The organism is Lentibacillus persicus, from assembly GCF_900112705.1.
In the GTDB taxonomy this organism is placed as follows: Bacteria; Bacillota; Bacilli; order Bacillales; family Amphibacillaceae; genus Lentibacillus; species Lentibacillus persicus.
This window is the reverse complement of sequence record NZ_FOMR01000007.1, coordinates 1-115,343: the sequence shown is the minus strand read 5'-3', so window position 1 is coordinate 115,343 and position 115,343 is coordinate 1. Positions and strand designations below refer to the sequence as shown.

111 protein-coding genes, 1 tRNA gene and 3 pseudogenes (1 of these 115 running past the window's edge) are annotated in these 115,343 nt (G+C 42.6%); 89 read left to right on the top strand and 26 right to left on the bottom strand.

The genetic code is table 11. From position 1 onward, the window contains the following. Both BMZ22_RS10605 and BMZ22_RS10600 read left to right on the top strand, forming a co-directional pair. A protein-coding gene (locus BMZ22_RS10605) for an ABC transporter permease (protein WP_090085306.1) crosses the window boundary here: on the top strand, window positions 1-1,174 show its 3' portion. The gene continues 17 nt to the left of window position 1, outside the view; the window shows 1,174 of its 1,191 coding nt (coding positions 18-1,191); its start codon lies off the left edge, out of view; the stop codon is at window positions 1,172-1,174. Between the two features lie 127 nt (window positions 1,175-1,301). Further along, window positions 1,302-2,012 carry a hypothetical protein gene (locus BMZ22_RS10600; protein ID WP_090085304.1) on the top strand — a complete coding sequence of 237 codons (711 nt, stop codon included), beginning with the start codon at window positions 1,302-1,304 and terminating at the stop codon, window positions 2,010-2,012. A 125-nt stretch (window positions 2,013-2,137) separates the two neighbouring features. Here BMZ22_RS10600 and BMZ22_RS10595 read toward each other — a convergent pair whose 3' ends face one another. Next, complete coding sequence (locus tag BMZ22_RS10595; RefSeq protein WP_090085301.1) at window positions 2,138-3,553, bottom strand: dipeptidase; 1,416 nt, start codon at window positions 3,551-3,553, stop codon at window positions 2,138-2,140. 174 nt (window positions 3,554-3,727) lie between these two features. On the opposite strand from BMZ22_RS10595, the gene BMZ22_RS10590 reads away from it, so the two are divergent. Continuing rightward, the gene (locus BMZ22_RS10590) at window positions 3,728-4,057 is read left to right on the top strand and encodes a glycine betaine ABC transporter substrate-binding protein (RefSeq protein ID WP_245745349.1); all 330 of its coding nucleotides are present in this window, start codon (window positions 3,728-3,730) and stop codon (window positions 4,055-4,057) included. Window positions 4,058-4,159: 102 nt separating this feature from the next. Here BMZ22_RS10590 and BMZ22_RS10585 read toward each other — a convergent pair whose 3' ends face one another. Next, window positions 4,160-4,585: a group I truncated hemoglobin gene (locus tag BMZ22_RS10585; protein WP_090085299.1), complete on the bottom strand. Its 426-nt coding sequence runs from the start codon at window positions 4,583-4,585 to the stop codon at window positions 4,160-4,162. Window positions 4,586-4,831: 246 nt separating this feature from the next. Here BMZ22_RS10585 and BMZ22_RS10580 point away from each other — a divergent pair, with 246 nt between their 5' ends. Together BMZ22_RS10580 and BMZ22_RS10575 are read left to right on the top strand one after the other, a co-directional pair. Then, a complete protein-coding gene (locus tag BMZ22_RS10580) occupies window positions 4,832-5,356 on the top strand; it encodes a sigma-70 family RNA polymerase sigma factor (protein WP_090085297.1) in 525 nt (174 codons plus the stop codon). After that, on the top strand, window positions 5,349-6,233 hold the full coding sequence (locus BMZ22_RS10575) for an LCP family glycopolymer transferase (protein WP_177183419.1): 885 nt from the start codon (window positions 5,349-5,351) through the stop codon (window positions 6,231-6,233). The genes BMZ22_RS10580 and BMZ22_RS10575 overlap by 8 nt, the downstream gene beginning before the upstream one ends. A 122-nt stretch (window positions 6,234-6,355) precedes the next feature. Here the strand turns inward: BMZ22_RS10575 and BMZ22_RS10570 are convergent, their stop codons facing one another. After that, entirely contained in the window at window positions 6,356-7,135 is a 780-nt protein-coding gene (locus tag BMZ22_RS10570; RefSeq protein WP_090085293.1) for an SDR family NAD(P)-dependent oxidoreductase, read from the bottom strand. Window positions 7,136-7,303: 168 nt separating this feature from the next. Here BMZ22_RS10570 and BMZ22_RS10565 point away from each other — a divergent pair, with 168 nt between their 5' ends. The 5 genes and pseudogenes from BMZ22_RS10565 (at window position 7,304) to BMZ22_RS10545 (ending at window position 13,625) form a co-directional block, all read left to right on the top strand. Beyond that, window positions 7,304-7,567 (top strand): AbrB/MazE/SpoVT family DNA-binding domain-containing protein, encoded by a 264-nt coding sequence (locus BMZ22_RS10565; RefSeq protein ID WP_090085290.1) that lies wholly within the window; start codon window positions 7,304-7,306, stop codon window positions 7,565-7,567. An 88-nt stretch (window positions 7,568-7,655) separates the two neighbouring features. Then, window positions 7,656-7,868, top strand: a complete 213-nt coding sequence (locus BMZ22_RS10560; protein ID WP_090085288.1) for a hypothetical protein — start codon at window positions 7,656-7,658, stop codon at window positions 7,866-7,868. A gap of 105 nt (window positions 7,869-7,973) precedes the next feature. Beyond that, the gene (locus BMZ22_RS10555; protein ID WP_090085285.1) at window positions 7,974-9,458 is read left to right on the top strand and encodes a type I restriction-modification system subunit M; all 1,485 of its coding nucleotides are present in this window, start codon (window positions 7,974-7,976) and stop codon (window positions 9,456-9,458) included. Beyond that, window positions 9,448-10,680 (top strand): restriction endonuclease subunit S, encoded by a 1,233-nt coding sequence (locus tag BMZ22_RS10550; RefSeq protein ID WP_090085283.1) that lies wholly within the window; start codon window positions 9,448-9,450, stop codon window positions 10,678-10,680. The genes BMZ22_RS10555 and BMZ22_RS10550 overlap by 11 nt, the downstream gene beginning before the upstream one ends. Then, window positions 10,677-13,625 (top strand): annotated as a pseudogene (locus BMZ22_RS10545) (type I restriction endonuclease subunit R). The gene BMZ22_RS10550 and the pseudogene BMZ22_RS10545 overlap by 4 nt, the downstream one beginning before the upstream one ends. Before the next feature lie 115 nt (window positions 13,626-13,740). Here BMZ22_RS10545 and BMZ22_RS10540 read toward each other — a convergent pair. After that, window positions 13,741-14,712, bottom strand: coding sequence for a glycine betaine ABC transporter substrate-binding protein (locus BMZ22_RS10540; RefSeq protein WP_245745347.1), 972 nt, complete (start codon window positions 14,710-14,712; stop codon window positions 13,741-13,743). A gap of 288 nt (window positions 14,713-15,000) precedes the next feature. Here BMZ22_RS10540 and BMZ22_RS10535 point away from each other — a divergent pair, with 288 nt between their 5' ends. Next, window positions 15,001-15,198 carry a YwbE family protein gene (locus BMZ22_RS10535; protein WP_090085279.1) on the top strand — a complete coding sequence of 66 codons (198 nt, stop codon included), beginning with the start codon at window positions 15,001-15,003 and terminating at the stop codon, window positions 15,196-15,198. Between the two features lie 33 nt (window positions 15,199-15,231). On the opposite strand, the gene BMZ22_RS10530 is transcribed toward BMZ22_RS10535, so the two are convergent. Then, window positions 15,232-15,960, bottom strand: a complete 729-nt coding sequence (locus tag BMZ22_RS10530) for a M48 family metallopeptidase (RefSeq protein WP_090085277.1) — start codon at window positions 15,958-15,960, stop codon at window positions 15,232-15,234. 171 nt (window positions 15,961-16,131) lie between these two features. Here BMZ22_RS10530 and BMZ22_RS10525 point away from each other — a divergent pair, with 171 nt between their 5' ends. Then, on the top strand, window positions 16,132-17,064 hold the full coding sequence (locus tag BMZ22_RS10525) for a DUF4349 domain-containing protein (RefSeq protein ID WP_090085275.1): 933 nt from the start codon (window positions 16,132-16,134) through the stop codon (window positions 17,062-17,064). A 230-nt stretch (window positions 17,065-17,294) separates the two neighbouring features. On the opposite strand, the gene BMZ22_RS10520 is transcribed toward BMZ22_RS10525, so the two are convergent. Beyond that, window positions 17,295-18,482, bottom strand: a complete 1,188-nt coding sequence (locus BMZ22_RS10520; RefSeq protein WP_090085273.1) for a cation:proton antiporter — start codon at window positions 18,480-18,482, stop codon at window positions 17,295-17,297. Window positions 18,483-18,595: 113 nt separating this feature from the next. Between BMZ22_RS10520 and BMZ22_RS10515 the strand changes: the two genes are divergently transcribed. The 3 genes from BMZ22_RS10515 to BMZ22_RS10505 all read left to right on the top strand — a co-directional run bounded on the left by BMZ22_RS10515 (window position 18,596) and on the right by BMZ22_RS10505 (window position 21,024). After that, the gene (locus BMZ22_RS10515) at window positions 18,596-20,023 is read left to right on the top strand and encodes a hypothetical protein (protein WP_245745339.1); all 1,428 of its coding nucleotides are present in this window, start codon (window positions 18,596-18,598) and stop codon (window positions 20,021-20,023) included. Between the two features lie 24 nt (window positions 20,024-20,047). Next, the gene (locus BMZ22_RS10510; RefSeq protein ID WP_090085269.1) at window positions 20,048-20,533 is read left to right on the top strand and encodes a metallophosphoesterase family protein; all 486 of its coding nucleotides are present in this window, start codon (window positions 20,048-20,050) and stop codon (window positions 20,531-20,533) included. Window positions 20,534-20,739: 206 nt separating this feature from the next. Beyond that, complete coding sequence (locus BMZ22_RS10505) at window positions 20,740-21,024, top strand: hypothetical protein (RefSeq protein WP_090085267.1); 285 nt, start codon at window positions 20,740-20,742, stop codon at window positions 21,022-21,024. Between the two features lie 56 nt (window positions 21,025-21,080). On the opposite strand, the gene BMZ22_RS10500 is transcribed toward BMZ22_RS10505, so the two are convergent. The 8 genes from BMZ22_RS10500 to BMZ22_RS10465 all read right to left on the bottom strand — a co-directional run bounded on the left by BMZ22_RS10500 (window position 21,081) and on the right by BMZ22_RS10465 (window position 28,896). Then, window positions 21,081-21,377 (bottom strand): cytochrome C oxidase subunit IV family protein, encoded by a 297-nt coding sequence (locus BMZ22_RS10500; RefSeq protein WP_090085265.1) that lies wholly within the window; start codon window positions 21,375-21,377, stop codon window positions 21,081-21,083. A 1-nt stretch (window position 21,378) separates the two neighbouring features. After that, complete coding sequence (qoxC, locus tag BMZ22_RS10495; RefSeq protein WP_090085263.1) at window positions 21,379-21,987, bottom strand: cytochrome aa3 quinol oxidase subunit III; 609 nt, start codon at window positions 21,985-21,987, stop codon at window positions 21,379-21,381. Between the two features lies 1 nt (window position 21,988). Continuing rightward, window positions 21,989-23,923 carry a cytochrome aa3 quinol oxidase subunit I gene (gene qoxB / locus BMZ22_RS10490; RefSeq protein ID WP_090085261.1) on the bottom strand — a complete coding sequence of 645 codons (1,935 nt, stop codon included), beginning with the start codon at window positions 23,921-23,923 and terminating at the stop codon, window positions 21,989-21,991. Next, window positions 23,923-24,861, bottom strand: coding sequence for a cytochrome aa3 quinol oxidase subunit II (gene qoxA / locus BMZ22_RS10485; RefSeq protein ID WP_245745337.1), 939 nt, complete (start codon window positions 24,859-24,861; stop codon window positions 23,923-23,925). Before qoxA ends, qoxB begins: the two co-directional genes overlap by 1 nt. A 480-nt stretch (window positions 24,862-25,341) precedes the next feature. Beyond that, on the bottom strand, window positions 25,342-26,037 hold the full coding sequence (locus BMZ22_RS10480; protein ID WP_090085256.1) for an ABC transporter permease: 696 nt from the start codon (window positions 26,035-26,037) through the stop codon (window positions 25,342-25,344). Continuing rightward, entirely contained in the window at window positions 26,037-26,885 is an 849-nt protein-coding gene (locus BMZ22_RS10475; protein ID WP_090085254.1) for an ABC transporter ATP-binding protein, read from the bottom strand. The genes BMZ22_RS10480 and BMZ22_RS10475 overlap by 1 nt, the downstream gene beginning before the upstream one ends. A gap of 164 nt (window positions 26,886-27,049) precedes the next feature. Then, a complete protein-coding gene (locus tag BMZ22_RS10470) occupies window positions 27,050-28,000 on the bottom strand; it encodes a response regulator transcription factor (RefSeq protein ID WP_090085252.1) in 951 nt (316 codons plus the stop codon). Window positions 28,001-28,275: 275 nt separating this feature from the next. Beyond that, the gene (locus BMZ22_RS10465; RefSeq protein ID WP_090085250.1) at window positions 28,276-28,896 is read right to left on the bottom strand and encodes a DUF3298 and DUF4163 domain-containing protein; all 621 of its coding nucleotides are present in this window, start codon (window positions 28,894-28,896) and stop codon (window positions 28,276-28,278) included. A 163-nt stretch (window positions 28,897-29,059) separates the two neighbouring features. Here BMZ22_RS10465 and BMZ22_RS10460 point away from each other — a divergent pair, with 163 nt between their 5' ends. Both BMZ22_RS10460 and chrA read left to right on the top strand, forming a co-directional pair. Continuing rightward, entirely contained in the window at window positions 29,060-29,365 is a 306-nt protein-coding gene (locus BMZ22_RS10460; protein ID WP_090085248.1) for a PadR family transcriptional regulator, read from the top strand. Between the two features lie 31 nt (window positions 29,366-29,396). Next, on the top strand, window positions 29,397-30,593 hold the full coding sequence (gene chrA, locus BMZ22_RS10455; RefSeq protein WP_090085247.1) for a chromate efflux transporter: 1,197 nt from the start codon (window positions 29,397-29,399) through the stop codon (window positions 30,591-30,593). A 5-nt stretch (window positions 30,594-30,598) separates the two neighbouring features. On the opposite strand, the gene BMZ22_RS10450 is transcribed toward chrA, so the two are convergent. Then, a complete protein-coding gene (locus BMZ22_RS10450; protein ID WP_090085246.1) occupies window positions 30,599-31,465 on the bottom strand; it encodes an SDR family oxidoreductase in 867 nt (288 codons plus the stop codon). 276 nt (window positions 31,466-31,741) lie between these two features. On the opposite strand from BMZ22_RS10450, the gene BMZ22_RS10445 reads away from it, so the two are divergent. Next, complete coding sequence (locus tag BMZ22_RS10445) at window positions 31,742-33,373, top strand: BCCT family transporter (protein WP_090085244.1); 1,632 nt, start codon at window positions 31,742-31,744, stop codon at window positions 33,371-33,373. A 321-nt stretch (window positions 33,374-33,694) separates the two neighbouring features. On the opposite strand, the gene BMZ22_RS10440 is transcribed toward BMZ22_RS10445, so the two are convergent. Next, window positions 33,695-35,098 carry a sodium/glutamate symporter gene (locus BMZ22_RS10440; RefSeq protein WP_090085242.1) on the bottom strand — a complete coding sequence of 468 codons (1,404 nt, stop codon included), beginning with the start codon at window positions 35,096-35,098 and terminating at the stop codon, window positions 33,695-33,697. 237 nt (window positions 35,099-35,335) lie between these two features. Here BMZ22_RS10440 and BMZ22_RS10435 point away from each other — a divergent pair, with 237 nt between their 5' ends. From BMZ22_RS10435 to nagE, 9 genes are all read left to right on the top strand, one after another. Then, entirely contained in the window at window positions 35,336-35,770 is a 435-nt protein-coding gene (locus tag BMZ22_RS10435; protein WP_090085240.1) for a universal stress protein, read from the top strand. A gap of 7 nt (window positions 35,771-35,777) precedes the next feature. Continuing rightward, window positions 35,778-36,893, top strand: a complete 1,116-nt coding sequence (locus BMZ22_RS10430; RefSeq protein WP_090085236.1) for a DUF3231 family protein — start codon at window positions 35,778-35,780, stop codon at window positions 36,891-36,893. 179 nt (window positions 36,894-37,072) lie between these two features. After that, window positions 37,073-37,408 carry a hypothetical protein gene (locus BMZ22_RS10425; RefSeq protein WP_090085235.1) on the top strand — a complete coding sequence of 112 codons (336 nt, stop codon included), beginning with the start codon at window positions 37,073-37,075 and terminating at the stop codon, window positions 37,406-37,408. Between the two features lie 206 nt (window positions 37,409-37,614). Continuing rightward, entirely contained in the window at window positions 37,615-37,905 is a 291-nt protein-coding gene (locus tag BMZ22_RS10420) for a coiled-coil domain-containing protein (RefSeq protein WP_090085233.1), read from the top strand. A gap of 171 nt (window positions 37,906-38,076) precedes the next feature. Beyond that, on the top strand, window positions 38,077-39,060 hold the full coding sequence (locus BMZ22_RS10415) for a ring-cleaving dioxygenase (RefSeq protein WP_090085231.1): 984 nt from the start codon (window positions 38,077-38,079) through the stop codon (window positions 39,058-39,060). 134 nt (window positions 39,061-39,194) lie between these two features. Further along, a complete protein-coding gene (locus tag BMZ22_RS10410) occupies window positions 39,195-39,803 on the top strand; it encodes a methyltransferase (RefSeq protein ID WP_090085229.1) in 609 nt (202 codons plus the stop codon). A 208-nt stretch (window positions 39,804-40,011) separates the two neighbouring features. Beyond that, window positions 40,012-40,512, top strand: a complete 501-nt coding sequence (locus BMZ22_RS10405) for a PTS sugar transporter subunit IIA (RefSeq protein WP_342710411.1) — start codon at window positions 40,012-40,014, stop codon at window positions 40,510-40,512. A gap of 26 nt (window positions 40,513-40,538) precedes the next feature. Then, complete coding sequence (locus tag BMZ22_RS10400; RefSeq protein ID WP_090085225.1) at window positions 40,539-41,357, top strand: PRD domain-containing protein; 819 nt, start codon at window positions 40,539-40,541, stop codon at window positions 41,355-41,357. Between the two features lie 36 nt (window positions 41,358-41,393). Continuing rightward, the gene (gene nagE, locus BMZ22_RS10395; protein WP_090085223.1) at window positions 41,394-42,872 is read left to right on the top strand and encodes an N-acetylglucosamine-specific PTS transporter subunit IIBC; all 1,479 of its coding nucleotides are present in this window, start codon (window positions 41,394-41,396) and stop codon (window positions 42,870-42,872) included. A gap of 43 nt (window positions 42,873-42,915) precedes the next feature. Here nagE and BMZ22_RS10390 read toward each other — a convergent pair whose 3' ends face one another. After that, window positions 42,916-43,686, bottom strand: a complete 771-nt coding sequence (locus tag BMZ22_RS10390) for an NRDE family protein (protein ID WP_090085221.1) — start codon at window positions 43,684-43,686, stop codon at window positions 42,916-42,918. 69 nt (window positions 43,687-43,755) lie between these two features. Next, window positions 43,756-44,190: a general stress protein gene (locus tag BMZ22_RS10385; RefSeq protein WP_090085219.1), complete on the bottom strand. Its 435-nt coding sequence runs from the start codon at window positions 44,188-44,190 to the stop codon at window positions 43,756-43,758. 231 nt (window positions 44,191-44,421) lie between these two features. Here BMZ22_RS10385 and BMZ22_RS10380 point away from each other — a divergent pair, with 231 nt between their 5' ends. The 14 genes from BMZ22_RS10380 (at window position 44,422) to BMZ22_RS10310 (ending at window position 58,676) form a co-directional block, all read left to right on the top strand. Continuing rightward, window positions 44,422-45,840 (top strand): MDR family MFS transporter, encoded by a 1,419-nt coding sequence (locus BMZ22_RS10380; RefSeq protein WP_090085511.1) that lies wholly within the window; start codon window positions 44,422-44,424, stop codon window positions 45,838-45,840. A 155-nt stretch (window positions 45,841-45,995) separates the two neighbouring features. Further along, a complete protein-coding gene (locus BMZ22_RS10375; protein ID WP_090085217.1) occupies window positions 45,996-46,607 on the top strand; it encodes a 3'-5' exonuclease in 612 nt (203 codons plus the stop codon). A gap of 56 nt (window positions 46,608-46,663) precedes the next feature. Next, window positions 46,664-47,263 carry a short chain dehydrogenase gene (locus tag BMZ22_RS10370; RefSeq protein ID WP_090085215.1) on the top strand — a complete coding sequence of 200 codons (600 nt, stop codon included), beginning with the start codon at window positions 46,664-46,666 and terminating at the stop codon, window positions 47,261-47,263. Between the two features lie 81 nt (window positions 47,264-47,344). After that, window positions 47,345-47,566 carry a YdbC family protein gene (locus BMZ22_RS10365; protein ID WP_090085213.1) on the top strand — a complete coding sequence of 74 codons (222 nt, stop codon included), beginning with the start codon at window positions 47,345-47,347 and terminating at the stop codon, window positions 47,564-47,566. 96 nt (window positions 47,567-47,662) lie between these two features. After that, the gene (sppA, locus tag BMZ22_RS10360) at window positions 47,663-48,658 is read left to right on the top strand and encodes a signal peptide peptidase SppA (protein ID WP_090085210.1); all 996 of its coding nucleotides are present in this window, start codon (window positions 47,663-47,665) and stop codon (window positions 48,656-48,658) included. A 12-nt stretch (window positions 48,659-48,670) separates the two neighbouring features. After that, complete coding sequence (locus BMZ22_RS10355) at window positions 48,671-49,123, top strand: RDD family protein (protein ID WP_090085208.1); 453 nt, start codon at window positions 48,671-48,673, stop codon at window positions 49,121-49,123. 651 nt (window positions 49,124-49,774) lie between these two features. Next, a complete protein-coding gene (locus BMZ22_RS10350) occupies window positions 49,775-51,379 on the top strand; it encodes an acyl-CoA synthetase (protein ID WP_245745336.1) in 1,605 nt (534 codons plus the stop codon). A gap of 92 nt (window positions 51,380-51,471) precedes the next feature. Continuing rightward, entirely contained in the window at window positions 51,472-51,576 is a 105-nt protein-coding gene (sspL, locus tag BMZ22_RS10345) for a small, acid-soluble spore protein L (protein WP_425434282.1), read from the top strand. A gap of 380 nt (window positions 51,577-51,956) precedes the next feature. Continuing rightward, window positions 51,957-53,102, top strand: a complete 1,146-nt coding sequence (locus tag BMZ22_RS10335; RefSeq protein ID WP_090085204.1) for an AI-2E family transporter — start codon at window positions 51,957-51,959, stop codon at window positions 53,100-53,102. A gap of 124 nt (window positions 53,103-53,226) precedes the next feature. Continuing rightward, window positions 53,227-53,730: a GNAT family N-acetyltransferase gene (locus tag BMZ22_RS10330; protein ID WP_177183417.1), complete on the top strand. Its 504-nt coding sequence runs from the start codon at window positions 53,227-53,229 to the stop codon at window positions 53,728-53,730. Window positions 53,731-53,761: 31 nt separating this feature from the next. Further along, entirely contained in the window at window positions 53,762-54,766 is a 1,005-nt protein-coding gene (locus BMZ22_RS10325; protein WP_090085200.1) for a phosphotransferase enzyme family protein, read from the top strand. Window positions 54,767-55,026: 260 nt separating this feature from the next. Then, the gene (locus tag BMZ22_RS10320; RefSeq protein ID WP_090085198.1) at window positions 55,027-55,989 is read left to right on the top strand and encodes an alpha/beta hydrolase; all 963 of its coding nucleotides are present in this window, start codon (window positions 55,027-55,029) and stop codon (window positions 55,987-55,989) included. 192 nt (window positions 55,990-56,181) lie between these two features. Next, the gene (gene uvsE, locus BMZ22_RS10315) at window positions 56,182-57,159 is read left to right on the top strand and encodes a UV DNA damage repair endonuclease UvsE (protein WP_281242083.1); all 978 of its coding nucleotides are present in this window, start codon (window positions 56,182-56,184) and stop codon (window positions 57,157-57,159) included. A 224-nt stretch (window positions 57,160-57,383) separates the two neighbouring features. Continuing rightward, window positions 57,384-58,676: a S8 family peptidase gene (locus BMZ22_RS10310; protein ID WP_090085194.1), complete on the top strand. Its 1,293-nt coding sequence runs from the start codon at window positions 57,384-57,386 to the stop codon at window positions 58,674-58,676. A 508-nt stretch (window positions 58,677-59,184) separates the two neighbouring features. On the opposite strand, the gene BMZ22_RS10305 is transcribed toward BMZ22_RS10310, so the two are convergent. After that, a complete protein-coding gene (locus tag BMZ22_RS10305) occupies window positions 59,185-61,185 on the bottom strand; it encodes a S9 family peptidase (RefSeq protein ID WP_090085191.1) in 2,001 nt (666 codons plus the stop codon). A gap of 58 nt (window positions 61,186-61,243) precedes the next feature. Continuing rightward, window positions 61,244-62,107, bottom strand: a complete 864-nt coding sequence (dat, locus tag BMZ22_RS10300) for a D-amino-acid transaminase (protein WP_090085189.1) — start codon at window positions 62,105-62,107, stop codon at window positions 61,244-61,246. 179 nt (window positions 62,108-62,286) lie between these two features. On the opposite strand from dat, the gene BMZ22_RS10295 reads away from it, so the two are divergent. From BMZ22_RS10295 to BMZ22_RS10230, 14 genes are all read left to right on the top strand, one after another. Next, complete coding sequence (locus BMZ22_RS10295) at window positions 62,287-62,976, top strand: Crp/Fnr family transcriptional regulator (protein ID WP_090085186.1); 690 nt, start codon at window positions 62,287-62,289, stop codon at window positions 62,974-62,976. A 165-nt stretch (window positions 62,977-63,141) separates the two neighbouring features. Further along, a tRNA-Gly gene (locus tag BMZ22_RS10290) sits at window positions 63,142-63,215 on the top strand. Window positions 63,216-63,363: 148 nt separating this feature from the next. Continuing rightward, on the top strand, window positions 63,364-65,067 hold the full coding sequence (locus BMZ22_RS10285; protein WP_090085184.1) for an ABC-ATPase domain-containing protein: 1,704 nt from the start codon (window positions 63,364-63,366) through the stop codon (window positions 65,065-65,067). A gap of 20 nt (window positions 65,068-65,087) precedes the next feature. Beyond that, a complete protein-coding gene (gene queG, locus BMZ22_RS10280; protein ID WP_090085181.1) occupies window positions 65,088-66,230 on the top strand; it encodes a tRNA epoxyqueuosine(34) reductase QueG in 1,143 nt (380 codons plus the stop codon). Between the two features lie 18 nt (window positions 66,231-66,248). Next, window positions 66,249-66,755 (top strand): methylated-DNA--[protein]-cysteine S-methyltransferase, encoded by a 507-nt coding sequence (locus BMZ22_RS10275; RefSeq protein WP_090085180.1) that lies wholly within the window; start codon window positions 66,249-66,251, stop codon window positions 66,753-66,755. 89 nt (window positions 66,756-66,844) lie between these two features. Next, window positions 66,845-67,693 carry an amidase domain-containing protein gene (locus BMZ22_RS10270; RefSeq protein WP_090085178.1) on the top strand — a complete coding sequence of 283 codons (849 nt, stop codon included), beginning with the start codon at window positions 66,845-66,847 and terminating at the stop codon, window positions 67,691-67,693. A 118-nt stretch (window positions 67,694-67,811) separates the two neighbouring features. Beyond that, window positions 67,812-68,285 (top strand): tRNA (cytidine(34)-2'-O)-methyltransferase, encoded by a 474-nt coding sequence (locus BMZ22_RS10265; protein WP_090085176.1) that lies wholly within the window; start codon window positions 67,812-67,814, stop codon window positions 68,283-68,285. A gap of 771 nt (window positions 68,286-69,056) precedes the next feature. Beyond that, on the top strand, window positions 69,057-71,912 hold the full coding sequence (locus BMZ22_RS10260) for a 2-oxoglutarate dehydrogenase E1 component (RefSeq protein ID WP_090085174.1): 2,856 nt from the start codon (window positions 69,057-69,059) through the stop codon (window positions 71,910-71,912). After that, complete coding sequence (odhB, locus tag BMZ22_RS10255) at window positions 71,905-73,233, top strand: 2-oxoglutarate dehydrogenase complex dihydrolipoyllysine-residue succinyltransferase (RefSeq protein WP_090085172.1); 1,329 nt, start codon at window positions 71,905-71,907, stop codon at window positions 73,231-73,233. The genes BMZ22_RS10260 and odhB overlap by 8 nt, the downstream gene beginning before the upstream one ends. Before the next feature lie 294 nt (window positions 73,234-73,527). Beyond that, window positions 73,528-74,718, top strand: a complete 1,191-nt coding sequence (locus tag BMZ22_RS10250) for a NupC/NupG family nucleoside CNT transporter (RefSeq protein WP_090085170.1) — start codon at window positions 73,528-73,530, stop codon at window positions 74,716-74,718. Window positions 74,719-74,984: 266 nt separating this feature from the next. Continuing rightward, on the top strand, window positions 74,985-76,064 hold the full coding sequence (locus BMZ22_RS10245) for an undecaprenyldiphospho-muramoylpentapeptide beta-N-acetylglucosaminyltransferase (protein WP_090085168.1): 1,080 nt from the start codon (window positions 74,985-74,987) through the stop codon (window positions 76,062-76,064). 311 nt (window positions 76,065-76,375) lie between these two features. Further along, complete coding sequence (locus BMZ22_RS10240) at window positions 76,376-77,401, top strand: ABC transporter substrate-binding protein (RefSeq protein WP_090085165.1); 1,026 nt, start codon at window positions 76,376-76,378, stop codon at window positions 77,399-77,401. Between the two features lie 67 nt (window positions 77,402-77,468). Beyond that, a complete protein-coding gene (locus BMZ22_RS10235; protein ID WP_090085163.1) occupies window positions 77,469-78,326 on the top strand; it encodes an ABC transporter permease in 858 nt (285 codons plus the stop codon). After that, window positions 78,326-79,534: a quaternary amine ABC transporter ATP-binding protein gene (locus BMZ22_RS10230; RefSeq protein WP_090085161.1), complete on the top strand. Its 1,209-nt coding sequence runs from the start codon at window positions 78,326-78,328 to the stop codon at window positions 79,532-79,534. Before BMZ22_RS10235 ends, BMZ22_RS10230 begins: the two co-directional genes overlap by 1 nt. Window positions 79,535-79,637: 103 nt before the next feature. Here BMZ22_RS10230 and BMZ22_RS10225 read toward each other — a convergent pair whose 3' ends face one another. Next, complete coding sequence (locus BMZ22_RS10225) at window positions 79,638-80,888, bottom strand: hemolysin family protein (protein ID WP_090085158.1); 1,251 nt, start codon at window positions 80,886-80,888, stop codon at window positions 79,638-79,640. Between the two features lie 432 nt (window positions 80,889-81,320). Next, window positions 81,321-81,872, bottom strand: a complete 552-nt coding sequence (locus tag BMZ22_RS10220; RefSeq protein WP_090085156.1) for a beta-class carbonic anhydrase — start codon at window positions 81,870-81,872, stop codon at window positions 81,321-81,323. 219 nt (window positions 81,873-82,091) lie between these two features. Between BMZ22_RS10220 and BMZ22_RS10215 the strand changes: the two genes are divergently transcribed. The 5 genes from BMZ22_RS10215 (at window position 82,092) to BMZ22_RS10195 (ending at window position 87,849) form a co-directional block, all read left to right on the top strand. Then, window positions 82,092-83,246: an MFS transporter gene (locus BMZ22_RS10215; RefSeq protein WP_090085154.1), complete on the top strand. Its 1,155-nt coding sequence runs from the start codon at window positions 82,092-82,094 to the stop codon at window positions 83,244-83,246. A 177-nt stretch (window positions 83,247-83,423) separates the two neighbouring features. Next, a complete protein-coding gene (locus BMZ22_RS10210; RefSeq protein ID WP_090085152.1) occupies window positions 83,424-84,245 on the top strand; it encodes a S1C family serine protease in 822 nt (273 codons plus the stop codon). Window positions 84,246-84,339: 94 nt separating this feature from the next. Continuing rightward, window positions 84,340-85,041, top strand: a complete 702-nt coding sequence (locus BMZ22_RS10205; protein WP_090085150.1) for a PRC-barrel domain-containing protein — start codon at window positions 84,340-84,342, stop codon at window positions 85,039-85,041. An 817-nt stretch (window positions 85,042-85,858) separates the two neighbouring features. Continuing rightward, the gene (sigI, locus tag BMZ22_RS10200) at window positions 85,859-86,590 is read left to right on the top strand and encodes an RNA polymerase sigma-I factor (protein WP_425434279.1); all 732 of its coding nucleotides are present in this window, start codon (window positions 85,859-85,861) and stop codon (window positions 86,588-86,590) included. Next, window positions 86,590-87,849, top strand: coding sequence for an anti-sigma-I factor RsgI family protein (locus BMZ22_RS10195; RefSeq protein WP_090085148.1), 1,260 nt, complete (start codon window positions 86,590-86,592; stop codon window positions 87,847-87,849). The genes sigI and BMZ22_RS10195 overlap by 1 nt, the downstream gene beginning before the upstream one ends. A 54-nt stretch (window positions 87,850-87,903) precedes the next feature. On the opposite strand, the gene BMZ22_RS10190 is transcribed toward BMZ22_RS10195, so the two are convergent. Next, complete coding sequence (locus BMZ22_RS10190) at window positions 87,904-88,140, bottom strand: YhdB family protein (RefSeq protein ID WP_090085146.1); 237 nt, start codon at window positions 88,138-88,140, stop codon at window positions 87,904-87,906. A 159-nt stretch (window positions 88,141-88,299) separates the two neighbouring features. On the opposite strand from BMZ22_RS10190, the gene BMZ22_RS10185 reads away from it, so the two are divergent. The 19 genes and pseudogenes from BMZ22_RS10185 (at window position 88,300) to BMZ22_RS10090 (ending at window position 101,960) form a co-directional block, all read left to right on the top strand. Next, the gene (locus BMZ22_RS10185) at window positions 88,300-88,974 is read left to right on the top strand and encodes a YhcN/YlaJ family sporulation lipoprotein (protein ID WP_090085144.1); all 675 of its coding nucleotides are present in this window, start codon (window positions 88,300-88,302) and stop codon (window positions 88,972-88,974) included. A 158-nt stretch (window positions 88,975-89,132) separates the two neighbouring features. Beyond that, entirely contained in the window at window positions 89,133-89,600 is a 468-nt protein-coding gene (locus BMZ22_RS10180; RefSeq protein ID WP_090085141.1) for an S-ribosylhomocysteine lyase, read from the top strand. 134 nt (window positions 89,601-89,734) lie between these two features. Next, on the top strand, window positions 89,735-91,114 hold the full coding sequence (locus tag BMZ22_RS10175) for a dipeptidase (RefSeq protein WP_090085139.1): 1,380 nt from the start codon (window positions 89,735-89,737) through the stop codon (window positions 91,112-91,114). Between the two features lie 61 nt (window positions 91,115-91,175). Continuing rightward, a complete protein-coding gene (locus tag BMZ22_RS10170) occupies window positions 91,176-91,934 on the top strand; it encodes a (S)-benzoin forming benzil reductase (protein ID WP_090085138.1) in 759 nt (252 codons plus the stop codon). A gap of 533 nt (window positions 91,935-92,467) precedes the next feature. Then, complete coding sequence (locus BMZ22_RS10165; protein ID WP_090085136.1) at window positions 92,468-93,298, top strand: nucleotidyltransferase domain-containing protein; 831 nt, start codon at window positions 92,468-92,470, stop codon at window positions 93,296-93,298. 94 nt (window positions 93,299-93,392) lie between these two features. Continuing rightward, on the top strand, window positions 93,393-93,563 hold the full coding sequence (locus tag BMZ22_RS16945) for a hypothetical protein (RefSeq protein WP_177183416.1): 171 nt from the start codon (window positions 93,393-93,395) through the stop codon (window positions 93,561-93,563). Between the two features lie 92 nt (window positions 93,564-93,655). Next, a complete protein-coding gene (locus BMZ22_RS10160; protein ID WP_090085133.1) occupies window positions 93,656-93,859 on the top strand; it encodes a hypothetical protein in 204 nt (67 codons plus the stop codon). Window positions 93,860-93,961: 102 nt separating this feature from the next. Then, entirely contained in the window at window positions 93,962-94,324 is a 363-nt protein-coding gene (locus tag BMZ22_RS10155) for a hypothetical protein (RefSeq protein ID WP_090085131.1), read from the top strand. A 1,069-nt stretch (window positions 94,325-95,393) separates the two neighbouring features. Beyond that, the gene (locus BMZ22_RS10145; protein ID WP_090085128.1) at window positions 95,394-95,711 is read left to right on the top strand and encodes a hypothetical protein; all 318 of its coding nucleotides are present in this window, start codon (window positions 95,394-95,396) and stop codon (window positions 95,709-95,711) included. A 69-nt stretch (window positions 95,712-95,780) separates the two neighbouring features. After that, window positions 95,781-95,960, top strand: coding sequence for a hypothetical protein (locus BMZ22_RS10140; RefSeq protein ID WP_090085126.1), 180 nt, complete (start codon window positions 95,781-95,783; stop codon window positions 95,958-95,960). 147 nt (window positions 95,961-96,107) lie between these two features. Next, on the top strand, window positions 96,108-97,394 hold the full coding sequence (locus tag BMZ22_RS10135; protein ID WP_090085124.1) for an acyl-CoA thioesterase/bile acid-CoA:amino acid N-acyltransferase family protein: 1,287 nt from the start codon (window positions 96,108-96,110) through the stop codon (window positions 97,392-97,394). Window positions 97,395-97,471: 77 nt separating this feature from the next. Beyond that, a complete protein-coding gene (locus BMZ22_RS10130) occupies window positions 97,472-97,744 on the top strand; it encodes a YesK family protein (RefSeq protein WP_090085122.1) in 273 nt (90 codons plus the stop codon). An 88-nt stretch (window positions 97,745-97,832) separates the two neighbouring features. Beyond that, window positions 97,833-98,084, top strand: a complete 252-nt coding sequence (locus tag BMZ22_RS10125) for a YczI family protein (protein WP_090085120.1) — start codon at window positions 97,833-97,835, stop codon at window positions 98,082-98,084. Between the two features lie 477 nt (window positions 98,085-98,561). Then, the gene (locus BMZ22_RS10115; RefSeq protein ID WP_090085116.1) at window positions 98,562-98,789 is read left to right on the top strand and encodes a hypothetical protein; all 228 of its coding nucleotides are present in this window, start codon (window positions 98,562-98,564) and stop codon (window positions 98,787-98,789) included. A 138-nt stretch (window positions 98,790-98,927) separates the two neighbouring features. Continuing rightward, on the top strand, window positions 98,928-99,146 hold the full coding sequence (locus BMZ22_RS10110) for a hypothetical protein (RefSeq protein WP_090085115.1): 219 nt from the start codon (window positions 98,928-98,930) through the stop codon (window positions 99,144-99,146). Between the two features lie 341 nt (window positions 99,147-99,487). Continuing rightward, complete coding sequence (locus tag BMZ22_RS10105) at window positions 99,488-99,685, top strand: DUF2281 domain-containing protein (RefSeq protein WP_090085112.1); 198 nt, start codon at window positions 99,488-99,490, stop codon at window positions 99,683-99,685. A 33-nt stretch (window positions 99,686-99,718) separates the two neighbouring features. Then, window positions 99,719-99,997: pseudogene (locus BMZ22_RS10100) on the top strand (type II toxin-antitoxin system PemK/MazF family toxin); the annotation flags it as partial. A gap of 415 nt (window positions 99,998-100,412) precedes the next feature. Then, the gene (gene map / locus BMZ22_RS10095; RefSeq protein ID WP_090085107.1) at window positions 100,413-101,162 is read left to right on the top strand and encodes a type I methionyl aminopeptidase; all 750 of its coding nucleotides are present in this window, start codon (window positions 100,413-100,415) and stop codon (window positions 101,160-101,162) included. A 33-nt stretch (window positions 101,163-101,195) separates the two neighbouring features. Continuing rightward, the gene (locus BMZ22_RS10090) at window positions 101,196-101,960 is read left to right on the top strand and encodes a cobalamin-binding protein (protein WP_090085105.1); all 765 of its coding nucleotides are present in this window, start codon (window positions 101,196-101,198) and stop codon (window positions 101,958-101,960) included. Between the two features lie 59 nt (window positions 101,961-102,019). On the opposite strand, the gene nhaC is transcribed toward BMZ22_RS10090, so the two are convergent. Beyond that, window positions 102,020-103,387, bottom strand: a complete 1,368-nt coding sequence (gene nhaC, locus BMZ22_RS10085) for a Na+/H+ antiporter NhaC (RefSeq protein ID WP_090085104.1) — start codon at window positions 103,385-103,387, stop codon at window positions 102,020-102,022. A 417-nt stretch (window positions 103,388-103,804) separates the two neighbouring features. On the opposite strand from nhaC, the gene BMZ22_RS10080 reads away from it, so the two are divergent. Then, window positions 103,805-104,533 (top strand): AzlC family ABC transporter permease, encoded by a 729-nt coding sequence (locus tag BMZ22_RS10080; protein WP_090085103.1) that lies wholly within the window; start codon window positions 103,805-103,807, stop codon window positions 104,531-104,533. Then, the gene (locus BMZ22_RS10075) at window positions 104,530-104,823 is read left to right on the top strand and encodes an AzlD domain-containing protein (protein WP_090085102.1); all 294 of its coding nucleotides are present in this window, start codon (window positions 104,530-104,532) and stop codon (window positions 104,821-104,823) included. The genes BMZ22_RS10080 and BMZ22_RS10075 overlap by 4 nt, the downstream gene beginning before the upstream one ends. Before the next feature lie 33 nt (window positions 104,824-104,856). Here BMZ22_RS10075 and BMZ22_RS10070 read toward each other — a convergent pair whose 3' ends face one another. Then, window positions 104,857-105,732, bottom strand: a complete 876-nt coding sequence (locus BMZ22_RS10070; RefSeq protein WP_090085100.1) for a cation diffusion facilitator family transporter — start codon at window positions 105,730-105,732, stop codon at window positions 104,857-104,859. A gap of 213 nt (window positions 105,733-105,945) precedes the next feature. Between BMZ22_RS10070 and BMZ22_RS10065 the strand changes: the two genes are divergently transcribed. The 4 genes from BMZ22_RS10065 (at window position 105,946) to BMZ22_RS16940 (ending at window position 109,090) form a co-directional block, all read left to right on the top strand. Then, window positions 105,946-107,142 (top strand): MFS transporter, encoded by a 1,197-nt coding sequence (locus BMZ22_RS10065; protein WP_090085098.1) that lies wholly within the window; start codon window positions 105,946-105,948, stop codon window positions 107,140-107,142. Window positions 107,143-107,286: 144 nt separating this feature from the next. Continuing rightward, entirely contained in the window at window positions 107,287-107,520 is a 234-nt protein-coding gene (locus BMZ22_RS10060) for an IDEAL domain-containing protein (RefSeq protein ID WP_090085095.1), read from the top strand. 116 nt (window positions 107,521-107,636) lie between these two features. Beyond that, window positions 107,637-108,908: an MFS transporter gene (locus BMZ22_RS10055; protein ID WP_090085093.1), complete on the top strand. Its 1,272-nt coding sequence runs from the start codon at window positions 107,637-107,639 to the stop codon at window positions 108,906-108,908. A 29-nt stretch (window positions 108,909-108,937) separates the two neighbouring features. Then, a complete protein-coding gene (locus BMZ22_RS16940; RefSeq protein WP_177183415.1) occupies window positions 108,938-109,090 on the top strand; it encodes a hypothetical protein in 153 nt (50 codons plus the stop codon). Window positions 109,091-109,175: 85 nt separating this feature from the next. On the opposite strand, the gene BMZ22_RS10050 is transcribed toward BMZ22_RS16940, so the two are convergent. Beyond that, window positions 109,176-110,090 (bottom strand): zinc dependent phospholipase C family protein, encoded by a 915-nt coding sequence (locus BMZ22_RS10050; protein ID WP_090085091.1) that lies wholly within the window; start codon window positions 110,088-110,090, stop codon window positions 109,176-109,178. Between the two features lie 677 nt (window positions 110,091-110,767). On the opposite strand from BMZ22_RS10050, the pseudogene BMZ22_RS10045 reads away from it, so the two are divergent. From BMZ22_RS10045 to BMZ22_RS10030, 4 genes and pseudogenes are all read left to right on the top strand, one after another. Then, window positions 110,768-111,458, top strand: a pseudogene (locus tag BMZ22_RS10045) (response regulator). Next, window positions 111,455-112,456, top strand: a complete 1,002-nt coding sequence (locus tag BMZ22_RS10040) for a sensor histidine kinase (protein WP_090085089.1) — start codon at window positions 111,455-111,457, stop codon at window positions 112,454-112,456. Before BMZ22_RS10045 ends, BMZ22_RS10040 begins: the two are co-directional and overlap by 4 nt. Window positions 112,457-112,546: 90 nt before the next feature. Further along, window positions 112,547-113,311 (top strand): ABC transporter ATP-binding protein, encoded by a 765-nt coding sequence (locus BMZ22_RS10035; RefSeq protein ID WP_090085087.1) that lies wholly within the window; start codon window positions 112,547-112,549, stop codon window positions 113,309-113,311. After that, window positions 113,286-115,181 (top strand): ABC transporter permease, encoded by a 1,896-nt coding sequence (locus tag BMZ22_RS10030; RefSeq protein WP_090085085.1) that lies wholly within the window; start codon window positions 113,286-113,288, stop codon window positions 115,179-115,181. The genes BMZ22_RS10035 and BMZ22_RS10030 overlap by 26 nt, the downstream gene beginning before the upstream one ends. Window positions 115,182-115,343 lie beyond the last annotated feature (162 nt).

Here is a 115,343-nt window from a genome sequence, read left to right as displayed (position 1 = left end):
TGTAAAATTGGCGCTTTCTTCTCTTCGCTCGCATAAAATGCGTTCCGTGTTAACGATGCTCGGTATCATTATTGGCGTTGGTTCTGTAATGGCCATTGTAGCCATCGGACAAGCTGGTGAGGAAACGCTGAAATCCCAAATCGCAGGGACCGAACACACGGTTGAACTCTTAAACATGCCGGATGAAGGCGATCTGCAACATAATGCCACTCCTGTGACAGACCCTTTCACCGAGGAAGATATCCGCACAATCGAACAGATTCCAGAAGTAACGGAAGTAGTTGCCACTAGCTCCGAGTTCAGCAATGTGCGCTTCCATGAGGAGGTGCTCGGTGCTTCGGTGAAAGGCATTAATCAGGCCCATATCCAGGTGCATGGAATGGAAGCGGCGGAAGGACGGCTGTTGCAAGCGGCTGATTTTCTGGGTGCCGGCAACCATGCCATGATCAGTGCAGTCGTTCGTGATGATTTATTTGCTGACACAAGCCCGATTGGGGAAATTATGTATATCAATTCCAGTCCAGTGAAAGTTGTTGGGGTACTGACGGAACAGGAAGGTTTAATGGACTTAGGTGAAACTGAAGTGTTTCTGTCACGGAATACATGGCGCAATGTGTTTAGCAAGCGCAACATTAATCAGGTTACCTTGAAGGCAGATAGCGCTGATGATTTACAGGTCGCCGGGACAAAAGCAGCCAGTTTACTGAATCAAACCCACGGAACGGAAAACGAATATCAGGTCGTCAATATGGACGAAATTATGACCGGTATTGGTCAGGTAACACGCGTAATGACGATTGTAATTGGAAGCGTTGCCGGTGTGTCCCTGTTAGTGGGCGGCATCGGTGTTATGAATATTATGCTCGTATCGGTAACGGAACGTACAAGAGAAATCGGCATTCGAATGTCACTTGGTGCAACACGGGGACAGATTTTAACGCAATTTTTAATTGAATCGGTTACACTGACGGTGATTGGAGGGTTGATTGGCATATCGCTCGGGCAAGCATCCGCTATACTCGTTTCGCAGCTGGCTGGCTGGACGGTTCAAGTATCCCTGCCGGTGATGTTTGGCGGGTTGATCTTTTCGATGTTTATTGGTATTCTCTTTGGTATTATACCGGCTAACAAGGCATCGCAATTGGACCCAATTGCATCATTGCGGTATGAATGACTTAATGGGTTTGGATGCTCAAGAAAAACTTGGCTATATCGAATTACAATTAATCAGTGTAAGGTGATAAATTCAAAATGCGAGATATGACAATAATAATTTCGCGTCCATGTGGAAGGGGGAGCCCATGAGGGTTATTGGCTGGATAGGGGTATTGCACGTTGTTTTTATCGTAGCTTGGATGGTAATAAATGTTATTTTTGGTATTTTAAATCCTGTAACATTAGGTGAAGGCGATTCAAATGCAGAAATAGGCGTTTCGTATTATATTAATTTCCCAGGTTTTTTAGGATTGGATCATGGCAGTAAAGCGCTGGTAATGTTAACATCTGTTTTATTACCCATTGGCTTATTTATGTATTTAAAGAAAAAGAAAGATTTTATGTTACTTAATTTAATAGCATTAATTGCAGGGTGTATAGGTTTTGCGTTTTATGGAGCATCACTTATGCTTCAAGCAACCGCTGCTGAATATGCTTTTAATTTATACGGTTCAAGTGATGATGTTTTCGCACGCTCATTTTCTGTTTTTTTATACGAATGGTCGATGCTTGAAGGCGGTCTTTCTGTCAGTATTTATATAATAGCGAATCTATTTTTAGCTGCATGGGTGATCATTCATTCTCGTGGTTTACATATTTTGGATTCTTCTCGGAAGCTTAGTATGTTTGGTTATATAGTTGGATTTTTACAAATTATTGGGTATTTAATCTCTTGGTTCTTTTTAATGCAAGCAAATCAGAATATGCACGATTTTAATGAAGGCGTGGGTTTGCTGTTTATGGTATGGATTTTAATTATTAGTATTAAAATGATACGAGGTAAAATAACAATTTAATTTATCATACACCCATGCAACATTGTGTTTTAAACCATAGTAATCTCTAATTAAGTCGTTAAATAAAAACGCTCAGCATATGTCTGAGCGCTTTTATTATATTGTTATCACTCTGCTGTTTTATGTTAATCCTCAATGTAAAAGATTCTGGTTTCGCGCGTGACTTTGCCTGCCCTGTTTTTAGCTTCAAATGTCACGACATGGAATCGCTCCTGCAGTTCTTCAGACAGTTGCAGAGACACTGTCGATGTTTCGCTGTCGTACTCGGGTTCGTAGTCGATGCCGTCCACGATTACGTTAAAGCTGTCTGCGTCAACTGGTGCGCCTCTTTTTGTTGCAATTTCAGCCTCCAGTAGCGGTGTTCTGCTGCTGACAGCTTCTCCCATTTCAAGATCCGGCTTAACAACAGGACTTACACCACGTTTCGATGCATCATGTTCTGCCGCACTTTCGACTTCATTAAGAACACGCAGTGCGTTTCCGCCAAGCAGCTTTTCAATTTCTCGGCTTGAATAGCCTCGCTCGACCAATTCCTCGGTAACTTTAGGCATTTCTGCTGCATTTTGCAAGTCTTCAGGCATCGAAGCCCCATCAAAATCAGAGCCGAGCCCGACATGGTCAATCCCAATCAAATTAACAGCGTGATCGATATGATCGACGATATCGTCAACAGAGCCTGTTTCATCATTTGTCAAGAAGGCCGGATAGAACACAATGTTGATGAGCCCGCCATTCTCTTCAAGCGCCAGAAGCTGTTCATCCGTAAGATTGCGTGGATGTGCTTTCACAGCATCTACTCCAGAATGGGATGCGATAACAGGTGCATCAGTCACGTCGAGCACATCAAAGAACGTATTGCGTGACATATGCGATACGTCGATTGCCATACCAATAGTATTCATTTCGCGTGCGACGTCAGCACCCAGTTCTGTGAGGCCGCCTTCCGATGGTGTTCTTTCGGGATCACCATAAACTCTGTCAGTACCTTCACCGAGAGCATTTGAATAGTTCCAATTGAAACCGAGAACCTTTATGCCAAGGTCGTTATATTGATGCAGCAGCTCGATGGCATTGTGTTCCTGCAATGAGTAGGCACCTTCAATGGTCGGGATAGCTGCTATTTTATTATTCCTGACTGTCTGCTGGATTTCTTTGGTGGTGGATGAGATGTTGAAGTCTTCGGGGTTTTGTTCTTCTGTCCAATATAATGCGTTAATCAAAGCTAACGTTCGGCTGATCGTACGGGGGTTGTTGTCATAATAACCTGATGTATAGGCTGCAAAAAACGGTGCATCAATTCCGCCCGTCTGAGCTTTGGGTATGTCTAGGTGGAATGATGTTTCCTCCCCGATATCGTTTACCGGCAGCCATGTTTCGTCATCGATCACGTTCATCATCGTGTCGCTGTGGCCATCGACAACAGTCGAGTTAAAGTGAATCGACTCAGCATCCTGCACTTTCACAGGCTGTGCAAGGACAGAAGTAGCATTGAATGTTAGAAACAAAGCGGCCACAATCAGATACGCTAACTTGTTTTGCATAAATTTTCCTCCCTTCGTTATGTTATTTATTATTCTACTATTTTATTCCATATACACAATAGAGCGAACGAAGTGATTATTATGCGAAAATTGCTGAAACGAAAGAACGATTAAGGCCACTATATAATTCGAAAGTTGTGTAATTTTGAAAAAATTGTCCGTAATAGAGGAACGATGTGCGAAAGAAGGGGGAGGGCGAAATCCTGGGCTGACGTCATTGCAAGCTCGAATGTAGTCAAATATGTATTGGAAAACGAGTTGGACTACAAAGTTGAATTGATGCAAGTGGAACCGGGTCTAATGTTCGCAAGTATTGCAGATGGCAGTGCGGACGCCATGGTCGGTGCGTGGCTGCCATCAACACATGCTGACTACTATGAAAAGTATGAAGGCGACTTTGAAGACCTAGGCGTTAACTTGACCGGGACAAGAAATGGTCTCGTTGTTCCTGAATATATGGACGTTGAGTCAATTGAGGATTTAAAAGCCGATAGTGAGTCTTAATACGTACGAAAAAAGCACGTAAAAATGCGCTTAAGAATTAGATCTTAATGAAATACAGGCATACCGCTGACTTGGCGGAGTGCCTGTTTTATTATTTGTTCATTATTTGATTGTTCCGCTGATGACCTCTTCTTTGTGAGCCGTGAAGGCACCGAGAACTTCATTCTTTTCTTTCTCAGGCACATTGAAATGATCGAGCGTGTTAGCCAACACTTTCCCCGCTGCATCAAATTCTTCCTCAGACAGCTTCATGTGGTAATGCGTTGGCTCCAAGTCCAGGCTGTCATCATTGGGGATTGTGCTGACGTATTCATAAGGCCCCCCAGCTTTTTCGGCAACCCATAAAGTTGTCAAAACGATAAAACCTGGTTCTCTCCATTTTCGATTGGCATACCAGTCTTTGAGAAAGGGATTGGAAGAACTTTCTCCTGCCACCGGATCTTTCGCCAATTCTTTAGCGAAATGGTGAACGACAGCTGAAATATTATAGATTCCCCCAAGGCGTTCGTACAAAGATTTTTCAGACATAACAATCTCCTCCTTCTCTAAATTACATACTTTAATTCTAATACCCTAAATATTCTGAATCAAACATTGGGATTGGGGCGATTAAGTGGTACAATTCAAAATTACCACCTCGTCAATAAAAACCAGAGCTTATTTCAAGGTTGGGTTTTCTTGTATATAATGTTTTTTCACAATTATTGAAACGATTTTGAATCAGCTGCCGTCTAAAGGCAAACTAATTAAATCAAGCTGAAATGAGGAGGCGTCATGGAAGAGGGAAAGAAGGAAGAGATTTTAGAGAGGGTTATGATCGACTACGGGAGTGAACTCGTCAGACTGGCATTTAGTTACGTCAAAGACCAGGAAACTGCAAAGGATATGGTTCAGAACACCTTTATCAAATGCTATGAAAACCTGGATAACTTTCGTTCGGAGTCATCAGTAAAAACCTGGCTATACAGAATTACAATTAATCAGTGTAAGGATTATTTAAGAAGTTGGCACTTTCGAAAAGTGCAGGCCAAAAGTTTTCTGGAAAGCGCGATTGGAACTATTTTACCTTCAGCAGAAGATAAACTGATTAAAAATGCCGAATCCGAAGAAATGAAGCGTCTAATCTTCTCTTTGTCCCAAAATTATAGGGAAGTTATCTTTTTGTATTACTATGAGTCTTTATCCATTAATGAGATATCCGAAGTAACAAAACTCAACAACAATACAGTTAAAACAAGATTAAGAAGAGCAAAGCAAAAGCTGAAAGTTTTAATTGAGGAGGGTAATGCTTATGGATGATAAATTTAAGAAGGAGGTTTTTTCGTATTTGGAAAATGGGGATTTGACCTTCACGGAAGAAGACAGGATTGAAACGTTAAATAAAATTCAGAACAGGAAAAATCAAAAACAAGACAGCAATAAAACGTTACTTAACATAGGTAAACATTATGCCGTTCCTGTATTAGGTTCTGTAACGGCAGTAATCTTAGCAATTGTTCTGCTGCTGCCGAATCTGAACGGTGGCAATGTAATGGTTCAGGAAAACGAACGGCAGGCATCTCAACAAGAGGTTTCATCTTTTTCGGTGTTATTAATGGGGAAAAATTCTGCTGGTGAAACGAATCGCAGAAGCCATATTAACATCGTACTGACTTACAACAGCGATGACAACAGTATGAATGTCGTGTCCATCCCCCATGAAGCGCGTGTCGACATTTATAATTCTGAAGGCGAAATAATCGATAAAGATAAGTTAATGCATGCCTCTGCTTATGAGCCGGATCCTGCAGCCGCTGTCACAACAGTTTCGAACCTTTTGGATATTCCAATCGACTATTATGCCAGCTTTTCTGAAGAGCAGCTATATCAGAAGTTAGGAATTGGCAGGGAGGAAGTGCAGGGGAATCGGAAATTAATGAGTGAAATGGGTGATTTAATTAAAGAGCAATTATCTGCATCAGATATAAAAGAACTTCTGGAAGAAAGCAGTCAAACCAATATGACAAGAGATTCATTAAATCAATTGGCGGACATGAACGTGGAAAATGCACATGTGACCGATATGGCAAAAGGGGCAGAGGAAACAATCATTAACGACGTCTATTATATAGAAATTAATCAACATTTATTAGAAAAGACCTCTAATATGTTAAAAAATCACTTGAACAATCATTAAAGGTTTCCTGTACAGTCATTTATACTAAGATGTAACGAAAAGAATGAGCCCATTTTGATGAATATTTATCAAAATGGGCTCAACATATGCTCAGCACCAATCTGTGCGAGTATAAGAAAAATTTAACTTGTCGCGCCCATTCCGCCATCGACGCGATATTCCGCACCTGTAATAAACTCGCTTTCATCTGAAGCTAAAAACAGAACTAAATTTGCAATGTTATTTGAATCTGCATAGCGTCCCAGAGGAATGCTTTTCTTAATTTCTTCTTCTACTTTGTCTACTTCGTTCCCTTGGCTTTCGCCTTGACCTTTATGGACGGTTTGCATCATTTCGCCTGAAACCGGTGCGGGATGTACCGAGTTAACCCGGACGTTGTTTTCTGCGACTTCTAATGAAGCTGTTTTAGTCAAACCGACAACCGCATGTTTCGATGTGGCATACGGTGTCATATTCGGGCTTCCTCTTAATCCATCTACCGAGGAAGTGTTAATAATGCTTCCGCTTTGTTGGTTTTTCATGACCGGGAGAACATATTTCATGCCAAGAAAGATTCCGGTTGCATTAATGGACAGCACCTTATTGAAATTATCCAATGACTGTTCATCAAGCGGTCCGACTTCGCCGATGATGCCTGCATTATTGAAGAAAATGTCCACTGAACCAAATTTATCGACTGTCTGATCCACATAGTTTTTTACATCATTTTCTTTCGTTACATTTGCTTCAACGGTCATAACATTGTCGCTTGATAATTCATTTTTAGCTTGTTCCAATCTTTCCTTATCCATATCAACTAATGATACTTTGGCACCTTCATTCAAAAAGAGTTGTGCTGTTGTCTTGCCCAAGTTTCCAGCAGCACCTGTAATGATTGCGACTTTACCATCCAATCGTCCCATATTTATCGCTCCTTATCTGTCTATTTTCGGTATATAGATGTTTTCCCATGGCTTTGTTTGATAAAACATTAACTGCTTCTGTTAACGCTTTTGGATGATTTAGCTATTGCCGGATTGATTGTGATATAATAAGTGTAAAGAAGTAAGAATGTAAAGGGGTGTTAGATTATGGAAGTATCAAGAATGAGTTCCAAAGGCCAAGTAACAGTACCAAAATCGATTAGAGAAAAACTGAAACTGGATGAAGGAGACCGTGTAGCTTTTATTGAGGATAATGGAAAGATTGTCATCACGAAGGCCAGTATTTTAGCTTTTCGTGAATTACAAAAAGAAATTGGTCAAGAGGCCGAAAAAGCAGGCATTACAGAAGATGACTTACAAATTGAACTGGAAAAAGTAAGAGAGGACATGTGGGATGAACGAGGAAAATGAAACGCTGAGAGTATTTGTTGACAGAATTAGAAAAGTTGAACGACCTACCTTTTAACATGGTATAATAAATTAAGGATGGTGATTAGTTATGATTGACAGGAAAGAATTACATCGGTTAGTGGATAAATTACCAGAGGAAAAATTGCCTCGCATGAATGACTTTTTTCGTCATTTATTTGATGAAGAGGAATTGGAATTGAACGATGAAACAAAAAAGGAATTGGACGAAGCCCGTGAACGCGTCAAAGACGGGAAATATGTTACACTGAATGAACTATTAGAGGAAACCCGGGATGTATGAACTAAGGGTTGATAAGCAAGCGACCGATAATATACAAACATATAGTCCCCACCCCAGTTTTCTGATATCATAGACCTATATGACTCGTCTTGGAGGATGTGCAACATGGGGAAATTGACATTACATGAACTCGAATCCCACTTATGGGAATCGGCGAATATATTACGTGGGAGTATTGACTCCTCTGATTATAAGAATTACATATTTGGTTTATTGTTTCTGAAACGGTTGAATGATGTGTTTGTGGAGCATGCGAGGGCGGTTGAGCACGAAGAGGGCGATGATTTTGCCTGGCATGACCGTGATGAGCATCAGTTTTTCGTCCCTGAACGTGCGCGGTGGGCGAATATTCAGAGCCAGACGCAGGATATCGGCAACAGCATCAATAAGGCGTTTGAAGCGCTTGAGGAAGAAAACACCTCCCTTGAAGGTGTTTTGGCCAATATTGACTTCAATGAAAAGGACAAGATTCCGGACAAATTGCTGTTGCAGCTTGTTCAGCATTTTTCTTCGATTGACCTTTCCAATGCGAATCTTTCCGAACCGGATATGCTGGGGCGCGCCTATGAATACCTGATTAAACAATTTGCGGATGATGCGGGTAAAAAGGGCGGCGAATTCTACACACCAAGCAAAGTCGTTGAATTGATTGTGAAATTGATTAAGCCTGAAGAAGGCATGCGTGTCTGCGATCCGACAGCGGGGTCCGGCGGTATGCTGATTCAGTCCGTCGATCATGTAAAAAGTGAAGGCGGCGATGCACGGAATTTGTCGCTGCATGGACAAGAGCGGAACTTGAATACGTGGTCTATTCTGAAGATGAATCTGCTGCTGCACGGACTGAGTGATCACCGCATTGAACGCGGTGATACGATTCGTGATCCAAAATTGCTTGAAGAAAACGGGGAATTATTGCTTTATGACCGCGTCATTGCCAATCCGCCGTTTTCATTGAAAAACTGGGGACGTGAGGAAGCGGAAAGTGATGAGTACGGTCGTTTCCGGTTTGGCATTCCGCCGAAAAACGCCGGCGACTACGGTTTTGTCCAGCACATGATTGCAACGCTTAATCATGAAGGCAAAGCCGGTGTCGTTATGCCGCATGGTGTGCTTTTCCGCGGCGGTGCGGAAGGGAAAATCCGACAGGGCATATTGGAAGACGATTTATTAGAAGCGGTGATTGGTCTGCCGACTAATCTTTTTTATGGAACGGGAATCCCGGCGAGCATTCTGATTTTTAATCGTAATAAAACGACTGAGAATAAAAACAAGGTGTTTATCCTCGATGGATCCAAGGATTACGAAGAGGGCCGAAATCAAAATCTGCTGCGTGATGAAGATATTGAGAAAATCGTCTCAGCTTATGATGCGTGGGAAGACAAGGAGAAATATTGCCGGGTTGTTGACCTCGAAGAAATTAAAGAGAATGACTATAACCTAAACATCGCCCGTTATATTGATACGACTGAGGAAGAAGAACAGATTGATGTTAATGAGGCACTGACCGAACTCCGAAAACTGGAAAACAAACGTGACGAGATTGAAGACAAGATGTACGGGTATTTGAAGGAGTTGGGGTATGGTGAGTGAATGGAACAGAGTAAAATTAGAGGAAATTGCTGAAATAACAGGCGGAGGAACACCAACAAGATCAAATGAAGACTATTGGAATGGTGATATTCCTTGGCTGACTCCAACAGATGTAACTCGAAATAATAAAAATCATTTAAGCGAAACAGAAAATTATATTACTGCGGTTGGATTAAGAAATAGTTCAGCAAAATTAATACCGGAAAATAATGTTTTAATGACTAGCAGAGCAACAATAGGAAAAAGCATCATCAATAAAATTCCTATGACTACTAATCAAGGATTTGCTAATTTTATATGCAATCGAGAGAAAGTTCGTTCAGAGTACTTATTATATTTGTTAAATTCAAAAGCTAAAAAGTTTGAACAACTGGGGTCTGGGAGCACATTTAAAGAAATAAGTAAGGGTGAGTTGAAATCATTTGTTGTAGACTTACCGCCAATAATAGAACAACAAAAAATAGCAGCCATTCTTTCTTCTGTCGATGAGGCGATTGAGAAAACCGAGCAAATCATCGAGCAAACAGAAAAAGTGAGAAAGGGATTAATGCAGCAGCTTTTGACAAAAGGGGTTGGGCATAAGAATTTTAAGAAAACTTTAATTGGTAACATACCAGATAGTTGGGAACTCAAAAGGTTTAAAGATATTTGCAGAATTGTTAATGGCCAAGTTGATCCTAAGCAAATGCCATACTCCCACATGCCTCATATTGGTAATGCTAATATTGAGAAGTTTACTGGAGAGGTGTTGTCATATAAAACTGCTAAACAAGAAGGGCAAACAAGCGGTAAATATTTGTTTGATCACAAACATGTCCTATATGGTAAGATAAATCCACATTTTGGAAAAGTTGCTTACCCAGGATTTAACGGTATTTGTAGTGCCGACGTATACCCTATTGAACCATCCGAGGGTATTTTGCCAATGTATTTAAAAGAGGTTTTGTTGAGTCACCGCTTCATATCTTACACCACGTCGGTATCTGGTCGAACTGGAATACCAAAAGTAAATAGAAAAGATTTAGATCCATTCTTAATCCCAGTCCCTCCACTAGACGAACAGAAGAAAATAATAGATATTATAGGCAATGTGGAAGAAAGGTTGAAAAATGAAAATTTAAAACAAGATAAATTAAAAGAAATCAAACAAGGCCTTATGCAACAACTCCTAACCGGTAAAGTCCGTGTGCCAATCGATAATGAAGAGGTGGTGGAGACATGAGTATGACGCAAGACTGGAATGAAAAAGGATTAGTCGAGGATCGTGTGATTGATCATTTGAAACGTCTTGGGTATACGCATGTCAACGGAGCCACGCTTGATGCAGAGCGAAGTATGCAGTCGGATGTGGTGCTGCGCGGGCGGTTCACGGATGCACTGAAGCGGCTGAATCCGTGGCTGTCGGAGAATAACCTCAATAAAGTCGCGCGTTCGGTGACGCATATGGATGCAACGAATGTGATGGAAGCGAATCAGGCTTTTCATGGACTGCTCATTAACATGATGTCGGTACAACAGGATTTGGGAAAAGGCCGGAAAAACCAGACGGTGAAGCTGATTGATTTTGATGATATCGACAACAACGAATTTCTGGTCGTGGATCAGTTTTCCATTACGAACGCAATTGGGACGATTCGGCCGGATGTGATGGTGTTTGTCAATGGGCTTCCGCTCGTTGTAATCGAATGCAAGAGTCCGACACTTGCGCCGGATGAACAGATGTCAGAAGGGGTGAAACAGCTGCTGCGCTATCAGCGTGAGAACGAGCAGCTGTTTTACTATAATCAGTTTTTGATTGCCTCGAGCAATGACCGGGCAAGAACCGGAACGATTGGTGCGCGGCTACAGCACTTTAGTGAATGGAAAGACCCGTATCCAACGAAAGTGACCGATATTGGTGCCAATCCGTCTGCACAGGATATTTTGCTGACAGGCGTTCTGGAAAAAGAGCGCTTATTCGATATTATCCAAAATTTTATCGTGTACGAACCGGCAGACGGTAAAATCATCAAGAAAATGACGCGCTACCAGCAATACCGGGCGGTGAATAAGGCGGTTGACCGTATTTTGCATGCTGATGACCCGAAACATCGCGGCGGGGTTGTCTGGGCGACACAAGGTTCCGGCAAAAGTCTGGCGATGGTCTTTTTGGCGACGAAACTGCGGCGGATTGAACGGCTTGAGAACCCGGCGATAGTCATTGTGACCGACCGGCAGGATCTGGACCGGCAGATTACCAATACATTCCGCGTGTGCGGCTTTCCCAACCCGCAGCAGGCCGAATCGGTCGATGAATTGAAGTCAATGCTGCAGCAGGGCCCCGGAACGACCGTCATGACGCTTGTTCAGAAGTTCCAGGAAGCGGACGATGAAGAACGCTATCCCGAATTGACGACCTCTGAAAATGTCATCGTTATGGTCGATGAAAGCCACCGCACCCAATACAGCACGCTTGCGATGAACATGCGGCTGGCGATGCCGAATGCTACCTATATCGGATTCACCGGCACTCCGATTGATAAAGATGATAAGAGCACATTCCGGACGTTTGGGCCGTATATTGATAAGTATCCAATTGAACAGGCAGTGGAAGATGGTGCGACGGTTCCGATTTTTTACGAAGCGCGCATGGTCGACTTGCATGTGCAGGGTGAATCGATTGATGCGTTGTTTGACCGCTATTTCCGTGATTACTCTGAAGAGGACCGGGAGCGGATTAAACAGAAGTACGCGACCGATGAAGCGATCACGGCATCACCGAAACGGATTCGTTCGATTGTTTTGGATATGATTGAACACTATGAACACTATATCCGGCCGAATGGCTTCAAGGCACAGGTTGTCGCGGTTTCCAGAGAAGCGGCTGTCCTGTACAAGCAGATGCTGGATGAGATGAGTGATTTTGAGTCTAAGGTGATTATTTCCGGCGGCCATAATGACGAAAAAGACATGAAAGCCCATCACTTATCAAAGCAGGAGGAAAAGCAGGTCATTAAGCGGTTTAAGCAGCCAATGAAAGAAGACGCACTCAGTTTTCTGATTGTTTGTGACAAGCTTTTAACCGGATTTGACGCGCCGATTGAACAAGTGATGTATCTCGATAAGCCGTTGAAGGAGCATAACCTGCTGCAGGCCATCGCCCGGACGAACCGGACGTATGATAAAAAATCATACGGCTTGATCGTTGACTATTACGGGGTTTCCCGTTTTCTTGAGGAAGCGCTCGATATTTTTCATGAAGATGATATTAAAGGTGCCATGCATGAGATTGATGAAGAAATGCCACGGCTTGAATCCCGTCACCGGCAGGCAATGCGCTTCTTTGATTACGTTAACAAGGAAAATTCAGAAGCCTGTTTGAAAAAACTTGAGCCGGAAGATATTCGAAATGAATTCGATACAGCGTTCAAGAAGTTTTCCGAGAGCATGGATATGGTGCTGCCGAATCCAAAAGCCGAACCTTACATTGATGATCTGAAATGGCTGGGTAAGATTCGCAAACTCGCAAAATCACGCTATCACGTTGAAGCCGGCATGGACATTTCCGATTGCGGGGAAAAGGTGAAACAGCTGATTGAAGAGCATATCTAGGCGACAACACCGCACGTGCTTGTGGAGCCGATTGATATTTTATCAACCCGGTTTGATGATAAGCTGGACGAAATCGAGACACCGGAAGCGAAAGCCGCGGAAATGGAGCATGCGATCAAGCATGAAATCCGGGTGAAGCTCGATGAAAATCCGGTGCTGTACACGTCCTTGAAGGAACGGCTTGAAGAACTGATCGCCAGGCGCAAGGAGCGTCAGCTGACGATTGAAGAACTGCTTGAGGAATACCGCGATGTGATGGAAAAAATGCGCACGAATGCCGAAGAAGGCGCCGCGCATGGCTTTGAACCCGAGCAATATCCGTTTTATCAGATGCTTGCGAGCGAATTGGAAGGCTTTGAAGATGACAACGTGAAGGAACTGACCCATATTATTACCGAAATCATCGAGGAAAACCGTGTGATTGATTGGACGTTTAAAGACGACGTCAAACGCGAAATGCGCAAACGCATCAAGCGCCAGCTCCGTGCGAGCAACTGCCCCTCAAAACAGGTTGAAAGTCTCGCACGTCAGCTGATGGAACTTGCAGAAGTGCATTATAAGCAAATTGCATATTGAGCATGAAAGGTGAGTCTTGGATTTTTATCATGTAAGTCATGACGTCAATCTTACCTGATCAATAAAAAACCAATCTTCCTGCATACAGTAGGAAGGTTGGTTGCTGTGCGGGCTATTACTCAATACCATCCAGCCATTTTTCTTTTAGATCGGGATTGTTGTCAATAAACTTTTGTGCGGCATCTTCTTCATCCATGCCATTTTTAATATCAAGCATCATGCTTTGTGTATTTTCTTTCGTAATCGAAAATTGTTCAAGGAATTCATAAGCTGCAGGTGATTGTTCTTTAAAATCTTTTCCGGCGACAGAGAAAACGTCATCCGGTTCGCCAAATGTTCCTTTTGGATCGTCCAGGATCTTTATATCAAATGCATTGAATGTCCAGTGTGGCGTCCACAACGTCACAACAATCGGTTCGTTTTGCTCGATTGCGTCTGATAAAGCTGCGGACATAGCTGCACCGGAGCTTTCAAGCAGGTCCCAATTTTTCTTCAAACCGTACCCGGGCATGACGTCACTTTCCATAAGTTCCATTTCACCTGCTCCGGGACTGATGCCGGTGATCGTCCATTCCAGCTTTTCGCCAACATTATTCGTATTTTGTGCTAAGTCTTCAATCGAATTAATATCCTCCATATACGCTGGAACGGCTAAACCGAGTTCCACTTTTTCAGTAACCGTGTTTATTTTTTCAAGGTTATCCTTATATTCTTCCCAGTAGCTTTCGTGTGTTGTTGGGAGCCATGCACCAACAATCGCATCTGTTGATCCATCGTTTAAGCCGGTATATTCGACACCCACGTCTGTTTGGTTTATTTCGACGTTATAACCGATTTCTTCGAGCAATAATTTTGCCAGATATGTGTTTGACGTGTTGGACACATAACTGTCGACACCTAATGTAAGGCTTTCTTCCCCGAGGTTTCCGTTTTCATTTTGGTTATCAGCATTGTTACTTTCATTTCCCTGGCCGCCGCATGCTGCTAAAGCCATGCCTGCCAGAACAATAATCATGATGCCTAACAAACGATATGTTTTCTGCATATATGAATCAACCACTCCTTTTGTAAAGTCAACGCATGCCATTATAAAAAAGGGTTATAGAAAAACCAAATCCCGTTTTGTCCTGTTTTCGGGTGAATATAGAAGTTAGTTTGTCATATCAATATTTAAAAAGCGCGTTCTTCAAATTTGTGCATTATACTAAGATACATACGAGTTAATCACAAACTTGTTATACTATTTAGTGTGAACACCATTTAATGGAAAAATTAAATCGGAGCACAGCAGCTTCCATCAGGAAATCAATTTACTGCGGGGATTTTCAGTTTTTCCTTAAAAATTCGTCAAAGCTAAATAAAGGAGATGCATGATATGTCTGGAACGAGAAGAGAGAATATAAAAATTGGCCAAAAGGTCCAAGTTGTCCGAAAACAGGATCAGCGTACCGGAAAATTGACGGAAGGGGTTGTGGCACGACTTTTGACCAACTCAGCGACACATCCGCACGGCATTAAAGTTAAGCTTGAGGATGGGACAGTGGGGCGCGTAAAGGAAATAGCGGACGAATGAGATTAGGGGCGAGGCCCTGGTCCATTCGTCAGGCTAACCAATACAATGCAGCCCCATGCCATTAACTCGCAGCCACTCTTTCCGTTCTTCATAGTCGGGCAGAATTGACTTTACAATTTTCCAGAATTCCGGCGAATGGTCCTGAACAATTAAATGGGCCAGTTCATGAACAATTACATAATCCATTATTTTTAACGGCGCCATAATCAGCCGCCAGTTAATATAAATGTCGCCTTCCGGTGTACAGGTCCCCCAGCGTTTATGCTGCGTGCGGATGCTGATGGAAGCAGGCCGGGTGTTGAGCAGTTTCGCATAATGAGCTGAACGTTCACGCAGTTTTTTAGCTGCTTGTTTACGGTACCATTGAACGAGCTGTTCTTCCAAACTGTCGTGGACGTTTTTTTGCGGCCAATTTTTCGGAACCGTTGCGATGAACCTGCCTTGGTAAAAAGTAAGTCTGGCCGCGCTGACAGGTTCCCGGTTAACTTTTAAGCGGTAATGACGGCCAAGGTAGGGCAGCTTCTCACCGCTTACAAATTCTTTGGGCTGGATGCTCGTTTCCACTTGTTTGAGGCTTTTAATTTTTTCATAGATCCAGGGTGCTTTTTTGTTAAGGTGATGATTTATTGTTGACGTATCGGTTTTTTCAGGTGCATAGACTTCAACACCATTTACGAGCGTTACCGATATGATTAAGTCATCGCGTTCCTGCCGGTAGAGTATGTAGTCGATGGGGGTTGTACCGTATTTCAGAGTGGGCATGGTGATCACCGGCCTTCGCTTTTGAATTCGCTATTTATCCTATTATCATAGCACGTGGCAGACTAAATCAAAAGGCTGACTGACACGTGGCAAGTGTCAAATATTTTTTTAAATATGTAACATTTTTCCTTGGATTCGCGTCTATATTAAAAAGAAAAGGCGGGTTTTTTGATGCGAAAAAGTTTTTTATATTTGACGATAATAGTTTTTGGCGTAATCGTGGCAGCTTGCAGTAATGATACAGAAAATAGCGATCAATCTTCTGATCAGGCAAATGTCGAGACCGAACAATTCACGACGGAAAACAGCCAGACCTCCGAGAGTCCGGCTGACAGACAGGCGTCCGAGTCGTCCGAAGAAGCAGCGAGTGGCCAAAGTGAAGGTGATACAACTTCGGAGGCAAAAGAAATGACCGATTCAGACCGGAAAATTATATATACGGCGAATCTTCGTATTGAGGTGAAGGATTATCAAGCGACGGTGGAAGGTATTAACGCCGAGGTTACCGACCGCGGCGGTTACATAGTTGAATCAAATATGCGTGAAGGCAATGAGGACCGAACGACGACCGGACAAGTGACAGTGCGTGTGCCGCAAGAAGAATTCGAGGTGTTTGTGCAGACCGTGGAAGACAGCAGCAATCGTGTGCTGGAAAGTTCAACCTCGGGCCGGGATGTGACAGAGGAATACGTTGATCTGGAGTCACGGCTTGAGTCGAAACAGGTCGTGGAAGAGCGGCTGCAGTCATTTATGGAGCAGGCCGAGAAGACAGAAGATCTGTTGGAGATCTCAGATGACCTGGCGACGGTGCAGCAGGAGATTGAAGAAATAACGGGGCGGATGAATTATTTGGACAACAAGGTCGACCTGGCGACAGTCACAATTTACATTGAAGAAAATAACGTATCGCTTTCAAACGAAGACGATTTAAACACGTGGGAAAAAACAAAGCAGCAGTTTATGCAAAGTATTAATTTTCTGCGCTCAGCGGTTTCGGGACTGGTTGTATTTTTAGCAGGGAGTTCACCGGTGCTGTTGATTTTAGCGCTGCTTGGTTTTGCAGTTTTTTGGCTCATCAGACGACGGAAGAAAAATGAGCAGTAGATGCGGGACGCGTTGACCCGGCTATGGGACGGGGCGGTGAATTTTTAAACTACAGCGATTTTGCGGGCATCTACAGCGATTACCGTTCAAACTACAGCGATTTCAGGGTGATCTACAGCGATAATCAGCCAAACTACAGCGATGCGCTATAGACTACAGCGATTTTGCCAGTATCTACAGCGCATAATTCCAAATTTTAACAATTAATGATGCGCGTACGTCAGTAGCCATCACTTCGCAAGCCACTTGCTAAGCGGTGAGACGCCGAGGCTTTGCACGACAAGCGAAATGAGCACCGCGGAAAACGCCAGTGAGATGATCATATCACTGTTACCGGAGCTTTTTGCCTGGAGTTCCAGAATTAAATAAACCGACATCGAACCTTTTAAGCCTGACCATGAAATTAAGGCGGATTCACGCCAGCTAATATGTTGGCGCCATTCTTTGAAAAACTGTGTCGTGCCCATAATGATGCTAAACCGGACTGCTAAGGACAGTGCAAAAATAATAAATGCAAATCCCCAAGCGTTAAATTGCAGAAATTTTGCCGCTTCAATGCCGATTAATAAAAACAATAATGACAGGAGCGATAATTCAGCTATGCCCCAAAATCCGTCCAAAGTGTCTTTGAAATGATCCTCTTTTACCGTCCGGCCGTACTCAAATGACAGCATAATGCCGGCGGAAACCGTTGCAAGGACGCCTGAGACCCCGATTGCTTCAGCAAGATTGAAGGAACCGTAAGCAATGATAATACTCAACATTACCTGGTATTCCCGGTGGTGGGTGAAATGCACCGCCTTGCTCATCAGCCAGCCGAAAGCCAAACCAAGTGCTGCGCCGCCGATTGAAACAACTAAGAAGTTCGTTACAAAATTGGAGACGGTAAACGATTGGTTTTGCGTGAGCATGCCGGCAAGAAACGAAAAAATCACAATACTCGTCCCGTCATTGATCAGCGATTCACCCTCCACAACGGCAGAGATTTTTTTGCTGCCGGCGGATTCCTCAAGTATCGACACGACTGAAACGGGATCAGTCGGTGTAAGAATTGAGGCAATAGCCAGCGCACCAATGAATGACAGTGAAACGAACGGACCGCTCACCGCAAATATTACCGAACCAAGAATGGCAACGGTGGCCATGATGCCGACGGTTGCCAGAAAGGTGATAATCCCGGCGTTTTTCTTAAAATTGTCCGACGAGAAGTTATAAGCGGACGTGAACAGAATTGCCGGCAGGAAAACATGATAAATCATCTTGGCAGTCACGTCGACGGACGAAAAATAAGGGATAAAGGACAAACCGAGCCCAAGTACGACCAATAAAACGGGCACCGGCAAATAGCTCTGTTTTTTATCCAAAGTGAAGATAAGATAACCAATCAGTAAAAGTAAAATAATTTGGGATGAAGCCATGACTTATTCTCCTTGTACAGGTATTCTTAAGCGCGGTACCCCTGTTGCAAAATTATAAACGTAGGAGCATCCTATTGTCTTTTTGCCCTGAAGAGGCTTAAAATGAGGAGTAAATGAATCGTCGTAGGGAGCGCATTATCGTGAACTTAGTCGCACGCGGATTGCGGGTCGTTATAGCTTTATATGCACTGCTTTATTTCATAACATTTTTCGTGGATAACAGCATTCTGGTGACGGTGCACGCCATACTCGGGTTTATGCTGCTCGTTTTGGCTGTTGTGCATGTAAACGTTCGTCATATTAAATTGCCATTGTTTCTGTTTAGCACAGGTTTCCTCATCATGCTCGTTTCAGGTGGCCCGTTTCTGGAAAACATGGCGATCGGCTTGCGACAGATGAGTAATATCATCGGCCTGCTTGCGGTCGTTCCCGTCATCGGTTGGGTCCTGCGATCGGAGCCCTACATTGAGGATATTATCGGGTTTGCACATAATTGGCTCGACACAAGCCGCAAGTTTTATTTCGGCGTCCTGTCATTTACGCATATTATTTCATATTTTCTGTTGTTCGGTGCGATTCCGATGATGTATCAGTTTGTGGATGACATTTTGAAAAATCAGCGCGGAGAGGCGTGGGAACACTTTAAAGGCACGGCTTTATTGCGGTCGTTTGCCTTGTCAACGTTGTGGGTCATCAGCATTCCGAGTTTTGCTTATGCGGTCGAAGCAATGAACGCGTCGTTGCCGATAGCCATTTTGCAAGGGTTTATAATCGCTTTGGCGGGCCTTTTGATTGCGGTCGTTTTTTCTTATTTTGAAGAAAAGAAATACGGCATTGATGTGACGGCTGCCATTAAAAGTGAGATAGCGGTTGTGCTTAAGCACGCTTCAAACCCGAAAATACAAAAACGCCGGACAATAGAATTCGGCTTTTTGTTCATTACACTGTTCGGCTCGATTTTTTTTATGTATGAAGTGACTGATTTTGGGCTGATGATTTTGATTCCGATTGTTATTGTCATATGGGCAGGTATTTATTTTCTCGTTAAGAAACGCATTGGACGGCTTGGACATGAGGTGAAAGAATATTACCGGAGCGGGCTGGCAAGCAAAGCATACCAATTCAGTGTGCTGACATCGGCCGGTGTCATGATACACAGCTTGAATCAGACCGGCATCGGCACAGTGATTATTGATGGTGTTTATGCGTTTCAGGAAGTGCTGCCTTTCTTTAATATGCTTTACTTTTTGCCGCTTATACTTATTATTCTAGGATTCATGGGGCTGGGACCGCTGACTGTCATGGTTCTCGTTGCTGGTATTTTGGAAAGCATTTCGCTGCCATATCCGCCTGAACTGATTGTTCTGGCCGTCACGTCCGGCAGTGCAATCTCCATATTGCTTTCACCACTGATCATGCCGGTCATTGTATTAAGCGCAGCAAACGGTGTAAGCCCATTTAAAAACGGTCTGAAATTCAACTACAAATTCGCCATCGTTCTGTACGTACTCGTGCAAGTTTATGTCCAGTCGATGGTGTAGTGAGGAGAGGACGGGGTGTAACTTATGAGAATGGTTGTGACTGGCGATACGCATTTGAAGAAAGCGGAGAAACTGCCGGCTCGTTTGACGGAAGCGTGTTCGGCGGCTGATCGGATTATCCATACGGGTGACTGGCAATCGGTGGATGTCTTAGATGAGCTCTCCCAATATGGTGAAGTGACCGGCGTATATGGCAATGTTGATGATGAAGCAATTCGAGGGCGGCTCCCGGGGACACAACTGCTCGATATCGGTAAATTCAGGATCGGTGTCGTTCATGGTCACGGTGCGAAGAAGACAACGGAAAAGCGCGCAATCGAAGCATTTACTGAAGATCATCCCGATGTTATCATTTTCGGTCATTCGCACATTCCGATGATTCGTTATTTTAAAAAACAGCTGCTTGTTAACCCGGGTTCCCCGACAGCTAAACGGGCGCTCCCATATTATTCATTTGCGATCCTCAATCTCACCGAAGTAATCCACGCAGAACTCAAATTTTTCGATTGAATATTAAGCCGTGAAAAATTAATCCAACTGAATCTGGCATAAGTTTTTCCATTGAGTATAACGGGAACGCTGATAATGAAACAATCTCTTCCTTCTCAGAGCGGTTATACAGCACTTGAGCCTAATTTGTGACGATTGTGTGACAAAACGGCGAACAATCTGTTATAATAAGAATACGCTTTCATTAAAGATAGGAGATGATATAAATGGCTATCACATTGATGTTTATGGTTTTGGGTACGGTCACGCCATTTATTTTCCTGTATTTAAAGAAGAAATCCCTTGCTGCAGTGCAGACCATTCTGCTGATCGGCATGTGGCTTTACTTTATTCAGGTGATGTTCATGTCAGTCGTACCTGGCGCATTTTCGATAACATGGCTGATGTTTTATGCAAGCCTGTTTTTATCAGCAGTCGGATGGGTGATGTTCATCATTAACATGGTTAACACATCAGAAACGTACAGAGGGCTGACCGGTAAACGCATATAAAAACCTCTTTCCAGAACGGAAAGAGGTTTTTTTGCTATTAACGATGCTATTCATTTTTACATAAAGCCGAATGACATGGTAAACAGGGAGCCGGCAATAAGGATGGCGAATACGACGGCACCGTGGAACATCATATTCCAGGGTGCGTGGCCCATTCCCCGTTCAGTCAAGTGCATGAACAAAAAGAGCTGAATGACTGCCTGGAGAATCGCCAGTGCGAAGATCGAAATAATGATCCACATGACCGGCAAATTGGATCCAAGCGCTGCCCATGCTGCGACAAGCGTCAGAACAACTGACGTCACATATCCTATAATGTGCTTGACCGGAATATTTTTCGATTGATTTGCCATATTAAATCACCATCCCTATCAAGTAAACACCTGTAAAAATGAATATCCAGATGACATCTAAAAAGTGCCAGTATAATCCAAGGACGAAAATTTTTCGGCTTGTTACCTGCGTGATCCCCCGCTGCTTGAGTTGAATTAAAAGCAGGATCAACCAGCCAATCCCAAATGTCACGTGCACGCCGTGTGTGCCTGCCAGGACAAAGAATGCTGACCAGTAGGCACTGGATGTAAGCGTTGCACCCAACGTGGCATAATGATAAAACTCATAAATTTCAAAGCCAAGGAAGCTTAAACCGAGAACGAGTGTAATGATGAGCCATGTCATCATGCCTTTTTGTGCCCCGCGCCGCATTTCATGAATGGCAATGCCGCTTGTGAAACTGCTTGTGAGCAGAAGAAGCGTCATGATCAGTGTTGTTCCGGCTGTAAATAACTCAGCAGGGGGCGGGGCCTCCGCTGTGCGGCCGAACAGCACAGCATAGGTGGCAAATAATGTGCCGAACAGTGCCATTTCAGCTGCGAGAAAGATCCAAAAGCCAACAATCGTCATCTGGTTTTCTTCGGTCTGATATTCCAGCGGTGTGGCGTTTTCTTCTTTATAGGCATTCATGCTATAACCCCCTTGCCGAGCGCTCGGTCCGCTTGATTTCATCTGCGCTGATGTGATGCCCTTCATTATAGTCAAATGACCGCATACCCATTGTTACGAGTACAGCAATCAGTCCGGCAACTGCCAGCCAAATCCATTCAAAAACGAGTGCAAAACTGGCAAAGAACATGATAGCTGACATGACAAACGGTTGTCCTGTGCTGTTAGGCATATGAATTGGTTCAACTTTTGATTCATCATAGCCCGTTTCGCCTTTTGCTTTCATATCCCAGTATGCGTCGTGTGACGTCACATTCGGCACGACGGCAAAATTGTACTCCGGAACCGGTGTTGGTGTTGCCCATTCAAGCGTCCGGCCGTCCCATGGATCACCGTTTTGCTCCCGCGGGCTGTACCGGTAGCTGTAGTAAATGTTATAGACAAATACGGCAAAACCAAGTCCCATGCCAAATGCACCAATGGTTGATAGCACGTTCAGATTAAACCACTCCGGAACAATATGGAACACTCTTCGTGGCATGCCGTCGAGTCCCAAAAAATACTGCGGCAGGAACGTGATGTGAAAGCCAATGACGAACAGCCAAAAACTCCATTTTCCGATTCGTTCGTTTAACTTGTGTCCGAACATTTTTGGATACCAGTACACAAGGCCGGCAAAACAGCCGAAAACGGTGCCTGCAATCAGCACGTAATGGAAGTGTGCAATCAGAAAATACGAATTGTGGAACTGATAATCGGCCGCAGCCATGCCAAGCATTACGCCTGTTATACCGCCAATTGTAAAACTTGGTATAAATGCCAGTGCCCACATCATCGCGGTGGTTGTTCTGATTCTGGATTTATATAAGGTCGCCAGCCAATTGAATATTTTCACGCCTGTCGGGATCGCAATCGCCATCGTTGTCACGGAGAATACGGAATTGACAAATGCTCCCGCGCCCATTGTAAAGAAATGGTGTACCCAGACAAGGAAACTCAGTCCGGCAATCAGGATAATTGACCAGACCATGACGCTGTAACCGAATAATCGCTTTCTGGCAAATGTTGCAATCACCTCTGAAAAGATACCGAAAGCCGGCAGTATCACGATATAAACTTCCGGGTGGCCCCACATCCAGAACAGGTTCGCCCACATCATTGGCAGGCCTTCACCGGCAAGCGTAAAGAAATGCGAACCAAATATCCGGTCGATGGTCATAAGTGCCAGCGCTACGGTCAGAATCGGAAAGGCAAAAACGATAATAAACATGGTGATAAGCGTTGACCAGGTAAAAATCGGCATTTTGAATAAGGTCATGCCTGGTGCACGCATTTTCAGTATTGTCACCATTAAATTAATGCCTGTGGCAAGTGTTCCAATCCCTGATAGCTGCAGTGCGAGCAGATAGAAGTTTTGCCCGGGGCCTTCACTCATGATATCACCGGCGAGCGGTGTATAACTGGTCCAGCCCGCATCAGGTGCGCCGCCGATAACAAATGAAATGTTGAACAGCATCGCCCCGAAGAAAAAGGACCAGAAGCTCAATGCGTTCAAGTATGGAAAGGCAAAGTCACGCGCCCCGATTTGGAGTGGCACAACGATATTCATCAAACCAATCAGGAACGGCATTGCCATAAAAAATATCATAATGGTTCCATGCGTGGTAAAAATTTCATCGTAATGCTGAGCATTCAGGAAATTCATATCCGGAAAAGCCAGCTGCGTCCTGATCATCAGTGCGTCAGTGCCGGCACGGAACAGCATGGCGAGTGCGCTTAAGATATACATGATACCAATTTTTTTATGGTCGACGGTCGTCAGCCATTCACGCCAGAGCCATTTCCATTTTTTAAAATAGGTTAATAGGAAAATGATAGCCCCCGTAACGAGTACAATGGAGACCATCCCGGCGTATATAAGCGGTTCGCCGGTTACGAGCAATTCATCAAGCGACATTATTGTTCACCTTCTTTCCCGGATGGTCCATGTTCATGATCTTTGCCGTTTTTCAAATGCAGCTGTTCGTTAAATGCTTCACGGTGGCGTTCAATGGAATAGGTCATGCCATCTTTGGTGCCATGGTCGACCCACTCAAGATGGGTAGATGAGAATGCCATCGTGTCGGTAAGCCCCGGCTCCAGCAGCGAATCATATTTCTCCTGTGTCAATTCAGGTGCCGAGTTCTGTGTTGATGCCACCCAGTCCTGGAAATCACTGCTGCTTTCGGCATGCACTTTGAACGTCTGTTCCGCAAACCCTTCACCATTAAAGTTGGAATTGCGCCCTTGATAAACACCTGTTTCATCAGCCTGCAGGTAAAGTATGTTTTCCATGCCGGCCATGTTGTACTTTTGGCCGCCTAAGGCAGGAATCCATAAGGCTGTCATCGAATCGGCTGAAGACAAGCGGAATTCAATGGCGCGATCCGTTGGGATGTGCAAATAATTGACCGTTTCAATGTCCTGTTCGGGATAACTGAAAAACCACTTCCAATCCGCCGTCGTTGCATGAATAACAAGCGGGTCCTGGTCGTTTGACGATGCCGGTGGTTCTTCCAGATCAAACAGCGTGCTGATGGTTGGAATGGACAATGCGGTAACGATCATAACCGGCACAATTGTCCATATTGTTTCAATAGCTTTGTTGCCATGAAGCTCCGGTTTATATTCAGCTTTCCGGTTGGGCTTATCCCTGTACTTCACGACCATAAAGATGAAAAGGGAAAAGACAACAGCCACAATCCCGAGCATGAATATCAGTGCATACAGAATTAAGTCCCGTTGACTTTCCGCTACCGGGCCTTTAGGATCCATGACAGTCAGCTCACTGCATCCGCTGAGCAATAATATAAGACCAATGAGCCCAAAAATTGCCCATTTGTTCAGATGTCTCATCCTATGTCTCATGAAATAACACCTCTGCAATCTGTGGGAGATACGTTTTTACCATGAAGGTTGTGTTAACCTATGTACAATCATAGTAGAGAGTTTCCCTTTTTTGTGAGCTGTCAATCATTCGTTAAAAAAAGGTCAAGAAATTGTGATATTTTGTTAAAGACAGGTGTCTTTTGCTTCAGGGGGCAGGCAGGAGGGTGGAACATGTGCCGGTGCACAAAAAATAAGAGGTTGGGACATAACTTATATATCCAATATAAAAGACGAACGATCATCAAGGTTAGCGGAGGGAATATGCGTAGACTCCTGCGGGAAGAGAGGCATAGGTGAGTCAACGAAGTGCCTTGGCACGAGTTGGCTCACCAGCCGCCCGCGGAAAGCGAAGCATATTTCCGGAGCGGTGTATCCCGCTTCCTTTCCTAATAATCGTTCGTCTTTTCCTTTACTTTCAAACCTTTTGCCCCAGCCTCTGTGTCCTCGTTAATCATCTGTCCTTGTTTTTTTGAAACAACTATACATAAACACAGCGGCTGCTGCTACCCAAATAAAAATCACGCCAAGCGGCAGCCAGGAATTGCCGTCATGCAATTCAATCGCCTGCATAATCGGGAAGGTTTCAAACACGGCCATGGCGATGCCATCCTCTGCCAAACCGAACGAGTCGACCATCGGAGTGAAACCGAACAAGAACATGACAGGCATTAAATAAGCCGACGTAGCTGCGATTGATTTTGAAAAGAGCCCGATGCCGATTCCCAGAAAAAGAAAGAACAAAAATAATAATATTAAGGCGATGATGGCTTTGATATTCAAAAATGGGTCAATCCCCATAATTGCTAAAGAGATGATAAGCGCTGTGAACGTGATCAGGCCGGTAACAAGGCTTTTTCCAATAATGATATCCAGAAAAGAAGCAGGTGATAACATCAGGCCGCGCAACGTTTTCTTCTCATTTTCTTCAGCCATCATGGTCATCATACTACTGGATGTGACGGCGGAGAACGTAACCCCGACCACCAGATAAATCAAGAAAATAGGGAGGCTTTCACCATCGCTGATTCTGGTGTATATTAGAGCCAGCACGATTGGGATCAGTGGCATCATTAAGAGCATCATGTTTTTCATGAAGTCTTTTATGTCTTTTTCAAAAATGGCATTAATTCGCTGAACGTTCATCATACGAGCTCCTTTCCGGTGACCTTTAAAAAGATCTGACCAAGCGTTGGATTGTCTGTATGCATCATTTTAACTTGCCCGGTTTCAATCAATTCTTTCAGCTGTTCGCCATTCTTGGGGGTATTTTCAATGACGAGCCGGTCACCGGCAAACGTTTCGACATGAAAAGCATGTGTTGAGTACTTGTAGCGTAATGCTGCAGGGCTATCGGCTTCCTGAATGTCACCATAATTCAAAAATGCTACCCGGTCGCATAAAACGGTCGCTTCTTCCATGTCATGGGTCGTTACAAATATCGTTGTCCCCGATTCATTCAGTCTCTGCAGCCCGCGATGCACCTGCGCCATGCTGGCCGGATCCAGCGCAGAAGTCGGTTCGTCGAGAAACACCAGGTCAGGCTTATGAATAAGCGCCTTGGCGAGCAGGACGCGTTGCTTCATACCTTTTGACAGTTTCGAGACGGTCTTCTTTCGATCATTTTCAAGATTTACATCACGCAGAATCCTATCGATTTCCTTGAGTGGTGCACCATATAATTTACAAAATAATTTCAGGTTGTCATAAACCGTAAGTCGTTCATAGAGCGAGCTGTTGTCTGACAGAATACCGATTTTCGATTTAAAAGCAGATGTTTTTAATTGGTTCGTGTTATAACCGAGAACGTTTACCTTCCCGGCTGTCGGACCGAGTTCACCTGTTAAAATTTTAATCGTTGTCGTCTTACCTGAGCCGCTTGGACCGAGCAGCCCAAAAATTTCCCCCTTTTTCACATTAAAACTGACGTGATTAATCGCTGTGTTTTGACCGAAAACTTTCTGCATTCCTTGTACCTCAATTGCATTTTCCAACTGGAAACCTCCTTTGCTTAACTGCTTCAATCATAGCTTGAAAAGGGAGGTGCTGCAGTCAAATTTGAACGGAATGTACCCTCAGAAAGCTGAAATGTACCGATAAAATGGTGAAAAAGGTGTTCTGAAAAACGTGTTCGTCATGCATTTTTGCTGAACTGTACTTATTTCAGGCTGAATTTTTCCTGAATGTCCTGAATTTTGGTCCGGGAAAGCGGAATGGTCGACTGAATCTTATTGTCAACTTTAAGGGAGTAGGTGTTTTTCGACCATGTAATGATTTCACGCACTTTCTGTAAGTTAACGATATAGGATCTGTGACAACGGTAGAACCCGTAAATTTCAAGTTTCTTTTCAATTTCTGCAAGCGTTGCATCCATGGCGTATGTTTCATTGTTAATGACCAGCATGGCTTTACCATCCTGACTTTCTATGTAGTCGATTTCAGGCGGGTCAAATAAAATCATCTTGTCGTCAACTTTCGCCGGGATTTTAAATAAATTTGCATTCATCGTTACGTCAGATTGTCCTGTATCTGAATTTTTTTCATTATCTTCATCAATTTCGATTGTATGCAGTCCGCTTGCCTGAAGCTTGTATGCTGAATCACTCACTAGCATCGCATGTTCCATATTGGATACGAGCACCAGCGCAGGGCGCCCATCTTCTTTAAGTTTCTGAAGCATGTTCTGGAATGTCTTAACTGTTCGGACATCGACACCATGAATCGGTTCCCGAAAGACGACCGGAGCAACCCCGCTCATATAGTACTTGGCAAAATAAACCCGGCGCAGCTCTGAATCCGAACATTTGTGAAGCGGTGTGCGGGCTACGCTCTGCAGTTCAAACAGCACCACAATTTCAGGCAAAGGTGTTTGGCAATTGAACCATTTGTGATAGAAAGCGAGATTGGCTTCGATTGTCAGGCGTTTGTATAACCCTTCCTGCTGATCAAATATGGTAATTCGGTGGTCACTGCGAAGGGCGGTGACAAGTTCAGACTGCATATCGATGTCACTATAGATCGAAGTTGCCACTGTATCATCAATGGTAAGGGAAAACGATGGCAAGTCTTTATTGTTTATAATGTCATGATTAAATTTAAAATAAACCATCTGTCGATACTCCTGTTCAAAAATTCTAATAATCTTTATTAGTATAACATGGAAAGGGCATCGGGTTGGCGTTTATTACGAGGAAAATCTGATGAGCTTTTAAAGCACTTTTTGGGGAGTCTACAGCGATTGTGGCTTAAACTACAGCGATCAGGGGCTTGTCTATAGCGATTTTTGCATAATCTACAGCGATTCCAGATTAGTCTGCAGCGGAGCGCTGTAGATTACAGCGATAACACGTTAATCTACAGCGCAAATTTCCATTATTCTTAATGTCAGTTATTAACCGCCATACGGCCGAGCGGTCCCTCCTCATCGATAATATCCTGAATGTCATAAACGGAGATGGGGAACATTGGAAAACCGAACACGTATGGTGTTATGGCGTATAGCTGAAAATAGATGACGAGCGTTTTGTCAGCAATGTAAAAATCCTGCTCAGGCTGTACTTCAACGCTCTCCTCGAAAGTCTGAATATCCCGCCGCTTAATTTGTGCATTAACGAGTTCTGTCAGCCGTTCTGCATAATTGCTTCCTGCCTTGAATAAATCACTCAGGTTACATCGCTTTCGTTTTTCAAGATCAAATGTTAACGATTGAATGTAAGTCATGCCATGAGCCGCCTGGTAGTGATAAGCATAGTTTGATAGTGACAGGCTTAGAACGTCACGCTGATTGTTTTTAATTTCAAAAGACCCATCCATTTCGATGAGAGGGGATGGCATTTCGCCTGATTGTTGATCAATCAGCTGCTGTGTTTCAAAAACAATTTGCTGGTTGATAAACTGCTCCATTCCTTCATCAGGCATCGCGTAAGCCCGTGGGTAGACTACATTTTTCCCCGGTCCGCCGGTAATCTGATTCGGCACAATACAAACGGGCATTGGTTTCGGCATTTGCTTCACCTTCTTCTGGTTTTATGCCCAGTGTATGCGAATGGACCAAAATGTGTACCCGAGCAATTTACATACATTTAACTTGTATTAATAATTAAAATCATTTAAGATAAATTCAATATCGAATTCCGATATTGAATTCCGATTATGAAGGAGGGGGCTAGTGGATAATAAAGTATTACGGAAACTTTTTCTGGGATTTATCCATATTCACATTCTTCACCATGCCAAAGAAGAGCCGATTTATGGATCGTGGATGCTTGATGAACTGCGCAGTCACGGATACGAAATAAGTGCCGGAACGCTTTACCCAATACTGCATGGTATGCAGGAAGATGAACTGCTCGCGAGAAAAGACGTGAATGTCAGTGGCAAGGTAAGAAAATATTACCGCATAACAGACAAGGGTGATGAAGTGTTGAACGAAGCACGAGCCAAAGCTTATGAACTGTTTAAAGAGATCAAGTGAAACTGCTTTTGATAGGAGAGGAGGATACGTTGTGACAGATAATCGTCAAAGTAAATTCAGAACACTTACCGAAATTTTATTGACATCAACTAAATTAGGCCTGACGTCATTCGGCGGCCCGGTTGCACATCTGGCTTATTTTAAAGATGAATACATCGACCGTCGAAAATGGCTCGATGACAAGACGTATGCCGATATTATTGCTTTGTGTCAATTTCTTCCTGGTCCTGCCAGCAGCCAGGTCGGCATATCAATTGGAATGATGCGTGGGGGTCTCTTGGGCGGTCTCATTTCGTGGTTTGGATTTACCGTGCCATCGGTCATCGTGCTGGTGGTATTTGCGATGATGTATCAAACATTTGCACTGGCTGACGCGGAATTCATACATAGCTTGAAAATTGTGGCGGCAGCCGTCGTCCTGCACGCGCTGATTGGCTTAGGTAAAAAGCTGACGCCCGATAAATCGCGGCTGGCAATAGCTGTGACGGCCGCTATTGTCATGTTGTTGTATCCGACTGCCTGGATGCAAATTTTAATTATTGCGGCGGCTGGCCTGCTGGGGTTCGTCTTTTTTAAAGATAAAGCCGAGTCAAACGTTCAGCCGTTTTCAATTAATATTTCAAAAAAGTTCGGCATCACATCGTTAGGTATCTTGATTAGTTTGCTTATTATAATGCCGTTGTTAAACAGCGCTTCGAATAACCCGCTTGTTAATATTTTCGATATCTTTTTCAGGGTTGGATCGCTTGTATTTGGCGGCGGGCATGTCGTATTGCCGATGCTTGAGCGGGAAGTCGTTCCAAATGGTTTGTTGTCAGCAAATGAATTCCTGGCAGGCTACGGGATGGCCCAAGCTGTCCCGGGACCGTTGTTTACATTCTCCAGTTATCTCGGAACGATGATGGAAGGTGTTGTCGGAGCAATCGTTGCAACAATTGGGATTTTCCTCCCGTCATTTTTACTTATTATCGCAGCTTTGCCGTTTCTGAGTGAGTTACGTAAACGTGCATCGTTTCAAGGGGTGCTGATGGGTGTGAACGCAAGTGTGGTCGGAATATTGCTGGCGGCGTTCTATGATCCGGTTATCAGCAGTTCGATCACCGGCACAACCGATTTTGCACTTGCTGTCATTCTGTTTGCGCTTTTAAATATTTGGAAAGTGCCGGCGTGGCTCATTGTGCTTATAGGTGTAGCAGGCGGTTATATTTTGCAGCTTATAACGCTTTGACAAAACTAGGTTTTATTTCGAAAACCAACCTTTTTTAAGGTTGCCCGCTCAAACCATTTCCAAGGCAGCAGACTCTTAAGCCGTATTGCATTTTTAGTACGACGACCGACTGGATAGCGAAGGTCTGGCTCGTCCATCTGGGCAAGTTTTACCGCCAATTGTGCTACTTCCTCCGGGTTGTCGGCGGTTTGTGCGATACGGCTGACCATTTTCATTAACGTTTGGGTATCCGCGTTATATGGGGAGTCGGGGCGAACATTTAATTCATTCATTCCTTTTGACCAAATATCTGTTTGGTAGGAGCCCGGTTCAATCAATACGACATGGACACCGTAAGGAAGCATCTCCAGCCTCAACGCTTCACTGAACCCTTCAACAGCAAACTTGGAAGACGCATAGGGTGCAAGTCCCGGCAGAGCCATTTTTCCGCTGACACTTGAAAGATTGATAATTGTGCCGTGCTTTTTCCTTCGCATATGAGGCAGGATAGCTTTGGTAAGGGCTATTAATCCAAATACGTTCGTTTCAAATTGTCCGCGCCAATCTTCCAGCGGAACCTCCTCAACAAATCCCCCGGCAGCATATCCGGCATTGTTGATCAGTATATCAACCCCACCGTAGCATTCAATAATTTCAGGAACCACTGAATCGATTTCTTCCTGATGGGTTATATCCAATTTCATGCAGCTGATATTTTTTTCAACCCCTTTGTCCCTAGCAGGCTTCAACACAAATTCTTTCTTTGTTAAATGGCGCATCGATGCGATGACGAAATACCCGGCTTCTGCAAAAGCGAGACTCATCAGCAGACCGAAGCCGCTTGAAGCACCGGTGATCAGCACGACAGATTTGTTTTTTGTTGGAAGAGCCATTTTCTCACCTCTCATTAGTGTCATTCTATCAATTCGTATGTGAGACGCCAATCAACTCTATCAACCGAGGTGTTTTTGGGAGGAAAAAATTGGGGGGACAACGATCCCGTCCCTCTGTCCCTGGTACGTTTGATTAATTAAATTGCGTGGTAATAGGTACAATATATTTAGCTGTATTTAAATTAGCAGGGCCAGCGTCTGATTCATTGGTTTGAATTTAGAAAATGAGGGAAAATCTGACCTGGACGCTTATATTCAGAAATTGGAGGTATCAGGATGAAAGGGAATAGCAGTAAGGGACTCGGCAGCAGGTTAATTGACCATCGAATTTTTGCCCCATCTTTAATTATTGTTATTTTAATCTGTATTCCTTTTGCCATGTATGAAGATCAATCTTTGGAATTACTTAATAGTATTTTCGATAAGATTGTGGATATGTTCACCTGGGGCTATATTTGGTACGCGATTATACTTGTCGCGGCAGGGTTGTATTTGTCATTTTCCAAGTACGGTAATGTTGTACTGGGTGACCCAAATGAAAAACCGCGTTTTAATTTATTTGAATATGCTTCCATTTTAATTGCAATGGGGCTCGGTTCAACAATCATGCGTACGGGTATGACAGAGTGGGCAAACGTGGCTATACAGCCGCCATTCGGCGTTGAAGAAGGTTCAAACCAGGCGTTGTTATGGGGAAATGCCTACAGTATGTTTATGTGGAGTTTTCAGGTGTTTGCGATTTTCGTTATGGCGGCCCCGGCTATGGCGTATGTGCTGCACGTTCGCAAACGGCCGTTTATGCGGATATCGGAAGTTTGCCGTGTTATTTTCGGTGATAAGTTCACGGACGGGATTGGGGGAAAAATTCTCGATATTATCTTTCTCGTCAGTATACTTTCAGGTGCAGCGGTTACATTAGGTCTCGGCGCACCGATTGTTACGTACAACGTAGCGGAATTACTTGGGGTTGAGCTGAACTTTACCCTGACATTAATCGTAACAATCGTATGGGTGCTGCTGTTCTCGGTAAGTGCGTATCTGGGAATTGAAAAAGGGATCAAGCGGTTAAGTACATTTAACATGTATTTAGCGGCACTATTTGGTCTGTTTGTTGTCGTTGTCGGTCCGGGCATTTTCATCTTTAACTTTTTCACTGACAGTATTGGTCATTTGCTTAAAAATTACTTGAGTTTTTCAATCAACACAGACTCGATGAATCCGGACGGGTCAACGTACATCGTCAGCAACACGGTGTTCTGGTTCGCATACAGTGCGACGTGGGCGATGCTTCACAGTGTCTTTGCCGCTAAAATATCGCGTGGCAGAACTATCAAGGAAATGATTTTAACGTATTTATTGGCGCCGACTTTTCTGTCGTGGATTGCTACAGGCATATTAGGCGGCTTGGGAGCCGATCGTTACTTGTCGGGTGACGTGCCTGTACTGGATATTGTGAGGGAAGATGCGATGGCGGCGATACCTGCGATTTTAAATTCATTGCCGTTTTCGTCGCTTGTGTTAATTATATTTATTATCATTGCAACAGTTTTCCTGACCACAACGTTGGATTCCACAACGTACACCATCGCGTCTTATACGGGAACGGAGAACATGAGTCAGGCAGAGCCTTCAAGAACATTGAGAATACTCGTTGCAGCAATTATTACGGTGCTGGCACTGTTGATGATGCGAATCGGCGGACTGCCGCCACTTGAAGTTCTTTCAGGTTTAATGGGTATTCCAATCATCATCATTCAGTTCTTAACGATTTATGCTGCCAAGAAAATGATTGATCAGGATGAAGCGTTCTATTACAACATTCGGCCTGATAAGCAAGAAAATAAAGGACGTGAACAAGGAAGAGAAATCAGAAAGAATATTGAACTTGGCAAGCAGCTGAGAAAATAGAAACTAAACGAAAAATAAAGCGCATGGCACTGAACGGAAAGTGCCATGCGTTTTATTTAGAAATGTGCTTTGCCGGAGCATGTGTTGATATACTCATTCTTCTGTCGATATCTTCGCTCATGTGTTGATATACTCATTCTTCTGTCGATATCTTCGCTCATGTGTTGATATACTCATTCTTCTGTCGATATCTTCGCTCATGTGTTGATAAATTCATTCTTCTGTCGATAACTTAGCTCATGTGTCGATATATTCATTCTTCTGTCGATAACTCCAGTCATGTGTTGATACTTACTCATCTCGATCCAGTCAACTCATTGATTAGGACTTCATTTTCCCGAAATAAAACAATCCAAATGCCAGCCCGAGGACAAGCATTACTGCTGCCAGGATGAGAAAAGGTATTGGGCCAAGCTGGACAACCAACGGTGCTGATAACGCTGTAACGAGTCCCCCGCCAAGGAACGGTTCAAAGATAAGTTGTTTATAGCCAAAACCTTCATATGCAGGTGATTTCATTTCCGGGTCGGCAACACGCATTAACAAAAGTCCTGTAGCCGTTATACCCATTGACTGGCCAAAGTCGCCGATGCCGCGTTCAAGCCAGTAGGATGGAATCATGCGCGGTGCCAGGTAAAAGAGTCCAAAACCGTTCCATAAAATCCCGACGGTTGCCAGCAACAGGAATGGGACAATATATTCGCCGATGACGTCTAGTGAAACGGTCGCAATTGCCGACAGTATAAGAATATCAAGTGCAAATCCCTGAATGCGCATGACCATCTGTCTGTCTAATATATTTACCTTATCAAATTTCATTGCGGTAATCTGTACCAGAATACCACCGACCATCGCTAATGGAAAGAGCGGTACATAGGTCATGAATTCGGAACCGAACAATACACCTTCCAGCCAAGTAATGCCTTGGAGCAGCGCATAACCAACCAGAATTGCAAGTCCAATCATCGCAAAATGTAAGGAAAGCGGTTCAATCGATTCGGGTCTGACTGTCATTTTTGCTGCGGCATCACGATCTTCAAATTCAATGATGCCGGCTTTTCTCAAAGCAGGTGCATCTTGCACATTTGAGATGACCTTGGTTTTACCTCGTCGCACACCCCAGTTAATCGCTATAATTCCAATAATGACACCGGACAGAATGCCGACGGTTGCTAATCCGATCGCCAAATCATAGGCTTCAGTAAATCCGAGATCTTCAAATGTACCTTGAAGACCGGCAGCTGTTCCATGTCCGCCTTCAAATCCTATTTCAATGAGTGTCCCAATAAATGGCGGCATGTCATAAAACGGTACTAAAACCAGAATAGCCAGCAGCAAACCAAAAACATATTGTCCCCAGCCGAGCGTCCAGCCAAAGGCAAGCTGTGGTCCACCGATGTTCCAAATCTTTTTTAAATTGGGGAGTATGGTTCCCAGAAATAATGAAGCGAAGACGACATTAATCATTAAGCCCGCCAGTGGCGTCCATACATCAAGAATTGTCTGGGATAGAAGGCCTGTCGCCCAAAAAGAGTCCTCACCTGTGAAATTCTGCATAATATTGCCTAGTACTTGCGGTCCCAGAAGCAGTGCGAGGAAACCACCTATAACAGCAGAAGGCAGAAATAAATTTTGCATCCACTTGACACGGACTCTGATCCATTTACCAATTAGTAAAAATAATCCCAGATATAATAGTGCAAATCCTATTTGATTGGGTGTCATGTTTCAGGCTCCTTTCTGTTAGATAAAATCAATTCCTATTCTTTTCCCCGTTGCTTAAATCGCTAAACCGTACTATATGAAAATTACTTTCAAACAAATATTATATCATTTTTGTTGATAACGTTGTGATTTCACAAAAAGTTTGAAAATTATGCAGGATCTACTACAAATCGATGTTATAATATAAATAGGGAAAAGGTTACTGTTTCCTTAAATCTGAGAAAGGGGCGTGCAGGTATGAAACGAAAAATTTTAGTAGCTTATGACGGGTCGGCTTTAAGCAAAGAAGCGCTTCAGGAGGCAAGGTTACAGGCAGCCGGTGTCCCGGAAACGGAAGTACACGTGGTATCGGTCGTGTCACAGGCAGGACCAACCACAAACATTGCAATTGCGAGAAACATCCAGTGGGAGCTCGCTGAGCAGATTCGCTCGGAGATGGAAGAAATCAAAAAAGACTTTGAAGCTGATGATGTAACAATTAAAACGGATGTCATTATAGAAGAAATCCATCGTAATGAAGGTACAAAATTATGCGAATACGCTGAGGAACACGATATTGATTTAATCATTGTCGGAAGCAGAGGACTTGGCGGCGTTAAAAAAATCTTTCTTGGCAGCGTCAGCAACAGAATTGTCCAGGAAGCAGGCTGTCCGGTGCTCGTTATTAAATAAATATGATATGAAAAAGTCGGTCCATTATGGATCGGCTTTTTTTAAAATACGTTACATATTATTCGAAGTTCGGGAGAAATATAAGCGTATTGAAGTCAGGAGGTGGCTGGAATTGAGTAATGCTAATCAATCACTAACATCTGCAGAAATCACACAACTTTGGACAACCTATATGAATGATGCCGGGCTGATATGCCAACTTGAGTACTTCACGGCACAAACTGAAGATGAAGCGATTAAACAGGCTGCCATGCATGGTTTAGAGTTGGCGCAGTCCCATATAAATAAAATAGAGGATATTTTTAATAAAGAAGATTATCCGATTCCCTACAGCTTTAAGTTAAAAGAAGATGTCGATGTGAATGCCCCGAGACTATTTTCCGATTCGTATTTGCTTTATTATCTTCACCAGGGCGCACAAGTAGCTATTCAGGCGCATAGTGTAAGTCTTGGTCTGGCAGGCAGAGAAGATGTTTATGACTTATTCTCTGATTGTTTACAGGAGCAGATTTCGTTTATCAAAATGGTTCATGACATTTTACAGACGAAGGCTCTATATAAGGCATACCCAATGCTTCCGACACCGGAAAGCTATGACTTTGTGCAAAATCAAAGCTTTCTGACCGGTTATTTTGGTGAGCGAAGACCGTTAACAGGTACCGAAATTAACAATTTGTACGGGAATTATTTCCGGAATGCGCTGGGGTCGGCCACGTTAATTGGTTTTAGCCAAGTCGCAACTAATAACGATGTCCGCAAATATCTCGTGAGAGGAAAAGAAATTGCCCAGAAACATTGTGAGATTTTCGGATCCGTGTTACATGAGGATGATCTGCCTGCGTCAACAAGGATGGAAGATTCTGTAACAGACTCCACCACATATACATTTTCCGACAAATTAATGATGTATTACAGCACGGGATTAATTGCTCTTAGTGTTGGTTTTTACGGAAATAGCATGGCGATGAGTCCAAGAAGAGATTTGGGTGTAATGTATAATCGGTTATTGAATGAAATTCTGAAATATGCGGAGGACGGCGCGAATATTATGATTAAAAATGGCTGGATGGAAGAACCGCCAAGGGCTTTGGATCGAGATGAACTGGCCAAAAAGAAGAAGTGATTAAAGCGCATAAGCGGGAGGATTGAATCGAGGCAGTACTTCTCTATTGTATCAATTGTATTACATAGTTGCCGTAAAATTTCCACGAATTTCTCAGTGATTTCTAATGTCTTTCCAATCGCCTTATCACAATCTATCGTTATGCTAATTATAACCCACATAAAGAAAGGGGTATCAGAATGAAATCACTGTTTAAAAGAAATTCCGTTAATAGAAATTTAGCACCAGCCTCAACAGCGGAAAAGATTGCGACCACACCACCAATTATGACGCATACCGCAAACGACCGTGTCTCTTCAGGGTTGTATCCCGAAAATGACATATTAGATGAACAGGTCGACTCGAATGACTATCAGGTGGAGGTTGTACTTAATAATTCAGAGGTACGAATCATTTTATTGAAAGATGAAAGCGGACGCGTGCAATTCCGGAGTATTTACGAAAAGCGAAATAAAATGCTTAAGGTGATTGATCTTGGCCAAGGATTGATTTTTAAAGGCGTTATCGCCGGCTGAATTTGCGTGTGTGAAAATTGGCTGAAATTGTATGATGATATGGCATCGCTGATTTCTAAAAGGAGAAAAGTTTATGAAAACGAATATTCCATTGTTTTGTAGACCATTTTGTGAAAAAATATAAAGTAAAACTAATTTTTAGTCATTTAACCAGTTTGCCTGCCCTGTGGTATAATTTTATTAAAGTGCAAAGGGCGGTGATTTGGATGGATTTAAATGAACTGGCTGGAATTGTTCAGCAAGGATTTAAAGAGATGCATGAAGCATTCTCGGCTGTAAATGGGCGAATAGACAAGCTTGAATTGAGAATGAATGGGCTGGAACAGCGGATGAATGGTTTGGAGACACGCATGGACGGTTTGGAGACACGCATGGATGGTTTCGAACAACGCATGGATAAAATGGAAGAAAGAATGGTTGCGATTGAGAATGACATAAACTTTCTTTCAAGGATGTACGGTGAGCATAGTGTGATGCTGAATAGACTGTTGAATTAAGTTTGTCGTTTGGCCGATGCAATTCGCTCGTTTAATTAATCGAGAGGCATCGGTTTTTTTGTGCTTTTAAAAACGTATAAATTGACACGAACCGTTCAAATATATTATATTTAGTTTGAATTAAAGATAAATTAATTTAGAGTAATAAAGAAAAACTATGGAGGTTTTACCATGAATGGTATAAAAGGCATGCACCACGTGACTGCCATTACGAGCAGTGCGGAAAAGAATTATGAATTTTTCACGTATGTTCTCGGCATGCGTCTCGTTAAGAAGACCGTTAACCAGGATGATATCCGGACGTATCATTTATTTTTCGCGGATGATGAAGGGAACCCTGGCACCGATATGACATTTTTTGATTTTCCCGGAATACCACAGGGAACGCACGGGACAAATGAAATTGCTAAAACAGCGTTTCGCGTGCCAAGCGATGCGGCGCTTGATTACTGGGTAAAACGTTTCGACCGTCTAAAGGTGCAGCATGAAGGTATTAAAGAGGAATTCGGTGTTAAAACACTCTCATTTTCTGATTTTGACGACCAGAAATATCAGCTCGTATCAGATGAAAATCTTGAAGGCGTGGCGCCCGGAATCCCGTGGCAGGATGGTCCCATCCCGCTTGAGTTTGCAATTACAGGACTCGGACCGATTCATGTACGTATAGCCAACTTCGATTACTTTAAAGAAATGATGGAAAAAGTTCTTCAATTCAAAGAGATCGATCAGGAAGGCGACCGTCACTTGTTTGAAGTCGGTCAGGGCGGCAATGGTGCCCGTGTGGTGGTTGAGTATAACTCGGTTATGCCGAACGCCCAGCAAGGCTACGGAACCGTTCACCACTCCGCCTTTCGTGTTGAAGATCGTTCGGTTCTGGAAGAATGGATTGAACGTATGGATAAATTCGGCTTCCGTACGTCGGGCTATGTGAATCGTTTCTATTTTGAGTCGCTGTATGTGCCGGTCGCTCCACAAATATTATTTGAGTTTGCAACGGACGGCCCAGGATTTATGGGTGATGAACCATATGAAACATTGGGTGAAGCATTAGCACTCCCGCCAAAACTGGAACCGAAGCGCGAGCAAATTGAGGAATTTGTCCGTCCGATTGATACGGTGAGAAGTACGAAGACATTTGAAAAAGAATATGAATAGATCACGAATTGAGGCTGCCCATGCATTGGTTAGCCTCATTTTTTAACAGTCAGCATTAATCGACGATGGCTGACAAAGACACGTGATGATGTATAATAGAGGCAGAATGTGTAACCCGCTTAAGGAGAATGGTTATGAAAGAGTATTTTTATGATAAACTGCTGAACATTCACACTCGGGGATCGCAAACGCTTTCCGCAGGCTCAAGGCATCACCATCCTTATCAGCCGACCCCTTACAGCGCACTTGAAAAATTGTTTGAAGTCTATCAAATAAAAAACTCTGATTGTATTGTTGATTTTGGCTCAGGAAAAGGACGCCTCGGGTTTTATATTTATTATTTCTTCAATGCAACGGTGACCGGTGTTGAAATGAACACGACGCTTCATAAGAAGGCACTGAGAAATCGCATGCGGTATTTGAGCCAGACGATGGAAGGAACGGATAAGGTGCATTTTCATTGTTGTTACGCTGAGGAATACCGGGTTACTCCATTTGATAACCGGTTCTATTTTTTTAATCCCTTTTCTGTCGACGTTTTTCAGAAAGTGATTCAGAATATTGAATGTTCAGTAAAGCAGCATAAACGGGATATCGATTTGATTCTTTATTACGGATCGGACGAGTATGTTGATTTCTTGAGAAAAGATACAGCTTTTGATTTAATACATGACATTAACTTATCAAAACTATTTAATGGTGATGATTATGATCGATTTCTGGTTTATCGGTTGGAAGCGTAAGGCCTTTAAATAGAGAAAAATTTTGCGTTCAAGTTATTGAGATGATAATATAACGATAGAAATGAATATTGATCACATGTTACTGACTTGATTAGGCATGGTGGTATGTTACAGGAGGGGCCTTTCTTCTGTATACCGCCATGCTTTTTTATTTGGTTCATTTGGGGAATGGTAAGACAAGCAGATAATTAAAAATCGAAAGCGAGTGATGGATATGTTAAAAAATTTATTTAAAAAAAGAGACGCGAAAACGGATATATTTGCGCCGGTTAATGGGGAAATTGTTCAATTGGACGAAGTGCCCGATCCCGTTTTCAGTCAGAAAATGATGGGAGACGGGGTTGCTGTCAAACCATCTGAAGGAAAAGTTTTTGCACCGACTGATGGGGAAGTTATCCAAATCCCGGAGACGAAGCATGCGATTGGACTGCGAGCAAACGATGGGACAGAAATATTGATTCACATTGGGCTTGAAACAGTCTCATTGGAAGGGGAGGGTTTCACTGTTTCTGTCAGTACCGGTGACCGTGTGTCAACGGGTCAGGAGCTCATGACGTTCGATCTTGCATATATCCGGGAGAATGCTTCAAGTGACGTAACACCAATTGTTATAACGAATGCACAGGAAACCGGAAAGCAGTACACAATGACGAATGAAAAAGAGGGCAAGGCTGGTGAAACCGTGATTATTACGTCTCAGGACAAATAATTTCCGGATGAAAGGAGTGCTTTCTGATGAAAATCAGGAAGATATTGAACAACAATGCAGTCATTGTGAATGATGAGGGCGAAGAAAAAATAGCAATCGGCTCAGGATTAGGTTTTGAGAAGCAGAAAAACGACGTTATCAACCCTCAAAAAATCGAGAAATTATTTGTCTTAAAGGAAAATGAGAAATTGCAGCAGCTGCTGCTCCGGATTCCTGAAAAGCATTTCACGGTGTCCGAAGAAATAATTACGCATGCAGAAAAACAGCTGAATACTGAGCTGAATGAACATATTCGGGTCCAGCTTGCGGATCATATATCATTTGCTATTGAACGTGAACAAAACGGGATCCAGCTTAAAAATGCGCTGCTGCGTGAGATTAAGGTGTTGTATAGGCAAGAGTTTGAGATTGGCTTGTGGGCGATTGAACGCATCAAAAATGAGATAGGTATTGAGATGCCGGTTGATGAAGCAGCGTTTATAGCGCTTTATGTTCATACGATGAAAGTTCAGGGAGGTGATATCCACGAGACGGTACGGCAGACAACGATGGTGCAGACAATGGTGAAGCGAATACGAGAGTACCTGAATATCGCCATTGATGTGAGTGATATCGCTTACGAACGTCTCGTCACTCATCTCCAATTTACGTTGACGCGGGCGAAGCACCAGAACAGTCATGTTATGGATGAGGATATGTTTGACATGATAAAACAGAAATACATGGTATCGTATCATTGTGCCAAAAAAGTGGCCGATGAAGCATACGCTTCTTACGGGGTGTACTTGCCTGAAGAAGAGTTGGGGTATATTACGCTGCATATTGAGCGATTACGTACCCAATGATAGTAATAACTTATAAGTGATTTGGAGGGAAATAACATGATGAAATATTTGCAGAATCTAGGCCGTTCTTTAATGCTTCCGGTAGCTGTGTTGCCGGCTGCAGCGATTCTCATGGGTATCGGTAACTGGATTCTGAATGTTGATGAAAATAGTGTGATTGCCAATTATATGACGAGCGGCGGTGATGCTATTCTTGCAAACCTCGGAATTCTTTTTGCGGTTGGTGTAGCGATTGGGATGTCAAAAGAACAGGATGGGGCAGCAGGCTTGAGCGGTCTTGTCTCCTGGCTGGTTGCCACGACCGTTTTAAGTGTCGGCGGTGTCGCCGGACTTCAGGGCATCGAGGAGAGTGCAGTTGATCCGGCTTTTGAAAATATTGAAAACGTCTTTATAGGTATCCTTTCAGGTATCGTAGCTTCGATTATGTACAACCGATTCAGTCATATTAAGCTGCCGGATGCGCTCGCATTCTTCAGCGGAAAACGGCTTGTGCCGATTATGAGTGCTGCGGCTATGATGATTGTTTCAGTTGTTCTATTCTTTGTTTGGCCTATTGTTTATAATGCTCTGGTTTCTTTCGGTGAAGCTATTATTGGGCTGGAAGCGTTCGGTGCCGGGTTGTATGGTTTCTTTAACCGGTTGCTTATTCCAACAGGCTTGCATCATGCGCTGAACAATGTTTTTTGGTTCGATCTTGCAGGTATTAATGACATCGCAAATTTCTGGGCCAGTGAAGGTGAGAAGGGTGTCACCGGCCGTTATTTAGCAGGGTTCTTTCCAATCATGATGTTTGGTCTTCCGGCTGCGGCACTTGCTATGTATCATACAGCCAAGACGAAGCGTAAAAAGCAGGCAGCATCCTTACTAATGGCAGCAGCATTCGCGTCCTTTTTCACAGGTGTTACGGAAGCACTTGAATTTTCATTTATGTTTGTTGCCCCGTTATTGTATGTTGTGCACGCAGCGCTGACAGGACTTTCCCTCGCTGTTGCAGCAATGTTCGAATGGACTGCGGGCTTCAGTTTCAGTGCAGGTCTGGTTGACTACACGCTGAGTCTCGGTGTTCCGATAGCTAATCAGCCGTACATGCTCATTCTGCAGGGGCTCGTATTTGCGGTTCTGTACTATTTCATTTTCCGCTTTTTGATTGTGAAATTCAATCTAAAAACACCAGGCAGGGAGGATGAAGATCCCGGTGAAGGCGAAGTTGATGAAACCTACAGTGTTGATGAGGGAACCCTTGCTTCTGAATCGGATAAAGATGAAACAGCAGTGATGGCTGAAGAAATTTATGAGGGTCTTGGCGGCGACGAAAACATCCTGACCGTTGATAATTGTGTGTCCCGTCTGAGACTTGAAGTCGATGACATGGATAAAGTCAATCAGGATAAAATTAAAGCAACTGGCGTTCCGGGCATAAATGTCGTCGGTAAGCACAATATCCAAGTCGTGGTCGGAACACAAGTCCAGTTTGTGGCTGATGAGATGCGAAAAATGCATAAGAAGGATGAATAAACTTAGAAAAAGCGACCGGCATACTCAGTGCCGATCGCTTTTTTCAGGTATAATGAAGTTTAAATGAAAAACGATTTTCGTCTGCAAATACACCTTTATTAAAACGCCGTTCAACGAATGTCACCTGGTCTTGATGATCCACCAGAAGGACGGTTGAGCAACGGGTGCCGTAATCCGAGGTCTGGATGAAAAGTGGTGACAATTTCCGTTCAAAGTCGAGTCCTACACCGGTATCAGGCAACTCTTCGTCCGGGGCCTCTTCTGCGTCAGCAATAATATCGAAGAGCGAATCGGTCTCTACCACAGCGTTTTGTTGCACATAATCGGCCAAGCGCTTTCTACCTTTGACAACTTTAGGCCATGGGGAATCGAGAAGTTCGTTGCTTAATCCGTGTGTCCCTGCCGAGACCGATAAAATGTCGTCTTGAATATTACTGTAATAATATATTTCTTCAGGCGTCCCAGCAATAAAGTTGAAGCCGGAGTAGGCATTTTTTTCGTTTTTAAGCTGGTGTAAAAAGTTTTGTGGTGAAACATCTGACTCCAGGTACCCTCTCACAATATGTCCGCGCGATCTTTTATTGCTACTGTCTTCTTCGGGATCCCTATAGTTTGTCAAAGCGGCAACCCGGCCGGTTTTAGTAATGCCCAGCCAGGTGCCCATACCGACTAAATCCTGGCCGGCGAGTATGTCAGGGTGAGAATTCCAGAATTGAGCCGGAGCGCTTGGACGCTTATAGAATTCGTCCCGGTTGGCAGCTATGATTAATTTGTAATTTGGGTGATCATGTAAATGAAAGTTGATCAGACACATTCTGCACAATCCTTTTTTCTTTTATTATAGCCTGCATCGATGTCAACTTCCAACCGAGTGAATTGATGATTAATTGTTTAAATGGTTAGCGCGTTGACCATAGGTATCTAAATCGTAAGCAGCGTCATTGCTCATTTTTAAATCCTTGGTCACAGTTACAATGAGCTTTCCTGATTTAATTTCTTCCGTATAGTACGCTGCCTGTTGTTCCGTCAAACCTTTTTCACGCAAACGAGCGGGCAAGTCAGTTGTTTCGTCGACGCCGTTAAATATGACCTTGGTAATTTTATCTAAGAATGATCTCTCCCGGTCTTTTGACGTTTCTGTGCTGGTGACGCTGACGTCCGTTTTTTCATTAATTTCATCAGCGTATTTGCCATGTGAGAAAATCGTGATTGAACCGTTGCTCTTTCCTTCCAATTCCAGAATATCGACTGTCTTTACAACTTCCTCAACTGATTCATAAAGACCGTAAATTTCTTCTGCCAATAACAACACCTCCATTTAGAAATTCTCCATAGTTCATATTCCCTGCCTGAAGCCAAAATGAAACTTAAATTATCGTAGGTGTGGTATTTCATCTTAATAGGAAGTTTCCGGCTGGTCGAAAGAAAAATAGGAAAGCAGAATGATTCCATCGGGAAATTAATTATGCTAGACTATGGAAATATGCCTAAAAAAATAGGTCCTGATTTGTGGGGCTATTTTTCATTAAATGGAAAGAAGGAACATAAAATGTCTGAGAATCACGAATATCAACATACTGAAAATAGAGCAAGACGGACAACGCTCATGCTCGTGCTAATATCCGGTGCGTTTGTTGCTATATTGAATCAAACCTTATTGGCGACTGCACTTCCGAAAATTATGGCGGATTTGGACCTTGGTGAAAGTACGGCTCAATGGCTGACATCCATTTTCATGCTCGTTAATGGCATCATGATACCAATAACAGCCCTGTTGATTAACCGTTTCACAACAAGGGGGCTGTTTCTGACAGCTATGGGACTGTTTGGAGCAGGTACCATCATTTGTGCATTTGCCCCAAATTTCACAATCCTGATGGTGGGCAGGGTTATCCAGGCTTCAGGTGCAGGGATTATCATGCCGCTGATGCAAACGATATTAATGCTTGTTTATCCAATCGAAAAACGCGGCTCTGCAATGGGGATGTTCGGTCTTGTTATTGCCTTTGCACCGGCAATCGGACCGACGTTATCAGGTTATCTGGTTGAGCATTTTCCTTGGAGAAGCTTATTTTATGTCATATTCCCAATCATAGTTATCGATGTCACAATTGCATACTTTTTGCTGCGAAACGTTACCGAGCGCACGTTTCCAAAAGTGGATGTACCCTCAATCATTCTGTCGACATTTGGTTTTGGCGGTCTCTTGTATGGGTTTAGTGTTGCCGGTTCAGCTCAGGAAGGCTGGGGAAGCAGTCAAGTGATGATTTCCATGGCTGTCGGTGCTGTGTCGCTGACGTTCTTTATACTGCGTCAGCTGAGACTTGAACAGCCGATTCTTGAATTTCGGATATTTAAGTATAAAATGTTCACACTGGCGACAGCGCTGGGAATGGTTGTGTTTATAGCAATGATAGGCGGAGCGACTGTTCTGCCAATTTTAATGCAGGACTACCTCGGCTTCACGGCGCTTGAATCCGGTTTGGCATTGATGCCAGGTGCAGCAATCATGGGCATTATGAGCCCGATAACCGGCCGACTGTTCGACAGGTTCGGGGCCAGATACTTGGCAATCATTGGTCTGACTCTTGTTACTGTAACAACATTCATGCTGGCTGTTCTGACAACAGAAACAACATTTGCTTATATTGCAACGGTGAATGCTTTTCGAATGTTGGGTGTGGCAATGGTGATGATGCCGATTACGACAGCTGGTCTTAACGAATTGCCGAACAAATTGATGCCGCATGGTACTGCGATGAATAATACCATGCGCCAGGTAGCCGGAGCAGTCGGAACGGCATTGCTTGTCACGGTTATGTCCAATGCTGCCATTCCGGAAGAAGGAAAGCAGGGATTGGTTCACGGCTCCAATATGTCATTTATTGTTGCTGGTATTACAGCCGTTATCGGTATCGTTATGGCCTTTTTCGTCAAAAACCCAAAGCATAATCGAAACGCGGTTTAATATGTATCAGGATAGGCTTTCGTCAGTCAGCTGGCGTTGGCCTCTTTTTTCTATCTACACGAAAGCAGCCTTTTCTGATAATGTAATTAAAAATATGAAAAAATGAAACATTGGGTGTTATGTCACCGTATTACTGCATGAAATGGGGGAGCAGCATGCAATTTGTATCGATTGACTTTGAAACGGCAAACGAACAACGGAGCAGTCCGTGCGCCATCGGAATCGCAGTAGTGGATGGCGGACAGATCGTTGATGAATACTATAGTCTGATTAATCCAATGACGTATTTCAGTTCGTTCAATAAACGTATTCATGGGATTACAGAACAAGATGTCGCAGATGCACCAACTTTTGCGGAACTCTGGGGAACGCTTGAGGATTATTTATCAAACCGCTTAGTTGTTGCCCACAATGCAAGTTTTGATATGAGCGTCATCCGGCATACACTTGATCAATTCAATTTAATATACCCTGAGATGGACTACCTCTGTACAGCTAATATTTCAAGACGTGTCTGGCCACATCTTGCCAATCACAAATTGAACACAGTTGCCGCCCATCACGGAATTCGTTTTGAACACCATCATGCGCTGGAAGATGCCCGGGTGGCAGCTGAAATATTAATACAAGCCATTCAGACATATGACACCGATGAATTGGATATATTTTTAAGGAAGTGCCATATATCAAAGGGAAGAATTTATAATCGCGGTTATTTTCCGCCAAAATCAAAACGGATAAAACAAAGCAGGAGGATATATTTTTAGTTTAATATCTTCCTGGCAAAGATTTCTGGAAACATAATAAAAGAGGAGGAATATGTATGCGTATACTTGTTGTTGGTGCGAGTGGAACAATTGGAAAACGTGTTGCTCAAGCATTGGAACCGAAACACGAGATTGTTCGTGCAGGAAGAAATGGGGCGGATGTGTCAGTTGATATTACTTCTCCTGAAAGTATAACAGAAATGTATGAAAAAACCGGAGCCGTTGATGCTGTTATTAATGCTTCGGGAGGGGCTAATTTTAAAGCGGTGCCCGACTTGACACCTGAGCTGAATGAAAAAGGGATTGAGAGCAAACTGAAAGGGCAAGTCAATTTAGTTCTTTTAGGGCAAGGGTATGTAAATGACGGGGGCAGTTTTACATTAACGACCGGTATTATGATGGATGACCCAATTCCGCTTGGCGCTTCTGCTGCCATGGCAAATGGCGGTGTCAAAGCCTTTGTCAAAGCAGCTGCCATCGAAATACCGCGGGGAATCAGAATTAATTGTGTCAGTCCAAATGTTGTCCAGGAATCCTGGGAAAAACTGGGTGACTTCTTCGCCGGTTTTAATCCTGTTCCGGCAGATCGCGTTGCCAGAGCATACGTAAAAAGTGTGGAGGGTGCCCAAACCGGACAAAACTATGAAGTTTATTGATTAATTTTTAAAGTGTTGGAGGGGTTGTGTCTTATTGTGTTCACAACTGCTCGGCGTCACTTGAGGAATGGAGGAATTGAGTTGGCTGATATCAAATACGAGATTATTGAACACGTCGGAGTACTGTCCGAATCACCTAAAGGATGGACAAAGGAACTGAACTTAATTAGCTGGAATGGACGCGACCCCAAGTATGATCTTAGAGATTGGGCACCGGACAAAGCCAAAATGGGAAAAGGTGTAACGCTTACAGAAAATGATTTAACAAATCTAAAGGGAATTCTGAACAAGCTGGACCTTTAATTCGAATTCTAAATCACTTTCTTGTTAAGGTTTGCCAAAAAATGTAGTATTATGGTTCTATACATACGTACTTGTTACAGAATGGAGGACATCAGATTGAATAAGAAACGCTGGCTCGCATTAGGAATTGCAGTATTTTTACTGGTATTTTCAATTGGCTTCAGATTTATGAGCAGTCTGTTTTCAACTGATCTGGAATCATTATTTGCCATGTCAGATCAGCAGTATCAACAAGAGGTTATTCAGGAAGGTGCCGGAAACAAAATCGCTGTCGTTGAGCTTGACGGGACGATTCAGGACGTCTCAACATCCTCGATATTGAGTTCCGCCGGTTACAACCACGACCGCTTTTTGAAAAAATTAGAGCATGTTGGGGAAGATAATTCTGTCTCCGGTATCATATTACGCGTCAATACACCTGGCGGGGGTGTTGTTGAGAGCGATGAAATTCACGATAAAATTGTGGGAATTAAAGAGGAATATAATAAACCAGTGTATGTTTCAATGGGTAACACTGCAGCGTCAGGCGGTTATTACGTTGCGGCTCCCGCAGATAAAATCGTTGCGCATCCCGCTACATTGACCGGTTCAATCGGTGTTATTATGCAAAGCTATAACGTTAGTGAACTGGCTGATAATCTCGGGGTTGATATGAATACAATCAAGAGCGGGGAGTTTAAAGATATTATGTCCCCGACCAGGGAAATGACGGATGAAGAGCGTAATATTTTGCAGACGATGATCGATGACATGTATGACGATTTCGTTCAAGTGATTGTCGATGGCCGTGATATGTCTGAGTCCGAAGTTCGTGATCTTGGTGACGGCCGTGTGTATACCGGCCGGCAAGCAGCTGAAAATGGACTTGTGGATGATTTAGGCGACCTGGAAGAGACCGCTGCAATCATGCAAGAAGATCAGGACTGGTCGAATGCGCGGGTCGTGAAATACAATTCCGGGTATGGCTGGAATGCCTATATAAACGGCAAGGTCCAAAACATGTTCCGGAGCGAGGATGCTAAGCTATCGGCTATCCAGGAATTACTTCAGCAAACGGATGGGCCGCGTGCTATGTATTTATATTCGAAATAAGGGGGTGCCGTTATGAATGAAAATCTGGAAACATACTCTGAAGATGTAACGCCTCAGCGATATGCCGGATTCTGGATGCGTTTTTGGGCATACCTGGTTGATTTAGTCATCGTGTTCAGTATCAACGGCATCCTTCTTAGTCCATTTAAATTCTTTGATCCGATTAATATCGGTTTTTGGACGACAGCCGGCATCGTTGGCGCGATTGTATTTTATCTGTACTTTTTACTTATGACAAAATTTTTTGGGAAGACTCTGGGTAAGATGATCTTTGGTTTAAAGGTCGTGCGGGAAGACATGAAGCCGCTTGAATGGAGTGATTTGATATTCCGGGAGATTGTCGGACGATTCATTCATCGTGTCTTCTGGTTTACCAATCTGCTTTACTTGTTTGTCGCTTTTAGTAATCAAAAACAAGGACTTCACGATATATTTGGCAGTACACGGGTCGTGTTTGACCGATAAAAAAGGGTAGTTTTAATATAAAAGACGAGCGATTACGAGGGTTAGCGAAGCAAATTTTGAAAGTGGTTTATCCCGCTTACCTTCTTCAAAATCGTTCGTCTTTTATTTGCTTTTAAATCTTTTTCGCGCGTATTTTTTAGGTTCTATTCCACTGTTGCGTTTTTAACCGTCGCAGTTTCCATAAACTGCGACGTATCTAGTGATCACACGCTTGAAAAGACAGACTGCTTCCAGGAAAAAAGTAAACATGTGCCAGAGAGCCGAAATATGTGCCGGAGAGCCGGAATATGTGCCGGAGAGCCGGAATATGGGCCGGAGAACCGAAATATGTGCCGGAGAGCCATAATATGGGCCGGAGAACCGAAATATGTGCCGGAGAACAGAAACATGAGCCGTAAAGCCGAAACATGGGCGGGAAACAGAAACATCTGGCCGAAAACAGAGGTTCACGGGGGTCTGTGAAAAGCGACTGTCCTTAGCGCAAATCAATGCTGTCACTGTGTCGCACTTTACATTTGGTACGTAGCAGTTATAACAACTATGCGAGAAGTTCCGCATTTTCTCTCTTGCTATATCATATTATCTGAATTAAACTAATAGATAGAATATTCAGTGCATAAGTCATCGAAAAATTTTACAGGGAGTGGCGCTATGCGTATTGAATCAAATGTTTCTGAGGATCTTGGCAGGATGCTGGAAAGGGCAAGGCGGAACACACTGGGAGATTTGCTTGCCCGTACACGTGACAGAATGCCTGAGAAATTTGCGCTTTGCTATAATGAACAGCGGCTCAATTATGCAGAACTCGACCATATCGTTAATCAGACGGCACGAGCATTTCTGAATGACGGTATGAAAAAAGGCGATATGGTTACGGTAATGTCCAGGAACAGCCTGGATTTTGTCGTCGTTAATTTTGCATTGGCGCGCATCGGTGCTGTTATGATTCCAATTAATTATATGCTTTCAATTGAAGATGTTCAGTATATTCTCGAGCATGCGGAAGTCAGTGCTTTTATTGCTTCCGAGGAATATGCAGAAATTTTGGATAAGGCAGCGGGCAACCTTGATATTCGCCAGCGATATTTAATGGACACGCTTGGCACATATGATGGTGAACTGGCGGAATGGATGTCGCTGTCTTCAGCGTGTGAAGACCAGCCGCCCGGTCCTGTCGAGGTATCAATTGATGATGACGATCTTGCACATGTGCTTTATACAAGCGGAACGGAGTCGCGGCCGAAAGGAGTCATGTTGTCGCATAAAAGTCTGGTCAGTGAGTACGTGAGCTGCATTGTCGATGGAAAGATGGCTGAAGGCGATGTGCTCGTGCATGCGTTGCCTTTCTACCACAGCGCACAGCTCCATGTATTTTTAGGACCGAGCATATACCTGGGGGCGAGTGGCATTATTTTAGGAGCGGCAAGTCCCGAAATTATTTTGGAAACGATCGAAAAAGAGGGTGCGACTCAATTGTTTGCACCGCCGACCGTATGGATTGCGCTATTGCGGCACCCTGATTTTGATAAACGGGATTTATCAACACTGAAAAAATGTTATTACGGGGCTGCGATTATGCCGCGTGAAGTTTTAAAAGAACTTGCTGACCGCCTGCCAAATGCACAATTCTGGAATTTTTACGGTCAGACAGAAGTAGCACCGCTGGCAACGGCACTGCAGCCTGAAGATCAACTGCGCAAACTTGGCTCTGCCGGTGTTCCAACACTAAATGTTCAGACGAAAATCATGGATGAGAACGGTAACGAGGTGGAACGCGGCGAGGTTGGTGAAATCGTTCACCGTACACCACATACGATGAAAGGCTATTTGCATGATCCGGATAAAACAGCCGAAGTATTTAAAAATGGGTGGTTTCACAGCGGCGACCTGGGTGTGATGGATGAAGAAGGCTATGTTACCATTATAGACCGCAAAAAGGATATGATTAACACAGGCGGCGTAAATGTATCAAGCCGTGAGGTCGAGGAAACGATTTATCAGATTGACGGTGTCGCAGAGGTTGCTGTCATTGGTATTCCGGATGCCTATTGGATTGAAGCCGTCACTGCGGTTATAGTGCCAAAAGAGAATGCCAAGCTGACGAAAGAATCGGTTATGGAATTTTGCGATGAACGTTTGTCCAAGTTTAAAGTTCCGAAATATGTTGATTTCACGAATGAGATGCCGAAAAACCCAAGCGGCAAAGTGCTGAAGCGTACGTTGCGGGACAAGTATGAATCATTAAGTGAAGCTTAGGCCATTCAAGCATAAAACACTTCCGTCCGAGAAATACTATTTACGGAGGTGTTTTGATGAGTGAAAAAAAGAAAAGCCGGCACAAAAGTCAGATGAGGTCAAGTGTTAATAAGCAAGGGCTCAGTGAAGATACTGCCGATCAGCAGCCTGAGAGTCAGCTTGAACAGCGGGCCAAAAAGAAAAACACAAAAATTTAAAAAGGTAATTTTTTACATTGATTTTTATCCTTCAGAAGTGTATTATGAAAATACAAGCTGCAATGTGCGTATTTAAATTAAGTTTTAACCTCTAACAGATGAATAGGGAGTTTTACATCGGGACTCAAATGTCGTGCCTCCAAAGAGTGGAAGACAGGAAGGTTCCTGCAAACACCCACTTAGCGAAGTGGTGGTTTTAAAACTTTTTATTTAAAAAATACGGCAATTGTGGCTCTAAATACTAAAGTGATAAGCCAGTTTCCATACGGGAGCTGGCTTTTTTGTATTAACGATTTTTCGTATGCATAGGATTATGAGAACTATATGGAATTTTTTTATAAAATCATCTATAATTTGTATAATAAGGAGGCGCGGGTATTATGAAAGTTAGCCGGTTTATGAAGTTTATAGGCGGGCGTGATTTGTTTTATGGCCTTGTCCTATTGATTTTAATCGGAATTACCATTTTTATTTACGCAAAAGTTTCGTTTATTTTTGATCCGCTGTTAACATTCATTTCGACTTTGATTGCACCGGTGATATTGGCTTTTATAGCCTTTTATTTATTGAACCCGGTTGTCGATTTGCTGGAACGTGTACATATTCATCGCGTCTGGGGCATCATCATTATTATTCTGGGAATCAGCGGACTGTTGACCGGATTGATACTGTTAACGGCACCGGCAATTGAGACACAGGTGAAAGATTTGGCATCGCAATTCCCCACCTACTTGCAGCAAATGGGTCAAGGGATTGAAAATTGGATTCAAGCATCTTTTCTTGCTCCCTATTATGAGCAAGGGTACGCATGGTTCACTTCGAACCTGAGTGATATATCAAGTATGGTTACCGAACGGCTCGGAGGTGCAATGGAAGGCGTCCAGAACGTCGCAAGCACCATTACAAGTGCGGTCGTTGCGATTATCACATTTCCTTTCATACTTTTCTTTATGTTGAAGGACGGCGATCGTTTCAAAGCGTTTTGCGTGAAATTGCTGCCGCCTAAATACCGCGGTGAAGTTGACCGGATACTGCATAATATGGACGTGCAGGTTGGTTCTTACATTCAGGGGCAGATTATCGTTGCAACGTGTATTGGTATACTGCTTTACATCGGTTATTTAATCATCGGTCTCGATTACGCGATTACACTTGCGATTGTTGCAGCTGTGACCAGTGTTGTACCTTATATTGGGCCGATGATTGCCATAACGCCTGCCATTATTATTGCGATTGTGGATTCGCCAATTATGCTGGTGAAACTTGGTATCGTATGGGCGGCCGTACAATTTTTAGAAGGAAATTTTATTTCACCGAACGTTATGGGCAAAACAATGCAGGTCCACCCGCTGACGATCATCATTGTGCTGCTGGTGGCCGGAAACCTGTTCGGGGTAGTCGGTGTTATTCTCGGTATTCCGGGATATGCTATTTTAAAAGTCCTCGTCGTTTATGCCTTTCAGAAATTTAAAGACCGCTATAATCGTTTTTATGGTGAGGACCATGAGCCATATGAGAAAATTTAACGTATCATCTCCAAAAACTGCTGTTCTTCAGAGAAGAGGCAGTTTTTGCCTTAAATGTTCATCATTTGCCGTATGCCGATCATATAATCATAGCAAGTCCAATTTTTGAATAAGGGGGATGATGATGATCGACATACGGTTGCTGGAACCTGAAGATGCAGAATCATATAAAAATTTGCGGCTTGAGTCCCTGCTTAACAGCCCTGCTGCATTTTCAGCAAGCTATGATGAGGTACAGGCTGATTCAATTGAAACGTATAAAGTCATGTTTCAATCGGAAAACAGTTATACATTTGGCGCCTTTGACGCGGATGAGTTAATCGGCGTTGTGACCCTTGAACGGGAAACCAAAAAGAAAACGGGTCATCGGACAATGATATGGGGGCTTTATGTTACCCCGTATAACCGTGAAATCGGGACAGGCAAAAAATTAATGCACACAGTGATCGATTGTGCAAAATCGCTGGAGGGCGTGGAGCAGATTTTTGTGTCTGTTATTATAAAGCGTGGTACATCAGAACGTCTTTTTTATGCATTGGGGTTTGTGCCGCTTGGCAGACACAAAAAAGCAGTTAAACTGGGAAGCAGATATTATGATGAAGAGTACATGGTTATGACGTTAAGTTAGGCAGAACTCAGAAAAGGTGGAGGGACCATATTTGCAAATTAATGTTAAACGCTCATTAATTGAGCCGGACACAATCAAGCACATTCTTACACACTACGACCTCAAGGGACCCCTCCATTGTGAATACCTGGCAAAGGGTCTGAATGATACATATTTTGTAATGGATGAAAATAGCGATAAGTATATTTTCAGGCTATATCGAGCAGGAGGGCATAATTACAGCGCCATTTCCTTCGAATTAACAGCGGTGCAGCATTTGAAAAACAAGGGCTTGAACGTTTCATATCCGGTCCAGGCCCGAGGTGGTCAATTAATTAATGAGCTTGAAGCACCGGAAGGCAAGCGTTATGGGGTGCTTTTCACCTATTCTGAAGGTGAGCGCCCGCAAATTACCGTTGCCAATTCGGAGCTTATCGGCACAACGCTTGGTCGTTTGCATCGCTTATCACAAGACTTTTTGCCAGTGCAGGAACGGGGGTTCAAGATTAATGTAAATCATTTGCTTGATGCGCCTGCAGCTGTGATAATGCCTGAGATTGAGCGGTATTTGGGTGATAAGGCTTCTCAGGTTTTTAAAACAGTGGTGGAAAATATAAAGGCTGACTTATCAGCGATTGATCTTAAAAAAGGCTTTTGTCACGGGGATTTCCATAACCATAATCTGCACATCTTTAATGGTGACATATCAGTTTTTGATTTCGATGGCTGTGCGTGGGGATTACAAGGTTACGATATTGCAGTTGCCTGGTGGAATATAAAAAACAACTGCCGGTACGAGGAAGAAGCATGCTGGGAGGCATTCCTGCAAGGTTATTTAAAAGAGCAAAACCTCTCCGGGGCTGATATAAAAAGCTTGCCGCTGTTTATTACGGCAAGGCGTGTCCGGCTTCTGGGGACGATGATTGCCAATGACGATGTGTGGGGCACTAACTGGATTAATCAACGTTCACTGGAGTTGTTTGTCGGTCAGTTAAGGACGGACAGGCTTGGTGATGAGGAGCTGCTTGAACTTGATGGTGACAGAGGGGGGTTATAACCGCTAATTCATTCGCTGGTTAGACGGGCCAAACTAAATAAGAAACAATAACGATGACCGTGACATATTATATGAGGACGCTGTCACGTTCGCACTGCCAAAATGGTTCTCCTTTTATTCTACTGTTGACGCTTCGATACGGAAAATAACATTCTCATTTTCCGCTGATTTCTAGGAAGTACCATGCGGTTTATCGCCAAATTGTCGCTGTTTTTTTGTATAATGGAAAGAGAGTCATAGAAAGAGAGAGGAGAGGCAGCGTGAAACGAAAGACGTGGCTTAAAATAGGAATTGGGATTGTAAGCGTCCTGTTAATCATAGATATTATCGCGAGTTTTTATTTCTACAGTTTGGCAATTGAGCGTGGTGAAAAAGATTTTCTGAATGACAATGAAGATTTGGAAGTATCTGCGGAAACAATGGATGTTCTTTTGGAGGGCGGCTGGCGAGAGTGGGTAAATGAACAGAAGTTTGAGGAATGGACGATGGAAACTGAGGATAACCTGGAGCTTAAAGGGTACTTTCTTGAAGCAGAACAACCATCGGATAAAGTTGTTGTAATGGCGCATGGTTATTTAGGCCATGCGATGGATATGGGGTTATTCGGCGAGTATTATTACGAACAAAAAGGTTACAATATTTTCACGGCTGACGCACGAGGACATGGGGCGAGCGGCGGTGATTATTATGGGTTTGGCTGGCATGACCGGCATGATTATACAGCTTGGATTGACCGGATAGTTGAAACATACGGAAAGGATACAGAGATTATTCTGCACGGGGTTTCAATGGGAGCGGCAACGATGCTGATGACAGCGGGTGAGGACCTGCCTGATAACGTTAAAGCAGTGATAGCAGACAGTCCATATACGAGCGTGCATGATTTGTTCGCGTATCAAATGGATCGGATGTTCAATCTGCCGGCATTTCCATTTCTGCCATCGACCAGTGTTGTGACCAACATTCGTGCGGGCTATTCTCTTTCAGAAGCTTCAGCGCTGGATCAAGTGAAAAAAGCTGATATTCCGATTTTATATATCCATGGCACAGCTGATACATTTGTGCCGACACGCATGTCGAAAACGCTATATAACAATACGAATAGTGAAGCGGAGCTCATGATGGTTGACGGTGCCAACCACGGCGAGCCTTATGTGGTCGCGAAAGAAAAATATATTGATAGCGTTAATGCTTTTTTAAAAAAGCATACGGACTGGCAATAACGCCTTTAATATTTAATAAGATTCCGTGCAAAACATAAACGTTTTGCACGGAATTTTTGTTTAAAACAGAGCTCTTAGAAGCTTTTTGGGTATGATTACCGTCGTATGTACACACTAAGTTCCGAGTTTATTCCAAATGTAACTGGACGTGGAGCATGGCTAAACATTAACCATATAGCAGGGGGGATGTATGTGACCAATTGGACACGATTTCGACTCGGATATGTAGCGATGAGTGTTAATGTAAAAAACTGTTCACCGTCGCAAACAATGACTTATAAACGGTTTCAGCAATTAGATGATAAAGAGGCAGCAGTTTCTCGGCTGGAAAGGATAGCGCGGTCAAATCTTCATAACTGTCTCCGTTTATTAAAACATAATAACGCTCATGATATTAAGTTTTTCAGACTCAGTTCCCGTCTTGTGCCGCTCGCCACACATGAAGCTTTGAACGGTTGGAATTATATGCAAGCAATCCGGAATGATTTGCGGGCATTAGGTGATTTTGCGCGAAAGCACACGATGCGCCTTGATTTTCATCCGGATCATTTTGTTGTCCTAAACAGCCCGAAGGAAAGTGTTTTCAACGGGTCTGTGAAAAATTTGCTTCATCATGTTCAGCTGGTTGATGGTATGGGAATTGATTTGACTCATCGCAGTGTGCTGCATGTCGGAGGAACGTATAAAAATAAACCTAAAGCAATCGAACAATTTATCTCCAACTGGTCGTATGTCCCTGATGATGTTCAACGGATGCTGATGATTGAGAACGATGATAAATCATTTAATCTTCAGGATTGTCTTTATCTTGGTGAAAAATTGGGGATTCCCGTCGTATTTGATTATCATCATCACTTGGCTAACCACGAAGACCCGGATTGGACGTCGCATTGGAACCGTGTTGTAAATAGTTGGAGAAACTCGCCACATCCTCTGAAAATGCACATTTCGAGTCCGAAAAACGAACAAGCATTTAGAAGTCATGCTGATTTGGTTGATTCTGACATGTTTATGCGCTTTTTAAAAGAGGTTAATGGTTCAGTCGCCGAAATGGACTGTATGATTGAGGCAAAGCAAAAGGACGGTGCATTATTTCAATTGATGCAGGACTTAAAAGGCAGGGATGACATTGAAATGGTTGATGAGGCAAGTTTTTATGTGAAAACGTAGGAGGTGGATAGGTATTTGGTGTATTTCTAAGCATTAATTGGTTAATTTGACATATTGTTACCATTATCCTCCAGTGCTAAGCTATTCATAAGAATTCCTCCCCCTATCAAATGAAAACATCCAGTGCTTATTTTCTTACCTGATGCTCACCCAAGAAACACAAGCATAGGGGGTTATTTGTAAGTATCTATTTGACATTTAAAAGTAGAAGGAGGAGGAAGGAAATGAGTGGCAGAAAACGCGTTTGGTTTGAGGCGGCAGGCCGTAAATTGGACCCAGGTTTAGTTGAACAATTGCGGCTAAAACGCAAAGAAGATCCGTACGAGACAAGTAACGATAGACTTCCGGTAATTGTCTCTTATTCAAGTGACACTGACGCTAAAAAGAAGAAGGAATTGATCACAGCTTGCCAGGCAGATAATAACAGCAGGTTGGACAAAGATATTGGCCGAAGAATCGCCAGAGGAAATTTAACCCCGCAAATCATTAAGCAAATTAAAGATCATGAAGCTGTTGATCGCATCTATTATGACCGAATTGTAACGGCGCTGCTGGACGTTGCCAGCAAACAGGTTGGTTCCGTTGAGCTCCGGGAAAATGCTGGGTTAACCGGGAAAGGTGTTACCATCGCTGTTATAGATACAGGTGTTCACCCCCATAGCGACCTGACGGAAACGAGCAATCGAATTGTGGCGTTTAAAGATTTTTTTAATGACCAAGAAGAACCTTATGATGATAATGGACATGGTACCCATTGTGCAGGAGATGCAGCCGGAGACGGTCAGCAGTCTGATGGATTGTACAGTGGTCCAGCGCCTGAAGCATCGATTGCAGGTGTAAAGGTTCTTGATGAAAATGGCAGCGGCCGATTATCGGGCATTATTGAAGGTATCGAATGGTGTATAGCGAAGAAAGATGACTATAATATTCGTGTCCTTTCGCTGTCATTAGGTTCTCAGGCTTTTGAATCCTTCCGGGACGATCCGCTCTCGATTGCAGTAGGGGAAGCCTGGCATAAAGGGATTGTTGTTTGCGCTGCTGCCGGTAACAGTGGACCGGAGCAGGCAACGATAAGCACACCGGCCATCAATCCTTTCATCATCACTGTCGGATCGATCGATGATCAAAATACTGAGGAACGTTCGGACGATGAAATCGCTGAATATTCCGGCAGAGGCCCGACCGTAGACGCTTTTGTTAAGCCGGATATTTACGCACCGGGCACTGATATCATTTCACTGCTGGCGCCGGAATCTGCGCTGGAACACGAACTGCCGGAGCAGGTGGTGGATGAGAATTATTTACAGTTATCGGGAACGTCCATGGCAACGCCTATATGTGCCGGGGTCGTCGCGCAGATATTGGAAGCAAATCCTGACTTGAGTCCAAATGATGTTAAAACTATTTTAAAGGCCACTTCAAAGCCAGCACTCAATGACGTTTGGGGCTACATTCAAGCAGGAAAAGCTGTGGAAATGGCAGGCGAATATGCAGGTTTTCAAAAGGCTGTTAAATAAGACAATCTGAGCTGACTGTAAGTGGATAAGTGGTAATAATCAACAAGAGGGTGGGACATAATTAAAAGATTATCGTGAAAGACAAACAAAGCAATCTGTAAGCGGAAGTAATATACGTAGACTTCTGCGGGAGCAAAGGCATAGGTGAGACCCCGCAGGGCGCTAGCCCGAGGAGGCTCACCAGCCGCCCGCGAAAAGTGAAGTATATTACTGGAGCGGCGTATTCCGCCCTCCTTCACAATGATTGTTCCGCTGATTGAAGATTCACTTTATCCCGCATGTAAGGGACAGTAAGCCGTCAAAAGTACGCCAGCTAACTGTCCCTAAATGTCCGATTCTGTTCATCTAACAATCAGCGGGAAAAACCTTCCGCTGATTGAAGATTCACTTTATCCCGCATGTAAAGGACAGTAAGCCGTCAAAGGACGCCGGCTGACTGTCCCTAAATGTCCGATTCTGTTCATCTAACAATCAGCGGGAAAAACCTTCCGCTGATTGAAGATTCACTTTATAAATATTCGTCGAACCAGCGGGTGATATGGTTCAAACGGGCAATGCGCATTTCGGGTTTGCCGTTCCTGCTTAATTCGTGGTTCGCATCAGGAAAACGGACAAATTCAACTTCTTTCTTCATATGTTTTAGCGTGACGAACAGCTGCTCACTTTGCTCAATCGGGCAGCGGTAATCTTTTTCCCCGTGTACGATCAGTAACGGTGTTTCAATATTTTCGGCATACTTTAATGGCGAAAAGTCCCACAGTGCAGACGGGTCTTCAAGAAGGTTTTTACCGAGTTCCCATTTTGTAAAGAAGTAACCTATATCGCTAACACCGTAAAAACTGAGCCAATTACTGATGCAGCGCTGTGTCACCGCTGCTTTAAACCGATCCGTATGACTGACAATCCAGTTGGTCATAAACCCGCCGTAACTTCCTCCGGTAACACCAAGCCGCTCCTGGTCGATAAAGTCATACGTTTCAAGTGCATAGTCAACACCCCGCATCAAATCAGAATTATCTTTTCCGCCATAATCTTCCCGGCAGGCATCGACGAAGTGCTGCCCATAGCCGTGGCTTCCACGCGGGTTAGTGTACAAAACAGCATAGCCTTTGGCCGCCAGCAGCTGGAGTTCGTGGAAAAATGTCTGCCCGTACATGGCATGCGGGCCGCCGTGTACTTCTAAAATTAAGGGGTATTTTTTGTTTTCCTCAAACCCATATGGGCGAAGCAGCCATCCTTTGATTTCCCAGTTGTCCTCAGCTTTGAATGTCAGGGATTCCGGCTCGCTTAGGTGCACGCTTTCTAACAATTCCCTGTTAGCATCCGTTAACTGCTTAGGATTCCCATTCATTGACAATTGATAAAAATTGCCAGGGTCTGTTGGTGTACTGATGCCGAGAATAAATATATCATGATGCTTTGAAAATCCGAACACATGGTTATTGTCTTTATAAAGCGCATTAAGTTTTCCATTCAAATCCGTCTGATACAAACCGGTCGCACCGTTATCGCTCCCAAGAAAGTATAAATACGTTGAATCTTTATTCCATACGGGACCGTTTTCTGAATGGCCCATGCGTGTATCGCCAATCATGGCGTCGCCCAGCTGAAAGTCCCACTCGGTGCTGAGACACGAGCGGTTGCCTGTTGTTGTATCAAACACATACAACTCATTCAACGTTGCACCCTGGTAGGCGAACTCATGGCCAAAACACGCTACTTTAGCGCCATCCGGTGAATAGCGCGCATTGCCGTATTGACCTTCACCATTCGTTAAGGTAGTTATCTCTTTTGTTGTTAAATTAAGCAGATGCAAATCGCTGGTCAGTTCGTAATCGCTATTTTCATTAAGATTTGCACTGAACAAAATAAAATTTCCGTCCGGCGAGATATCTTCAAAGCTATGGTCAGTATCAGCAAAAGTCAGCTGGTTAAATGTATTGCTTTCTAAATCGTATTGAACGATTTGTGTGTGTTTACAATCCAGAAAACCACTGGCATCAGACTTATATTTTAAATGTTTGACGACGAAAGGCTGTTTGTTTTGTTCATCTCGTTCTTTTTGCCGTTCGTCTTCGGTCTGTTCATGCTGTTCTGTCACGTCATCCTCTTTTTCCAATGGTGCACTGAAGATGATCATGCGCCCATCTTTGGAAAATACGGGGCTCAAAGCGCCGTGTTTAAATGATGTCAGCTGTCTGGCTTCTCCGCCTTCAGTATTCAGAAGCCATAATTGCGGTGTACCACTTCGATCAGATTGAAATACGAGCCATTTGCCATCAGGCGAAAAGCGCGGATGGCTGTTTTTTGCTTTGTTAAAAGTCCATTGCTTTGGCTGGTTATGCTTTAGTGAATGAATAAATAGCTGCGATGTATAATCATTTTCATTAGTTGCTTTGGTGGAAACAAACGCATACGCATTCCCGTCGGATGTGAATTGCGGGTCACTGTGTATAGTGATATGCCGCAAATCCTCTGCAGTTAGTGGACGCTCAGACTGATTTTTCATAAATGGTTCCTCCTGCGTGGATAGGGTTGTGTCACAAGCCTTTTGTTTCGGCGAAAGGCTATGTATTAATTGTACTGATCGCTGCGTCTTGCTCATAAGCTTCTTGCAGTTTTCTGGTGATATGACCGGGTTTTCCATTGGCAATTGTTTTTCCATCAACCTCGGTAACCGGTGTTATTTCAGAAGTTGTGCTTGACAGGAATAATTCGTCCGCCTCTTCTATATCAGCGGTTGAAAAAGCTTCTTCAATAAAAGGGATCTGTAAATCTTTTGCAAATTGTTCAACGTGCATACGGACACATCCATGGAGGATACGCTTTGTTGCAGGGTGGGTATATATGTTACCGTTTTTAATAAGGTAAATGTTGGAAGAACTGCATTCCGTTACGATACCCTCACGATGCAAAATAGCCTCATAACTGTTGTTTTCGTGTGCTGTTTGTTTTGCAAGTACATTTGGCAGCAGGTTTAAACTTTTAATATAACAATTTTCCCATCGTGTGTCCCTTTGAGTTATCGCTGAAACACCGTTTGCCAGATTATCTGTATTGCGGGGCATATCACGAATGTAGGCGTAGACATTTGCCTCGGTTGCTGATGGAAACGTGTGGTTACGCGGTGCTGACCCGCGTGTTGCCTGTAAATAGACAATGCCGTCTGATTTCATACTGTTACGGTTGAGAAGGTTCTGCAACAGATCTGAAATGTCTTTTTTGGAAAATGGCAGTTTAAGTTTTATCGCCTCGGCGGATCGGAACAATCGTTCAATGTGCTCGTTAAGTGAGTAATATTCACCGCCATATACGCGAATGACTTCATAGATGCCGTCACCGAATTGCAGTCCCCGTTCTTCAAATGGATAAGTAAGACTGTCTTGGTGGGTAAAATGGGTTTGTGAAAGTATGATAGGGTAGATTGACATTTTAGTTGCCTCCTTAACGTGAGTGTGCAAAAGTGCAAATATTTTTGAACAGCTCTTAAAAAGATATTCTATATTTCTCGGGCACTCATGTAAAGACTTATTAAGTGACAGATGTCACAGAATAGTTGTTTAATAACCTTTATAATGGGATATACAAGATAGGTAAAGGGGGAAATAATATGGAGCCGATACTGGAACGGTTAAGCACAAAGGACCAGAAATCGTTAATAGCCAAGTCAAAAATGCTGCATATCCCTAAAAACGCCATAATTTTTGAAAACGGTGCACCTGCAGATTATTTGTATTTTATACATAAAGGGAACGTCCGTATCTTTAAACAAATTGAGCCGAACAAGGAATTAACGATTTTCACACGTGGAGAACAAGATGGATTTGGCGAGATTGGCGTATTTGGAGCCCAAAAATACTCTAATTCGGCAAAAACGCTACAGGACAGTATGGTATATGCAATTGAACGCAGTGATCTGGAAGAAGCTCTTTCGGAGGATGGACGTTTAAGCCTTCACTTTACACGCTGGCTTGCTGAATCATTGGAAGGAAGCAAGGCAAAAATTCGTGATTATATCGCTTTTGGTTCAGAGGGGGCTGTAGCTTCTATATTCATACGCTATTCAAATATGCACGGTGTCGTCACCCCTGAAGGCGTTCGTATTACCGAACCGATTATGATTCAGGACATTAGTAAGCATATCGCGGTTTCCAGAGAAACGGTCAGCCGGATTGTTAATAAATGGAAGGACCAAGGGATCATCACAAATGAAAACAAGTATTTCTTGATAAAAGACATGGAGTATTTCAGAAAATTGTTGGTGTGTGAACAATGCAATGTTGACAATTGTGTGCTCTGATGTTGTTAAACTTTACGCTGCTGCGAGTAAGCATCCTTCTATCGGGTGCTTTTTTGCTATTAATTGTCGTAACTTTTTATCAAAAGCAGTTGATTCTATCAAAATCACTTGTTATAATGGGAAACGTTCTAAAGAAACAGTATATTACATATTTCTTTCGCACATGCGGGTGTAGTTTAGTGGTAAAACCTCAGCCTTCCAAGCTGATGTCGTGGGTTCGATTCCCATCACCCGCTCCATACATATGTTACAACGCAGTGTTTCGCTATTATCGAAGCATTGCGTTTTTTCGTATAGAACACGCATTAACAGCCTTCTATACTTGAATGTAACTTTCTGAAAATGTATTCTATATTTGACACAAAGACGAACGTTGAGGGGTTTTTTATGAAACAACTGATGCAAACGTTAAAACAAATTGATGGAAAAGGGTATAAAGCTTATAAAAGTGTTCAAGGTCACTATAAATTTTCTAATTTTGATTTATATATCGATTATGTCCAGGGAGACCCATTCGCAGCGCCTTCTAAAATACGTGTGACGATACCTGCATCGAAACGAGCGGTGAAGGCGAGTTGGCTTGAGACATACCGCCGCAGAGTGGCGACTGAAGATATACTTGCCCGGAAGGTCGGCGGTGCGATCGCGAAGGGGAATTTTGTCATAAAAGGATCTGGAAAAAGCGGCAGTATACAATTTGACCGCCCCGGCCAGGAAGTTCTTGAACGCAGTGCGGTGAAAGCTGATTCAAACATGATTACGGTTTGTATTTCCGCAGGTCTGCCCGCGAATGGCCGTAAAATTAATGGCAGAGAAGCAGAAAAATTATTCACCAGCGCTATCCCGGAAATCATAAAAAATTCGATCTTCGCCATTACGGATGACGAAATAGAAAAAGCTGTGCAATTGGCTGACCAGCAGGAAGCAATAAGAGCTGAAATGCAAAACAATGACTGGATTGCTTTTATTGCAAATGGATCCGTATTGCCACGGGCGAGCGGGATCAGCAACAAGCCTATGAAACAAGCAATCGCTTTCCAAAGTCCGCCGGAGGATGAAGTGGAAGTCCACGTCCCGCATCGACATGAGCCTGTTAAAGGGATGGCAATTAAAAAGGGCATTACACTTATCGCTGGCGGGGGCTATCATGGGAAAAGCACCCTGCTTGAAGCGATTGAGCGGGGAGTTTACTCACATGTGCAGGGCGATGGCCGTGAGTATGTGCTGACCGATATGGACGCGGTAAAAATCCGTGCTGAAGACGGGCGTCAAGTGACGAGCGTCAACATATCGCCGTTCATTAATAATCTGCCGCATAAGCAGGACACCAGCAACTTTTCGACAGAAAATGCCAGCGGAAGCACATCCCAGGCGGCTAATGTCATGGAAGCCCTGGAAGCTGGGGCAACCTCGCTTCTGATCGATGAGGACACAAGTGCCACCAACTTTATGATCCGCGACCACCGTATGCAGCTGCTTGTGCACCAGGATAAAGAACCGATCACCCCGTTTATCGACAAAATCAAACAAATGCGGGATCAGCTTGATGTCTCAACAGTATTGGTCATGGGCGGATCGGGGGATTATTTTGATGTGGCGGATTCGGTCATTATGATGGAAGCATATGAACCATTTAATGTGACGAAAGAAGCCCGGAGGATTGTTTCAGAGCATCCAATCAATCGGGAGTCCACTGAATATGAATCATTTGGAACCATTAGTGAGCGGTATTTTCAACAATCTTCAATTCAGACACAAAAAGGCAAAAAATCGAAAACACAGGCTAAAGGCTTAACAACAATTTTAATGGGGCGAACCGATATAACGTTTGATGATACAGAGCAGCTTGTCGATGCTTCCCAGACTCGGATGATTGCGGAAATCATTCAGCACTTGGACCGATCAAACGTTTTGGGAGATAAGCCGTTACACCAACTGCTTGATATGATTGAACAGCAATTGGACGAAAAAGGGCTGGCCTCATTCACAGCCTTTAAGGATCAGCACCCAGGTGATATTGCACGTCCAAGAAGGTATGAGATAGCTGCCGTGCTGAATAGAATGCGCACGGCCAAAGTCAATCAAACGTAACACGAAAGGAGGCAGCCCGGATGAATACAAATCAACTGAGACAGGACGTTATTGACTACAGCAAGAAAATTGGTATTGATAAAATCGGGTTTGCTTCTGCTGATGTTTTTGAAAGTTTGAAAGATCGGCTAAAGCGCCAACAGGAACTCGGTTTTCAGTCAGGGTTTGAAAAAGGGTCTGTGGAAGAGCGCACGGAGCCGGACCGGCTGATGCCGGAAGCTAAATCGATCATTTCAATCGCATTAGCCTATCCGTCGCGCATTAAGGATGGTCCAAAGAGCACTAAAGAAGAACGCCGCGGCGTATTTTGCCGGGCTTCCTGGGGAACGGATTATCACGAGGTCCTCCGCGAAAGGCTGACGAAGCTTTCAAATTTTATCAAAGAAAAAATGCCTGAAGCTGAAACGAAAGTTATGGTCGATACTGGCGAATTGTCCGACCGGGCGGTGGCTGAGCGGGCCGGTATTGGTTTCAGCGGCAAAAACACAGCCATCATCACGCCCGAATTCGGGTCGTATGTTTATTTGGGAGAACTGATTACTAATGTGCCATTTGAACCGGACACACCGCTTGAGGACGGCTGCGGATCGTGCACGAAATGTCTTGACGCGTGTCCGACAGGGGCACTTGTTCAGGGCGGGCAGCTGAACGCTCAGCGTTGTCTGGCATTTTTAACCCAGACGAAAGATTTCATGCCCGATGAATTCCGTCCGAAAATCGGTAACTTCATATACGGTTTTGACACATGCCAGGTTGTTTGCCCATACAATAAACGGGTCGATTTCCACAATCATCCTGAATTTGAACCTGAGCCCGATGTCGCGAAACCAAAACTGAAACCGATGCTCAGCATATCGAACAGAGAATTCAAAGAAACATTCGGACATGTGGCCGGGTCATGGCGCGGAAAAAAACCGCTGCAGCGCAATGCATTAATCGCGCTTGCGCATTATAAAGATGAGACAGCAATTCCTGAAATCACACGGGTCATGAATGATGATCCGAGGCCTGTTATACGCGGAACGGCAGCCTGGTCACTTGGTAAAATCGGAACACAAGCCGCGTATACAGCTATTGAGGAAGCGATGGAAACGGAAAAAGATGAACACGTGCTGGCTGAAATGGAAAAAGGTCTCGAATTTCAAGACATATCTTCCGGCTGATGAAAAGAGGGGAATTAAGTGGAGCTGTACTATGGGGAGATGACCACACCTGTTGGTCCAATGACAATTATCAGCGATGGAATGAAAGCGGTGCGCATCGACTACGGGTCGTTTGCGGAGATTGAAGGTAAAACGGCGAAGTGGACCAGCCGTTTTTTTAGCCGTCCTGTTTTCATCGAAAAACGTGAATATGTTGAACATATTATAGCGGAACTGGACGAATATTTCGTGGGTGAAAGAATTAACTTTACGTTTGACTTTGACTTTTACGGAACGCCTTTCCAGAAAGAAGTGTGGCGAGCGTTATATAATAAGGTGCCATATGGTGAAACGAAAAGTTATAAGGAGATTGCCCAGGCAATCGGCAACCCGAAAGCTGTAAGAGCAATCGGCGGCGGGGTCAACAAGAACCCCCTTTCAATTGTGGTGCCTTGCCATCGTGTCATCGGAACAAACGGTAAAATGATCGGATATGGCGGCGGCCTGGAGAAAAAAGAATACCTCCTGGCCCATGAAGCAAAATAGGGCGACAAGGTGTCTGACACTTTGTCCACCTATGCTTTCGAATTTGGACAAATGTCCTCTCCATATACTTGTGATGGAGGGGATTTTTTATGGATATGTTAAAGGAAAGCTGGCTGGATTTCTTTCGTGATTCGCATGAGGGTGATGACTGGTGGCAGCGGAAACAAAGGTTGTATCATGCCCGGCAGGCTGAAGTTGTTCGGATCAGCGGACGGGGGCATCTTTTCGAAGTGCTCCGGTATTCGGGAGGTACGGTTTGCCGCTACTTGCTGCATGTGGCCTTTTTAATTCGTCATCATCAACAACTTATACGGGAAGAGGTCGTTGTGCCCTGTCAGTTCAGACTGGAAAATGGCGTCATAACCGATCACAGGATAGCTGAACAACATCCCAGAACAAAGCCGGAAAAACCTTCAATTGATATGGAATCATTGCGCAATTCGCGTCAGGAACGGTTTTCTTATGACAGGCGTGCAGCGGTCCAGTACGCAGAGCGGTGGTGGAATAGTTACAACCCTGATTACCCGACTTTCGACGTCGATTGTACAAATTATGTTTCGCAATGCATGCGAGCAGGCGGTGCGCCTATGCGCGGAATGCCCGATCGGGGAAACGGTTGGTGGTACCAAAATGAAAATTGGAGCTTCAGTTGGGCCGTAGCACATTCATTACGCTGGTATTTGAGCGGTTCTGAAGCAGGATTGAAAGGCAAAGAGCTGGAGTCTGCCAGTGAGCTTATTCCCGGCGATGTTATTTGCTACGATTTTCAAGGTGATGGCAGGTGGGACCATAATACGATTGTTGTGGCGAAAGACGCTGACGGGATGCCACTTGTCAATGCCCATACTGATAATAGCCGCAACCGGTTCTGGTCATACGAAGATTCGGCTGCATGGACACCGGAAATACAGTATAAGTTTTTTCGAATTGGAGAGTAGTGGTATAATATTGACGTTATGAAAAATTAAGGCAATTATTAAATGGTGTGCGGGTTCACTGAATAATGTTTTAAACTGCAAAAAATATGAAACGAATTAGAAAGAGGCGAATGGAACATTGGGTTTACATGTGGTTTTGTATCAGCCGGAAATTCCGGCCAACACAGGCAATATAGCACGAACATGTCTTTCTGCAAATGCTGTGCTGCATTTGATCCGTCCGCTCGGTTTTTCGACAGATGACAAAATGGTCCGCCGGGCAGGACTTGACTATTGGCCATATGTCGATGTCCGTGAATATGATTCGATTAAAGAGCTATATGCGTCATATCCGGATGGGTCGTATTATTATATTGAAAATATTGGATCGAATTATTATACCGATTATGATTTTACGGCTGAGAAGCAGGATTTATTTTTTGTATTCGGCCGCGAAGGCAGCGGGTTTCCCGATGATTTTCTGAAAGGCAAAGAAGAACAGTGTCTGCGTGTGCATATGGGGGATAAGGTGCGATCGCTGAACCTGGCAAATACGGCAGCGATTATTGTTTACGAAGCATTAAGACAGCAAGGGTTCCCGGGAATGAACTAATCGGACATTTACTGCCAGTTACGTGCGGGATAAATTAAGGAGGCTGGGACATAAGGTTTAAAGATAAATGAAAAGACGAACGATAATTAGGAAAGGAAGCGGGATACGCCGCTCCGGAAATATGCTTCGCTTTCCGCGGGCGGCTGTTGAGCCAACTCGTGCCAAGGCACTTCGTTGTCTCACCTATGCCTCTCTTCCCGCAGGAGTCTCCGCATATTTCCTCCGCTGACCTTGATTATAGTTCGTCTTTTATATTGGATATATAAGTTATGTCCCAGCCTGTTTAAATGTTTGTGTTATTGATTTTTTTTAGGGACGCCGGGTTTTGCGTCATAACCGGCTGTAAAGCACGAGACGGTAAACGTAACAGCAACGCCTAATATTAATGCCAGTTTCATCACATTTCCTCCTCAAACAATTATGTAAAAAATCATTTCTTGTTTTTTAGTGTATCCCTATTATACCTAATAATTCCGGGGATGTGAACTATTATCCGACGATTCCTGTCATGACCTGTCTAAATTGAATTTAAAAGCTTTTTAAAAACAGGTGTTATGCGGGTGTAAATAATTTTCGTTTCCAAACAGTATTAAGCCTGTTGTCTGGATGACAAAAATAGAGTATATTAGTTGATGAAGCGAGAGCTTAAGTTCTATAATGACAGCAGAGTGTAAAAAGCCGTTATAGGGGGAAGTCAACAAGAGGTAACACTTTTAATTACCTCTTATTATAACGGGGTATAGCTGACTACTTAATGGAGGTATTTAAGACGTGGCACAAAATGAAGAATCTACTCGAAGATTCTGGAGCAGTTTTCATGGGCCTAACATGGGGTATATTGAGGAACAATATGAGCTTTATAAGGAAAATCACGAGGCCGTTGACCCTTCTTTAAGAAAACTTTTTGAAGAGCATGGTGCACCTGAATGGCTTCGTTCTTCACAGAAAAGCGGAGAGGAGCCAGCTCAGTCTGAGTCACCTATAGGGAACGTGAAGAAATTAACCTCAGCAATGCGACTTGTTGAGGCTATTCGTCGTTTCGGGCATCTTGAAGCGGATATTTACCCTGTAGGCCGCGATGAACGCGAAACGAATCTTGTTAATCCGGAGACTTACAACTTAACTGAACAGGATTTAAGAGATATACCGGCTGTATGGTTATGGGAGAAAGCACCGGCTGGTGTGGATGACGGTTATGAAGTGGTTCGCGAATTAAAAAAATTATATTCCGGCACGATAACGTTCGAGTATGATCATGTCAATAATGATGATGAACGCGAATGGCTTTTGAATTATATTGAATCTGGCCGATATCATAATGCGAGTACCGCGGAAAATAAAAAGAAATTACTCGAGCGGCTTGCACAGGTGGAAGGGTTCGAGGAATTTCTGCAAAAAACGTTTGTCGGACAGAAACGTTTTTCAATAGAAGGTCTTGAATCCATGATACCTATGCTTGATAAGGTCGTGAAGAATTCCATTCAAGATAATATTGAGCATATCATGATGGGGATGGCTCACCGTGGCCGCCTCAGCGTGCTGGCGCATGTTTTGGGTAAGCCTTTTGACAAAATATTTTCTGAGTTTCATCATTCACCCGACAAGGAATTAATTCCTTCTGAAGGTTCAAGCGGCATTAATTCCGGTTGGACCGGTGATGTTAAATACCACTTTGGTGCAACCAAGGATGTGGAAGATGAAGGGACAACAACCCGGATCACGCTGGCCAATAATCCGTCACACTTGGAATTTGTTAATCCGGTTGCAGAAGGGTTTGCGCGCGCCGGTCAGGATAACCGTTTCCAGAAAGGTTATCCCGAACAGGATTTCAGTAAGGCACTGCCCCTCCTGATTCATGGGGATGCAGCGTTTATTGGTGAAGGCGTCGTTGCGGAGACATTGAACTTTAAGGATCTTCCAGGCTATAAGACCGGGGGGACCCTCCATATCATTGCAAATAACCTGTTAGGGTATACAACAACGCAGTACGATGGCAGATCCACGCGTTATGCAAGTGATCTGGCAAAAGGATTTGAAATCCCAATTGTGCACGTGAACGCCGATGACCCGGTTGCGTGCGTTGTTGCTACCAAAATGGCTTATGAATATCGCCAGACGTTCCATAAAGACTTTTTAATTGATCTTGTGGGCTACCGTCGTTACGGTCATAACGAAATGGATGAACCGCGTGCAACACAGCCTGCGTTGTACCAGGATATTGATAATCATCCTACCGCAGCAAATGTTTTTGCTGAAAAACTTGAAAAAGAAGGCCTTATCGAAGCAAATGAATTAGATGGACTTAAAAAAGAGACAGAAACTAATCTGCGAGAGATTTTCGAAAACATGAAAGAAGATGAGTCAAGCAGTGATGATATTAAAAGTATGCCTGAGGCGCTTACAAATGGCCTTGATCGATTTGAAACAGCGGTGCCGCTTGACACATTGAAAAAATTGAATAAAGAACTTCAAGAGCGACCTGAAGGGTTTACGACTTTCCGTAAATTGAAGCGAATTCTGAGCCGGCGTGAAAATGTGCTGGAAGAAGGCAACAAGGCTGACTGGGGTGCCGGTGAAGCATTGACATATGCATCGATTTTAAATGACGGTATCCCGATCCGGTTAACAGGGCAGGATACCGAGCGTGGAACCTTCGCGCATAGACATTTGGTGCTGCATGATGCGGAAACAGGCGAAACGTATTGTCCGCTGCATGGTCTTGAAGATGCGGATGTATCATTTGATATCCGGAACACGCCGCTTTCCGAAGCAGGTGTATTAGGGTTTGAATACGGTTATAGTGTACAGGCGCCGAACACACTTGTGATTTGGGAAGCACAATTTGGTGACTTTTCAAACGCCGCACAGGTGATTTTTGACCAGTTTATTTCAGCAGCACGTGCGAAATGGGGCGATAAATCCAATATGGTGATGCTTCTGCCGCATGGTTATGAAGGACAAGGACCGGAACACTCCAGTGCACGTCTTGAACGGTTCTTACAACTGGCTGCAGAAAACAACTGGATTGTTGCAAACGTGACATCGTCAGCGCAATATTTCCATTTGCTTCGCCGGCAGGCAGCTATGCGCGGCAAAGAAGAAGCAAGACCATTGATCCTGATGTCACCGAAAAGCTTGCTGCGTAACCAGCGGGTCGCTTCCGCCCCTGAAGAATTCTCAGAGGGCAAATTTGAGCCGGTGAGACAGCAGCCAAATTTGAAAGTGAGCAAGAAGAATGCTAAACGCTTATTAATCGGAAGCGGGAAAGTAATGGTTGATATTGAGGAAGCTATCGCTGAGTCAGAAGAAAAATTCGAATGGCTTCGCGCGCTAAGACTTGAACAAATTTATCCATTTCCGAAAAAGCAACTTGAAAAAGAACTGAAAGAACTGCCTAACCTTGACGAAATCGTTTGGGTCCAGGAAGAACCGCAAAATATGGGCAGCTGGGATTTTGTTGATGATTACTTGAGAGAATTACTGACAGAAGGACAGACACTCAGGTACATCGGCCGTCCGCACCGGGCATCACCTGCTGTTGGGGAACCGAACGTGGATAAAGCAGAACAGCGGCGAATCATTGAAAAAGCAATTAATCCGTCAGAAGGAGGAGATACCAGTGAGTGAAATTAAAATTCCGGAGCTGGCAGAATCGATCACAGAAGGAACCATTTCCGAATGGCTTGTCAAAGAAGGGGACAAAGTGGAAAAAGGCGATGCGGTCGTTGAATTGGAAACCGATAAAGTCAATGTTGAAGTAAACACAGACTATGCTGGTGTCATTACTGAAATTGTCAGCCAGGAAGGCGATGACGTTGAAGTCGGCGATGTCATTGCCAAAGTAGATGAAAATGGCGAAGCAGGCGGAAGTGACTCTGAGGAAAAAGAAGCGTCCGCTGAATCTGAGGAAACGGAAGCGAAAGAAACAAAAAGTGAATCAGCTGAAAAAGAGGAAAAAGAGGAAAAAGAGGAAGAAGAAGCATCCTCAAAAGAAGAAAAAGCTGATAAACAGGAAGAGGACGACTCTTCTGACAGCGGTGATGTCATTGCCTCACCTGCAGCCCGTAAACGCGCGCGGGAACTTGGCATTGACTTGAACGATGTACAGGCACGTGACCCATTAGGCCGGATTCGCCCGGAAGACGTTGATTCAGCTGCAAAAGGCGGCAACGAACAAAAAGACTCGAAGCCGGCTAAGAAAGAAGAACCGAAGAAACAGGCACAATCAGAGACGACAGAGTTCGAAAAACCTGTGGAACGGGTTAAGATGTCGCGTCGCCGTCAGACCATCGCTAATCGTCTTGTTGATGTTCAACAGGAAGCGGCTATGCTGACAACGTTTAATGAAGTCGATATGTCAGCGATTATGGAACTGCGTAACAAGCGGAAAGATGATTTTAAAGAAAAGCATGGCATCAAGCTGGGCTTCATGTCTTTCTTCACGAAAGCCGTTATCGGTGCGCTAAAAGACTTCCCGCTTCTGAACGCAGAAATTCAGGGCAAAGAAATTGTGAAAAAGCAATTTTATGATATTGGAATTGCGGTTTCAACTGAGGAAGGTCTTGTTGTTCCTGTCGTCCGTGATGCGGACAAACTCGATTTTGCCGGCGTAGAAAAAGAAATCGCTGATCTAGGCAAAAAAGCTATGAATAAAGAATTGACCATGAAAGACCTCCAAGGTGGAACCTTTACCATTACAAATGGCGGAACCTTTGGATCAATGTTGTCAACGCCGATTTTGAACGCGCCTCAGGTAGGGATTCTTGGCATGCACAACATCCAAAAACGCCCGGTGGTTATGCCGGATGATTCGATTGAAGTCCGTCCAATGATGTATCTGGCTGTCTCCTACGATCACCGGATTGTTGACGGAAAAGAAGCTGTTCAGTTCCTCGTACGGATTAAAGAATTGCTTGAAGACCCTTACGATTTATTGCTCGAAGGTTAAATTTAAAAATCCCCCGCTTTGATGACAATCAGGGCGGGGTTTTTTTATGACATATTATCGTGAGAGGGCACCAAACCAGTTCAGTACCCTTGTTTAAAATTGGAAGAACGCCTCTAAAGCCAGAAACGCGTGGCGTGTTAGTAATTGCTTCTGCAGGGTATAACTAAACTAGTAGCACAATAAAAATTCATATTGCCAGACGTCTGACAACATGCTAAAATCATCAGTGGAAAAACGATATTGTAAGCGGTTCTAAACTGCCGTTTGTTATACATCTTAAGGGAGGCCTCATCAGTGGATATACTTTTTGGTTTGCTGGCTATTATAATTGTTATAGGTATAGCGTTTCTCATGTCAAATGACAAGAAAAATATAAATTATCGCGGCATAGCCGTCATGCTTATTTCCCAGCTCATCATCACATGGTTTATGTTCAACACGCAAATAGGCGGATCCATTATTAAAGGCATTTCAGCCGGGTTTAATAAATTAATCGAATTTGGTACTGAAGGTATTAATTTCGTCGTGGGCGGTATTCTGATTGAAGAAGGCGGAAGCGTGTTTTTCTTTAATGTGCTGCTGTTGATTATCTTTTTCGCGACACTTCTTTCCGTACTGACTTACTTGCGGATTCTGCCGCCAGTCATTAAATATATGGGCGGGTTGCTGTCAAAAATAACCGGACTGCCTAAAGTTGAATCGTTTAACGCGGTTAACAGTATCTTTTTTGGCCAGTCAGAAGCGCTGCTGGCTATTAAATCGCAGTTCCATCATCTGAACAATAACAGACTTTACATTGTAAGTGCATCGGCTATGGGGTCTGTGTCAGCATCGATTGTCGGTGCGTATCTGCAAATTCTGCCGCCGGAATATGTATTGGCCGCATTGCCGTTAAACATGTTCAGTGCCTTGATTATGGCGTCTGTCATCGCACCGGTTAACGTGTCGAAAGAGGAAGATGAAGTTGATGTCAAAGATGTTTCGAATGACAAAAGTATCTTTGAAGCGATGAGTAACGGTGCACTTGATGGCGGAAAAATCGCCCTTATTGTTGCAGCTATGCTAATTGCTTTTATCGCTTCACTGGAGTTGGTTAACTGGGTCATTCAGTTAGTCTTTGCAGGTGTAACATTACAGGAAATCCTCGGTTATATTATTGCACCGATCGGAATTTTAATGGGGATTGCGCCCGGAGAAGTTATTGAAGCAGGTGGTGTAATGGGGACAAAAATCGTTACCAATGAATTTGTTGCGATGCTGGAATTTGAACAGATGCTTGGCTCCTTGTCTGAAAAGACGATTGGTATCGTTTCGGTATTCCTGACAAGCTTTGCTAACTTCTCTTCAATCGGTATTATCGCAGGAACCGTTCAAGGTATTAACAGTGAAAAAGCTGTCAAAGTTTCCGGATTCGGCATGAAGCTGTTAATTGGTGCAACCCTGGCGTCCATTTTGTCGGCTACAATCGCAGGTTTGTTCCTGTAATAAAATGACAAATTGCAAAAAAACCGCTCATTTGGGCGGTTTTTTTCTGATTCGGCGTGCACTCAGATTATGAGGATTGAGGCTCAAGCGTAATCACTATAATATTATAATAATAATAAATGATAAACATATTTCGCTTTCCTTTTGATTCGTTTTCACTTAGGATAGAAGAAGTTATTTTAGAATTAATTCAGGCTGCTGAAAGAAGCGGCGGCTTGCACTGAAAAAAGTACTTGCCAGTGTGTTGTTATAAGGAGTGCATCATTATGAGCGGAAAAAGAATCTTGTTTACCGGCGGCGGAACAGCCGGCCATGTCATTGTAAACCTTGCGCTGATTCCTGTTTTTCAGCAGGATGGATGGGAAGTCGATTATATTGGATCGCAAAATGGCATTGAGCGTAAATTAATTGAATCGCTCGACAATGTGAATTACTATCCGATATCGACGGGTAAATTGCGCCGTTATATGTCCAAAGAAAATTTGAAAGATCCTTTTAAAGTGCTGAAAGGGACGATGCAGGCGTGGCGCATTATCGGTAAACGAAAACCGTCTGTCGTATTTTCAAAGGGCGGTTTTGTCTCTGTGCCGGTGATTATAGCCGCAAAACTGCGACGTGTCCAGGCGGTTATTCATGAATCGGATTTCACTCCTGGACTGGCCAATAAAATAGCGATCCCATTTGCTGAGAAAGTGCTGGCAACATTTCCTGAAACAATTGATTATTTGCCTGAAAAGAAAGCCGAATATGTTGGGGCAGTTATCCGGGAAGAACTTTTTAATGGGGATAAAGTCAAGGGGCTGAAATTGTGCGGTTTTACCAAAGAAAAGCCCGTGCTCCTTGTTATGGGCGGCAGTGGTGGTGCTGAAAAAATTAATCAGACAGTCCGTGAAAGTCTGGATGGACTCCTGCCTGAATTTCAAATTGCACATATTTGCGGCCAGGGAAAAACCGATCCTTCCATAGATCGAAATGGCTATGCCCAGTTTGAATATGTTAATGAAGCATTAAAAGATTTATTTGCGGCGACTGATTTTGTGCTGTCGCGCGCCGGATCCAATGCTATATTTGAATTCTTGGCCCTCCATAAACCGATGCTGCTCATTCCGTTGTCAAAGCAGGCAAGCAGAGGCGACCAAATCATTAATGCCAATTCTTTCAAAGAAAAAGACTACGCCCGCGTGCTGGAAGAAGAATCGCTGACGTCGGATGGATTGATACAAGAGTTGGTGAAGTTAAAAGAAAAAGCACCCGTCATGATTGATTACATGAAAAATTATAAAAGCGAGAAAGCCCGTGACCGGGTTATAGAAATTATTAAGGTTGCCGGTGAGACAAGAAAATAAACAGTAAAACCAGAGGCTGGGGATGCTTTTTCCCGGTCTCTTTTGTTGTTTATGACGAAATTTGTAGATAAATGAAGTATTACGTCTAATAATTATATATAATCACTAATATTTGAATCTCTCGCCGTTTTAATAGAAATTATTCTGAAATATGCATTCTGACGCCATTTGATATAAGTTTAATAGTTTATTATGATTAAAGGTGTTTGCAAATCGTAAGCTCTTTCGTAAGTACTTCTCTTAACCATGCTGCCCAATATCTTCAACATTTCAACATTTAACGACATATTTCGTAAAAAAGGGGTAATCAAATGAAAAAATTATTAATGGTATTGTCTGCCGTTGCACTGGCAGTGCTTGCTGCTTGTGGCGGTTCAGATTCAGGCAATAGTGAAGGTGATGGCAATTCTGAAGCAAGTGTTGATAAACTGGTTCTAGCTGATGCAGGCTGGAATAGTATACGGGTTCATAACTCGATTGCACAAAAAATCATCGAAGAAGGCTATGGCATTGATACAGAAGTTACGCCCGGGTCAACCGCAGCAACCGTTCAGGGACTTAGGGAAGGCGACATTGATGTTTACATGGAACTATGGACAGATAACATTAAGGACGTTTACGAGGAAGCGATCGAAGCAGGCGATTTCGAAAAAGTCTCAACAAACTTTGATGATAACGTACAGGGCATTTATGTGCCAACATACGTCATTGAAGGGGACGAAGAGCGTGGTATTGAACCAATGGCACCTGATCTCAAAACAGTTGAAGATTTGAAAAACTATCCTGAACTGTTTGAAGACGAGGCAGAGCCTGGCAAGGGGCGCCTGATTAACGCACCGAGTGGCTGGGCAGTTGAAAAAGCGATAACGCAGAAGATGGAAACATATGGTTTAAACGATACGTTTGTTAACTTTAAACCTGGTTCAGATGCAGCAATTGTCGCATCGCTTGCCGATGCCTATGAAGCTGGTGAAGCATGGGCAGGCTACTACTGGGCACCAACAGCAGTGACGGCTAAGTACGATTTGACCTTGTTGGAAGAACCGGAGTATGATCCGGAAGTGTATGAAGAAACAAAAGGCACAGCATTTCCTCCAAACGATGTTGTTGTAGGTGTCCATAAAGATATACCTGATGCAGCACCGGAAGTTGTTGATTTTCTGAGCAACTATGAAACAAGCAGTGCTTTAACCGAGCAAGCACTTGATTATATGAATGAAAACGAAGATGCCTCAGCTGAAGAAGCAGCTGAATGGTGGATGAACGAAAATGAAGATGTATGGACAAGTTGGGTTTCCGAGGATGTAGCCGAAAAGGTCAAAAGCTCAATGGAATAAATGCGAAAAGCAGCTGGCCTGCCGGTTGGCTGCTTTTCTAATTTACTGAAAAGAGAGGTGTGTTCATATGGGCGTTTTTCCTGATATAACGTTCAAGCTTGGTGATTATGTCGAAACATTTATCAACTTTTTAGATTCTTCGCTGGAAAGCTTCTTTGATTTCATCTATTTATTTTCTTCTGAAATCATTAATGGGATTGAAGGTATTTTGCTGTTTTTGCCATGGTGGCTGTTTATTTTAATTATTGCTCTGTTGGGATGGTATTTTAAATCAATTACTGCCGGTATTCTTTATGGTGTTTTTATATTTCTGATTGGAACATTCGGTTTATGGGAAGATTTGATGACGACCATTGCAATCGTCATGACGGCGGTTATTATATCATTGGCATTAGGTATACCGCTCGGTGTGTGGATGGCCTTCAGCAAAGGCTTTTCAACCGTTATGCGCCCCATACTTGATGCCATGCAGACGATGCCGAGTTTCGTTTATTTAATTCCTGCTATTTTCTTCTTCGGATTAGGGAATGTCTCCGCGATTTTTGCGACACTTATTTACGCTATTCCCCCTGTCATAAGGCTGACTGAACTGGCAATCCGCGGTGTGGATAAGGAAGTGATTGAATCAGCTCAATCCTTTGGCTCATCCAATATGCAAATGCTGTTTAAAATTCAGCTTCCGCAGGCGCTGCCAACGATTATGGCAGGTGTTAACCAGACAACCATGATGGCGCTTGCTATGGTTGTTATTGCATCGATGGTAGGTGCGCAAGGGCTTGGTGAACAAGTTCTTGTATCAATTAACCAGATTGATATTGCTTTAGGATTTGAAGCCGGTATCAGCATTGTATTTCTTGCGATTATTATTGACCGTATTACAGGCGGTGTGGCGGATAAATTCCAGAAGCATAGGAGGGTAAGCTGATGGAAACAAAAATAAAAGTCGAACATGTTTCGAAAATCTTTGGACCGCGACCTAAATCAGTCATATCAAAAATTAAAGATGGCATGAGCAAAGATGAAATATTAGCGGAAACAGGCCATACAGTCGGTGTCTATGATGCCTCCATGGATATTAAAAAAGGCGAAACCTTTGTCATAATGGGGTTATCCGGAAGTGGGAAGTCAACGCTTATCCGTTGTTTTAATTTATTGAACCGGCCAACCGACGGCGCCATTTATATTGATGGAGAAGATATTGTTAAGTCGAATAAGGCTGAACTCAAAAAAGTTCGCCAGGAAAAAGTTGCGATGGTTTTTCAGCATTTCGGGCTGTTTAATCACCGGACCATAATGGCTAACGTTGAATATGGCCTGGAAGTCCGCAATATGTCTAAAGAAGAACGCCGTGAGATTGCACAACGCAATATTGATATCGTTGGTTTGAAAGGTTATGAAGAGAAATATCCTGATGAACTATCAGGCGGGATGCAACAGCGTGTAGGACTAGCACGTGCACTTGCCAATGATCCGGATATCCTGCTGATGGACGAGCCATTCAGCGCGTTGGATCCCCTCATCCGCCGTGAAATGCAATTAGAGCTTCTTGACATCCAAGAGCGATTGCAGAAAACAATTATTTTTATTACACATGATGTGAATGAAGCGTTCAAGCTTGGAGACCGGGTCGCTGTTATGAAGGATGGAAAAGTGAACCAGATCGGTACGCCGGAAGAGATTATCGAAAACCCGGCAAATGATTATATATCCGAGTTCATCAAAGATATCGATCGATCAAAAGTATTTCAGGCGGAAAATATTATGATTAAACCGAACGCGCTTGTGTCCATGAAGGATGGCCTGAACGTTGCCCGGAAAGAGATGGAGGAAAATGGTATATCAAGTGTCTTTGTGGTTGATCGCAGCAGACACGTTAAAGGAATTGTTACGATTGATGACGCTGTACAGGGTCTTAAGGAGAAAAAAACGCTTGAAGACATGATGCGGACAGATGTCACGATTGTGCAGCGTGACGAATATGTCAATGATTTAATTCCTAAAACACTCGGATCAAGTTTTCCTTTGGCAGTTGTCAATGAAGACCAGAAACTAATCGGGTTTATTTTGCGTGTCCATGTGCTGTCCGGATTAGCTGCTGAAGATGTAGAAGAAAGCGAAGAATATTATAGGTAAATACAGAAAAAACATGACCATCAACTGCGGATGCCAATTGATGGTCATGTTTTGTTGATGCCAAAGCGTCTGTGTTTGGTGTGTTTTTTGGTGGTTATGATGGTCAAATGTCTGAATAATTCCTGCATACTTTCGCATTTGAAATCATTCGGCCATCGACTTCCTCAATTTTGAACGTGAGGCCTGCATACTCAAAGGAATCATTATCTCCGACTTTAGGCACACGGCCGATCTGACTGATCATAAATCCATTAAGTGTTTCATATTCCTCAATCGGGAGATCTACATTAAAGTACTCTTCCACGTCATCCAGACTTATGCTTCCATTTATATAGAATGTATTGTCATCAAACTTGACGATCTCCTTAACAACTTCATCATCTTCATCATAAATTTCTCCTACAATTTCTTCGAGTAAATCTTCAAGCGTTACAATCCCGGCCGTTCCTCCAAATTCGTCAACAATGACTGCAATATGAATATTGTTTTGCTGAAAATCTTTAAATAATTGATCGATTGTATTGAACATGGGAACGATATACGGTGTTTTGCAAAAATCCATTACATTAAATTTATCCATATTACTCGAAACGCTCAAATATTGAATTAAGTCTTTGACATATAACATGCCAACAATATTGTCGATACTATCTTCGTAAATCGGAATTCTGGAAAATTTTTCTTGATTAACAACGGACAATACGTCATCAAAAGAGGCATTGGCTGGAAGCGCAATAATTTCGGTCCGATGGGTCATTGCCTCACTAACCTTAACGGCATTCAGTTTCATGGTGCCTTGTATGATTTTATTCTCATTTTCCTCGAAGACACCCTCTTCGGTTCCAACACGCGCCAGCACCGATAGTTCCTCCCGGCTTGTCGTCGTTGCCTGATCAGATGATTGACTTGAAATCATTTTAGTGATGAGTTCGGAAATAATCACAAAAGGATATGTGATATACATCAGATATTGAATGATTTGGCCACTCGCCATTGCCAACTTATGCCAATATCTGGCCCCCAGTGTTTTTGGAATTATTTCTGAAAAGATAAGAATAAGAATGGTAAGTACAGCCGAGATGACTCCAAAATAGGCTTCACCAAACACTTTAGTCGCCTGCGCACCGACCCCCGCTGCACCGACGGTATGTGCTACTGTATTAACTGTCAGAATACCGGAAAGGGGGCGGTCAACATTTTTCTTTAAATTCATAAAAAGCTTGGCACGTTTGTTTCCTTCTTCAGCTTTTACATTTAAATACGAAGGGGTGGTGGAAAGAAAAACGGCCTCAAGTATAGAACAAAGAAATGATACACCTAATGCTAAAAACAAGTATAGTATCAAGAGTCCCATATGTTAGTTTTTAACCTCCTGCAGGTTGAGAAATTTTAATTCGGGAAGTTGGTTAGTTGCTTTGCTTAAAAAAAACTTTACCAACATCCGGGTAAAGGTCACATGTTACTATTTATAACCTTTACCAATATGGCAAAGGTCTGGCAAACAACAAGGTATGTTGCCAGTTACACCGGTGATAAATAAAATTATCACGTATGTGTCGGTGTAACTCGTCAGCTACTCCCCTTTGAATATTAAAACGTCCAATTTTAACATTGGTGTATATTATAAGGTAAGTGTAGGTGAAAATCAATTAAATGAAAAGAAATCAGTTAAAGACGAACGATAAGGAAATTGGCGAAATATATTTTTGATGTGGCCTATCGTGACCCCTTAATCGTTCGTCTTTCCATTTGGTTTTACACGTATTGTTCCAACCTCAGCATATTATTATCCTCTTGTAACAAGGTCTAATTTGCCTGTCGCAGGATCGATAACCAGGCCGTGAACAGTCACATATGATGGCAATAGAGGATGATTGCGGACAACCGATACACTTTCTTCCACTGAATTTTCCACTGAATCAAAACCGCTGAACTCATTTTCCAGATCGATACCGCTATGTGTAAGGGTGTTAAGTGTCTCCTCTGAAATACCTTTATCCAAGAGCCCCTGTTTAAATGCTTCCGGGTCTGTATGGGACATGCCGCAATCATGATGCCCAATAACCATTACTTGTTCTGCTTTTAATTCATGAATGGCAACCAGAATGCTTTTCATGATGCTGTCAAAAGGGTCCCGAAGAATTGCCCCGGCATTTTTGACCATTTTGACATCACCATTAGTTATGTCCAGGGCTTTCGGCAACAGTTCTGTCAGCCGAGTGTCCATACAGGTGAAGATAACAGTGCGTTTATTGGGAATGTTATCTGTTCGAAGAGATTCGTACTTTTCCTGATTAACAAAATCTTTGTTGAATGCAAGCATGTTATCAAGATGCATATCAATCAGTCCTTTCCATTTATAACGTATGTGTTTCCATTGTTTCCCACTTTTTTATTTGAGATAATGACACAAATATGCGACAAGAATGTAAAAAAGTATTCAAGATTGTGTGGGATTGAGCACAGTCAATTTGTGGTAATATTATTATAACAGAAGTATTGGCGAATAATAATAATCATTGCAAATTTTAGGAGCAGCAGAAAAGGAGGATTCATTATGGAGCAGCAGAAAGGAAGCACTGCGGCATTAGTCTATTCGACAATAGCGATGGTTGTATCGTTTACAATCTGGTCTATGATTTCACCAATGGCGTCGAATATCAGCGCTTTATACAATCTTTCTGCCACACAAGTCAGTATTTTGGTAGCAGTCCCAACCATTCTTGGGTCGATTATGCGTATTCCGCTTGGAATTCTGTCTGACAAATATAGCGGAAGAAAAGTTTATACATTAACGATGCTATTTTTGATTCTGCCTTTAATTGGAGCAAGTTTTGCGAATTCATATGGGTGGATGCTGTTTTTTGCTTTCTTTATTGGTATGGGTGGTACAACATTTGCCATTGCTATCACATATGTCTCAGGGTGGTATCCGAAAGAAAAGCAAGGTCTCGTTCTCGGTATAGCTGGTGTTGGGAATATCGGTACGGCTGTGGCTGGTTTTCTTATCCCGGTTATTGTAGCAGCTTACAGTATTGATTGGGCATTTCGAATTTTAGCAGTCATGATCGCAATTATGGCGGTTGTCTTTTATTTCGGGACTGAAGACCGTGAGCAAGGCGGCCAAAAAACGCTGAAGAGTGCATTAGAGCCGTTAAAATATAAGCAAACATGGATGCTGTCACTTTTTTATTTTCTTACATTCGGTGTCTTTGTGGCCTTGGGACTTTATTTGCCAACACTGCTGCAGGACTTGTATGACATAACGGCAGTCGATGCGGGTCAGCGTGCGGCTATTTTTGTTGTGATCGCAACGTTTATTAGACCGCTTGGCGGTATGATAGCCGATAAATTGGATCCTAAAAAGATACTTACTTCCATCTTCCTGGTGATTGCTGTCAGTGCGGCGGTACTTGCGTTTACGACAGGGAATGTTATTTTATTCACGATCTTTTGTCTGGCTATAGCCGTTTTTTCCGGCATGGGAAATGGCGTCGTATTTAAACTTGTGCCAATGGTTTCACAGGGCAACACCGGCGCAGTTACTGGTATTGTCGGTGCTGCAGGCGGCCTGGGCGGTTTCTTTCCGCCGATTCTGCTCGGTGTATTCAAGGATTTAACCGGCGGCTATTACTTAGGGTTTCTCCTGTTGGCATTGTTCAGTCTTGCTTGTCTATGGATAAACTTACAGCGTAAAAAGTTAGTTCAATAATAAAATAAACCAGCAAATTGTAGGGGGTTGTCCAAAAGGTCACCAAAAAATGTGACTTTCAGGCCAGCTCCTTTTTTGATTTTTAAAATGATTGCTCCGAAGTTCGCAGTTTTAAATGGTACAATAGAAGTGAAATGCATGTACAGAGAAATTGAAAAATGTGTTCGGTGGTGCCTTATGACGGATGAAAATAAAAATCGTGACATTATAGATGATGATTTATATGAAGAGCTTGACGAGGAAGAGCTATATGAATTGGTTGAAGAAGAAAGGCAAAAAGCACTTGAAAAAGATAAGGACGACGAAAAAGGCAGTCGAAAGCCGAAGCCTCCGTTTCCTAAATGGCTATTTTGGCTGATTGCTGCCGTAATGGTGTTAAATGTTGTGTCACTTATACCGAGAACGTTCACCCTGCCGGCAATTGATTTTTTGTTCACCTCAGCCAAGCTGTCCACTCAGGAAGACATACAAACCTACAAAAAGTCGGTCGTTGTGATTGAATCAGGTGATTCGAGAGGAACGGGTTTTTCGATTACAAGTGATGGAACAATTATTACGAATCACCATGTTATCGAAGGCCAGGATGAAGTCACTGTGGCATTTCCTGAACAAGGATTATATACGGGCGAAGTAACAGCTGAATATCCGTCTGTCGATTTGGCGGTGTTAGATGTCAGCGGCAGCAAGTTTCCTCATTTAGAGCTAGCAGATCAAACAACTTATAATCCAGGGAATGAGCAAGTGTATTTTATCGGTAATCCCACAAATTTCAGCGGCATTGCAAATGAAGGAAGCGTTATTGATGAAATCCAATTAAGCGGCTGGGACAAAACAGTTGTGATGATGGATGCTCCCGTGTACCGGGGCAACAGCGGCAGTCCTGTTATCAATCAGGACGGCGAGGTAATCGGTGTTGTGTTTGCGACACTGCATCATGATGAACAAGGGAGAGTAGGTTTATTTGTGCCGATTGATTATTATTATGACCATCATAAATAACCTTGCTGTTTAGTCCGTATTTTCTAAGGGAAAAGTCCTGTAACAGGAAACTTCGCCTTGTTTCTGAGGCGGGGAGAAGAGGAGGAGGTCAACAATGCTGTATTTCACAAGTGACTTGAACACATATCATATTGAAGCTTCTGATGGGCAAATGGGGAAGGTTCAGGATTTATATTTTGATGATGAAAAGTGGGTCGTCCGCTACGCTGTGTTGGATGTGAGAAAATGGCTGCCGACAAGACGTATACTGCTCTCGCCTGCTTCATTTACATCAATCGATACAGAAAACCAGCAAATTAATGTTAAACATGACAAAGAAACGGTCAGAAACAGTCCTTCAATTCCGGCAGACGCTACGTTTTCCAGCGATCTGGAAATGGCGTTGACAGGCTATTACGGCTGGAGCCGATATTGGCTGGGCGGTCTGCTGTGGGGTGTTGAGGATATGCCCGGTGTTAATATTGATGATCGGGAACTGGAGGCACAGGAGATGTCAAATGAGCCTCAGCACAACTTGCGCAGTGAACAGGAAACAGGCACGTTTAGAGTGCATGCGAATGATGGGAAAATTGGTGAAGTATCAGATATCATTATTGATGACATCTACTGGAAAGTTCGGTGCGTGGTTGTGAGTGAGGCTCGATTACCTGCGGAGGACAAGTTTATGCCTGTAAATGCAGAGCAAATTCAGTCCGTCGATTGGCTTGAAGGGGATATCTATATAAACAGTGACCTCGAAGACCTGAACAATCGAACAAGATATGAATCCAAAGAAGCTCTCCTCAAAGCATTGTGACGATGTGCCAATAGTATTACCAAGTGCACCCCTTAACGCAGATTCTATCCTGACCTGTGGGGTGCACTTTTTTTAGCTGCTTCCAAAGAATGATGTTATGAGACACTACATCCATAAACTGCGACGTACTTTGCTGTGATATCTCGGAAGGACAGACCGCTTCCTGAAAAAAGCAGAAATCGGGGGCGGGAAGCAGACATATATGCCGAAGAGCTGAAATATGCGCCGGAGAGCAGACATATGTGCCGGAGAACGGAAATATGCGCCGGAGAGGAGAGATATGTTCCGAAGAGCTGAAATATGCGCCGGAGAGCAGACATATGTGCCGGAGAACAGAAATATGCGCCGGAGAGCAGAGATATGTTCCGGAGAGCGGATGCTTCAGCACGGGGCCGCGTAAAACGACGAGCACAAAGCAACACTTTTCTGAACATGCTACGATCTGCGAGGAATGCTGCTTCTCCGAAATCACCTGCAGCACGGCGAGCACCCGGGTACTCCAGCTGCGTCGCTAGAGAGGCTAATGAATTTTCACTGGTTCGCAGTTTCATCAACTGTGAAGGTAAGTGTTGTACAATTTAATTTTAATATACCGTTGTATTAGAAAAGTAACGCTTTTTTAAATGAAATGTAATAAATCTGTTCTCGTAACAAATGGATTGGTGAGTTACGATTGATGATATCAGTCAGATTCTCATAAAGATGGTGAATATATGCTGAACAATATCAAAATAACCTTAATTATAACCGATAACCTTATATCTGCACCCATAAAACACATGCTTAAATCGAATTCTATAGCAACTGGAGGTGTTGTATGGCAATGAACGATCAGCCATTTATCGAAACACCTCTTGAAGATATGATTCTTTCAGCTCAGAAAGGCGATCAAGGCGTTCAGCATCATCTTTTGAAATCTTATCAGCCATTTATCGCTAAATGCGTTTCAGAAGTGTGCAAACGCTATGTCGATCCGCAAACTGATGATGAGTTCAGTGTCGGGTTAAATGCTTTTAATGAGGCAATTATGTCTTATTGCCCTAAAAAAGGCGGTTCGTTTCTTGCTTTTTCCAAGCTCGTTGTGAAACGGAAAGTCATTGATTATATACGCTATATTCGGAAAACACCACAAGCAGTTTCTCTGGACGAAGACTTTAATGAGGAACAGATGGAAAACCCGGTAGAAATATTAGCGGTAACCGAGGCCTATCGTAAAGAGCAGCAAACATTAAGTCTTCGCGAAGAAATTTTGGATTTTAAAGAAAAGCTGCAAAGCTACAAATTGTCTTTAGATCAGCTCACCGAGGTTTCGCCAAAACACCGGGATGCCCGAGAAACAGCAATTTCTGTCTCGCAGATGATTTATAATAATCCGGAGATGAGTTCTTATGTCAGAAGGAAGAAAAAGTTGCCTTTAAAAGGATTGGCCGAACAGGTAAAGGTCAGTAAAAAAACGCTGGAACGAAATCGTAAGTTCATCCTCGCCATATTTATAATTTTGGATGAAGATTACGCTTATCTTAAGGAGTATCTTAAGGGGGTGGGTTAGTGAAAAAAGGCCTTGTGATGGAGAAACATCGCAATTATATGATTGTAATGCAGAAAGACGGCACATTTCAAAAAGCACACCCCGTGGAACATGCTTTGGTTGGCATGGAAGTGAGTTATCAGCCATTAGTTGAGCGGGATCGAAATAATCAAAAGCGCAATGCATTAATAGCTGCAGTCGCATGTCTTCTGCTGGTTATGGCGCCGTTTTACTTTACCACAGACAATGACAAAACATATGCCTATGTTAATATTACAATTAATCCGAATTTGGAATTGGAAATTGACAATCAATTAAATGTAAAATCGATTGAGCCTTTGAATGAGGATGCAAAATCATTTCTTCCGATGCTCACAGGTTATAAAGGCAAACAATTAGAAACGGTTATTCAACAGATTATAACTAAAAGTGAAAAAGCTTCCTTATTGAAAAATGGCAAGAACATTCTGGCAGGAGTCAGTTATACTGATAATTCACAACAGAAACAGTCTGTTACGCAATTAATTGATGAGTATTTTGGCGAACAAAACCAAAGCTGGGGGATTGTGACATTTAAAATTCCCAAAGAAATTCATGAACAGTCGCTGGACGATGAGCAATCAATGAACGAATTGATGGCAAGAAACCTCCTGAACACAGAAGGAATTACGAATGTCGATACAGAAGCGGATACCTTCCTTAATAATGATGAAAGAGATATTATACATTCATTTTATAACATACATCATGACACCTCAGGTTCCGGTGACCGCCAAGAGGAAATTGATGATCGTAAGCGTCCAAAATCTTCTGAGGGAGAAGATGCCACAAAGTCGGGAAATAGTGATCAATCGCAGAGTAATCCAAAAGAATCGAATAAATTAGAGTCCAATAGTCACAGCAGCAATAGTGATGTGAAAAGCAACAATTCGACACAGCATAAGAGGGAAGACATTAACGGAAAAGCAAAAGGCCATGACAAAGCGAAAAAGAACAACGGGAAAGCAAAAGGTCACGACAAAGCTAAGCAGAACAACGGAAAAGCAAAAGGCCATGATAAAGCCAAGCAGAACAACGGAAAAGCAAAAGGGCATGACAAAGCCAAGCAGAACAACGGAAAAGCAAAAGGCCATGACAAAGCTAAGCAAAACAACGGAAAAGCAAAAAGTCACGACAAAGCCAAACAGAACAACGGGAAATCAAAAGGTCACGACAAAGCCAAACAGAACAACGGAAAAGCAAAAGGTCATGACAAAGCCAAACAAAATAAACATAACTAGTCAAATGAAAAAATGCACCGATTTTCGGTGCATTTTTCCTATTGTTAAGGCCTTTTATACCTCCATCGCGACAGGCGGTGTGTATTTCATAGCGTGGTCGATATAATACAGCAGCTCATCATGTGTTTCAATCACTTTGGCTTGCTCAGGTGAGTAATGGTAAGCATTCAGAAAAAGCTGGATTTTTTTGGACAGCATATCATCATTCGTGCGGACCATCAGCACAAGCAATTCATCCCACTGGCCCCACAAGGTATAATATAACGCTTTGTCATAGTCAGGGATTTCCATTTTAACCCTCCTTCATGTTGAAAAGGATCAGTTATAGTCTCTCCAAATAATCGTGTATGTTGTGATTAACAAAAATGGCATTAATGCCAATTTCTGTTAGCGTATAATTCCTTCTTATTGCTGCATACTAACCACAAAACGGTAAGGAGGATTTTAGTTATGAAATGGAAAATTTACAGCTTTTTACTAATTGCCCTGTTTCTTGTTCTTGCTGCCTGTGGAACCGGTAACCAGGACAACAACGGTGGCACTGAGGAAGGCCAAAATGATAACAATGTTGAGCAAACCCGGTTTGATGGAGACGTTAATAATGACAATATGAACAATAATGGCAACCAGACACGAGATACAGATAACACGGGAAATAACGAAAACCAATACGAACTGGCTGATAAGGCAGCTGAACGAATTTCTAATGACGTAGAGGGAATCGACAACGCCTATGTCATCAAAACGGACAATAATGCGTACGTAGCTGCTGAACTTGACCAGAACAACAATGGTAACAATAATGGAGCCAACAATAACGGCAACGGTAATAACGGTAATAACGGCAACAATAATAACGGTGCCAACATTAATGGCATGACAAATAACAATAATAACAACAATGAAGGCGGCGAAATAACTGACGCGGTAAAAGAAGAGATTTCCGGCATTGTAAGAACCGTTGACCCGGATGTCGATAATGTATACGTGTCAACAAACCCTGATTTCGTTGATTTGGCAAATAATTATGCTGATGATGCCGGTAGCGGGGAACCTGTCGAAGGCTTGTTTGATCAAATGGGCAATATGATTGAACGTGTTTTTCCTCAGCAAGGAAATGATTAAAAACTAGTATAAAGGGGGTGGCACAGAACTTGTGTTCACCCTTTTATGCTTTATGGTGTCATGAATATCTTCCATAGACAGATTTTTTTACACTAGTTGGATTTAATGTTAACTTTAAATTAGAAATGATACGGTTAGCCAATAAAGGAGCGATATTCATGGCTGAAAAAATGAATGTGGAAAGCTTTAATCTTGATCACACCAAAGTGGCAGCGCCTTATGTACGCTTGACAGGTGTCACGTCGGGATCAAATGGTGATAAAGTATATAAATACGATATACGGTTTAAGCAACCAAATAAAGCGCATATGGATATGCCGGGGCTGCACTCAATTGAACATTTAATGGCAGAAAATATTCGCAATCATATGGAAAATGTTCTTGATATTGGCCCGATGGGATGCCAAACAGGCTTTTATTTGCAAATTCTGAACAATGACAGCTACGAGGACGTCACAGACGCTTTGGAGAAGACTTTAAAAGATGTTCTCAATGCGGATGAGGTGCCGGCGTGCAATGAAGTGCAGTGCGGCTGGGCAGCCAACCACAGTCTTGAAGGGGCAAAAACAATCGCAGAAGACATGCTCGCTAAAAAAGACGAGTGGGATCAGGTTTTTGCTGAATAATACCGGTAAAAGAGCATGTATTACATTTAGAAGGCAGTCTGAAACAAGGCTGTCTTTTTCATTACATGCCAGTGCGTTAACTCTGTTATCATATAGAAGAGGATATAAAATCGATAAAGAAGGAGTTAAGAGCGATGAGCAAGCAAGCCATGCAGTATTTATCTGATAATCGCGCGCAGATGCTGGAAAAACTTAATTCATTTTTAAAAATACCGAGTGTCAGCACCGATAGCGTACATAAAAAAGACATTAACAAGGCTGCTGATTACCTGGAATCGTATTTAAGCGAGATTGGCTTTGAGAAAGTTGAACAGCAGGATACTGGAGGGCATCCCCTGGTTTACGCTGAATATAATAAAGCCGGGTCGGATGTGCCCACCGTGTTATTTTACGGACACTATGATGTCCAGCCGGCAGACCCGCTGGAGGAATGGAAAAGCGAACCCTTCACACCGGAAATTAGGGATGGACGTTTGTATGCACGTGGTGCAAGCGATGATAAAGGACAGGTTTTCATGCACCTCGCTGTGTTTGAGGCTTATATGAAAACAGAAGGTAAATTACCATTAAATGTGAAAGTCTGTATTGAAGGCGAAGAAGAAATCGGCAGTGAAAATCTTTATAAAACGCTGCGCGAGAAGAAGGAACAGTTTAATGCTGATTTTGCGGTTATTTCGGACTCAGGAATGGTCGCCGAAAATCAGCCTACCATTTTGTATGGATTAAAAGGATTTACAGGGAGCGAGATAAACGTAACCGGACCTGATCACGACCTTCACTCAGGCATGTATGGAGGAGCTGTCCGTAACCCGGTTATGGCGCTCAGCCACATTTTAGCTTCAATGAAAAATGAAGATGAAGTGGTAACGGTTGAAGGTTTTTATGATGGTGTCGAGCCACTTTCGGATGACGAACGTGAGCTGATAAGAAATGTTCAAGGCGAAGATTTCGAGTCATCCACAGGCGTCAGCGAAACAGTATCCGAAAAAGGCTACACTGCTAAAGAACATACCATGGCAAGACCTACCTTTGAAATAAACGGCATATACGGCGGCTATCAGGGAGAAGGAACCAAAACGATTATTCCATCAACTGCAACAGCAAAGATTACATGTCGTCTTGTTCCCGGCCAGGACCCTGAAAGAATTCAGGAATTACTTGAAGCACATATTCATAAAGTTGCGCCAGCAGGTGTCTCAGTTGACGTTAAAAAAGAAAAATTGTCAGCTAAAGCCTATAAGGTCGAGCCTGAAAATGCGCTTATAAAAAAAGCGGCCAAAAGTTATACTGAAGCGTTTGGTAAAGAAACAATCTATGTACGGATGGGCGGCTCAATCCCGGTCGTCGAATGGATTGAAGAAATCTATAATATACCAATTGTTCTTCTTGGGTTCGGAACGCCCGATGACAGGCTGCACTCACCGAATGAAAGCTTTCCATTAGACAGTTTTGATAAAGGCATGGATACACTGGTCCGTTATTGGTCAGAAATTAATAGCAAAGACAAACATTAGCGGTTTTTTAGCAGGGAAAACCGGGAAAGAAGAGAGTGTATAGCTGAATAGGGGGGATTTTATGAGACATGCGGTTGTTACAGGTGTATCTAAAGGGTTAGGTGAATCAATTGCCAAGCTATTAATGGAATCAGGGATTCATGTGGCTGGCGTGTCACGCGGTAGTAATGACAAACTCGCCACTGTTGCTGCCGAGAATAACGTGAATTATGACCATTATTCGTGTGACCTTGGTGATTTGGAAACGACAGAAAAAACTTTTTCAGAAATTGCGAATGATCTTTTTTCTAAAGAGCCTGAGACGGTATACTTAATTAATAACGCTGCAGTGCTTGATCCGGTTGATAAATCGATGGACACCAAAAGCACTGAAATTGCACATCATATGCAGGTGAACACAATCGCGCCGATGATTTTGACGAATATGTTTTTAAGAAAAGCGGCCGATAAGGATATAAGGTTTATCGGGACAACCATCTCCTCGGGAGCGGCTGAAAGACCGATGTACGGGTGGAGTGCTTATTGCAGCTCTAAAGCCGGTATCAATATCTTTACACAAACTGCAGCGCTTGAACAGGAAGAATTAAACACTCAAAGCAAGGTGATTGCCTTCAGTCCCGGAGTCATGGATACTGAAATGCAAGAGAGAATCCGGGCAAGTGATGAAGACGCATTTCGCGATGTTGAGCAGTTTCGCAGTTTAAAAGAAGAAAATAAACTTAAAAGCACGGATACAATTGGTGAGATACTCGTCGATATCTTGACTGATGAGACAAGTATCGAGAATGGGAGAATTTACCGTGCTTCTGATTATTTTTAAAAGATCTTAAAAAAGCAGGAGTCGCTATGTAAGTAATTCACTTGTTGTGAGAATTTGAAAATAAAAGCTCATTTAGCATACTAAATTATATAGGATTTGGTATGCTATTTTTTATTGACATAACGGTATTTCTTGAGAAAAATATACAATTTCAGATTTTAAAATAACAGCAGTATTGGTATACCGACAATGACTATTGTTAGAGCTATAAATATGATGCTAAAGTAAAGGACGGTAAATGACTGCGCTAAAATGCCTGTTAATTTTGTGAATCAATTTATACGTGTATTTTTGTAAGTAGCTGATGGGAAAAACTCATATCAGCATAACATTTAGGAATAGCGGACAAGAAATATGATTAAAATGACATCCTATATCTGAAGTAACACCAAAATATCCCTGTATTTACCAGTAAATTCTGAACATTTATGTTAAAATAAGTGAAAGGGGAAATTCCTAAATTAACGAAAAATTTTCTGAAGAGTGTTCAATAAAAGGGCCAGATTATTGAATTTAAATTGGAGTGAAATATAATGGCAACTGTCGATAATATAATTCAAGACATAAAACAGGAACTAGATGGACTGCCAGGTGTAGTAGGAGTTGTATTAGGTGGGTCTAGGGCAAGAGGAACTCATAGTCCAGATTCTGATATAGATATTGGAATTTACTATGATGAATCAAAAGGGTTTAATACCAATGATATAGAAAAAGCAGCGTTTAATCTTAATGACGATAAAAAAGAGCATTTAATTACTTCTTTAGGTGAATGGGGCGAATGGATAAATGGAGGTGGCTGGTTAGTTATACAGGGTTATCATGTAGATCTTATCTTTCGTGATATTAAACGAGTCAGTAAAGTTATTGACGATTGTTTATCAGGTCTAGTATCCATTCATTATCAAACAGGACATCCTCACGGTTATTTGAATGCCATGTATATGGGGGAATTAGCTGTTTGTAATGTTTTATCTGACCCTGAAGGTACGTTAAGTGAATTAAAAAAGAAAACAGAACCTTATCCCGAGAAATTTCAAGAAGCGATGATTCAATATTTTTCCTTTGAAGCTTCTTTTTCCCTGATGTTTATGGAAGCCAATGCGAATAAAGACGACATTTCATACGTGATGGGGCATTGTTTTCGGAGTATTTCTTGCTTGAATCAAGTTATCTTTTCAAAAAACAAGGTGTATTGCATCAACGAAAAGAAAGCTGTAGCCATGATTCAAGATTTTTCAATAAAACCTATAAACTATAAAAAACGTATTGATGAAATTGTTTCCTTTCTTTCAACGGATAAAGATAAAACAAACCAAGCTGTAAACAACTTAAAAGAATTAATTTCTGAAACTGAAGCATTATAAATATTCCGCAAACGGGCGCAAGAACGGAATTAAGACTTGTGCCACTTTTGCTTATAAGGGCCGATTAATGGAATAAGGTTTAGGAGGTGAATTTTTGAATATTCAAGAATTAATGCCTATAATAATTATATTTTTAAACTTAATCATCACTATAGCTATTATTTTTGGAGCCGTTTTTACCGTTAAATATGTGAAATCTAGAAATTCTTCCAAGGAAAAATTAGAAGAAAGAGTAAGAAAACTGGAGGAAAAAGTTAATAAATGATGTTCAATCATCGGGCGCGCTAATGTAATAACTTTGTGCGTGAATCGGAGCCTTTAGTTGAATAAGTTTTCTTGAAGAAGGGAGCAAAAGTAATGTCCAAAGGTTTAAAAATAATGTTATTTTGGTCACTTGGATTTCCAGTTATTCTTACTGCTCTTCGCATTACTACAGATTACTTTTTAGGTCGTGACGTTGAATTATTCTCATATTCGGCAGTTTTCTTGGGGACAGCTGCCGCAGGATTAATTTTTGCTGGGCCTTTGAATTATTATATATCAAAATCACAAGAAGAATAAAAATAGCTTATCAGCGTTCTTCTGTTATAGGGTGCGCTAATCGAATAGCGGTCCTTTCAATAGGGCCAATGGATTACTGTAAAACGGAAGTGAGGTTCAAAGATGAAGATTGTTAATCAAGAAACCCGAGATTTTTCGATTAAATCCTTGGAATCAACTTTTAATAAACTTTCAAACGCTTATAAAAGCATGACAGAGAAAGGTTCAAATACAAACCAAGTCAAAAAGAGAAAAAATGCTGTACAAATTGGTTTAGAAAGCCTTAAAGATTCTTGGAATGGGGAAGGTTTTCCCCACGACGAAGAAACCACATTGACCGCAAAGGAAGTTCTACAAAGTCTCATTCCATCTATCGAAAAGCAGATAGCAAAAGCAAATGAAGGTAGTTCTCAAAAAACATTAAATGAGCGTCGTTTAATTGCATTTAAACTGGCAATTGAATCCTTGGAGAACCGTCTTAAATAATTCCGTTTGTCGATTATCATAGTTCTGAGGACGCTAATCAGGACATAGTTAAAGAATTTTTAGTAATTCAATTCGCTGTTGATTCATCGAAGAAATAACTTACATAGATCTGGCAAATCGTCTTGCTTATTATAGAAACGGGAGCCATTCCGGAATAGGACTCGGCACCTATTCTACGCACAAGAGCCATATTGTGGAGAAAAATGGAAAGCGATTGTTTTATAATTGATTATTTAGGGGGGAGGTATTTTGAAGAGGGTTCTAGTATTAATACTGTGCTGTTCGCTTCTTTTTACCACTTTATCTACTTGCCAAAAGGAATATAACGGAGAATATATAGAATGGGGAGAAAATACGACGAATAGCAATGCTACCGAATTGCTAGAGGATCATAATATACCTTATGAGATAAGAGATGGAATGATATATATTCCAGAAGACACTTTTGACAAAGCTATTTATTGTTGTTCTTAATAATCAATGTGAATTATTATCGAGCACTTTTCCCTAATAAGTAATAGTGCCGATACTGTATTAGGACCAGATGCTGGATAATTTATCAAATAAGGATGTAATGATTTCTATGAAATATGTTTAAAGGATTTATTGCAGCCTATTTTAAACTTCGGAACAAATGAAATTACCTATGCTTTGATTCTTCACGCATTTTTGGGTGTTCCTATAGTACTGTTAGGAGCCTTAATAATAGAATCGATAAACAATTCAAACACATCAAAAAAACTGATGAACATATTTGCTGGTTTTATTTACGGGGTATCGTAATCCTTACTTTTTAGTGGCGGGGTTGATTTAGATTATTACATTTTAGTAAGTACTGGTTTTTTTTCCTGTTTAGGATTTTTCGTTTATTTATATTTTAGAAGGGGAAAATCTACCAGCCAATAGCAGAAAAGACTATTTCATTATCGGGCGCCTAATTAGCCTGTTCACCAATCGGGCGCCATTCTGGAATAATGGATAGAGTCCAATTTGCCATTGTCGAGGCGTTTAACGTAATAAATTATGTTAAAATTGAATTAATAAAAACGGGAAAAGGGGAGGGCTCTAGTTGGGCTCAGATTTGGAAATTGTGCGCATTTTACTACCTGTTGTAATAGCGAGTGGGATTGCAGTATTTGTAGTTATGAGAATGAAACATAAATATAAGAAAGGTACCCTGGGTAAAAAAGAATCAAAAGGCGCTCAAAATTTGTTAGATAGTTTAATACCACTTGGAATGATGATTGGTTGTACTATTTCTGTACTTCTTAGCATATTTTTCCCAATCTCCTTACTATCTATAATTGGCTTGGGAGCAGGAATAGGTTTATTATTCGGGTATTTTGCTTATAAAATTTATAGCAAAGAAGGAGAGAGTTACTCATAAATAGTTATCTTCCGGGAACGGACGCTAATCTTTAATGAAATTTTGCAGAAAGATACAGGGGGTGATGTGGTGAACTGGCCAGTACTAAAGGATATAAAGTGGTTATCATTTCAATTAGCATCGATTTTGTCAGCGGTAATAGGAGTATTTTTAGCGATTGGCAGTAATAGCTACTGGGTGCTGTTTATATTTTTATCAATGATATTGATGGCTATAGGTGTGAACAGAGCAACGAAACTGACAAAATAAAAAGTGGGATTTAGAAAGATCTATTCAATCATCGGGCGTAAATCCGGAATAAAAGCAAAAAGAAAAGTCTAATTGTCTGGAATGAGCATGATATTTCAGTGATTCATAAGAACTCATATATGATAATTAAAGGAGCTGGTTTTCTCAGTGAAAAAAAGACCTGCAATCATTATTCAAAAACTTCATACTTATATCGATGAGGAAATTGATATAAAAGTAATTAACAGTGAGCCAAATGAGATGATTACGCTCAAAGCAAAAATGAGCGATGATAGTGAAAAAATCTTTGAATCTAAAGCAACTTTTAAAGCAAATGAAGATGGTATCATTTCGCTTTCCCACGTAAAACCGTTAGAGGGTTCGTACAATGAAATTGATAGTTCTGGATTATTTTGGTCCATGGAAGACTTACAATCGAGACATGGTGATTTTTTTGTCAAAGAAAATTCAAACTCGATTACAGTGGATATTTCATTGGAAATATCAGGAGAAACGCTCGATACAGTTACAATAACTCGCCAATTTTATAATGAGGATATTAAAAAAGAAGTCGTAAAATCAAATGAATTCACAGGGGTATTGTATCATCCGGTGAAAGAAGTTTCATATCCGGGTATATTGCTTTTAGGTGGATCAGATGGCGGTTATTTGGAGCCAGCCGCAGCTTTGTTAGCTTCCTGTGGATATACGGTATTGGCATTAGCCTATTTTGGTATGGAGAACGTTCCGAATAACTTGGAAAGTATTCCTTTAGAGTATTTTGAAAAGGCTACCCATTGGTTAAAAGAGCATCCTTCTGTAAATAAACAAGTCTCACTGATCGGGTTCTCAAGGGGAGGAGAACTAGCCCTGCTGTTAGGCGCTACTTATAATGAATATACATCTGTGATTGCAGTTTCTCCAAGTAGTTATGTCACATCTGGAATGAAGAATAGCATATTTGCTCCAATACCGTCTTGGACGTTTAATGGGCAGGCTCTGCCTTATATGAAGTTTTCTTATCCACCCTCTATGATTTTCTCTACGTTTCGCAACTGGATATTCAAGCGTCCGTCTTCTTTCTTAGCCATTTGGAATCGTACGATGAGGAAAGAAGAGAAAATGGAAAATGCACGGATTCGTGTAGAGAATATTAATGCTCCTGTTATGACAATATCCGGAAGTGACGACCAACTGTGGCCATCTGAGAAATTTGTCAAAATAATGGAGAAGTATTTATCGAATCATCTCTATCAGCATAAGCATCTTTTTTACGAAGGTGCTGGGCATTTCTTGGCTTTCCCATATAGTTTTCCTTCGATTCCAAGTAACGTTGTCATGCAGTTGGGCGATGGAATGGCGATGACTTTTGGCGGCTCAAAATCAGCAAATGCCAGAGCCACAAGAGACTCATGGAAAAAAATAAAGGAATTCCTTAATACAGTCCATGCATGAGTAAAGTTATTCCTAAAACGGGCGCGAAAATCGAATGAGGTGTCATTATAGAGCCATATTGCTAAAAGGGGGATAAAATGGATGCGTTGATGTTAGAAGGATGGACTCCCATATTACTTTTCGGAATTGTGTTTGCGGTAGGGATTTTTATTGTATCCCGTAAAGTGTCAAGGATAGCTTTGTTTTCAATCTCCGTTGTATTGAGCCTGCTCTGTATTGGTGTAGTCACTTATAGCGTGGTTGGTGTTGAAGGTTGGGAAGGTATGGGAATAGGATTTGTTACGGTTAGTGTTTTCTTGGGAATATGGGTAGGTACTTTAATTGGAGCTACCTTAAAAAGAAGCAACTAAAACAATTCCTATTGTATTAATGAGTGTTCACCTTATAAAATCTTTGCCATTAAAGGGCGCCATTCTTTAATAAAGATGGGGGCATATTTTGTTAAAAACACTTAGAATCGTCTTTGCAATCATAACTTTAGTTTTAGCAGGGTATGGCCTGGCAACTGGAAATTCCGGAGTAGTATCACCATATATGATGCTTTTTATGGGGGCAATGCTATTGGTTATGGGTATATCCGAAATCAAAAACGAACGAAAGCAAATAGGCTTTATGAGTATTATTGTTTCCTTATTTGTTTTTTATGTTTCCATACAAGGGTTCCTATTAAATTATACTAGCTTTATATAAGTGAAAAGGTATTCCAGAAAAGGGCGCCATTCCGGAATTAGTCTTGGCGCCCGTTCATACATAAGGGCCATTTAATGGAATAAGATACGTGCGGGCTACCTTATCCTGTAAGTAATACTAATGCTCTTTAAGAATAGTGAAGGAGAAGTGGTATTTTATGCTATATACATCTTTAAGAGTTTTTTACTTTCTAATTGGTATTGCTGTCTTAATTTCTTATTATGATGACTTGTATTTAAGAATTACTAGCATTATTATAATTGTTTTTTCTGGATTAGATTTATATAAAACTGCCAAAAATAAAAGTAAACGTAAAGCGGAGAGTTCTTAAAGTACTTTTCATCAATATCAATCTTCCGGAATAGGACGCTTTCACGGCATAAGAAATACTCCTTTTCGGGTGCCATCCCGAAATAAGCAGTGCATCCGAACATACGAGCCGTATAACTGATAATTTTACTAATGAGAGGTGATAAGATGAGTATATTACGTATAGCTAATATCATTATAGCTATCGCAATGATTATTTTCATCTCCTTTCCCGAACTACCATCTGAAGTTGTTTTTACGTTTATTCCGGTAATATTCTTATTATTTGGGGTTGATGAGGTAAGAAGAGGTGAGTCAGGTGGGAAGATAACTGGCTATTTCTACATAATTGCTGGAATAATTACTCTTCCCGGACTGATAATCGAGTTATTTTAAAATTCATACGTAAGCAATATCAGCCAATAGCAGAAAGGACTATTACGTTAACGGGCGCGATTACGTAATTAACAAGTAAGTTTTAAAAAACAGTGATTATTTGATTAATCTATATTAATTATCACAGAGGTGATAAGAGTGGATAAGGAAATTCTTGATTTGCTGACAGAAGTGAACAAAGAAATGAAAAGTATGAAATCAGAAATGCATAGTCGGTTTGACACTATAGAAGCAAAACTGGAAGGCCAGTTTGAATTAACGAACGAATCGAGAATCAATGAAATGGATTTTATTGTTGACAAGGTAAATAAAATGGAGAAAGAAATTTACATTTTAAAAAACAGGAATAGTAACTAAGGAGTGCATAAATACGCACTCTTTTTTGTTGAATAGACCCTAAGAAAATGTTAATCGATCGGGCGCCTATTTTGAATAAGAAGCTGTCTATCTTGCCTGTATCAGTTAATTAAAGGAGAGATAAAATGGTTGAAATATTAATGCTAGTTGCTGCAATTACTTCCTGTATAGCAGTTGGCTTTTTATTTAGCGACAAAAAAGAAAAAAATAAATGAAACAATGTCGCTAAGACTGTGCCACAATCGCGCGCGATTGTGTATCAATAACTTTAATTTTGAATATATAGTGTATCGTAACATTAAGTGATATAATAAAATATTCATGGAAGAGGTGATCATTACATGAATACAGCAAAGGATCGTTTACTTAAAATTATTGGTGAAATACCTGAACAAGAAGTGGATAAAATTCTGGATTTTGCAGAGTATTTAAAATCTAAACGAGATAAAAGTGTGTCTGAGGATTTAACAAAAGCTAGTGAGAGTAGCCTGGGTTTTTGGGATAATGATATCGATGACGAGGTTTGGAACAATGTATAAACAAGACCAGCTCCATTCAGTGGTTTAAAAAACCGAAAACAACGTCCTGTACTTATTATTTCAAGCGATAGTTATAACGAAATGACTGAAGATATCGTAGTTTTAGCCATCACTTCAAAATTAAAGGATCTTGCGTATTCAGTAGTGATTGAATCAAAAGATTTAACAGAGGGCGAACTTAAAGTAACATCAGAAATTAGGGCGGACAAAGTCTATACGCTTTCTGAAAATATCGTCAGAAAGAAATTTGGACAGGTGAACACTGAAATATCGGAAGGTGTTCGGGTAAAAATAAACGAACTGATAAAGTAACTGTGATCAAGGGGGCTGTTTTACAGTCCCCTTGCTATATGGAAGTTCTTAAGGCTTTCCATTTTAAAACCATGCATATTTTTTAAGTAAGACTTTCATCCACTTTTTCGCAATAGGACGCTTTCGCGGGTGCGACACGTTCCTGATTCAAATGAGATGTAAAGTGCATGAGAGATTATTTTTTATGCTCCCAAACCCCTCATGCAAAGCCAGTCTATTGTGTTATTATAACATATTGCAATCTTTTATATTGTAATTATTGAGGATAAGCCCGCCAAAGAACGGCTGCTAACTGCTCTTAAAATGTCCGATTCTGTTCGGGGCAACAGGTTTTATGGTACAATTGTTGAAGTGAATGGGCGATATGTGTTTGTGAGGTTCATTTTAAAGTAGGTTTGGAGAAAGGACGAAAGATATGATTACACGTAAAAGTCAACGCGAAATTGAAAAAATGCAGGCTGCGGGTGATGTACTCGTTAAATGCCATAAAGAGATCGCCAAAATAATTAAGCCGGGCATTACGACTATGGAAATTGATGCTTTTGTTGAAAAGTTTTTAGCCGAACAGGGCGCTACCCCTGAACAGAAAGGGTTCAGCGGTTATCCTTACGCCACATGTGCTTCAATTAATGACGAAATTTGCCATGGTTTCCCCCGTGAGGAGCAACTTGTTGAAGGGGATATCGTAACGATTGATATGGTCGTTAATCTGAACGGTGGTTTGGCAGATTCGGCGTGGACCTATAAAGTTGGCAACCTTGATGAAAAAGGTGAAAAGCTTTTGGATGTTACGAAGCAATCACTTTATAAAGGAATTGAACAGGCGCAGCCAGGCAATCGAATTGGTGATATCGGGCATGCCATACAGACTTATGCTGAAGGGGAAGGGTTCTCAGTCGTTCGTGATTTCACCGGACACGGAATCGGTCCGACATTGCATGAAGAGCCGCACATTCCACATTTTGGTCTGCCAAATAAAGGAACTCGGTTAAAAGAAGGTATGGTCATAACGATTGAACCGATGATTAACGAGGGCGGCTGGCAGAGCAAAATGGATTCCAATAACTGGACTGCCCGTACTGTTGACCAGGGCCGTTCTGCTCAATACGAGCATACGGTTGTTATTACAAAAGATGGTCCGATGGTGACAACCGAACAGGATTAATTACTAAGGTCTTTTCTGAAGGGAGAACTGTCAATGCGCGTTGTCTCAATTTGCCCAAGTAATACAGAGGTCGTGGCGTATCTCGGCAAAACGGATTTGCTGGTGGGTGTTGATAATTATTCCGACTGGCCTTCAGAAGTCCAGCATTTGCCAAAGGTTGGGCCCGATTTGTCAATTGATATGGACAAAGTGGAAGAATTGAAGCCTGATTTAGTCATTGCTTCACTAAGTGTTCCGGGGATGGAAAAAAATATCGAAGGACTTAAAGAACGCAATTTGCCCTATATTATTTTAAATCCTAACGCTTTGGACGAAATTGCCGACGATATTGAAACGACCGGTCGGGCACTTAACGAAGAAACACTCGGTGTCGAAAAAGCTGCAGCATTTCGCAATGAGTTGGCTAAATTCCGTGAAACGGCTCACCGTAAGGAAAACGTGCCTTCTTTATACTGGGAATGGTGGCCGAAGCCGATATTCACACCCGGCCGTGTTAACTGGCTTACAGAAATAAGCGAGCTGGCAGGTGCGCGCAATATTTTTGATACCGAAGACGAGGCGAATGTTCAAACGGACTGGGATGATGTTAAAAACCGTAATCCTGATTATATCTGTATGGTTTGGGTAGGCGTGAAGGAATCTAAAATGCGCCCTGAACTTGTTAAACGAAGGCCCGGATGGCAAGCCATGGATGCGATTAAAAACGATAATATTCATGTGCTGGAAGAATCACTCTATTGCCGTCCTTCACCAAGATTGCTTGAAGGTCTTCGAAAATTGTCCGATATACTTGAATAAAAAATCCCCGGCCCGGGGATTTTTTAGTTCGGAAACGTCCTGCGCCATTGACGTTCAGCTCAAAGTTTTTTTAGAGCTCGGCCGCCAAAAACGATTGTTATAAGCGGACTCAGCAGACAGAAAAAGACAAATGGCAAGTATGTGAGCACCGGCACCCCAAGGACGTCGGCGATAAATACACCGCATACGCTCCAGGGGACAAGCGGGTTAATAACAGTTCCGGCGTCTTCCAGTGACCTCGCCAGAACTTTATTGGATAATCCCGCTTTGTTGTAGACACCTTTGAATGTTTCACCTGTCAACATAACAGACAAGTATTGCTCGCCAATGAGGACGTTCACCCCAATTGCAGTCGTAGCTGTTGATATAACAATTGAACGCACTTTTTGCAACTTTTCCTGAAACGATGACAAGATTGATGGGATAATCCCTGTTACGAATAAAAGTCCTCCAAAGCCCAAGGCCAGGATCACCAATGAAATTGTAAACAACATGCTGTTAATGCCGCCTTTTGTCAACAAGCTGTCTACGGGTTCAAAGCCAGTCTCAGAAGTATAGCCGTTAAACCAAATGCCCCAAATATCAGCCCACGAAAGGCCGCTCGTTATACGTGCAAGTATTGTGGCAATGACACTGCTGATGGCTAAAGAAATGAACGCAGGTATACGTAAAAATGTGGACATTACGAGGATAATGAGCGGTATCCAAGACGTCCAGTGAACGAGCCCGGTTGTTTCGATGTTTGAAAGGTAAGCGTTCAAATTTGTCACAGAGACGGGTTCAGTGGGGGACAGAATGACAAATAAAACAAATGAAATTAGAAATGCCGGGATGGTTGTCAGGCCCATATGTTTAATATGATCGAATAAATCGACTTGCACAATTGTTGAAGCCAGGTTTGTTGTATCTGACAATGGTGACATTTTATCACCGAAAAATGCTCCCGAGACAATTGCTCCGGCTGTCATTGCCATCGATGCGTCCATTGCATCTCCCATTCCGATAAAAGCTACCCCGATTGTTGCAACCGTTGTCAGCGAGCTTCCCAGGGATACACCAATGATCGCTGTAACCGCAAAAACAATACCGTAAAACCACGTGCCTCCGACAAACGTAAACCCAGTGCTTATGAGAAGTGGTATCGTGCCGCTGATCATCCAGCTGCTTATTAATATTCCAATTAATAAAAAGAGGAAAACGGCCGCCATCCCTGACCTGGCTCCCGCAATCATACCTTCTTCAAGGTCTTTAAATGAAACACCTCTCGTTAAGCCATATGTGACTGCAAGCAGAAGTGCAATCAGGATTGGGATGTGAGGCTCTGTTCCAAGCCCGATTAAAAAATAACTGATGAGTCCTACTGTGATTATAGAAAATACGATAGCTTCACTCAAAGATGGCTGATATTTCGGCTGTACAGGAAACATGGTACAGACCCTCCTTAATATTTAAAATTATGGTTGTGAAATGACGGTGAGTATAAAAATAAAAAAGCTTCATCCCTCGTTAGGGACGAAGCTTTCACTCCGCGTTACCACCCTGATTGATGAGTCCTTTTGGAGCATAGAAACCTAATTTCAACTCATCCACTCAAATAATATCCGCCTGATCGGAATGTGTAATTCAAACCTGAAATGCCGGAACTTTCACCAAATGTCCCGTCTCTGGGTGCTGCCTGTCTCAAATTTTACTTCGCATTCACGGAATCGATATTCAAATATAATATTGACTATAAATGGTGAGATTAGTGATTGTCAATGGGGCGTCTCTCTGAATTGAATTCCTTTTTCTTACACGGTAAATAAGGTATAATTATTTTAATTTTCAATTGGGGGGAGACGGGAATGGATACTGAAACAGCAGATGCACAAAACACATCCCCATCACTGCATATGGTTCGCAAAGGAATTGCGACAGGGTTCCCTATAATGCTCGGCTATTTGCCGATTGCCCTGGCATATGGTGTCTTGGCAAAACAAGCGGGAATGTCAATTACGGAGCTGACATTGATGAGTGTGATGGTATTTGCCGGGGCCAGTCAATTTATGGGAGCTAATATGATTGCCTTGGGCGCCGGGACAGCTGAAATTGTGGTTGCGACATTTGTGCTTAATTTTCGTCACTTTGTCATGAGCTTGTCGCTAATGAATTACTTGCGTCATTTTGCGCTTAAATGGAAACTTCCTATATCAATGGGATTAACGGATGAAACGTTTGCCGTATCGGCTTTACATACTGACGAGGCTAAGAAGGAAAAAGGTTCCTATTTTTACTTGGCACTTATTTTGACAGCTTATTTTGCTTGGATTGTTGGGTCCTTTCTGGGAGGCATACTGGGTGATGTTATTCCTGAGCAGCTGAGTCAAAGCATGGGAATAGCGTTGTACGCCATGTTTATAGGACTACTTATTCCATCGGTGAAAAAACATTGGCGTGTCGGACTGATTGCTGTTATTGCGATGGGCATTAATTTTGTATGCAGCCAGTTTATGAGTGAAGGCTGGGCAATTATTTGCGGTACAGTTTTGGGCGGTTTAAGCGGTGTGTTTTTGCTAAAGGGGGATGAACAATGATAATTGCTATTATTATAGGCATGGCGATTGTAACGATGATTCCAAGAATAATTCCGGCCTTCATTGTTGACAAACTTCAGTTTCGGGACTGGATCAACAGCTGGCTTGGGGCTATTCCCTATGCAGCGCTGGGGGCGCTTATTTTCCCGGGGATTTTAAGTGTTATCCCCGAACAGCCGGTTATTGGTCTCGTGGGCGGAGCCGTCGCAGTACTTCTGGCATTTCTCGGCTTAAATGTTATTATAGTCGTTATAGGTGCTATTTTAACGGTTTTTCTAATGACAATGTAATGCATTAAAAACTGTCCATTAAGGGCAGTTTTTTTAATGTATTTTGTCATCCGGCTCGATGTGAATATGCGCATATGTGATGTTATGTTTTTCACGGAGGAAGTCTTCTATTTTCTCGGTAATGGCGTGGCTTTCTTTAACGTTCAGCTCGGGATCCACAAGAATCGTAACGTCGATAAACGCCTGATTTCCATGAATTCGCCCTTTAACATCCACAACTTGATTAACTTCAGTCACTTTTGCTATATCGCTTTTAATTGTTTTAATTTCCGTCGCATCAAACCCGTCAGTTAATGTATGCGTCGCTTCTCTGAAAATATCCCATGCAGTTTTGCAAATAATGACACCTACAACCAGACCGGCAAGGGGGTCAAGCCAGTAAAAACCAAATTGTGCACCAATTATACCGATAAAAGCGCCTATACTAACGAAGGCGTCTGAGCGATTATCCTGGGCTGCAGCGTCGAGGGAGCTGCTTCCGATTTTTTTCGCAAGTGAAACATTGTAACGATAAACACCGAACATTATAATAGCTGCTCCCAGCGCTGTCCAAGCCGTGAGCATACCCGGCTGTTCCGTTTTCCCGGCAATCAGTTGTTCAATTAAGTTAATGATGACCTGGATGCCAACTGTTGCGATAACGAATGCAGCAAAAAGAGAAGCGATTGTTTCAGCTCGATAATGCCCGTAATGATGATTTGCATCAGGTGGTTTTGTTGATATCTTTAATCCGATTAAAACGGCGACTGAAGCCACGACGTCGGTCGTATTATTCAAACCGTCCGCCCATAAGCTTTGGGAATTCCCAATTGAAGCAACAATCAATTTGACTGCTGCCAGCACAATATACGCAAAAATACTGAGCCAGGCACCTTTTTCGCCTTTTTTAAATTGATCTGCTTCATTCATCCAATATTGCCTCCATATGACCGAATATATAGCGTCTCTGTAAGTATAACAGTCTATCAGAGTTATATCAGATGAGTCCAGAAAAAACAGCATGAACATCGTCTGTCTATTGTGAATTCACAATTTTAATCCCTGAAAGCAAACATACAGAATAAAACGCTTTCCCTGGTAAATAGTAAATTTAGTGACCATATAAAATTAAGGAGAAGGTTTATGACTGAACGTCTGAATGAACAGGAAAAACGCTGGGCAGTCATATCACTGGCATCCATACCTTTGATTATGACATTGGGCAACTCAATGCTCATCCCGATACTCCCGGTTATGGAGCAGGAGTTGGGGATTTCCAAGCTTCAATCGAGTTATATTATTACGGCCTATTCAGTTGTGGCCATTTTTTTAATCCCGGTCGCCGGATTTTTGTCCGACCGATTCGGGCGAAAGAAGGTCATAATTCCTTCTTTGATCATCACCGGGGTTGGGGGATTGATTGCCGGTCTTGCTTCTCAGCTGATGGACAACCCATTTCTGATAATTGTTGCAGCAAGAATTTTGCAAGGTATCGGGTCATCAGGGGCCTTTCCAATTGTCCTCCCCCTTGTAGGTGATATTTTTAAAGACGATAAGGAAGCAAGTACAACGCTCGGCATCGTGGAAACGTCCAACACAGTGGGGAAAGTATTAAGCCCTATATTGGGGGCAGCACTTGCCGCGATTATATGGTTTGTGCCGTTTTATTCAATTCCATTATTTTGTGCGGTTTCTGTTTTATTGGTGATCTTTTTGATTAAAAATAATGGGGAAGAAAACGAAACGCATTTCAAAGAATATATGGATTCAGCGAAAGATGCATTTAAAAAACATGGCAGGTGGCTGGTGGCCGTGTTTTTCATTGGCGCTATATTAATGTTTGTCCTTTTCGGATTTCTTTTTTATTTATCCAGCATCCTGGAAGAAAAATATGATTATGAAGGAGTTTGGAAAGGGATTCTACTCGCTGTTCCTTTATTGGCATTATCGATTGCTTCCTTCATAACCGGCAGAAAGATTAAAGACAATTTAACCGTGATGAAGTGGGTAACATTTACCGGGATTGTTTTTACCGGTGTTTCGGTGGCGGTAATTCCGTTTATGGATCATCCCGTTTATTTATTGACCATTTTCTTTATTTGCGGGACGGGGATTGGAATGGCTCTCCCTTGTCTTGACGCGATGATAACAGAAAGTCTGGAAAAAGACGTCCGCGGTGTCATTACTTCAATTTACAGTGCAATGCGTTTTACCGGGGTCGCTGCCGGCCCGCCGATAATTGCTGTTTTGATGAAAAGTAACATCACCTGGATGGCAAGTGTATTAGCTATTTTTGCTCTAATCGCAAGCTTTCTCGGGTACCGCTATATAAAACCTTAACCGCAAGCTTATGGTTGAGCGGGCAACGTTTATAGTTTCAGTAATACAGATTATTAATAGAAAATTCATTAATATCAAAATTTATACTTGCAAAACGTAACGTTATCCAGCATAATGGAAAAAAGGAACAAGGGGGAAGTTCCAATGAAAAAACAAAAGATTGTTTATCAATTATACCGTTATGCTGGCAAAGCGATTAATGCAAAGCGCGAGGTCCCTTTCGAAATGAAGTTATCTGCTCAATTAATATTGGATGAATTATGTTTTAGCTGGAATAAGGAAAAACTGGAAAGTGCCATTAATGATGCGATTGATACAAATGATAAGGAAAAGTTCGATGCGTTGTCCAAAGAGTACAGACATTACGTATGGGAGTAATCCTGATTTTTAATTAAGAAAGCCTTGCCTTTATTTGGTGAGGCTTTTTTTATGGTGCATCATTGAAATATTTGGTAAATGATGGTTTGATGAGGTATAGGAAGAGGGGGGGCAATATGAAAAAGAAAACGATGATAAGCTGGATGCTATATGACTTCGGCAACTCCGCTTTTGCAACAACGATCATGGCAGCGGTCCTGCCGGTGTTTTATTACGATGTGGCTGCTGCAGGACTGGAAGAGAATTTGGCGGAAAGTTACTGGGGCTATTCCCAGTCCATTGCAGTTTTGATTGTTGCTGTTTTAGCTCCGATTTTGGGCGCGATTAGTGATTTTTCTGCATCAAAAAAGAAATTCCTGCGCTTTTTTGCGTATATGGGGATTATCGCAAGTATCCTGCTTGCTTTTGTTGGAGAAGGTGCTTATCTGTTTGCATCTATCTTATTGATTGTCGGCAATATTGGTTTTTCCGGTGCCAATGTATTTTATGATGCATTTCTGCCTGAGCTGGCCGAAAGTGAAAAGGAAATGGATAAGTTATCGTCAGGCGGTTTTGCTTTTGGATACATAGGCGGTGGTTTATTGCTCGCAATCAATATTTTAATGATCACGAATTATTCATGGTTTGGAATACCTGACGCAACTGCGGCCAGCCAATTATCCTTTGCTTCTGTCGGTTTATGGTGGTTTATCTTTTCTATACCGCTGTTTAAAAACGTGCAGGAGGAAAAGAAAACGCGTGTGAAGCGGAATAAATCCTATGTGACAATCGGCTTTTCCCGAGTTGTGAACACATTTAAAGAAATAAGGCAGTTTAAGTATTTACTCATTTTCCTTATGGCGTTTTGGCTGTATAATGATGGTATATCCACGATTATAAGAATGGCAACAATATACGGTCGTGGGATTGGCATTGATTCAAATTCACTAATTATTGCGCTGCTGATCACACAGTTTGTTGGTATCCCATCCACGTTTTTCTTTGGCTGGCTGGCGTCGAAAATAACAGCCAAGCGCGCATTGTATCTCACATTATACGTTTATATAGGCATTGTGGTACTCGGTTATTTCATGGCATCTGCTTTGCATTTCTACTTGCTGGCAATATGCGTTGGTTTGGTTCAGGGCGGTGCACAGGCACTTAGCAGGTCGATTTATGGCAGGATGGTCCCGGTAAATAAGAAAGCGGAGTTTTTCGGCTTCTATGGTATTTCGTCAAAGTTTGCGGCAGTTTTTGGGCCATTTCTTTTCGGAATCGTTGGCCAGCTCACCGGCTCGAGCAGGCTTGGAATTATATCGTTACTTATATTTTTTATAGCTGGGGTTGTCTTGTTGAGGTTTGTTAATATCGAAAAAGGTGTCGAACAGGCGAAGGAATTTGCGAAATAAATCCTGTGTTCAGGTGAGGGGGGAGACGCATGAAGATTAATAATATCCGCAAAGTGTTATATACAGTATCTAAAATTCTTGGAGACGTCAATGCTGTTAAAAAAGGAAAAGTAGGAAAACGAGTTGGGCGCAGGGCAGCAGGTAAAGGAACAGGCAAAATGCTGCAGAAATTATTTAAGTAAGCCAGTGTCATACAGGAATAACGAAAAGCTTTCACATTGGCAGACAGCGGTGTGAAAGCTTTTCGTTTTTTGGTTGCAACATTGTTCACACAATCGGTTCGCTGTATATATTTTCAAGGTTTAAGGCAATCGGTTTTCCGGTATCATAGGATATATTGCCAATCAGTTCATAAAGTCGTTCTTTACTGGTATTATCACGTTGGTTCCAGTAAGCAATCACTTCAGACATGATTTCGATTCCTTCCGTCCACGCTTGATTGTAGAGATCAACAAAGCTTTTGGTGCACGGTTTGTTGGTTGCCGGATGGTACCAAGTCGTGTGATTTAAATTTAAGTAATCATTGTTGTTTTTAATTGGCTGGTGTGAAAAGGGCGAAATCAATGGCTTCAATAATGCATTTTTCCATCCATACGGGTCAGCAAGCACTCTCAAAGCCAACTTCATATCCCTGTATGATTTATGAATTAAATTATTGAAATCTGCACCGCATTCGGGATAGTGGGTTTTAATTGCTTTATTAAGCAGCTTAACAATGTTTTTATCAAGTTTGGATCCTATATTAATTTCATTATAAACATGCGCTTTCCATGTCTTTAAATGCTGGTATTTTTCCATCATCAACGTATCAATCAGCACTTCCAGTTCTTGGTGTTTATTGCCTTCATATCCCGCTCGATAATGTATATAAGGGTGTGTATTGCGATCAAGTATATGGTGTGTTGCAAAACCGAATACATAAGCTTGTGTCCGATTATCCATATCACTGGCTTTATCAATTATATCCAGCAGAAATGGCCCGCATTTTTCCCTGTGGAGTTTTAAACCGATATCGTTTCCAGTGTCGTTTTTCATCCACGGCCAGAAATTATAATAAAAAAAGGGATCCGGTCCCTGTGCCCCTAACTTCATGTAAGCGTCCTGCTGTATATATGAATTTGGATTTTCAATTGAATCCATTACATTTTCACAAAAAAGGATATGTGTCCAAATGTTAGGCATATCGAAGATCCTCCTGCCTATGCGTTCTGTTTCCAGTATAAAATAAAAAGTTCAGAAAAAACATTCAAATACTTACTATTTTGTGACAACGTGGCTCACTACCGTTGATACATTGTTATAATGAATTTGACCGAATGATATTCTTTTCATAAAAGGCTCTTCTTTCAAATATCGTTGCTTTTTACGGAGTTGATGAAAAGTGCAAACTTGTGAAAATTCTTTCTTTTGATTTCAGTTAGTTACGATACCACCGCTCCGGAAATACACGCCGCTTTCCGCGGGCGGCTGGTGAGCCTCCTCGGGCTACCGCCCAGCGGAGTCTCACCTATGCCTATGCTCCCGCAGGAGTCGGCGTGTATTTCCTTCGCTAGGCTTTGTTTGCTCCTATACTCCTATGGAAACAGCACGTGTCCGAAGACCCCGCAAGAAAGCGGTAAGGTTCAAAGGCTAAGAACGCCACGTCCTGTGGCAACGCCTTTGTGACCAACATCGTGTTGGCCCGAGGCCGTGCCCATGGAAAGCGAAGTATATTGCCGGAGCGGCTTTAAGCATTCAAGTGTATTTCCGAAGCGGTGGACGACGCACCAACTTAAATTTTAAAGTTAGTTCGCAGTTTATGAATTCTGCGTCAAAATCAACAACTTAATAAAAACACAGTGTGAAATGGGGGCTTGGACGTGGAAAAAATCATGATTGTGGAGGATGACAGGAAAATAGCCGGTTACTTATACGATTTTATAGAAAAATATGGCTATGACGTTTTGACAGTGGATAACTTTGAAAACTTGATGGATTCATTTAGAGCGTTCCGACCGGATCTGGTCTTGTTGGATATCAATCTCCCCAGTTTTGATGGGTTTTATTGGTGCCGGCAGATCCGACTTGAGTCGATTTGTCCGGTTATATTCATTTCCGCCCGAACAGGGGAGATGGATCAAGTGATGGCGCTGGAAAACGGGGGAGATGATTTTATCACCAAGCCATTTCATCCGGACGTCGTGATGGCTAAAATTCGCAGCCAAGTGCGCCGCGCATACGGGGAATATGCGGTCGCCCATCAAGAACGTATCCTGCAGGAAGAAGGAACGGCTTGAGCTCAGGTTTGGAAGTGACGTGGCAACTCTCACTAAAAAAGAAGCTGATATAATTGAAAGTCTGATGAATCGGTATCCCCGGGTGGCAGGCAGAGAGGATTTATTGGAAAAGCTGTGGGATGATCAAACATATGTCGATGAAAACACGCTTAATGTGAACATAACCCGCGTTCGCAAAAAGTTTCAGGAAATCGGTATCACAAATGCGGTTGAAACAGTCCGCGGAGCTGGATATCGTTTGGAAGTGACATGGAATGGAGCAAGGAAGTCATGAGACTGTTTATTAAAGATCACCTATTATTGATAGGGTTTCAGGTTGTACAGTTAGGTCTCATTATTCTTATCCCGTGGCTTGATGGCTATCGTGACTTCATGACATTGTCTTATGTAATTTTTCTTGGGTTCTTTTTATTCAGCTGTTATCTCCTGTACTGCTATATAAGCCGACGAACGTTTTACAATAGACTTGAGAAGCCGATGGAATCGATTGATGAATCATTGCAGAAAACGGAGCAGATACCGATTGCCGAAGCACTAGACCAATTGCTGAAATCGCAATACCGGCTCTATAAGAATCGGATTAGTGAAACAGAGGTCCAAAAAGAGGAACATATGACGTTTATCGATCGCTGGGTCCATCAAATGAAAACGCCGCTTTCGGTCATTGAATTGACGGCCCAGGATCTTGACGAGCCGGAATCATCAAACATCCGTGAAGAAACCGAGCGTATTAAAACAGGGCTGAACACGGTGTTATATATGGCGCGCCTTCGCACAATCCAGGAGGATTTCCGGATTAAACCGGTTGCACTGGAAAGTCTTGTCCAGGAAATCAATCGGGAAAATAAGCGCTTCTTCATCCGCAATGAAGTCTATCCAAAACTGGATACAGAACGAGCCAGAATCACTGTAGAGACAGATGAAAAATGGCTGATGTTCATCATGACACAGCTCATTCAAAATGGTGTGAAATATTCAGCCGGGATAAGCAGGTATATGGAAATTTCAATTTATGAACGTGCCGGATCAGCCATATTTGAAGTGACAGATTCCGGCGTCGGCATTCCTGAAGAAGATCAAAAACGGATTTTCAGCGCGTTTTATACCGGTGAAAATGGCCGAAAATACAGAGAATCGACTGGCATGGGGCTGTTTCTCGTTAAAGAAGTGGCTGATTATTTGGGACACGGGATTGAAATGGAAAGCATCGTTGGCATGGGGACAACATTTCGTATTTTGTTTCCACCGGCTCAAAACATTACAACAATGTAAGGAAAATGAAAGCGAAATCGATCGTTCATCAAGGCGGAGGGCGATACACTATGAATAGAATCAATGCCGTTATTTGAAAGGAGCATAAACATGCTGAAAGTGAATAATGTGAGCAAAGTGTACGAAGGAAAAGTCGCCTATCGCGCCTTGTCTAATATTGATCTTGACATTAAAAAAGGAGAATTTGTTGCGATTATGGGGCCCTCGGGAAGTGGGAAGACGACGCTTCTGAATATGGTCGCCACCATTGATGAGCCGACAACCGGTGAAGTATTGGTTGAGGAAAGGAACCCGCATGTTCTGGGCAGGAATGATTTGGCCAAGTTTCGCCGCCGTGAATTGGGGTTTGTTTTTCAGGAGTTCAATCTGCTGCACACCTTGACGGTTGAGGAAAATATGGTACTGCCATTGACATTGGACGGTAAGCGTGTGAAGGAGATGGATGAGAAAGCTAAGACGATTGCCGAAAAGCTGGGGATTTCTGGTATCATGGGCAAGCGCGTCCATGAAATTTCCGGCGGGCAGGCACAACGGGCAGCAATTGCCAGAGCGATGATCCATCAGCCAAAATTGCTCCTGGCCGATGAGCCGACAGGAAATCTTGATTCGAAAGCATCCAAAGATGTCATGGGCATGCTTGAGACGCTTAATAAGAAAGAAAACACAACAACGATGCTTGTGACGCATGATCCACAAGCGTCGAGTTATGCGGACCGAGTTGTGTTTATCCGGGACGGCCAGTTTTATTCCGAAATTCATCGGGGCAAAAGCCGGCAAACGTTTTTCCAAAGCATCATTGACACGCTTTCCTTGATGGGAGGGGATGACAGTGACTTTTCGCCAGTTCGCGATTAATAATGTCATCCGCAACAAGCGTTTATATGCAGCTTATTTTTTAAGCAGCCTGTTTACGGTGATGGTCTTTTTTACGTTTGCCATTTTTGCTTTTCACCCTGCATTTTTTGATGGGTCAATCAGATTTGAAGTATTGTATGGAATGGCTGTTGCTGGCGGGATTATTTATGTATTTTCCTTTTTCTTTGTGCTGTATTCGATGAGTTCATTTCTGCAATCGCGCAAGAAAGAATTCGGTCTTTTGATGATGCAGGGAATGTCCCCAAAGCAAATCCGTCTTATGGTCTTTATGGAAAATATGCTGATCGGCTTTTTTGCAACATTGGCCGGTATTTTGCTTGGTCTTGTGTTTGCCAAGACAATCCTTTTGCTTGCGGAAAACGTCCTGGTAATTGACGAAGCACTTAATTTTTATTTTCCGTTATGGGCCATTGTCATAACGTTCGTGTCATTTATTTTATTGTTTTTATTTGTCTCGTTGTTTGTTTCATTCATCCTCAGGACCCGGAAGCTGGGTGATCTGATCAAGGCGGATAAACAGTCGAAAGGTGAGCCAAAAACGTCTGTCACGCTGGCCATTATTGCTGCGGTATTGCTTGCTGCAGGTTACGCAACAGCTCTGTATGTGAAAGGTCAATTCGTCATCATTGCCATGCTGCCGGTTATCGTGGTGGTGACAATCGGGACGTATCTGTTGTTTACCCAGTTGAGTGTTTATGTGATCCGCCGATTGAAGCGCAGCAAAAGGATTTTTTGGCGAAAAACGAATATGGTGCTTTTTTCGGATTTGTCCTTTCGGATGAAGGACAATGCCCGGACTTTTTTCATGGTGGCGATTATTTCAACCGTTGCGTTTAGTGCGATTGGGTCGCTGTATGGGTTTCAGTCGTATTTAACTAAAGAAGTAGAAGAAATGAATCCATATACGTTTACGTACTCCCCATTAGAAGGAGATGAACCGCTGACGCGGGAACAAAGTGAAGTGATTGTTGAAACACTGGACAGCTATGATATTCAGGCTGAAAAGGCTTCGGTTGAAATGAATTATTTTGAAGTGGAAAACAGCGAACGCCCTGAAGTGTTGATTGCGAAAGAATCAGAGTATAATCGTTTTGCTGAGCTTTTTGGTGAGAAGAAAGTGGATGTCGGCGGCGATGAAGCGATTGTCGTCTCAGATAGTTCGAGAGTGATGATTGGCGCATCAAAAAAGGAACGGCTGATGGACGTTCCGATTAAATTGAAGAATGGCAGGAGCGCTCACCCGGACCGATTGATATCGACGGTAGTGATGCCGGAAATGTATTCCTATTATATTGTTGATGATGAAACATTCAAAGCGTTGCCGGACTCTGTTGAAACAAAATCGTATACAACCTGGCAGGCGACGCAAGGCTCCCAGGAATCCATCATCGAAGCTGGCGGAAAATTGCAGAATAAGTTCCAGTCAGGTGTATTTCAGGCGATTGATTATACCGTATATACCATTAATAAGAGCTTTGGGCCTGTGCTGTTTATCGGGCTGTTTATCGGAATTGTGTTTTTTGTATCGGCTGGAAGCTTCCTGTATTTCAGGTTATATTCAGATCTAGATCAGGACAAAGATAAATTCAAATCGATTGCTAAAATGGGCTTGACGGATAAAGAGCTGAAGAAAGTGATTAATCGTCAGACAGCACTCTTGTTTTTTGCACCGATTATTGTCGCTTTAATTCACGGAGCTGTTGCCTTGACTGCCCTGTCGCATTTATTTGATTATAACCTTGTCACCGAAGCGGTATCGGTCCTTGGCACATTTGCTTTGATTCAGATTATTTATTTCGGGGTTGTAAGGCATTTCTATACGAAGCAAATTAAGCGCGCGGTTTATTAAGCCGTTTTCTATATTGATAGTCGTTTTTGTTATATAATCCATAAACTGCGACGTACTTTGCTGTGATATCTCGGAAAGACAGACCGCTTCCTGGAAAAAGCAGAAACCGGGGACCGGAGAGCGGAAATATGTGCCGGAGAGCGGAAATATGTGCCGGAGAGC

Excerpts from the sequence above, each read along its gene's own strand:
- BMZ22_RS10130 (WP_090085122.1), top strand. The coding sequence starts at position 97,472 with ATGGATGCGTTGATGTTAGAAGGATGGACTCCCATATTACTTTTCGGA.
- BMZ22_RS10465 (WP_090085250.1), bottom strand. The coding sequence starts at position 28,896 with ATGCCGAAACCAATGCCCGTTTGTATTGTGCCGAATCAGATTACCGGC.
- BMZ22_RS10230 (WP_090085161.1), top strand. The coding sequence starts at position 78,326 with ATGGAAACAAAAATAAAAGTCGAACATGTTTCGAAAATCTTTGGACCG.
- BMZ22_RS10535 (WP_090085279.1), top strand. The coding sequence starts at position 15,001 with ATGTCTGGAACGAGAAGAGAGAATATAAAAATTGGCCAAAAGGTCCAA.
- BMZ22_RS10440 (WP_090085242.1), bottom strand. The coding sequence starts at position 35,098 with ATGACACCCAATCAAATAGGATTTGCACTATTATATCTGGGATTATTT.
- BMZ22_RS10065 (WP_090085098.1), top strand. The coding sequence starts at position 105,946 with ATGACTGAACGTCTGAATGAACAGGAAAAACGCTGGGCAGTCATATCA.
- BMZ22_RS10385 (WP_090085219.1), bottom strand. The coding sequence starts at position 44,190 with ATGGAGGTGTTGTTATTGGCAGAAGAAATTTACGGTCTTTATGAATCA.
- BMZ22_RS10595 (WP_090085301.1), bottom strand. The coding sequence starts at position 3,553 with ATGCAAAACAAGTTAGCGTATCTGATTGTGGCCGCTTTGTTTCTAACA.
- BMZ22_RS10575 (WP_177183419.1), top strand. The coding sequence starts at position 5,349 with ATGGATGATAAATTTAAGAAGGAGGTTTTTTCGTATTTGGAAAATGGG.
- BMZ22_RS10035 (WP_090085087.1), top strand. The coding sequence starts at position 112,547 with ATGCTGAAAGTGAATAATGTGAGCAAAGTGTACGAAGGAAAAGTCGCC.
- BMZ22_RS10580 (WP_090085297.1), top strand. The coding sequence starts at position 4,832 with ATGGAAGAGGGAAAGAAGGAAGAGATTTTAGAGAGGGTTATGATCGAC.
- BMZ22_RS10270 (WP_090085178.1), top strand. The coding sequence starts at position 66,845 with ATGGATATGTTAAAGGAAAGCTGGCTGGATTTCTTTCGTGATTCGCAT.
- BMZ22_RS10500 (WP_090085265.1), bottom strand. The coding sequence starts at position 21,377 with ATGGCAAATCAATCGAAAAATATTCCGGTCAAGCACATTATAGGATAT.
- BMZ22_RS16940 (WP_177183415.1), top strand. The coding sequence starts at position 108,938 with ATGAAGATTAATAATATCCGCAAAGTGTTATATACAGTATCTAAAATT.
- BMZ22_RS10055 (WP_090085093.1), top strand. The coding sequence starts at position 107,637 with ATGAAAAAGAAAACGATGATAAGCTGGATGCTATATGACTTCGGCAAC.
- BMZ22_RS10380 (WP_090085511.1), top strand. The coding sequence starts at position 44,422 with ATGTCTGAGAATCACGAATATCAACATACTGAAAATAGAGCAAGACGG.
- BMZ22_RS10295 (WP_090085186.1), top strand. The coding sequence starts at position 62,287 with ATGGAGCCGATACTGGAACGGTTAAGCACAAAGGACCAGAAATCGTTA.
- BMZ22_RS10050 (WP_090085091.1), bottom strand. The coding sequence starts at position 110,090 with ATGCCTAACATTTGGACACATATCCTTTTTTGTGAAAATGTAATGGAT.
- BMZ22_RS10560 (WP_090085288.1), top strand. The coding sequence starts at position 7,656 with ATGATTGACAGGAAAGAATTACATCGGTTAGTGGATAAATTACCAGAG.
- BMZ22_RS10600 (WP_090085304.1), top strand. The coding sequence starts at position 1,302 with ATGAGGGTTATTGGCTGGATAGGGGTATTGCACGTTGTTTTTATCGTA.
- BMZ22_RS10240 (WP_090085165.1), top strand. The coding sequence starts at position 76,376 with ATGAAAAAATTATTAATGGTATTGTCTGCCGTTGCACTGGCAGTGCTT.
- BMZ22_RS10590 (WP_245745349.1), top strand. The coding sequence starts at position 3,728 with ATGTGCGAAAGAAGGGGGAGGGCGAAATCCTGGGCTGACGTCATTGCA.
- map (WP_090085107.1), top strand. The coding sequence starts at position 100,413 with ATGATTACACGTAAAAGTCAACGCGAAATTGAAAAAATGCAGGCTGCG.
- BMZ22_RS10450 (WP_090085246.1), bottom strand. The coding sequence starts at position 31,465 with ATGGCTCTTCCAACAAAAAACAAATCTGTCGTGCTGATCACCGGTGCT.
- BMZ22_RS10215 (WP_090085154.1), top strand. The coding sequence starts at position 82,092 with ATGGAGCAGCAGAAAGGAAGCACTGCGGCATTAGTCTATTCGACAATA.
- BMZ22_RS10335 (WP_090085204.1), top strand. The coding sequence starts at position 51,957 with ATGAAAGTTAGCCGGTTTATGAAGTTTATAGGCGGGCGTGATTTGTTT.
- BMZ22_RS10425 (WP_090085235.1), top strand. The coding sequence starts at position 37,073 with ATGAAATCACTGTTTAAAAGAAATTCCGTTAATAGAAATTTAGCACCA.
- BMZ22_RS10310 (WP_090085194.1), top strand. The coding sequence starts at position 57,384 with ATGAGTGGCAGAAAACGCGTTTGGTTTGAGGCGGCAGGCCGTAAATTG.
- sigI (WP_425434279.1), top strand. The coding sequence starts at position 85,859 with ATGGCAATGAACGATCAGCCATTTATCGAAACACCTCTTGAAGATATG.
- BMZ22_RS10170 (WP_090085138.1), top strand. The coding sequence starts at position 91,176 with ATGAGACATGCGGTTGTTACAGGTGTATCTAAAGGGTTAGGTGAATCA.
- BMZ22_RS10390 (WP_090085221.1), bottom strand. The coding sequence starts at position 43,686 with ATGTGTCTGATCAACTTTCATTTACATGATCACCCAAATTACAAATTA.
- BMZ22_RS10405 (WP_342710411.1), top strand. The coding sequence starts at position 40,012 with ATGGATATGTTAAAAAATTTATTTAAAAAAAGAGACGCGAAAACGGAT.
- BMZ22_RS10435 (WP_090085240.1), top strand. The coding sequence starts at position 35,336 with ATGAAACGAAAAATTTTAGTAGCTTATGACGGGTCGGCTTTAAGCAAA.
- BMZ22_RS10160 (WP_090085133.1), top strand. The coding sequence starts at position 93,656 with ATGTCCAAAGGTTTAAAAATAATGTTATTTTGGTCACTTGGATTTCCA.
- BMZ22_RS10555 (WP_090085285.1), top strand. The coding sequence starts at position 7,974 with ATGGGGAAATTGACATTACATGAACTCGAATCCCACTTATGGGAATCG.
- BMZ22_RS10525 (WP_090085275.1), top strand. The coding sequence starts at position 16,132 with ATGCGAAAAAGTTTTTTATATTTGACGATAATAGTTTTTGGCGTAATC.
- BMZ22_RS10415 (WP_090085231.1), top strand. The coding sequence starts at position 38,077 with ATGAATGGTATAAAAGGCATGCACCACGTGACTGCCATTACGAGCAGT.
- queG (WP_090085181.1), top strand. The coding sequence starts at position 65,088 with ATGAATACAAATCAACTGAGACAGGACGTTATTGACTACAGCAAGAAA.
- nhaC (WP_090085104.1), bottom strand. The coding sequence starts at position 103,387 with ATGTTTCCTGTACAGCCGAAATATCAGCCATCTTTGAGTGAAGCTATC.
- BMZ22_RS10530 (WP_090085277.1), bottom strand. The coding sequence starts at position 15,960 with ATGCCCACTCTGAAATACGGTACAACCCCCATCGACTACATACTCTAC.
- BMZ22_RS10585 (WP_090085299.1), bottom strand. The coding sequence starts at position 4,585 with ATGTCTGAAAAATCTTTGTACGAACGCCTTGGGGGAATCTATAATATT.
- BMZ22_RS10510 (WP_090085269.1), top strand. The coding sequence starts at position 20,048 with ATGAGAATGGTTGTGACTGGCGATACGCATTTGAAGAAAGCGGAGAAA.
- BMZ22_RS10470 (WP_090085252.1), bottom strand. The coding sequence starts at position 28,000 with ATGGTTTATTTTAAATTTAATCATGACATTATAAACAATAAAGACTTG.
- BMZ22_RS10375 (WP_090085217.1), top strand. The coding sequence starts at position 45,996 with ATGCAATTTGTATCGATTGACTTTGAAACGGCAAACGAACAACGGAGC.
- BMZ22_RS10285 (WP_090085184.1), top strand. The coding sequence starts at position 63,364 with ATGAAACAACTGATGCAAACGTTAAAACAAATTGATGGAAAAGGGTAT.
- qoxB (WP_090085261.1), bottom strand. The coding sequence starts at position 23,923 with ATGTCGCTTGATGAATTGCTCGTAACCGGCGAACCGCTTATATACGCC.
- BMZ22_RS10190 (WP_090085146.1), bottom strand. The coding sequence starts at position 88,140 with ATGGAAATCCCTGACTATGACAAAGCGTTATATTATACCTTGTGGGGC.
- BMZ22_RS10355 (WP_090085208.1), top strand. The coding sequence starts at position 48,671 with ATGAATGAAAATCTGGAAACATACTCTGAAGATGTAACGCCTCAGCGA.
- BMZ22_RS10505 (WP_090085267.1), top strand. The coding sequence starts at position 20,740 with ATGGCTATCACATTGATGTTTATGGTTTTGGGTACGGTCACGCCATTT.
- BMZ22_RS10185 (WP_090085144.1), top strand. The coding sequence starts at position 88,300 with ATGAAATGGAAAATTTACAGCTTTTTACTAATTGCCCTGTTTCTTGTT.
- BMZ22_RS10105 (WP_090085112.1), top strand. The coding sequence starts at position 99,488 with ATGAATACAGCAAAGGATCGTTTACTTAAAATTATTGGTGAAATACCT.
- BMZ22_RS10115 (WP_090085116.1), top strand. The coding sequence starts at position 98,562 with ATGAGTATATTACGTATAGCTAATATCATTATAGCTATCGCAATGATT.
- BMZ22_RS10420 (WP_090085233.1), top strand. The coding sequence starts at position 37,615 with ATGGATTTAAATGAACTGGCTGGAATTGTTCAGCAAGGATTTAAAGAG.
- BMZ22_RS10180 (WP_090085141.1), top strand. The coding sequence starts at position 89,133 with ATGGCTGAAAAAATGAATGTGGAAAGCTTTAATCTTGATCACACCAAA.
- BMZ22_RS10540 (WP_245745347.1), bottom strand. The coding sequence starts at position 14,712 with ATGGCATGCGTTGACTTTACAAAAGGAGTGGTTGATTCATATATGCAG.
- BMZ22_RS10515 (WP_245745339.1), top strand. The coding sequence starts at position 18,596 with ATGAATCGTCGTAGGGAGCGCATTATCGTGAACTTAGTCGCACGCGGA.
- BMZ22_RS10080 (WP_090085103.1), top strand. The coding sequence starts at position 103,805 with ATGGATACTGAAACAGCAGATGCACAAAACACATCCCCATCACTGCAT.
- qoxA (WP_245745337.1), bottom strand. The coding sequence starts at position 24,861 with ATGAGACATCTGAACAAATGGGCAATTTTTGGGCTCATTGGTCTTATA.
- BMZ22_RS10565 (WP_090085290.1), top strand. The coding sequence starts at position 7,304 with ATGGAAGTATCAAGAATGAGTTCCAAAGGCCAAGTAACAGTACCAAAA.
- dat (WP_090085189.1), bottom strand. The coding sequence starts at position 62,107 with ATGTCAATCTACCCTATCATACTTTCACAAACCCATTTTACCCACCAA.
- BMZ22_RS10430 (WP_090085236.1), top strand. The coding sequence starts at position 35,778 with ATGAAAAAGTCGGTCCATTATGGATCGGCTTTTTTTAAAATACGTTAC.
- BMZ22_RS10175 (WP_090085139.1), top strand. The coding sequence starts at position 89,735 with ATGAGCAAGCAAGCCATGCAGTATTTATCTGATAATCGCGCGCAGATG.
- BMZ22_RS10210 (WP_090085152.1), top strand. The coding sequence starts at position 83,424 with ATGACGGATGAAAATAAAAATCGTGACATTATAGATGATGATTTATAT.
- BMZ22_RS10225 (WP_090085158.1), bottom strand. The coding sequence starts at position 80,888 with ATGGGACTCTTGATACTATACTTGTTTTTAGCATTAGGTGTATCATTT.
- BMZ22_RS10520 (WP_090085273.1), bottom strand. The coding sequence starts at position 18,482 with ATGGCTTCATCCCAAATTATTTTACTTTTACTGATTGGTTATCTTATC.
- BMZ22_RS10480 (WP_090085256.1), bottom strand. The coding sequence starts at position 26,037 with ATGAACGTTCAGCGAATTAATGCCATTTTTGAAAAAGACATAAAAGAC.
- sspL (WP_425434282.1), top strand. The coding sequence starts at position 51,472 with ATGAGGTCAAGTGTTAATAAGCAAGGGCTCAGTGAAGATACTGCCGAT.
- BMZ22_RS10370 (WP_090085215.1), top strand. The coding sequence starts at position 46,664 with ATGCGTATACTTGTTGTTGGTGCGAGTGGAACAATTGGAAAACGTGTT.
- BMZ22_RS10410 (WP_090085229.1), top strand. The coding sequence starts at position 39,195 with ATGAAAGAGTATTTTTATGATAAACTGCTGAACATTCACACTCGGGGA.
- BMZ22_RS10245 (WP_090085168.1), top strand. The coding sequence starts at position 74,985 with ATGAGCGGAAAAAGAATCTTGTTTACCGGCGGCGGAACAGCCGGCCAT.
- BMZ22_RS10040 (WP_090085089.1), top strand. The coding sequence starts at position 111,455 with ATGAGACTGTTTATTAAAGATCACCTATTATTGATAGGGTTTCAGGTT.
- BMZ22_RS10445 (WP_090085244.1), top strand. The coding sequence starts at position 31,742 with ATGAAAGGGAATAGCAGTAAGGGACTCGGCAGCAGGTTAATTGACCAT.
- BMZ22_RS10550 (WP_090085283.1), top strand. The coding sequence starts at position 9,448 with ATGGTGAGTGAATGGAACAGAGTAAAATTAGAGGAAATTGCTGAAATA.
- BMZ22_RS10400 (WP_090085225.1), top strand. The coding sequence starts at position 40,539 with ATGAAAATCAGGAAGATATTGAACAACAATGCAGTCATTGTGAATGAT.
- BMZ22_RS10330 (WP_177183417.1), top strand. The coding sequence starts at position 53,227 with ATGATCGACATACGGTTGCTGGAACCTGAAGATGCAGAATCATATAAA.
- BMZ22_RS10075 (WP_090085102.1), top strand. The coding sequence starts at position 104,530 with ATGATAATTGCTATTATTATAGGCATGGCGATTGTAACGATGATTCCA.
- BMZ22_RS10155 (WP_090085131.1), top strand. The coding sequence starts at position 93,962 with ATGAAGATTGTTAATCAAGAAACCCGAGATTTTTCGATTAAATCCTTG.
- BMZ22_RS10235 (WP_090085163.1), top strand. The coding sequence starts at position 77,469 with ATGGGCGTTTTTCCTGATATAACGTTCAAGCTTGGTGATTATGTCGAA.
- BMZ22_RS10060 (WP_090085095.1), top strand. The coding sequence starts at position 107,287 with ATGAAAAAACAAAAGATTGTTTATCAATTATACCGTTATGCTGGCAAA.
- BMZ22_RS10070 (WP_090085100.1), bottom strand. The coding sequence starts at position 105,732 with ATGAATGAAGCAGATCAATTTAAAAAAGGCGAAAAAGGTGCCTGGCTC.
- BMZ22_RS10090 (WP_090085105.1), top strand. The coding sequence starts at position 101,196 with ATGCGCGTTGTCTCAATTTGCCCAAGTAATACAGAGGTCGTGGCGTAT.
- BMZ22_RS10165 (WP_090085136.1), top strand. The coding sequence starts at position 92,468 with ATGGCAACTGTCGATAATATAATTCAAGACATAAAACAGGAACTAGAT.
- BMZ22_RS10570 (WP_090085293.1), bottom strand. The coding sequence starts at position 7,135 with ATGGGACGATTGGATGGTAAAGTCGCAATCATTACAGGTGCTGCTGGA.
- nagE (WP_090085223.1), top strand. The coding sequence starts at position 41,394 with ATGATGAAATATTTGCAGAATCTAGGCCGTTCTTTAATGCTTCCGGTA.
- BMZ22_RS10350 (WP_245745336.1), top strand. The coding sequence starts at position 49,775 with ATGCGTATTGAATCAAATGTTTCTGAGGATCTTGGCAGGATGCTGGAA.
- BMZ22_RS10220 (WP_090085156.1), bottom strand. The coding sequence starts at position 81,872 with ATGCATCTTGATAACATGCTTGCATTCAACAAAGATTTTGTTAATCAG.
- qoxC (WP_090085263.1), bottom strand. The coding sequence starts at position 21,987 with ATGAATGCCTATAAAGAAGAAAACGCCACACCGCTGGAATATCAGACC.
- BMZ22_RS10305 (WP_090085191.1), bottom strand. The coding sequence starts at position 61,185 with ATGAAAAATCAGTCTGAGCGTCCACTAACTGCAGAGGATTTGCGGCAT.
- BMZ22_RS10205 (WP_090085150.1), top strand. The coding sequence starts at position 84,340 with ATGCTGTATTTCACAAGTGACTTGAACACATATCATATTGAAGCTTCT.